At 73.5% G+C, this 112,819-nt stretch carries 101 protein-coding genes and 1 riboswitch (2 of these 102 cut by a window edge); of the genes, 47 read left to right on the forward strand and 54 right to left on the reverse strand.

Features of this window, described 5'->3' with window-relative positions; all coding sequences use genetic code 11:
• Positions 1–1,076 carry the 5' portion of a malate synthase A gene (gene aceB, locus PUR71_RS31730; protein ID WP_329930621.1) on the reverse strand. 574 nt of this gene lie to the left of the window's left edge, so 1,076 of the gene's 1,650 nt are visible here — the first part of the coding sequence; its start codon is at positions 1,074–1,076; its stop codon lies beyond the left edge, outside the window.
• Positions 1,077–1,278: 202 nt separating this feature from the next.
• On the opposite strand from aceB, the gene PUR71_RS31735 reads away from it, so the two are divergent.
• Together PUR71_RS31735 and PUR71_RS31740 are read left to right on the forward strand one after the other, a co-directional pair.
• Positions 1,279–2,076, forward strand: a complete 798-nt coding sequence (locus PUR71_RS31735) for an IclR family transcriptional regulator (RefSeq protein WP_329930622.1) — start codon at positions 1,279–1,281, stop codon at positions 2,074–2,076.
• Positions 2,077–2,261: 185 nt separating this feature from the next.
• A complete protein-coding gene (locus PUR71_RS31740; protein WP_329930623.1) occupies positions 2,262–2,837 on the forward strand; it encodes a hypothetical protein in 576 nt (191 codons plus the stop codon).
• Between the two features lie 16 nt (positions 2,838–2,853).
• Here PUR71_RS31740 and PUR71_RS31745 read toward each other — a convergent pair whose 3' ends face one another.
• On the reverse strand, positions 2,854–4,173 hold the full coding sequence (locus PUR71_RS31745) for a glycoside hydrolase family 16 protein (protein ID WP_329930624.1): 1,320 nt from the start codon (positions 4,171–4,173) through the stop codon (positions 2,854–2,856).
• Position 4,174: 1 nt separating this feature from the next.
• Positions 4,175–4,347, reverse strand: a riboswitch (cyclic di-AMP (ydaO/yuaA leader).
• Positions 4,348–4,808: 461 nt separating this feature from the next.
• On the opposite strand from PUR71_RS31745, the gene PUR71_RS31750 reads away from it, so the two are divergent.
• Positions 4,809–5,138, forward strand: a complete 330-nt coding sequence (locus PUR71_RS31750) for a MoaF-related domain-containing protein (RefSeq protein WP_329930625.1) — start codon at positions 4,809–4,811, stop codon at positions 5,136–5,138.
• A gap of 64 nt (positions 5,139–5,202) precedes the next feature.
• Here PUR71_RS31750 and PUR71_RS31755 read toward each other — a convergent pair whose 3' ends face one another.
• Complete coding sequence (locus PUR71_RS31755; protein ID WP_329930626.1) at positions 5,203–6,372, reverse strand: alpha/beta hydrolase; 1,170 nt, start codon at positions 6,370–6,372, stop codon at positions 5,203–5,205.
• A gap of 237 nt (positions 6,373–6,609) precedes the next feature.
• Positions 6,610–7,230: a TetR family transcriptional regulator gene (locus PUR71_RS31760; RefSeq protein WP_329930627.1), complete on the reverse strand. Its 621-nt coding sequence runs from the start codon at positions 7,228–7,230 to the stop codon at positions 6,610–6,612.
• A gap of 139 nt (positions 7,231–7,369) precedes the next feature.
• Here PUR71_RS31760 and PUR71_RS31765 point away from each other — a divergent pair, with 139 nt between their 5' ends.
• The gene (locus PUR71_RS31765) at positions 7,370–8,134 is read left to right on the forward strand and encodes an SDR family NAD(P)-dependent oxidoreductase (protein ID WP_329930628.1); all 765 of its coding nucleotides are present in this window, start codon (positions 7,370–7,372) and stop codon (positions 8,132–8,134) included.
• A 122-nt stretch (positions 8,135–8,256) separates the two neighbouring features.
• Here PUR71_RS31765 and PUR71_RS31770 read toward each other — a convergent pair whose 3' ends face one another.
• From PUR71_RS31770 to PUR71_RS31790, 5 genes are all read right to left on the reverse strand, one after another.
• Positions 8,257–8,934: a Pr6Pr family membrane protein gene (locus PUR71_RS31770; RefSeq protein ID WP_329930629.1), complete on the reverse strand. Its 678-nt coding sequence runs from the start codon at positions 8,932–8,934 to the stop codon at positions 8,257–8,259.
• Between the two features lie 123 nt (positions 8,935–9,057).
• The gene (locus PUR71_RS31775) at positions 9,058–9,978 is read right to left on the reverse strand and encodes a phosphotriesterase (protein WP_329930630.1); all 921 of its coding nucleotides are present in this window, start codon (positions 9,976–9,978) and stop codon (positions 9,058–9,060) included.
• Entirely contained in the window at positions 9,975–10,475 is a 501-nt protein-coding gene (locus tag PUR71_RS31780; RefSeq protein WP_329930631.1) for a carboxymuconolactone decarboxylase family protein, read from the reverse strand. Before PUR71_RS31780 ends, PUR71_RS31775 begins: the two co-directional genes overlap by 4 nt.
• Positions 10,476–10,492: 17 nt before the next feature.
• Positions 10,493–11,077: a DUF4865 family protein gene (locus tag PUR71_RS31785; protein ID WP_329930632.1), complete on the reverse strand. Its 585-nt coding sequence runs from the start codon at positions 11,075–11,077 to the stop codon at positions 10,493–10,495.
• Positions 11,078–11,166: 89 nt separating this feature from the next.
• On the reverse strand, positions 11,167–11,778 hold the full coding sequence (locus PUR71_RS31790) for a TetR/AcrR family transcriptional regulator (protein ID WP_329930633.1): 612 nt from the start codon (positions 11,776–11,778) through the stop codon (positions 11,167–11,169).
• A 347-nt stretch (positions 11,779–12,125) separates the two neighbouring features.
• On the opposite strand from PUR71_RS31790, the gene PUR71_RS31795 reads away from it, so the two are divergent.
• Positions 12,126–13,115 (forward strand): aldo/keto reductase, encoded by a 990-nt coding sequence (locus PUR71_RS31795; RefSeq protein ID WP_329930634.1) that lies wholly within the window; start codon positions 12,126–12,128, stop codon positions 13,113–13,115.
• A gap of 130 nt (positions 13,116–13,245) precedes the next feature.
• Here PUR71_RS31795 and PUR71_RS31800 read toward each other — a convergent pair whose 3' ends face one another.
• The 6 genes from PUR71_RS31800 to PUR71_RS31825 form a co-directional block, all read right to left on the reverse strand.
• Entirely contained in the window at positions 13,246–14,016 is a 771-nt protein-coding gene (locus PUR71_RS31800) for a winged helix-turn-helix domain-containing protein (protein ID WP_329930635.1), read from the reverse strand.
• Between the two features lie 558 nt (positions 14,017–14,574).
• Positions 14,575–14,697 carry a hypothetical protein gene (locus PUR71_RS31805; RefSeq protein ID WP_329930636.1) on the reverse strand — a complete coding sequence of 41 codons (123 nt, stop codon included), beginning with the start codon at positions 14,695–14,697 and terminating at the stop codon, positions 14,575–14,577.
• 288 nt (positions 14,698–14,985) lie between these two features.
• A complete protein-coding gene (locus tag PUR71_RS31810) occupies positions 14,986–15,645 on the reverse strand; it encodes a GTP-binding protein (protein WP_443077638.1) in 660 nt (219 codons plus the stop codon).
• Entirely contained in the window at positions 15,626–16,249 is a 624-nt protein-coding gene (locus tag PUR71_RS31815) for a DUF742 domain-containing protein (protein ID WP_329930637.1), read from the reverse strand. The genes PUR71_RS31810 and PUR71_RS31815 overlap by 20 nt, the downstream gene beginning before the upstream one ends.
• 8 nt (positions 16,250–16,257) lie before the next feature.
• Positions 16,258–16,680: a roadblock/LC7 domain-containing protein gene (locus tag PUR71_RS31820; protein WP_329930638.1), complete on the reverse strand. Its 423-nt coding sequence runs from the start codon at positions 16,678–16,680 to the stop codon at positions 16,258–16,260.
• The gene (locus tag PUR71_RS31825) at positions 16,677–19,790 is read right to left on the reverse strand and encodes a sensor histidine kinase (RefSeq protein ID WP_329930639.1); all 3,114 of its coding nucleotides are present in this window, start codon (positions 19,788–19,790) and stop codon (positions 16,677–16,679) included. Before PUR71_RS31825 ends, PUR71_RS31820 begins: the two co-directional genes overlap by 4 nt.
• A 530-nt stretch (positions 19,791–20,320) precedes the next feature.
• Here PUR71_RS31825 and PUR71_RS31830 point away from each other — a divergent pair.
• The 3 genes from PUR71_RS31830 (at position 20,321) to PUR71_RS31840 (ending at position 24,856) form a co-directional block, all read left to right on the forward strand.
• Positions 20,321–22,147: an AMP-dependent synthetase/ligase gene (locus PUR71_RS31830; RefSeq protein WP_329930640.1), complete on the forward strand. Its 1,827-nt coding sequence runs from the start codon at positions 20,321–20,323 to the stop codon at positions 22,145–22,147.
• Positions 22,148–22,465: 318 nt separating this feature from the next.
• Positions 22,466–23,623: a polysaccharide deacetylase family protein gene (locus tag PUR71_RS31835; protein WP_329930641.1), complete on the forward strand. Its 1,158-nt coding sequence runs from the start codon at positions 22,466–22,468 to the stop codon at positions 23,621–23,623.
• A gap of 372 nt (positions 23,624–23,995) precedes the next feature.
• Positions 23,996–24,856, forward strand: coding sequence for a nitroreductase/quinone reductase family protein (locus PUR71_RS31840; protein WP_329930642.1), 861 nt, complete (start codon positions 23,996–23,998; stop codon positions 24,854–24,856).
• Between the two features lie 125 nt (positions 24,857–24,981).
• Here the strand turns inward: PUR71_RS31840 and PUR71_RS31845 are convergent, their stop codons facing one another.
• From PUR71_RS31845 to PUR71_RS31855, 3 genes are all read right to left on the reverse strand, one after another.
• Complete coding sequence (locus tag PUR71_RS31845; protein WP_329930881.1) at positions 24,982–25,758, reverse strand: SGNH/GDSL hydrolase family protein; 777 nt, start codon at positions 25,756–25,758, stop codon at positions 24,982–24,984.
• Positions 25,759–26,129: 371 nt separating this feature from the next.
• The gene (locus PUR71_RS31850) at positions 26,130–26,750 is read right to left on the reverse strand and encodes a hypothetical protein (protein WP_329930643.1); all 621 of its coding nucleotides are present in this window, start codon (positions 26,748–26,750) and stop codon (positions 26,130–26,132) included.
• 207 nt (positions 26,751–26,957) lie between these two features.
• Complete coding sequence (locus PUR71_RS31855; protein ID WP_329930644.1) at positions 26,958–27,983, reverse strand: hypothetical protein; 1,026 nt, start codon at positions 27,981–27,983, stop codon at positions 26,958–26,960.
• Between the two features lie 544 nt (positions 27,984–28,527).
• Here PUR71_RS31855 and PUR71_RS31860 point away from each other — a divergent pair.
• Positions 28,528–29,697: an exonuclease SbcCD subunit D gene (locus PUR71_RS31860; RefSeq protein ID WP_329930645.1), complete on the forward strand. Its 1,170-nt coding sequence runs from the start codon at positions 28,528–28,530 to the stop codon at positions 29,695–29,697.
• Positions 29,694–32,738 carry an SMC family ATPase gene (locus PUR71_RS31865; protein ID WP_329930646.1) on the forward strand — a complete coding sequence of 1,015 codons (3,045 nt, stop codon included), beginning with the start codon at positions 29,694–29,696 and terminating at the stop codon, positions 32,736–32,738. The genes PUR71_RS31860 and PUR71_RS31865 overlap by 4 nt, the downstream gene beginning before the upstream one ends.
• 20 nt (positions 32,739–32,758) lie before the next feature.
• On the opposite strand, the gene PUR71_RS31870 is transcribed toward PUR71_RS31865, so the two are convergent.
• On the reverse strand, positions 32,759–32,977 hold the full coding sequence (locus PUR71_RS31870; protein ID WP_329930647.1) for a hypothetical protein: 219 nt from the start codon (positions 32,975–32,977) through the stop codon (positions 32,759–32,761).
• 241 nt (positions 32,978–33,218) lie between these two features.
• Here PUR71_RS31870 and PUR71_RS31875 point away from each other — a divergent pair, with 241 nt between their 5' ends.
• Positions 33,219–33,764, forward strand: a complete 546-nt coding sequence (locus PUR71_RS31875) for a DUF1990 family protein (RefSeq protein WP_329930648.1) — start codon at positions 33,219–33,221, stop codon at positions 33,762–33,764.
• A gap of 7 nt (positions 33,765–33,771) precedes the next feature.
• On the opposite strand, the gene PUR71_RS31880 is transcribed toward PUR71_RS31875, so the two are convergent.
• Together PUR71_RS31880 and PUR71_RS31885 are read right to left on the reverse strand one after the other, a co-directional pair.
• Positions 33,772–34,221 carry a YjbQ family protein gene (locus PUR71_RS31880; RefSeq protein WP_329930649.1) on the reverse strand — a complete coding sequence of 150 codons (450 nt, stop codon included), beginning with the start codon at positions 34,219–34,221 and terminating at the stop codon, positions 33,772–33,774.
• 231 nt (positions 34,222–34,452) lie between these two features.
• Positions 34,453–34,719 (reverse strand): hypothetical protein, encoded by a 267-nt coding sequence (locus tag PUR71_RS31885; RefSeq protein WP_329930650.1) that lies wholly within the window; start codon positions 34,717–34,719, stop codon positions 34,453–34,455.
• Between the two features lie 825 nt (positions 34,720–35,544).
• Here PUR71_RS31885 and PUR71_RS31890 point away from each other — a divergent pair.
• Positions 35,545–37,743: a bifunctional glycosyltransferase/CDP-glycerol:glycerophosphate glycerophosphotransferase gene (locus tag PUR71_RS31890; RefSeq protein WP_329930651.1), complete on the forward strand. Its 2,199-nt coding sequence runs from the start codon at positions 35,545–35,547 to the stop codon at positions 37,741–37,743.
• A gap of 190 nt (positions 37,744–37,933) precedes the next feature.
• On the opposite strand, the gene PUR71_RS31895 is transcribed toward PUR71_RS31890, so the two are convergent.
• Positions 37,934–38,146 carry an EF-hand domain-containing protein gene (locus tag PUR71_RS31895; protein WP_329930652.1) on the reverse strand — a complete coding sequence of 71 codons (213 nt, stop codon included), beginning with the start codon at positions 38,144–38,146 and terminating at the stop codon, positions 37,934–37,936.
• Positions 38,147–38,334: 188 nt separating this feature from the next.
• On the opposite strand from PUR71_RS31895, the gene PUR71_RS31900 reads away from it, so the two are divergent.
• A complete protein-coding gene (locus tag PUR71_RS31900) occupies positions 38,335–39,003 on the forward strand; it encodes a lysophospholipid acyltransferase family protein (protein WP_329930653.1) in 669 nt (222 codons plus the stop codon).
• A gap of 37 nt (positions 39,004–39,040) precedes the next feature.
• Here PUR71_RS31900 and PUR71_RS31905 read toward each other — a convergent pair whose 3' ends face one another.
• The gene (locus tag PUR71_RS31905; RefSeq protein ID WP_329930654.1) at positions 39,041–40,879 is read right to left on the reverse strand and encodes an ABC transporter ATP-binding protein; all 1,839 of its coding nucleotides are present in this window, start codon (positions 40,877–40,879) and stop codon (positions 39,041–39,043) included.
• A gap of 197 nt (positions 40,880–41,076) precedes the next feature.
• Positions 41,077–41,850 (reverse strand): SDR family NAD(P)-dependent oxidoreductase, encoded by a 774-nt coding sequence (locus tag PUR71_RS31910; RefSeq protein WP_329930655.1) that lies wholly within the window; start codon positions 41,848–41,850, stop codon positions 41,077–41,079.
• Between the two features lie 154 nt (positions 41,851–42,004).
• Here PUR71_RS31910 and PUR71_RS31915 point away from each other — a divergent pair, with 154 nt between their 5' ends.
• The 4 genes from PUR71_RS31915 to PUR71_RS31930 all read left to right on the forward strand — a co-directional run bounded on the left by PUR71_RS31915 (position 42,005) and on the right by PUR71_RS31930 (position 45,197).
• A complete protein-coding gene (locus tag PUR71_RS31915; protein ID WP_329930656.1) occupies positions 42,005–42,214 on the forward strand; it encodes a hypothetical protein in 210 nt (69 codons plus the stop codon).
• Positions 42,215–42,371: 157 nt separating this feature from the next.
• Complete coding sequence (locus PUR71_RS31920; protein ID WP_329930657.1) at positions 42,372–43,214, forward strand: hypothetical protein; 843 nt, start codon at positions 42,372–42,374, stop codon at positions 43,212–43,214.
• Positions 43,215–43,224: 10 nt separating this feature from the next.
• Positions 43,225–44,160, forward strand: coding sequence for a DUF6895 family protein (locus PUR71_RS31925; RefSeq protein ID WP_329930658.1), 936 nt, complete (start codon positions 43,225–43,227; stop codon positions 44,158–44,160).
• A gap of 71 nt (positions 44,161–44,231) precedes the next feature.
• Entirely contained in the window at positions 44,232–45,197 is a 966-nt protein-coding gene (locus PUR71_RS31930) for a serine hydrolase domain-containing protein (RefSeq protein ID WP_329930882.1), read from the forward strand.
• Between the two features lie 84 nt (positions 45,198–45,281).
• On the opposite strand, the gene PUR71_RS31935 is transcribed toward PUR71_RS31930, so the two are convergent.
• On the reverse strand, positions 45,282–45,944 hold the full coding sequence (locus PUR71_RS31935; RefSeq protein ID WP_329930659.1) for a LysE family translocator: 663 nt from the start codon (positions 45,942–45,944) through the stop codon (positions 45,282–45,284).
• Between the two features lie 131 nt (positions 45,945–46,075).
• On the opposite strand from PUR71_RS31935, the gene PUR71_RS31940 reads away from it, so the two are divergent.
• Entirely contained in the window at positions 46,076–47,425 is a 1,350-nt protein-coding gene (locus tag PUR71_RS31940) for an aminotransferase-like domain-containing protein (RefSeq protein ID WP_329930660.1), read from the forward strand.
• A gap of 72 nt (positions 47,426–47,497) precedes the next feature.
• Here the strand turns inward: PUR71_RS31940 and PUR71_RS31945 are convergent, their stop codons facing one another.
• Genes PUR71_RS31945 through PUR71_RS31955 form a run of 3 tightly spaced genes read right to left on the reverse strand, consistent with a single transcriptional unit; the run spans position 47,498 to position 51,017 of the window.
• Complete coding sequence (locus PUR71_RS31945) at positions 47,498–48,409, reverse strand: SDR family oxidoreductase (protein WP_329930661.1); 912 nt, start codon at positions 48,407–48,409, stop codon at positions 47,498–47,500.
• Positions 48,406–49,407: an alpha/beta fold hydrolase gene (locus PUR71_RS31950; RefSeq protein ID WP_329930662.1), complete on the reverse strand. Its 1,002-nt coding sequence runs from the start codon at positions 49,405–49,407 to the stop codon at positions 48,406–48,408. Before PUR71_RS31950 ends, PUR71_RS31945 begins: the two co-directional genes overlap by 4 nt.
• Positions 49,404–51,017, reverse strand: a complete 1,614-nt coding sequence (locus tag PUR71_RS31955; protein ID WP_329930663.1) for a flavin-containing monooxygenase — start codon at positions 51,015–51,017, stop codon at positions 49,404–49,406. Before PUR71_RS31955 ends, PUR71_RS31950 begins: the two co-directional genes overlap by 4 nt.
• A gap of 190 nt (positions 51,018–51,207) precedes the next feature.
• Here PUR71_RS31955 and PUR71_RS31960 point away from each other — a divergent pair, with 190 nt between their 5' ends.
• The 3 genes from PUR71_RS31960 (at position 51,208) to PUR71_RS31970 (ending at position 54,654) form a co-directional block, all read left to right on the forward strand.
• On the forward strand, positions 51,208–52,086 hold the full coding sequence (locus PUR71_RS31960) for a MerR family transcriptional regulator (protein WP_443077639.1): 879 nt from the start codon (positions 51,208–51,210) through the stop codon (positions 52,084–52,086).
• A 70-nt stretch (positions 52,087–52,156) separates the two neighbouring features.
• Positions 52,157–53,119 (forward strand): ABC transporter substrate-binding protein, encoded by a 963-nt coding sequence (locus PUR71_RS31965; protein ID WP_329930665.1) that lies wholly within the window; start codon positions 52,157–52,159, stop codon positions 53,117–53,119.
• A gap of 281 nt (positions 53,120–53,400) precedes the next feature.
• Positions 53,401–54,654: an MFS transporter gene (locus PUR71_RS31970; RefSeq protein WP_329930666.1), complete on the forward strand. Its 1,254-nt coding sequence runs from the start codon at positions 53,401–53,403 to the stop codon at positions 54,652–54,654.
• Between the two features lie 203 nt (positions 54,655–54,857).
• On the opposite strand, the gene PUR71_RS31975 is transcribed toward PUR71_RS31970, so the two are convergent.
• From PUR71_RS31975 to PUR71_RS31995, 5 genes are all read right to left on the reverse strand, one after another.
• The gene (locus tag PUR71_RS31975; protein WP_329930667.1) at positions 54,858–56,498 is read right to left on the reverse strand and encodes a M4 family metallopeptidase; all 1,641 of its coding nucleotides are present in this window, start codon (positions 56,496–56,498) and stop codon (positions 54,858–54,860) included.
• 629 nt (positions 56,499–57,127) lie between these two features.
• Positions 57,128–57,634 (reverse strand): hypothetical protein, encoded by a 507-nt coding sequence (locus tag PUR71_RS31980; protein ID WP_329930668.1) that lies wholly within the window; start codon positions 57,632–57,634, stop codon positions 57,128–57,130.
• Positions 57,627–59,804: a protein kinase domain-containing protein gene (locus PUR71_RS31985; RefSeq protein WP_329930669.1), complete on the reverse strand. Its 2,178-nt coding sequence runs from the start codon at positions 59,802–59,804 to the stop codon at positions 57,627–57,629. The genes PUR71_RS31980 and PUR71_RS31985 overlap by 8 nt, the downstream gene beginning before the upstream one ends.
• Before the next feature lie 342 nt (positions 59,805–60,146).
• Positions 60,147–61,040: an alpha/beta fold hydrolase gene (locus PUR71_RS31990; RefSeq protein WP_329930670.1), complete on the reverse strand. Its 894-nt coding sequence runs from the start codon at positions 61,038–61,040 to the stop codon at positions 60,147–60,149.
• Positions 61,041–61,630: 590 nt separating this feature from the next.
• Positions 61,631–62,389 carry a dienelactone hydrolase family protein gene (locus tag PUR71_RS31995; protein ID WP_329930671.1) on the reverse strand — a complete coding sequence of 253 codons (759 nt, stop codon included), beginning with the start codon at positions 62,387–62,389 and terminating at the stop codon, positions 61,631–61,633.
• 249 nt (positions 62,390–62,638) lie between these two features.
• Between PUR71_RS31995 and PUR71_RS32000 the strand changes: the two genes are divergently transcribed.
• A complete protein-coding gene (locus PUR71_RS32000; protein ID WP_329930672.1) occupies positions 62,639–63,046 on the forward strand; it encodes a DUF6191 domain-containing protein in 408 nt (135 codons plus the stop codon).
• On the opposite strand, the gene PUR71_RS32005 is transcribed toward PUR71_RS32000, so the two are convergent.
• Complete coding sequence (locus tag PUR71_RS32005; RefSeq protein WP_329930673.1) at positions 63,007–63,411, reverse strand: VOC family protein; 405 nt, start codon at positions 63,409–63,411, stop codon at positions 63,007–63,009. The two genes, PUR71_RS32000 and PUR71_RS32005, sit on opposite strands and share 40 nt — an antisense overlap.
• A 45-nt stretch (positions 63,412–63,456) precedes the next feature.
• Positions 63,457–64,335, reverse strand: coding sequence for a (2Fe-2S)-binding protein (locus tag PUR71_RS32010; RefSeq protein WP_329930674.1), 879 nt, complete (start codon positions 64,333–64,335; stop codon positions 63,457–63,459).
• 234 nt (positions 64,336–64,569) lie between these two features.
• On the opposite strand from PUR71_RS32010, the gene PUR71_RS32015 reads away from it, so the two are divergent.
• The 10 genes from PUR71_RS32015 to PUR71_RS32060 all read left to right on the forward strand — a co-directional run bounded on the left by PUR71_RS32015 (position 64,570) and on the right by PUR71_RS32060 (position 76,876).
• The gene (locus PUR71_RS32015) at positions 64,570–65,601 is read left to right on the forward strand and encodes a FecCD family ABC transporter permease (protein ID WP_443077658.1); all 1,032 of its coding nucleotides are present in this window, start codon (positions 64,570–64,572) and stop codon (positions 65,599–65,601) included.
• Positions 65,598–66,635 (forward strand): FecCD family ABC transporter permease, encoded by a 1,038-nt coding sequence (locus tag PUR71_RS32020; RefSeq protein ID WP_443077640.1) that lies wholly within the window; start codon positions 65,598–65,600, stop codon positions 66,633–66,635. Before PUR71_RS32015 ends, PUR71_RS32020 begins: the two co-directional genes overlap by 4 nt.
• Positions 66,635–67,579, forward strand: a complete 945-nt coding sequence (locus PUR71_RS32025; RefSeq protein WP_329930675.1) for an ABC transporter ATP-binding protein — start codon at positions 66,635–66,637, stop codon at positions 67,577–67,579. Before PUR71_RS32020 ends, PUR71_RS32025 begins: the two co-directional genes overlap by 1 nt.
• Before the next feature lie 73 nt (positions 67,580–67,652).
• Complete coding sequence (locus PUR71_RS32030; RefSeq protein ID WP_329930676.1) at positions 67,653–68,669, forward strand: ABC transporter substrate-binding protein; 1,017 nt, start codon at positions 67,653–67,655, stop codon at positions 68,667–68,669.
• Positions 68,670–68,845: 176 nt separating this feature from the next.
• On the forward strand, positions 68,846–70,054 hold the full coding sequence (locus PUR71_RS32035; protein ID WP_329930677.1) for an ATP-grasp domain-containing protein: 1,209 nt from the start codon (positions 68,846–68,848) through the stop codon (positions 70,052–70,054).
• On the forward strand, positions 70,051–71,766 hold the full coding sequence (locus PUR71_RS32040; RefSeq protein WP_329930678.1) for an IucA/IucC family protein: 1,716 nt from the start codon (positions 70,051–70,053) through the stop codon (positions 71,764–71,766). Before PUR71_RS32035 ends, PUR71_RS32040 begins: the two co-directional genes overlap by 4 nt.
• Entirely contained in the window at positions 71,763–73,010 is a 1,248-nt protein-coding gene (locus PUR71_RS32045; RefSeq protein WP_443077641.1) for an MFS transporter, read from the forward strand. Before PUR71_RS32040 ends, PUR71_RS32045 begins: the two co-directional genes overlap by 4 nt.
• Positions 73,007–74,713 carry an IucA/IucC family protein gene (locus PUR71_RS32050; protein ID WP_329930679.1) on the forward strand — a complete coding sequence of 569 codons (1,707 nt, stop codon included), beginning with the start codon at positions 73,007–73,009 and terminating at the stop codon, positions 74,711–74,713. Before PUR71_RS32045 ends, PUR71_RS32050 begins: the two co-directional genes overlap by 4 nt.
• Positions 74,710–75,912 carry a type III PLP-dependent enzyme gene (locus PUR71_RS32055; protein WP_329930680.1) on the forward strand — a complete coding sequence of 401 codons (1,203 nt, stop codon included), beginning with the start codon at positions 74,710–74,712 and terminating at the stop codon, positions 75,910–75,912. Before PUR71_RS32050 ends, PUR71_RS32055 begins: the two co-directional genes overlap by 4 nt.
• 166 nt (positions 75,913–76,078) lie before the next feature.
• Positions 76,079–76,876 carry an inositol monophosphatase family protein gene (locus PUR71_RS32060; RefSeq protein ID WP_329930886.1) on the forward strand — a complete coding sequence of 266 codons (798 nt, stop codon included), beginning with the start codon at positions 76,079–76,081 and terminating at the stop codon, positions 76,874–76,876.
• A 108-nt stretch (positions 76,877–76,984) separates the two neighbouring features.
• Here PUR71_RS32060 and PUR71_RS32065 read toward each other — a convergent pair whose 3' ends face one another.
• The 6 genes from PUR71_RS32065 to PUR71_RS32090 form a co-directional block, all read right to left on the reverse strand.
• Positions 76,985–78,238 (reverse strand): cytochrome P450, encoded by a 1,254-nt coding sequence (locus tag PUR71_RS32065; protein ID WP_329930681.1) that lies wholly within the window; start codon positions 78,236–78,238, stop codon positions 76,985–76,987.
• A 47-nt stretch (positions 78,239–78,285) separates the two neighbouring features.
• Positions 78,286–79,128: a tRNA-dependent cyclodipeptide synthase gene (locus PUR71_RS32070; protein WP_329930682.1), complete on the reverse strand. Its 843-nt coding sequence runs from the start codon at positions 79,126–79,128 to the stop codon at positions 78,286–78,288.
• A 553-nt stretch (positions 79,129–79,681) separates the two neighbouring features.
• Positions 79,682–81,145: a pyridoxal phosphate-dependent decarboxylase family protein gene (locus tag PUR71_RS32075; protein WP_329930887.1), complete on the reverse strand. Its 1,464-nt coding sequence runs from the start codon at positions 81,143–81,145 to the stop codon at positions 79,682–79,684.
• A gap of 149 nt (positions 81,146–81,294) precedes the next feature.
• Entirely contained in the window at positions 81,295–82,683 is a 1,389-nt protein-coding gene (locus PUR71_RS32080; protein WP_329930683.1) for a diaminobutyrate--2-oxoglutarate transaminase family protein, read from the reverse strand.
• 245 nt (positions 82,684–82,928) lie between these two features.
• The gene (locus tag PUR71_RS32085) at positions 82,929–83,642 is read right to left on the reverse strand and encodes a response regulator (protein ID WP_329930888.1); all 714 of its coding nucleotides are present in this window, start codon (positions 83,640–83,642) and stop codon (positions 82,929–82,931) included.
• Positions 83,643–83,701: 59 nt separating this feature from the next.
• Positions 83,702–85,432 (reverse strand): sensor histidine kinase, encoded by a 1,731-nt coding sequence (locus PUR71_RS32090; RefSeq protein ID WP_329930684.1) that lies wholly within the window; start codon positions 85,430–85,432, stop codon positions 83,702–83,704.
• Between the two features lie 144 nt (positions 85,433–85,576).
• Between PUR71_RS32090 and PUR71_RS32095 the strand changes: the two genes are divergently transcribed.
• Entirely contained in the window at positions 85,577–87,046 is a 1,470-nt protein-coding gene (locus tag PUR71_RS32095; RefSeq protein WP_329930685.1) for a cation:dicarboxylate symporter family transporter, read from the forward strand.
• A gap of 188 nt (positions 87,047–87,234) precedes the next feature.
• On the opposite strand, the gene PUR71_RS32100 is transcribed toward PUR71_RS32095, so the two are convergent.
• Positions 87,235–88,191 (reverse strand): hypothetical protein, encoded by a 957-nt coding sequence (locus tag PUR71_RS32100; protein WP_329930686.1) that lies wholly within the window; start codon positions 88,189–88,191, stop codon positions 87,235–87,237.
• Positions 88,192–88,196: 5 nt separating this feature from the next.
• Entirely contained in the window at positions 88,197–89,018 is an 822-nt protein-coding gene (locus PUR71_RS32105; protein WP_329930889.1) for an RNA polymerase sigma factor, read from the reverse strand.
• Between the two features lie 122 nt (positions 89,019–89,140).
• Between PUR71_RS32105 and PUR71_RS32110 the strand changes: the two genes are divergently transcribed.
• On the forward strand, positions 89,141–89,509 hold the full coding sequence (locus tag PUR71_RS32110; RefSeq protein WP_329930687.1) for a hypothetical protein: 369 nt from the start codon (positions 89,141–89,143) through the stop codon (positions 89,507–89,509).
• A 249-nt stretch (positions 89,510–89,758) separates the two neighbouring features.
• On the opposite strand, the gene PUR71_RS32115 is transcribed toward PUR71_RS32110, so the two are convergent.
• A complete protein-coding gene (locus tag PUR71_RS32115) occupies positions 89,759–91,141 on the reverse strand; it encodes a cytochrome P450 (RefSeq protein WP_329930688.1) in 1,383 nt (460 codons plus the stop codon).
• 237 nt (positions 91,142–91,378) lie between these two features.
• A complete protein-coding gene (locus PUR71_RS32120; protein WP_329930689.1) occupies positions 91,379–92,446 on the reverse strand; it encodes an RNA ligase (ATP) in 1,068 nt (355 codons plus the stop codon).
• Between the two features lie 486 nt (positions 92,447–92,932).
• Between PUR71_RS32120 and modA the strand changes: the two genes are divergently transcribed.
• From modA to PUR71_RS32135, 3 genes are all read left to right on the forward strand, one after another.
• On the forward strand, positions 92,933–93,796 hold the full coding sequence (modA, locus tag PUR71_RS32125) for a molybdate ABC transporter substrate-binding protein (RefSeq protein ID WP_329930690.1): 864 nt from the start codon (positions 92,933–92,935) through the stop codon (positions 93,794–93,796).
• Complete coding sequence (locus PUR71_RS32130; RefSeq protein ID WP_329930691.1) at positions 93,793–94,746, forward strand: ABC transporter permease; 954 nt, start codon at positions 93,793–93,795, stop codon at positions 94,744–94,746. Before modA ends, PUR71_RS32130 begins: the two co-directional genes overlap by 4 nt.
• A 91-nt stretch (positions 94,747–94,837) precedes the next feature.
• On the forward strand, positions 94,838–95,962 hold the full coding sequence (locus tag PUR71_RS32135; protein ID WP_329930692.1) for an ABC transporter ATP-binding protein: 1,125 nt from the start codon (positions 94,838–94,840) through the stop codon (positions 95,960–95,962).
• 42 nt (positions 95,963–96,004) lie between these two features.
• Here the strand turns inward: PUR71_RS32135 and PUR71_RS32140 are convergent, their stop codons facing one another.
• The gene (locus tag PUR71_RS32140; protein ID WP_329930890.1) at positions 96,005–96,718 is read right to left on the reverse strand and encodes a response regulator transcription factor; all 714 of its coding nucleotides are present in this window, start codon (positions 96,716–96,718) and stop codon (positions 96,005–96,007) included.
• On the reverse strand, positions 96,718–98,022 hold the full coding sequence (locus PUR71_RS32145; protein WP_329930693.1) for a sensor histidine kinase: 1,305 nt from the start codon (positions 98,020–98,022) through the stop codon (positions 96,718–96,720). The genes PUR71_RS32140 and PUR71_RS32145 overlap by 1 nt, the downstream gene beginning before the upstream one ends.
• A 214-nt stretch (positions 98,023–98,236) precedes the next feature.
• On the opposite strand from PUR71_RS32145, the gene PUR71_RS32150 reads away from it, so the two are divergent.
• From PUR71_RS32150 to PUR71_RS32170, 5 genes are all read left to right on the forward strand, one after another.
• The gene (locus tag PUR71_RS32150; protein ID WP_329930694.1) at positions 98,237–99,187 is read left to right on the forward strand and encodes an ATP-binding cassette domain-containing protein; all 951 of its coding nucleotides are present in this window, start codon (positions 98,237–98,239) and stop codon (positions 99,185–99,187) included.
• Positions 99,184–99,948, forward strand: coding sequence for an ABC transporter permease (locus PUR71_RS32155; RefSeq protein ID WP_329930695.1), 765 nt, complete (start codon positions 99,184–99,186; stop codon positions 99,946–99,948). The genes PUR71_RS32150 and PUR71_RS32155 overlap by 4 nt, the downstream gene beginning before the upstream one ends.
• A gap of 41 nt (positions 99,949–99,989) precedes the next feature.
• Positions 99,990–100,739, forward strand: a complete 750-nt coding sequence (locus PUR71_RS32160) for a hypothetical protein (protein WP_329930696.1) — start codon at positions 99,990–99,992, stop codon at positions 100,737–100,739.
• A gap of 82 nt (positions 100,740–100,821) precedes the next feature.
• Entirely contained in the window at positions 100,822–101,274 is a 453-nt protein-coding gene (locus PUR71_RS32165) for an SRPBCC family protein (protein ID WP_329930697.1), read from the forward strand.
• Positions 101,271–101,612: an ArsR/SmtB family transcription factor gene (locus PUR71_RS32170; RefSeq protein WP_329930698.1), complete on the forward strand. Its 342-nt coding sequence runs from the start codon at positions 101,271–101,273 to the stop codon at positions 101,610–101,612. Before PUR71_RS32165 ends, PUR71_RS32170 begins: the two co-directional genes overlap by 4 nt.
• Positions 101,613–101,826: 214 nt before the next feature.
• Here PUR71_RS32170 and PUR71_RS32175 read toward each other — a convergent pair whose 3' ends face one another.
• Complete coding sequence (locus tag PUR71_RS32175) at positions 101,827–102,966, reverse strand: PucR family transcriptional regulator (RefSeq protein ID WP_329930699.1); 1,140 nt, start codon at positions 102,964–102,966, stop codon at positions 101,827–101,829.
• 87 nt (positions 102,967–103,053) lie between these two features.
• Between PUR71_RS32175 and PUR71_RS32180 the strand changes: the two genes are divergently transcribed.
• Both PUR71_RS32180 and PUR71_RS32185 read left to right on the forward strand, forming a co-directional pair.
• A complete protein-coding gene (locus PUR71_RS32180) occupies positions 103,054–104,118 on the forward strand; it encodes a ferredoxin reductase (RefSeq protein WP_329930700.1) in 1,065 nt (354 codons plus the stop codon).
• 7 nt (positions 104,119–104,125) lie between these two features.
• Positions 104,126–105,244 carry a fatty acid desaturase family protein gene (locus PUR71_RS32185; RefSeq protein WP_329930701.1) on the forward strand — a complete coding sequence of 373 codons (1,119 nt, stop codon included), beginning with the start codon at positions 104,126–104,128 and terminating at the stop codon, positions 105,242–105,244.
• Positions 105,245–105,525: 281 nt separating this feature from the next.
• Here PUR71_RS32185 and PUR71_RS32190 read toward each other — a convergent pair whose 3' ends face one another.
• Positions 105,526–106,242: an SDR family NAD(P)-dependent oxidoreductase gene (locus PUR71_RS32190; protein ID WP_329930702.1), complete on the reverse strand. Its 717-nt coding sequence runs from the start codon at positions 106,240–106,242 to the stop codon at positions 105,526–105,528.
• A 64-nt stretch (positions 106,243–106,306) separates the two neighbouring features.
• Here PUR71_RS32190 and PUR71_RS32195 point away from each other — a divergent pair, with 64 nt between their 5' ends.
• Entirely contained in the window at positions 106,307–106,849 is a 543-nt protein-coding gene (locus PUR71_RS32195) for a MarR family winged helix-turn-helix transcriptional regulator (protein WP_329930703.1), read from the forward strand.
• Between the two features lie 94 nt (positions 106,850–106,943).
• Here PUR71_RS32195 and PUR71_RS32200 read toward each other — a convergent pair whose 3' ends face one another.
• The 3 genes from PUR71_RS32200 to PUR71_RS32210 all read right to left on the reverse strand — a co-directional run bounded on the left by PUR71_RS32200 (position 106,944) and on the right by PUR71_RS32210 (position 109,343).
• On the reverse strand, positions 106,944–107,690 hold the full coding sequence (locus PUR71_RS32200) for an aminoacyl-tRNA hydrolase (protein ID WP_329930704.1): 747 nt from the start codon (positions 107,688–107,690) through the stop codon (positions 106,944–106,946).
• 117 nt (positions 107,691–107,807) lie between these two features.
• Positions 107,808–108,326, reverse strand: coding sequence for a hypothetical protein (locus tag PUR71_RS32205; protein WP_329930705.1), 519 nt, complete (start codon positions 108,324–108,326; stop codon positions 107,808–107,810).
• Between the two features lie 84 nt (positions 108,327–108,410).
• Positions 108,411–109,343, reverse strand: a complete 933-nt coding sequence (locus tag PUR71_RS32210) for a hypothetical protein (protein ID WP_329930706.1) — start codon at positions 109,341–109,343, stop codon at positions 108,411–108,413.
• Positions 109,344–109,468: 125 nt separating this feature from the next.
• Between PUR71_RS32210 and PUR71_RS32215 the strand changes: the two genes are divergently transcribed.
• Positions 109,469–109,840: a YbjQ family protein gene (locus PUR71_RS32215; RefSeq protein WP_329930707.1), complete on the forward strand. Its 372-nt coding sequence runs from the start codon at positions 109,469–109,471 to the stop codon at positions 109,838–109,840.
• Between the two features lie 167 nt (positions 109,841–110,007).
• Entirely contained in the window at positions 110,008–111,135 is a 1,128-nt protein-coding gene (locus PUR71_RS32220; protein WP_329930708.1) for an NAD(P)-binding domain-containing protein, read from the forward strand.
• A 161-nt stretch (positions 111,136–111,296) separates the two neighbouring features.
• Here the strand turns inward: PUR71_RS32220 and paaE are convergent, their stop codons facing one another.
• The gene (paaE, locus tag PUR71_RS32225; RefSeq protein WP_329930709.1) at positions 111,297–112,478 is read right to left on the reverse strand and encodes a 1,2-phenylacetyl-CoA epoxidase subunit PaaE; all 1,182 of its coding nucleotides are present in this window, start codon (positions 112,476–112,478) and stop codon (positions 111,297–111,299) included.
• Positions 112,479–112,819: the 3' portion of a 1,2-phenylacetyl-CoA epoxidase subunit PaaD gene (gene paaD, locus PUR71_RS32230; RefSeq protein WP_329930891.1), read on the reverse strand. Its footprint extends 229 nt past the window's final position; only the last 341 of its 570 coding nucleotides appear in the window; its start codon lies beyond the right edge, outside the window — the gene reads right to left on this strand; the stop codon is at positions 112,479–112,481. It abuts the gene before it with no gap.

Raw genomic sequence — 112,819 nt, forward strand, 5'->3', positions numbered from 1 at the left:
GCGGCCGCGTTGACCTCGGGGTCCTTGCGGCTGGGGATGAACGCGGCCATGCCGCCGATCGCGTGCGCGCCGCGCTTGTGGCAGGTCTGCACCAGCAGGCGGGTGTAGGCGGCCATGAACGGCGAGGCCATGGTGACGCTGTTGCGGTCCGGCAGGATGTAGTGCTCGCCGGCGTCGCGGAAGTTCTTGACGATCGAGAACAGGTAGTCCCAGCGCCCGGCGTTGAGGCCGGCGGCGTGGTCACGCAGCTCGTAGAGGATCTCGTCCATCTCGAACGCGGCGGTGATCGTCTCGATCAGGACGGTGGCGCGGACGGTGCCGTGCGGGATGCCGAGCTGGGCCTGGGCGTGCGTGAACACGTCGTTCCAGAGCCGGGCCTCGAGGTGGCTCTCGGTCTTCGGGAGGTAGAAGTACGGGCCCGAGTTGGGGTCCTGCGGCCCCTTGGCGAGCAGCCTGGCCGCGTTGTGGAAGAAGTACAGGCCGAAGTCGAAGAACGCGCCGGCCACCGGGACGCCGTCGACGAGCAGGTGGTTCTCGTCGAGGTGCCAGCCGCGCGGGCGGACCACGACGGTGGCGAGTTCGGCGGCGGGCTTGAGGGTGTAGGCCTTGCCGGCCTCGCTGGTGAAGTCGATCCGGCCCTCGTAGGCGTCGATCAGGTTGATCTGGCCGCTGACGACGTTCTCCCAGGTCGGGGAGGTGGCGTCCTCGAAGTCGGCGAGCCAGATCCGTGCGCCGGAGTTGAGGGCGTTGATGACCATCTTGCGGTCCGTGGGGCCGGTGATCTCGACGCGGCGGTCCTGGAGGGCGCGCGGCGCCTCGGCGACCTTCCAGTCGCCGGCGCGGACGCCGGCCGTCTCGGGCAGGAAGTCGAGGGTGCCCGCCGTCGCGATCTCGGCGCGCCGGGTCTTGCGCCGGGCGAGGAGTTCCTGCCGTCGGCCCTCGAACGCGCGGTGGAGGCCGACGACGAAGGCGACCGCCTCCGGAGTGAGCACCTCCTCCGCCCGGTGGACGCGCGGACCGGCGACAGTGACGACCGGAGCGGCGGGGGAGACGCCGGGTCCCTGATCTGTGGCCATGAGCAGGACACTCCTAAGACGGTTGAGCCTGGCGAAGGGAGCTCCGGTGGGAGCCTCCTCGGGGAACTTCCTTGATCCGAACCCACCTGTCGGCGCATTCGATTCTGTAAAGTGGAGACTAGTTTCCGCGATACAGAATTTCAACGGTTTGTTGATGTGATCGCCGGGACTCTACTCCTCCCCGACAGCGAAGGGAACGCCGGTGGTTGCGACCCCCGACACAGCATCGACGACGGGCGCCGACCGCGCGAGCGGCGGCGTGCAGTCCGTCGAACGCGCCTTCCAGCTCCTGGAGGCGCTGGCCGACTCCGGCGGCGTGGCCACGCTCAGCGAGCTCTCCACCACCTCCGGCCTGCCGATGCCGACCATCCACCGCCTGGTCCGCACGCTCGTGCAGCAGGGTTACGTCCGCCAGGACACCGCCCGCCGCTACACCCTCGGCCCTCGGCTGATCCGGCTCGGCGAGACGGCCGGACGCCTGCTCGGCAGCTGGGCCCGCCCCTACCTGGCCGAGCTGATGGAGGCCACCGGCGAGACCGCGAACCTGGCGGTCCTGGAGGGCGGCGAGGTGGTCTACGTGGGGCAGGTGCAGTCGCGCCGCTCGATGCGCATGTTCACCGAGGTCGGCCGGCGGGTGCAACCGCACTGCACCGGCGTCGGCAAGGCGCTCCTCGCCCAGCTGCCCGAGGAGGAGGCGCGCGCCGTCCTCGGCCCCAACACGCTGCCCGCGCACACCGAGTACACCGTCACCGACCCGCAGGAACTCCTGCGCCAGCTCGCAGGGGCGCGCGAGCGCGGGTACGTCGTCGACGATCAGGAGCAGGAGATCGGAGTGCGCTGCATCGCGCTCGCCGTCCCGGGCGCGCCGACGCCGACGGCGCTGTCGGTCTCCGGCCCCGAGGCCCGCATCCGGGCGCTGGAGCAGCAGGACGGCGCGGCGTCGCTCGTATCGGTGATGCACAAGATCGCGGCCCGGCTGGGGCAGGTCCTCGCACCCTGAGGGACGGTCAGGTGGCGTGCCGTGCACGGGAGGTCGGCGTGGCCGACTTCCCGTGCACGTGTTCCTCCGTTCGGGCGGACGAAGGGCGGGGCGAGGAGCCGGCCGTCCGTCGCTCGGCCACCCTGGTGCGGACGCGGCCCGCGACGGCGCGGGCGGCCGGGGCACGAGGGGAACGGTGGACGGCGATGGGGCGCACGCACACGGGTGCACGCGGCGGGGCGGGGGGCTGGACGTGGCTGACGGTGGCCGTGGCAGCGGGCTGCGCGGTGGCGACGGCGACCGCCGACCCGTCCTGGGCCGGGCCGGGGCCCGACCCCCGAGCGGCGGTGCAGCTCGCACCGGCGAGCCGGGCCGCCGTACCGTCCGACTCCGACCTCGAGGTGATCCGGCTCGACCCCGACGCCGCCCCACCGGGCGGCACGACCACCGTGCACGGCTTCGTCGCCAACCGCGGCCCGGACACCACCGCCTCGCCGTTCACCGTCATCGTCGACCTGCCGCCGGGGGTCACGGCGCAGGGCCCGTACTTCCCCGAGGACTGCCAGGTGCTCCCGGGCGGCCGCCGGGTGCGCTGCGCCTTCCGGGCCGGCCTGCCGCAGGGGCGCACCGCGACGGCGCTCGTCAAGGTGCGGATCTCCCCGACCGTGAAGCCGGGCCCGCTGCACGGCGGGCGGGTCGAGGTGCTGAGCCCGAACGACCGGGACCCGCGCGACAACCGGCAGCCGTTCACGATCGAGGTCGTCGAGACGGCTGCCGGCTGAGGACTCGGACCGGTGGTTACCGGTACACGCGGACGTAGTCGGCGGCCATGGTGATCGGGGTGGTCCCCTGCGGCGCGGGGTGGTACTCCCCCGCGCTCACCGACAGGTTGAGGATGAGGTACGCCGAGAAGTTCGCGCCGACGCCCTTGCCGTCCGAGAACACCTTGACGCCGTTGACGTACCAGTCCACCGAGTTGGCGCCGTAGTGGGTGCCGATGGTCACCCACTGGTCCTTCGCGACGGCGCTCGCGTTGGTGTAGTAGTCGCCGTTGCCCGGGTTGACGTGGTTGGTCAGCTCCAGGAGGTTCGGGTTGTCGGGGTGGTACTCGAAGGAGTCGACCTCCCCGTTGCCGTTCTTCCAGGTCCACAGGGCCGGCCAGGCGCCGGTGCCGGCCGGCAGCTTGACCCGGGTCTCGGCGTAGTCGCCGGTCTTGACCTGGAAGCCCTCGCTGGAGCCCTCGGTGGTGAGGAAGCCGGTGTTCCAGGACCGCTTGCCGTTCTCCAGCGTGTTGCTGCCGGGGGCGGCGGTGAAGGTGGCGACGCCGTTGGCCACGCCCACGTTGTTCCGGTCCAGCCAGTCGAGCTTGTTGTCGTCCGGATTGTGGTTGCCGTACTTGTACGAGCTGCTCTTGTCGCCGACCCAGCGCTGGCCCCAGTTGATCGGGCCGTTGAACTCGTCGGACCAGGTCAGCGACTTGCCGGCGATCGGGGAGGACGGCGCCTGGGCGCTCGGGCTCGCGGTCGCGCCGGGGGTGGCACTCGGCGTGGGGGTGGCGCTCGGCGTGGCCGTGGCCGTCGCCGTGGGGGTCTGCGCGGGCGTGGCCGACGGGGTGGCGGTCGGGGTGGCCGACGGCGCGGCGGTCGGGGCCGCGGCCTTGGCGACGACCAACTGCTTCGAAGGCAGGTTGTGCCACGTGCCGCCGAGGTCCTGCCAGAAGCCGAACTCGGTGTACGTGCCGGCCGCGAGCGTACGCGCGGCGCTGGTGAAGGTGTGGCCCGAGGGGCAGATCGACACGTTGCCGGCGTTCCCGGGGAAGTCGAGGTTGTGACCGGCCGCGTCACGCACGCCGACGCCGACGGTCTTGGCGACGAAGCAGGACGACGAGTGGAGGGTGAGGGTCGCCGTGGCGGCCCGGCCGGCGACCATCGTGGCCGGGGCGAGCCAGTCCTGGGTGACGGTGGGGCCGGTGGCCGCCTGGGCGCCGGGCGCGGCCTGGAGGCCGAACAGGCCGGCGCCGGTGATGGCGAGCGCGCCGGTGGCGGCGAGGGCGGCGGTGCGGCCGCGGTGGGACGGGCGGGCGTGACGCGGCGCGCGGCGCCGGGCAGGCTGGTGCATGGGGTGTCCTCTGCGACGCCTGCGAGGTGAGCTGTCGGGTTCGGGCTGAGAGGTCGCCCGGCCGCCTGTGGGAGCGGCTTCACCCCAAGCCGCGGCCCGGACGCACGGAGGCGTGCCGGGTCGTGGCGCTGACCTTGGTTCCCCCGCTCCCGTCCGCTGTGGTGCTCGGTTGCCCGCCGTCGGGTGGACGGGACTCGGCGTCCCGGCGGCGGGGTCCGCGGGGCGGACGACCGTTGCAGGCTAGGCAGTCGGTCCGTGAACGGACAACTCGTCGCGGCCGGTTGTCGCGCAGCTCACAGTCGTGTCGATCAACTACGGTGCGCAGTGGATCAGTTGGCCGGCCTTCCGGGGCCCCCGGATGATCACGGATCGCCGGGACGCGCTGACGCAGGTCCGGGCCGCGGACGATCGGGCCGGCCAGGCGCGGGTGAGCAGGGACGGCCGCCAGGCGGGCGGCGCCTGCGGGGCGGGCGGCAGCGCGTGTGGCGGGCCCTGCGGGGTGACGGTGACGGGGGTGCGCCTTCACTGGCAGTGGCCGTGCGAGCGCGCCCGATCGGATAAATTGGAGGTCCGACATCCACCGCCGTGCACAAGAGCACCGCGCCCCTCCCGCAGAGACGAGGAACCGCCCCGCCATGACCGCGCCCCTGCCCGCCTTCGCCGGCCGCACCTACCTCTTCCGGGCCGACAACGGCGCGGCCTTCCGCAACGCCTACTCGGCCGACGGCAAGCGGCTGCGCTGGGAGGGCCTCGGCGAGTCGGCGGGCCAGTGGGAGGACGTGGCGCTCCACGTCGCCGAGGTCGCGCCCGAGGTGTACTTCGTCAGCTGGACCGAGCAGAGCGGAATCACCGTCAGCCACGTGATGGACCTGGTCCGGCTGACGGTGCGCGCGTTCTGGACCTTCGAGGGCGAGGGCGGCCGGGTCGGCGAGCTCCACACGGGGACGCTGGAGCGGCTGGCCTGAGCCCGCCCGCCCGGTCAGGGCGTGGGGCCGTCAGGCTGTGGGGGCCGTCAGGGCGTGGGGGCCGTCAGGCCGCGGGGGCCGGCGGGTTCGGCTGGTTCGGGACCTTGAGGTGCCCGGACAGCCACTCCAGCGAGGACGGCAGCAGCTTGCTCCACGTCTCGAAGTTGTGGCCGCCGGTCTCCAGCATGCTGTACGAGACCTTCATCGGGCCCGGGCTCCGCACCGCGTCGATGAACGCCTCGGTGTCGCGCTTGTAGTCGCCGTCGCCCTGCTTGGTGCCGGCCAGCAGGACGGACGTCTTCGGCTGCGGCAGGTTCTCGAGCCGCCACATCAGGTCGGCCTCGTCGCGGCGCTGCCGGCTGCCGCCGAAGAGGTCGCCGGTGGTCGGGTCCTCGGCGGCGCGGTAGTAGCCGGAGAGGGAGACGGCGGTCGGAAAGACCTCCGGGTGGCGCATGGCGAGCTTCAGCGCGCAGTAGCCGCCGGTGGAGTTGCCCATGAACGCCCAGGCCTGCGGGTCGGCGGAGACCCGGAAGCTCGCCTGGATCGCCGAGGGGACGTCCTTGGTGAAGTACGTGTCGGACTGTGCGCCGCCGGGGACGTCCTCGCACTCGGTGTCCTGCGGGAGCGCGGGCGAGGGACGCATCAGGACCATGACGGTCGGCTGCATCCTCCCCTCCTGGAGCAGCTTGAGCGCCGCGCCCGGGTAGTTGAACCGCGTGATCAGGTTCTCCGCCAGCCCCGGGAAGCCGGTGCTGACGATCACGGCCGGGAACTGGCGCTGCGCGTACTCGGGCTGGAAGTACTGCGGCGGCAGGTAGACGTAGCCCTCCGTGGAGAGCCGGGTGACTTTGCCGTCGATCCGGACCTTGCGGATCTCGCCGGACTTGGCGGGCTCGCGGCCCATCGCGCCGCCGCCCTGGACGGAGGCGTGGCCGATCGTCTCGACGAGCAGCCGGCCGGAGGCGTCCGCCTTGTTGTGGATCACCACCGGGCCGTTGTCGCCGCCGGTGCCGAGGAGGTCGTCCCAGCTGCTGTAGAAGGAGAAGTAGCTGTTGGCGACGAGGCCGAGGGCGGCGAGCACGGTGAGCTGGGTGGCGAGCAGCGCGCCGATCCGGCCGAGCACCGCCTGCCAGGTCTTCCTCGCGAGCCTGGGCCACAGCCAGACCGTGCCGGCCGTCATCAGGACGGCGATCAATACGGTCAGCGCCAACACCTTGTGGCTCGTCAGACCCATGTCCTACTTGCTCCCACGCCTCGAACTCACGTCCCCGCGGCTAGGACATCCGGGGCACCTCCCCGGTTCCCCGTCGGGGCGCGATCTTCCACCCTAGCGGGCTGGAGCGGCACGTCAGCATCCCCGTCGGGCCCACCTGTGCCCGTCGTCGTCGGCGTCGGGCCCACCTGTGCCCGTCGTCGTCGGTGTCGGGCCCCTGCCGGCCGTGGCCCTCGAGGAGCGCTGACACGTAGCCGCTCAGGTCACCCGGCTCCACAGCCGTAGTCCTCCCGTGAGTTCGCGCATGCAGCGGGCGCCCAGCTCCTGAGGTGAGCCGGGGCCAGTCACAGGGGCGTCGGAGAGGGCCCACTCCTCCAGGGCGACCCGGATCGCCGCGGTCGCCGCAGCTGCGGCGAGGCGGAGCTCCAGCGCGTCCGCGCCCGCTGGGCAGCGGTCGGCGAGGACGCCGCGCAGCCGCTCTTCGGAGTCGGCGTGGACGCGCTGCCAGGTACTCGCGAGGCGGGGGTCGCGCAGCAGGCTGCGGGTCCAGTGCATGGCCTCGGCCGCGGACTCGTCGGCAGGCGTCAACGAGGCGACCGCCGAGCGCTCCAGCGCCTCGCGCACCGGCAGGTCGGCCGAGCTCTCCGCGAACAGTTCCACCCACCGCTGCCCGCCGGCCGCGAGCAGCGGCGCGACGGCGTCCTCCTTGAGCGAGAAGTACCGGTAGAAGGTGCGCAGGGAGATGCCCGCAGCGTTGGCGATCTCCTCGGCGGTGGTCGCCTCGGCGCCTCGTTCGGCGAAGAGCGCGGCGGCGGTGCGGGCGATGTCCAGCCGGGTGGCGTCGCGGCGGCGCTGGGTCAGGGAGGGGCGTCCGGTCACGGGCTCAGCGTACGCGCCTTCATGCCAGGGAGACCGATCACGTCATGGTGGCATGTCGAGACTTATTGGCATGTCATGCCAGAAAGGCGTACCGTGCCTCTCGAGGTCGAGAGACCCCGGGAACGAACGGAGTACCCCCATGGATCGCTTCAGTGGACGGAACGTCCTGATCACCGGCGGCGGCTCGGGCATCGGCCAGGCCACCGTGCACCGGCTCCTCGCCGAGGGCGGCAGAGTCGTCGCGGTCGACGTCAGCGCGGACGGCCTGCAGAGGACCGCGGACCGCGCAGCCTCCGACGGCACCGCCGACCGGCTCACCACCGCAGTACTGGACATCTCGGACGAGCCGGCCGTCGTCGCGGGCGTCGCGGAGGCCGTCGCTGGCCTCGGTGGACTGGACGTCCTGGTCAACGCGGCCGGGATCCTGCGGTCCTCGCACACCCATGAGACCAGCCTGGAGTTCTGGAACAAGCTCCTCGCGGTGAACCTCACCGGCACCTTCCTGATGACCCGCGAGGCGCTTCCGGCACTGCTCGCGGGCGGCACGGGCGTGGTGGTCAACTTCAGTTCCACGTCGGCGAGTTTCGCCCACCCGTACATGGCCGCCTACGCCGCGACCAAGGGCGGCATCCAGTCCTTCACGCACGCCATCGCGTCGGAGTACGCGAAGCAGGGCCTGCGCGCGGTGTGTGTCGCGCCGGGCAGCATCGACAGTGGCATGACCAACAACCCGGGCCTGCCGGCCGACGCCGACTTCAGCCTGCTGGCCAAGCTCTCCCCCGCCATCGGCCAGGGCTTCGCGGGACCGGAGACCGTGGCGGGCGTCATCGCGATGCTGGCGTCGGACGATGGCGCGTTCGTCACGGGCACCGAGATCCGCATCGACGGCGGCACCCACATGTGAGCGGACGGACAGGGAGGCGGGGTGACGACCGACAGATAACAGCTGACAGATAACAGATTTCGAAATCTGTTATCTGTCAGCTGTTCGTCGTTTTCCGTTCGTCGTTCTCCCGTTCGTCGGCGTCAGGTCGTCCTGGCGTGGGCGCGGCGGCCTCGCGGTGCGGTGCCGCGACGGCCGTCACGGCGGGCGGCCAGGGCGTTGCCCGCCGCCAGGACCGCCGCCCCGACCACGACGAACGCCGCCGCCACCAGGGCGCACGCACCGGCCACCCGCCGGTACCCGCCGTGCACGCCGGGGTCGAGGAACGGGTACGGATACCAGGCGGCGGCCCAGCCCCGGAGCAGCGTGTAGAGCAGGTAGAGCAGCGGGAACCCCAGCCACCACAGCGCCGTCCTCGGGCGCAGACGGCGGGTCGGCGGGTCGATCAGCCAGTCGGCGAGCACGGCGAGCGGCACGACGCGGTGCAGCACGTCGTTCACCCACGGGATCGTCAGCTGGTCCGGGTACTTCGCGAGCACCGTGCCGTACACCAGCCCGGTGATCACCAGGTAGAGCACGACCGCCCCGCGCACCGGGTCGGGCACGGGGCGGCGGCTGATCAGGCCGGCCGGTCCGGTCAGGCCCCCCAGCCCGCCGAGCGTCAGGACGACGACCGCGGCCGCGTTGCTGAGGATGGTGAAGTATCCGAAGTAGTTCACCACCCCGGTGGTTCCGGTCGCCGCGTGATAGCCGGAGAAGCCGAGGGCGACGGCCGCGAGCGCGGCGACGGCGAGCCTGGCGGGGGCGAGCCAGAAGTGCATCGTCGGTCCGCCTCTCTGGAGGTGGCGTGGTCCGCCGCGGTACTCGGATTGAAACCCGGGTGGGCGGAGTCGGCCACAGGAGAGATGGCGAGGGCGGCAGCCGGAGGAACGGAGGCACCGGCCTCAGGGAGTGCGCCAGTCGGCGGCGAAGGCGGCCGCCGGGTTGGTGGTGAGGAGCAGTTCGGGCAGCTCGGGGCCGAACGTGCGGCCGAGACGCGGAACGAGGTCGGTGAGCAGCCTGGTCGGACCGCCGGCCCGGCGGGCGGTGCGGGTGGTGGTGTCGGCGCCGAGGAGCAGCCGCTCGGCGTGGCCCGCGTCGACGAGGTCCGCGATGAGGTCGAAGGCCCGGTGGTCCTCCGGGTGGTCGACCCGTGAGGGGCTGTCCAGGGCCAAGTACACGCCTTCGTCGGCGAGTTCGCGGTGCAGGCGGACGTCGGGCAGGCGGGTGAGGTGGCCGAGGACGATCCGCTCGAGCGGGACCCCGTGGCGATCGTGGAGCCAGAGCAGCACGAAGTACGGGTCGCCGCCGGGTTCGAGGTGGACGGCGATCGGGGCCCCGGTGGCGTGGTGGGCCTCGGCGGCGGCCGTCATGACCAGGCGGGTGTGCGCGCTGCTGACGCCCACGTCGCACGCGACCTTGATCAGCCCGGCGCGGACGCCCTCGGGGGCGCCCGGGAGTCCGGTGGTCAGCTCGGTGACGAAGCGCTCGGCGAGTCCGTCGTACCGGGCGGACAGGTCACGGGCGTCCTCGGCGTAGTGGACCGCCTGGTGCATTCCGGTGGCGGCGACCACGTGAACGCCGGTCGTGCGCGAGTGGCGGGCGAGCGCGTCGGCGCCGCGTCCCATGCCGTGCGGGGTCCACTGGACGAACGCCCGGCCGCCGGCGGCGGCGAAGGCGCGCAACACGTCCTCGGCGGCGGCCGGGTCGTCGAGCTCCTCGCCGGGGAGCAGCGGGCTGCGGATGAAGAGGTGGTCGTGGGAGTCGGTGACGCCGAGCTCGGCGGGGTCGAGGTCGCCGAGGACCGTGCGGACGGCGGCGGTCACGCGTCCGTGCCCTTGTCCTGCGCGGGCGGTGCCGTCTGCGCGGTCTGCGCCGCTTGCGCCTCGGCGAAGGTCGCGGTGGCGACGCGCAGGCCGGCCAGGGCCTTGGGGACCCCGACATAGGGCGCCAGATGGACGATCACCTCGGTGATCTCCTCGCGCGTCATCCCGATCCGCAGGCTGTTGCGGACGTGGTCGCCAAGCTGCGGCTCGACGCCGCCGAGGGCGGTGAGCGCGGCCAGGTTAGCCACCTGACGGTCGCGCAGGGCGAGGCCGGGGCGCTGGTAGGTGCCGCCGAACAGGGCGGTGACGATCCAGTCGGCGAAACCCGGCGCCAGAGCGTCGAGGCCGCCGAGAGTCGAAGCGGCGGCCGGCCCCGCGAGGTCGGCGAGCATGGCGTAGCCGGCCTCGCGGTCGAGCGGGGCGGGCGCGAGGTCGGTGGGTGCGAGGGATTCGGGCGCGAGGGATTCGGGCGCGAGGGATTCGGGCGCGGTCGTCATGGGGTGGCGAATCCTTTTCACCAGTGGCGGCCGGCGGGCAGCCGGTCGAGTTCGGGCCGGGACAGGTGCAGCACCCGGTAGCGGGTGCCGGGCGCGTCGTCGGGGACTTCGCCGTGCCAGAGGGCGAGGTGGAGCAGCTCCCACCGGCTCGGGTCGACCGCGACGGCGGCGGTGTGCAGTGCGGGGTGGTCGGGCAGGTCGGCGAGGGCCTGCTCGACGGCCTCGGCGGGGTCGGCGGTCTCGGGAAGGCGGACGGTCCGGCGGGTGGCGGTGGCCGGTCCGGCCGGACCGGCAGGCACGGGCCCGCGTGCGAGCCCGGCGCCGAGCCAGTGCCTGACGACGGGACGGCCGAAGTCGGCGCAGAGACCGCGGAACCCGGGGCCCCAGAGGAAACCGTTCATGCCCTCGGCGGTCCGCCACAGGTAGAACGGCGCGTACTGGTTGACCGGCGAGCCGTCGCGCCCGCGTTCCCGGACCAGGTAGGCCTTGAGGCCCAGTCCGCGGTAGCCGTCGAGGAGGTGACCGCGCTCGGCGACACGCTTGCGGATGATCCCCATGTCGTAGTCGGCGGGGAGGGTGATCTCGTACTGCATGGCGTGCACGGGCTGCTCTCCTCCATGGGCGGGTTAGTTCCACGGGCGGCTTGGTCGGGGCGGGCGCTCCGGGCCTCGCCCGCGGTCCGGCTCCGGGCTCAGGCCGGCCGGTTCGTCTGGTCCGTCCGAGCGGTCCGAGCGGCCCGGTCCGTCCGGTGAGCCGCGAGCAGGGCGAGGGCTCCGCGGACGGCCTGTTCGAAGGGCTCGGCGCGGTCGGCCGCGCGGGCGAGCACGTAGCCGCCCTGGACGACGGCGACCAGCGCGGCCGCCGTGTCGGCCGGGTCGATGCCGGGGACGAGCTCACCCGCCGCCTGCCCCTCGGCCACGAGCCCGGCGATCCGTCCGCGCAGCCAGTCGAACGTCTCCTCGACCGGCGCCCGCAACTGCGGGTCGGCGATGACGTCCGGGTCCTGCGCCATCCGTCCGATCCGGCAGCCACGCAGCACGTCGCGGTCTCGGTGGAGGTAGGCGGCGATGCGGTCGTAGGCGCTGCCCGGGGAGACGAGGTCGGCCTCCGCGACGGCGCGCATCTGCTCGGCGCTGCGGCGCAGGGCGGTCGCGGCGAGGTCGGGCTTGCCGGTGAAGTGGTGGTACATGCTGCCCTGGCCGACGCCGGCGCGCTGCTGGATGGCTTTGGGGCTGGTGCCGACGTAGCCGCGCTCCCAGAGGAGTTCCTGGGTGCTCTCGATGAGACGGTCCTGGGTTGCCATGGGGATCACTGTACATACCAGTAGGTACAGAACGCCAGCGATTCCCCCCGGCGATTCCTGCGGAGCGGGACCGAACCCGTCCGCGGGACGACCGAGGGCCGTGCGCCGCCCCCCGGCGGCCACGGCCCCTCGCCCGCATTCCCTCGCCCGTTCGTCATCCCCCGCACCACCCGACGGCATACCGCCCTTGCCGGTGGCACACGTCACGTCACACCGCGTCATGCGCGGGCGAGAGCGGAGGCGGACGATGCAGGGGCAGGTGCCGTAGCGGCGGGCAGCACCAGGACAGGCGGCACCGGGGCGGGCGAGGCCTTGTTCCACGCGCACCGGCTGGCAAGATGTCCGCCATGAGCTACCTCGCCTCGGATGACCGCTACGGCTCGATGACCTACCGCAAGGCCGGGCGCAGCGGCGTGCAGCTGCCCGCCGTCTCGCTCGGCCTCTGGCACAACTTCGGCGACGCCCAACCCCTCGACGTCCAGCGGGCGGTGCTGCGCCGCGCCTTCGACCGCGGGATCACCCACTTCGACCTGGCGAACAACTACGGCCCGCCGTACGGCAGTGCGGAGCGCAACTTCGGGTACCTCTTCGCGCAGGACTTCCGCCCGTACCGGGACGAGCTGTTCATCGCCACCAAGGCCGGCTGGGACATGTGGCCCGGCCCGTACGGCAACGGCGGCAGCCGCAAGTACCTGCTGGCCAGCCTGGACCAGTCGCTCGAGCGGATGGGACTCGACTACGTCGACGTCTTCTACTCGCACCGGTACGACCCGCAGACCCCGATCGAGGAGACGATGGGCGCGCTGGACAGCGCGGTCCGTTCGGGGAAGGCGCTGTACGCGGGCATCTCCAACTACCCGGCCGAGCAGCACCGGGAGGCGGTGGCGATCCTGCGCGAGCTGGGGACGCCGGTGCTGATGAACCAGTCGGCGTACTCGATCCTCAACCGGTCCGTCGAGGAGGGCGTGCTCGATGCCGTCGGCGACACCCAGACCAGCCTGATCGCGTACTCCCCGCTCGCGCAGGGCCTCCTGACGGGCCGCTACCTGTCCGGCGACGTGCCGGCCGGATCGCGGATGTCGGTCGGGAAGTTCCTCAGCGAGGCGGCCCTCGACGGGGCGCGGCTGGAGCAGCTGCGGGCGCTGGCCAAGGTCGCCGAGAGACGCGGGCAGACGCTCGCCCAGCTCGCGCTCTGCTGGGTGCTGCGCGACCCGCGGGTGGTGTCGGTGATCATCGGCGCGAGCAGCGTCGCACAGCTGGACCAGAACATCGACGCGCTGAACGGCGGCCCGCTGACGGCGGAGGAGCTCGCGGAGATCGACGGACTGAGCGGGTGACAGAAGGCCGGTGACAGACGACAGATAACAGATTTCAAAATCTGTTATCTGTCGTCTGTTATCTGTTATCTGTTCTCCGTCAGCTGTCCCCGTCAGCTGTTCTCCGTCAGGCTCCGGAGCCGACGCCCCATCAGGCCACCGGCGTGTACTTGTAGCCGACCCGGCGCACCGTCACGATCGTGTCGCGGTAGGCCGCTCCGAGCTTGCGCCGCAGACGGGCCACGTGCACGTCCACCGTCCGGCCGTCGCCGACGTGGCCGTAGCCCCACACCGCGGAGACCAGGTGGTCGCGGGTGTGCACCCGCTGCGGGTGCTCGGTGAGGTGTGCGAGCAGCTCGAACTCCAGGTACGTGAGGTCGAGCAGCCGCCCGTCCACATAAGCGTTGCGCCGCTCGTTGTCGATGGTGATGCCCCGGCCCGCCGGACGGATCGGTCGGGCCGACGGCGAGCCGGCCGGGCCGACGGCCGCAGCCGCGCCGGCCGGGGTCTCCGCCGGCACCAGCACCAGGTAGCCGACCATCGGCTGCCCGGCCTGGTCGCCGAACTGCGCGCCGTACTGGGCGAGGAGGGTCTGCGGCAGCGTGCCCTGCGGCAGCGCCGCGACGACGCTCGCACCCTCCGGCAGCGCCGCCAGCAGCGACTGCGGCGGTGCCGGAGGCGCCGCGGCCGCAGCGACCACCGGGGCCGGCCGGGGCGGCAGCACGTGCGGCGGCACCGAACGCGCCACCCGGCCCTGGGAGTTGATGACCCCGGCCGGAATGGACGGAACGGACCGCGCGGACGGGGCGGATGGAGCGGACGAAGGAGAGGGACCGGACGGAACGGGCTGGACCGGGCGGACCGCGCGCAGGTGCGGGGTCGCGGTGGGCAGGGGCAGGGTGGCCGTGGAAGAAGAAGACATGGTGTGTCGCTCATTTCGCGCGTGACGGACGGGGTGGAGTCGTCTGCGCGTCGACCGGGCTACTGCCTGGGCTGATCCGGACGGAGGGTCCGGGATCCGGAGTCCGGAATCAGCGGGCGGAGGACCGGGACGCACGGGGCGAGCCGGGACACGTCTGGTCGAACAGGTGCGGCTGCCTCGAGGGCCAGAAGGGCTCCAGGTCACCGCGGCCGGATCGGCGCGAGCGGTCGTCACGGCCGTCCGCGCTTGCGCAACCGGCCGTGGGCGGGCGCCCGTTCGGCTGTCCGCCCGTCCGCCCGCTCGAGCGCCCGGACGGTGCGCCGCAGCGCGCGGCGGGAGTGGTCCCCGCGGAGCGTGGGCGCCCGGCGGCTCCGGGGGCGGGGGTGGGGAAGGCGAGGTTCACAGGTGGTCTCTCCGCGGGGCGGGCCTGATCGCCGGTCGCGGGCACGCCGGGTTCCGGGGTGCCGCTCCGGCCTGGTCGACGGGGTGACGGTGCGCCGGCCGGAGCGGCCGGGGGGGCCGCAAGCGGGGTCGGGCGTACCGGAAGGGGCCGGCCGGTCAGCGACAACACGCGCTGCAGATCAGCGCGTGGTCGATGTAGCGGCGAACGGTGAGCACCGGCCGGGCCGGGGTGCGGATGGACGCGGGCGTGGCCGCGGCGGTGTGCCGACCGACGGTCATCCTGCTGCCCTCCCCTGGATCCGTGTTCGGCGACGCGGGCTGCGGGCCGACGGTGCGTGATCGAATGGCCTGCCGCCGGACATGCGCCGACACCGACGCGCGTCCGGGCTCCCCGACGGCACGGCCGGGCGGCCTTCGTCCACAGAGCCTTCCACGCCGACCCGGTCTAGGCAACCTTCACCTTGCCGGACGTCCGTTATATGGACGCCGAAATGAGACAACGGTCCGAAGAGACGACTGCCGGAGCGGAAAACGGCGGGAAAGTGGCGGGAAGCGGCGGACGAAGGGTCAGGCCCGGGCGGCCGCACGGCGCGGCCGGGAGGCCGCGTGCTCGACGAGGGCGACCAGCAGGTCTTTCCCGTCCTCGCGAAGCCGCGCGTCGCACAGCAGCACCGGGATGTCCGGGTCGAGGTCGAGCGCGTCCCGCACCTCTTCGGGCGAGAACCGTTCCGTCCCGTCGAAGCAGTTCACCGCGACGACGAACGGGATGCCGCGCTGCTCGAAGAAGTCCACCGAGGGGAAGCAGTCGGCGAGGCGCCGGGTGTCCGCGAGCACCACGGCGCCCAGTGCTCCGCGCGCCAACTCGTTCCACACGAACCAGAAGCGGTCCTGCCCCGGCGTGCCGAAGAGGTAGAGCGCGAGCCCGGGCCGCAGGTCGATCCGGCCGAAGTCCATCGCCACCGTGGTGGTGCGCTTGGCCTCCACGCCCGAGGTGTCGTCCACCGGGCGGCCGAGCTCGCTCAGTTCCTCCTCGGTGCGCAGCGGGCGGATCTCGCTGACCGCGCCGACCAGGGTCGTCTTGCCCGCCCCGAAGCCGCCCGCGACGAGGATCTTGACCGCGACGGCCGGACCGCCGCGCCAGCGCGGGTCGGTGGCGTCGGGCCGGCGCGGGGCGGCGTCGGGGCCGGCCTCGTTTGCGGCGGGGTGCTCAGAGCGCACGGAGTCCATTGATCACGTCTCGCAGCAGGCGCTCGTCCGGCAGCTCGGCGAGCGGAACGGGTCGGGTGACGCTGATCAGTTCGGCGTCGTAGAGGTCGCCGAGCAGCACGCGGACGACGCTGACCGGCAGGTCGGTGAAGGAGCCGAGTTCGGCGACGGACAGCGGCTCGCGGCGGCACCAGGCCAGGATGGTCTGGTGCTCCGGGTCGAGCACGTGCGCGGGCACGGCCCCCGCGTCCGGCCCGGGTTCGGCGGCGGTGATCAGCGAGATGAGGTCGAACAGGCCGTCCTCGACCGGGCGGGTGCGGCCGCGGGTCATCGAGTACAGCCGCACCACCGGGCCGGCGTCGTCGTCGAACCAGCGGTCGTCGACCGGGGTGCGCGGCCGGAACAGGTCGACCTCGGACTCGTCCCCGGCCTCGTCCCCTGGCTCGTCCACGAACTCGTCCCCGGCCGTGCCGTCCGCGCCCGCGACGGCCACGGTGTCCGTGACCCCGACGTCCGTGACCCCGACGTCCGTGACCCCCGCGTCCACGGCCCTGGGGCTCGCTCCGTCCGTCGCGGCCACGGACCCGTCGCGCTCCGCCACCGCCTCCGCGTTCGGATCCGCCATCGAACCGATCATCTCCCCGGCGGCAGCGCGGTCTCGGTGCGCGGTTCGGCGGCCATGTGCTCGCCGACCCGCTTGACCAGCAGGGCCATCTCGTAGGCGATCTGGCCGATGTCCGCCTCGGCCTCGCTCAGCACGGCCAGGCAACTGCCGTCGCCGGCCGCCGTGATGAACAGGAACGCCTCGTCGAGCTCGACCATGGTCTGGCGGACACCGCCTACCTTGAAGTGCCCGCCGGCGCCCTTGGCGAGGCTGTGGAAGCCGGCCGCGACGGCGGCGAGGTGCTCGGCGTCCTCGCGCTCCAGGCCGCGGGAGGCCCCGGTGGCCAGGCCGTCGCTGGAGAGGATCACCGCGTGCCGCAGGGCCGCGACGCGTCCCACCAGGTCGTCCAGGAGCCAGTTGAGGTCCCCGGACGGCTGCGTCGAGATGGTCATGAATCAGTTCCTTCCGCTGGAGCGGGTGTTACGGGTGGTGCTGGTGGTGCCGATGGCGCCGGTCTGATCGGTCGGACGTGTCGTACCGGTCGTGCTGGTGATCCCTGGGCGTCCGCCCCGGGTCCGCCGGACGAACCGGATGAACCGGACACCCCGGAGGCACCGGCCGGACCCGGATGATCAGCCGGACCGGAGTGATCAGCCGAACCGGGCGGCGGCACCAGACGGACCGGCGGGCCCGCCGGCAGGCGCCGGGCCAGCGGCGCCGGGCTACCGTCGGACGGGGCCGGCAGGGCCGCCGGGGCGGGCGCCGGGCTGATCGCCCGGCGGGACGTGTCGGGCGGCTGCCAGACCGGGACGGACGCGACGGACGGCCGGGCCACGGGCGTCGCCGTCGGTTGGCCCGTCGGGCCCGAGGGGCCAACCGACGTCGGCCCGACCGACGGCGGCGCGGCCGACGACGACGAGCCGGTGGCGCCGCGGCCCCGGGTGAACCCGCGCTGGAAGGACGCGAACGTGGCCCGCGCCTCCTCCGGCGACCGCTCCCGTGCGCGCTCGGTCTCCCTGGCGGCCCGCTCGGCCTCCTGCGCCGCCCGGACGACCGGGTCACCCGACGATCGCGCGTCATCGGCGCGCCCGCTGCGGAGACGTTCCTTCATCTGTTCCTTGAGCTGTGGCGCGAGGTTGGCCTGACGAACGCGCCTGGGCAGTCCGCCCGGGGTCCGCGCACCGGAAGCCGCCTGCTCCCCCAGGACCGGCGGGGCCGCCGGCGCCACCGGGGTCTGCGCGGCCGCCGGGCTCTCCACGAGCACCAGGTCCGCGGGCCCGGCACCTGCGGCGCCCGCGGCCGGCAGGATCTCCGCCCGGCGGTGGCGCCCGGTGCCGTCGGAGCCGCCTTCCTCCCCACCCGGCGGAGGGACGAGCACCGGCCCGCCCTTCGTCCGCGACACCCGTCGCGGCAACCCGCCCGGCGTCCTGGCCGGCTCGGCCGCGGAGGGCCGCGGCCCGCCGGTGCCGCGGTGCCTCCCGCCCCCGGAGCCCCGTGCGGCGCTCACAGCCGCGCCCGACGTACCGCCCTCGGGACCCGGAACAGACACCTCCGGGGCCGGGCCCGACGGGCCCGCGCCGCCCGGCACCGCCACGAGGTCCCGCTGGCCGCGCCGGACCGTCGCCGCCGGACGCCGCCCGGCCTGCGACGGCTCGGCCGGCCCGTCCGTCGCCTCGGCCAGCAGCTCGCGCGGCACGAGCACGACGGCCGTCGTCCCGCCGTACGGCGAGGGCCGCAGGTGCACCCGGATGCCGTGCCGCCGGGCCAGCCGGCTGACCACGAACAGGCCCAGCCGGTCGGTATCGGCGAGGTCGAACTCCTGCTCCACGGCCAGGCGTTCGTTGATCTCGGCGAGCGCCGGCCCGCTCAGCCCGAGCCCGCGGTCGTCGATCTCCAGCGCGAAGCCGTGCGCCACGACCTCGCCCTGGACGGTGACCTGGGTGTTCGGCGGGGAGAACACCGCGGCGTTCTCGACGAGTTCGGCGACCAGGTGGGTCACGTCGGCGACGGCGCTGCCGAGCAACCCGGTGCCGGGGAGCGGCCGGACGGTCACGCGCGCGTAGTCCTCGACCTCACCGACCGCCGCGCGCACGACGTCCACCATCCGCACCGGCTTGCGCCAGGCGCGCCCCGGCGAGCCGCCCGCGAGGATGATCAGGCCCTCGGCGTGGCGGCGCATGCGCGTGGTGAGGTGGTCGACCTTGAACAGGTCCTCCAGCTCCGCCGGGTCCTCGGTGCGGCGCTCCATGGTGTCCAGCAGGGTCAGTTGGCGGTGCAGCAGCACCTGGCTGCGCCGGGCGAGGTTGACGAAGACGGCCGAGACGCCGCGGCGCAGCTCGGCCTGTTCGACGGCGGCCTCGACGGCGGCCCGCTGCACGGCGTTGAACGCCTGGCCGACCTGGCCGATCTCGGCCTGCCCGAACCGCAGTTCCGGCGCTTCGGCGGCGACGTCCACGGCCTCGCCGCGGCGCAGCCTCCGCATGACGGCCGGCAGGCGGGTGGTGGCGAGCTCGTTGGCGGCGTTGCGCAGGCCGATCAGTTCGCGGGCGAGGCCGCGGCCGATCCGGAAGGAGATGAGCACCGTCAGCACGATCGCGACCAGGCCGACCGCGCCGGCGATCCCGCCGCGCCACAACAGGCCGGTCGCGTACGACCGTTCGCGCTCGGCGATGCCGTCGGCGATGCGGGAGTTGACGGCGGCGAGGTCGCCGAGGGCGCGGTCGGCGGTCTCCCGCCAGGAGTCGCCGTTGATGGCCTGCGCGACGTTGGCGGGGCCGCCGGCGCCGACGAAGTCCGCCTCGGCGCGCACCAGTGCGGCCCAGGCGTCGCCGCCGCGCAGGGCGATGTAGTCGGCCTGGTCGGCGGGTTCGAGCTCGGCGATGTAGACGGTGTACAGCGCCTGCTGGTTGTGCAGGGCGTCCAGCGCGGTCTGGTACTGCTCGGCGGTGGGCCGGGCGGTGCCGGTGCGCAGGCCCTCCATCGCGGCGTCCTCCTGGGCGAGGTACTCGCGGGCGCGCACCAGCTCGATCAGGATCGTTCCCTGGCGCGGGAGTTGGCCGCTCTGTCGGGCGACGAAGGCGGAGCGGAAGCCGAACACCGGTTTGATCAGGTCGCTGTACTGGTCGAGCGCGAACTCCCAGTTGAGCGCCGAGCGGCCGACCTGGGCGCGCAGCGGGCCCATCTGGTCGGCGGCGGCGAGGATCTGCAGGAGGCGCCCGCGCTGGGCGGCGGAGAGCCTGCCGCCGATGCTGTCCTTCTTGTCGCGCAGGACGCCGAGGTCCCGGTCGGTGTCGGCCTTGGCGCGGTCGTAGGCGTCGCGGGCGGCGCGCGAACCCGGGTCGGCGAGGCGCTGGACGGCGGCGCGGCGCTCGTTCTGCAGGTCGGTGGCGTACTGGTCGGCGGGGGTGCCGAACTCCTTGTACGTACGGCTGAGCTCCAGCTGGCTCCAGACGTCTCCGGTGGTGGCGATGGTCGCGTACACCCACAGGGCGGTGAGCGCGACGATGGGCACCAGGAGCAGCGCGATGATCTTCGCGCGGATCGAGCTGCTACGCAGACGCATGGAGTCCTCGGTCGGGAAGTGCCAGGCGCGGAACGGGGAGGGTGGGCGGAGCGGGGCGAGCACGCGGGCGGTGGGGAGCCCGGGTCGGGGGTCGGGTACGGATCGGGCCTGGCCGGGGGCCCGGCCGCAGGTCTGCGAGAGCCTACTACGCCCTGACCACTCGTTCGAGGGTCGAATTACTCCTCGCCCCCACTTGCCCCGCACACGTCAGAACCGCGAGGGCCGCCATCGCCCCGCCACCGCCCCGGCACCGCCATCGCTCCGCCCCCGGCCGCACCCGCGTACGACGCTCTCCGTACGGACGTACGGCACTTTCCGTACGCCCTTGTGCCGATCTCGTCGTGTCTCCGACACAACCCTGGGCAGTCGCCGGACGATCCGATAGTTTCGGCTCCACGCCGGCCGCAAGTGAGATGCGAACCGGAGACCGAACCGGACGCGAAGGGGTCGCGCGCGGATCACCAGCAGGACGCGAGCAGAACGCGAGCGGATACGCAGGCCGGCACGGGAAACACGAACCGGGGAGGAACGTGCGCGAGTTCACCACCCCGGCCCTGGCCGTGCCCGAGGCCGCCGGAGGACTCGCCGACTCGCTCTACGACACCGCCGAACGCACCCCCGCCCTCCCCCAACTCGCCCTGCGCACCGCCGACGGCCAGTGGCAGGACGTCACCGCCCGCGAGTTCCGCGACGAGGTCCTCGCCCTCGCCAAGGGCCTGCTCACCCGGGGCGTGCGCTACGGCGACCGGGTCGCCCTGATGTCCCGCACCCGCTACGAGTGGACGCTCTTCGACTACGCGCTCTGGTCGATCGGCGCGATCACCGTCCCCGTCTACCCCACGGCCGCGCCCGAGCAGGTGCGCTGGATCCTCGCCGAGACCCAGGCGGTCGCCTGCCTGGTCGAGGACGAGGACGCCGCGATGACCGTCGGCGCGGTCTGCGACGCCCTGCCCGACCTCAGCGGCATCTGGCAGCTCGACCGCGACTGCGTCGGCGCGATCACCGAGGACGGGCGCGGCGTGCCCGACGCCCTCGTGCACCGCCAGCGCCTCGGCGTCGCCGCCTCGAACATCGCCACCGTCGTCTACACCTCCGGCACCACCGGACGCCCCAAGGGCTGCCTCATCACCCACGCCAACCTGGCCGCCGAGGCCGACGCCCTGCTCGGCGGCTGGAGCGACGTCTTCCGCGACCCCTCCGGCGGCCAGCCCTCCACCCTGCTCTTCCTCCCCCTCGCGCACGTCTACGGGCGCGCCGTGCAGGTCGCGGCGATGCGCGGCGGCTTCCGGATCGGCCACGTCCCCGAGGTCTCCACCGACGCCCTGCTGCCCGCCCTGTCCTCCTTCCGGCCCACCTTCCTGCACGCCGTCCCGTACGTCTTCGAGAAGATCTTCCAGCAGGCCCGGCGCACCGCCGAGGACGCCGGACGCGGCGAACTCTTCGAGCAGGCCCGGCAGGTGGCCGTCGACTGGGCGGCGGCCAGGGAGCAGAAGGTGTTCGGCCGCGGCCCCGGACCGAGCCCCCGCCTGCGGCTGCGCCACCTCGCCTACGAGCAGACCCTCTACCCGCGGCTGCGCGCCGTCCTCGGCGGCCGGGCGCGCAGCATCGTGTGCGGCGGCTCGTCGCTGCGCCGCGAACTCGCACTGTTCTTCACCGGCGCCGGCTTCCAGCTGTACGAGGGCTACGGGCTGACCGAGACCTCCGCCGCGATCACCGCCAACCCGACCGGGCGCCAGAAGCTCGGCACGGTCGGCCGGCCGATCCCCGGCGCCTCGGTGGCGATCGCGGACGACGGAGAGGTGTGGGTGCGCGGCGGGTCCGTGTTCGCCGGCTACCTCAACCACCCGCGCTGCACAGCGGAGTCGCTGCACGACGGCTGGTTCGCCACCGGGGACCTCGGCCACCTCGACGAGGACGGGTACCTCACCATCACCGGCCGCAAGAAGGACCTGATCGTCACCAGCAGCGGCAAGAACCTCGCCCCGGCCGCGCTGGAGGAACGGGTCTCGGCGCACCCGCTCGTCTCCCAGTGCCTGGTGGTCGGCGACGACCGCCCGTACATCGCCGCGCTGATCACGCTCGACCCGGCCGCCCTGGCGCACTGGCTGCGCACGAACGGACGCCAGCAGCTGGACCCGTGGGCGGCGCTCGCGGACGAGCGCCTGCACGCCGAGATCCAGCGCGCGGTGGCGGCGGCGAACACGGCGGTGTCTCGGGCCGAGTCGATCCGCGCATTCCGGCTGCTGCCGCGGGAGTTCGGACTCGACCAGGGGTTGCTGACGCCGTCGTTGAAGCTGCGGCGGGCGGCGATCGCCGAGCACTACGCGGCGGACATCGAGGAACTGTACGTCCCCTGACGTCTCGTCTTGTCCGTTTTGCCGCCGCGTAGTTGATACGGGCGGTTGACCGTTCCGTTCGGCGGGATTCCCTTGACGGACCGATTGGTCCAGTCCATTGTTTCTCCTCGGCCCGAGTGCGGCGCGCCACCTACCGCTCCCGCCCCTCGGGGAGCGCCCCGGTTCGACGGTTCCAACATTCGACGGTTCACCGTTTCGACGTTCCGACGGCTCGACGGCTCGACGGCTCGACGGCTCGACGGCTCGACGGCTCGACCGTCACCGCTCCCGTCACGCCCTCCCCACGGGCGTGCTTCCCCCACACGCAGGAGTCTTCCCGTGTCCCTGTCCGCGCACTTGTCCACGCGCCTGACGGCGCGCCTGTCCGCACTGGCGGCATCCGTGGCGCTCGTCGCCGCCGCTGCTCCGGTGGCGACCGCCGCCGCTCCCGCCTCCACACCCGCCGCCCCGGTCGTCAACCTGGTCACCAACCCCGGGTTCGAGCTGCCTGCGCCCAACCTGTCCGACTGGGGCGCCATCGCCGGCTGGAACTGCACGGGTGGCCCGGCCGAGGCGGCCGTCACCACCACCGCCGCCCCACACGGAGGCACCTCCGCGCTCACCGTCGCCCCGGCGAACGCGGACTCCACCGGCGAGTGCGCGCAGACCGTCTCCGTCCAGCCGAACACCACGTACACGGCCTCCGCCTGGGTGCGCGGCAGCTTCGTGTACCTGGGGGCGACCGGCACCGGCCACGACGTCGCCCCCGCCTGGACGGAGAGCACGGGCGGCGGCTGGCAGCAGCTCACCACCCAGTTCACGACCGGCCCGAACGCGCGCAGCGTCCGTCTCTACGTCCACGGCTGGTACCAGGAGGGCCCGTTCTCCGTCGACGACGTGCACGTCGACGGACCGGCACCCGCCCCGGCCACGCCCCTCGGGTCCGTGCCCACCACCGACAAGGTGGTCTTCTTCACCGTCGACGACGGCTGGACCCGCACCCCCGAGGCGGAGAAGTTCATCGCCGACAACCAGCTGCCGATCACGGCCTTCCCGCTGCCGATGCCCGCCGGCACCGACCCCGGTTTCTTCCAGCGCGTCACCGCCGCGCCCGGCTCCTCCATCCAGGACCACAGCGTCTCCCACACCGACCCCACCACGCTCACCCTCGCCCAACAACAGGTCGAGATCTGCGACGCCCGCGACGCCATGACCCGCGCCTTCGGCACAGCGCCGACCGTCTTCCGCCCGCCCTATTTCGCCTGGAACGCCGACACCCTGCAGGCCGCCGCCAACTGCGGCATGCGCACCGTCCTCACCGCCGACGCCGACTTCAGCTGGGGCACCTCCAACATCTGGCACCCGGGCGCCCTCCAGCCCGGCGACGTCGTCCTGATGCACTGGACCGACACCCTCGCCACCGACCTCCCCCGCGCCCTCGCCGCCGCCCGGGCCGCCGGCCTCAAGCCCGCCGGACTGATCGACTACCTGCACTGACCCGCTCGCCGTGCGCGGCCGCCCCCTCTCTCGACCCGAGCTTTCTCGACCCGAGCTTTCTCCGCCCGAGCTTTCTCCGCCCGGGGAAGGGGCGGCCGCGTCACTCGACTCGGCTGCTGATCTTGCTCGTTGACAGGGCACCTGCCGCGTGGCTCTAATGGGGGCGTGCAGCGCGGCGTCGGCCACAGAGCAGTGGGCCGGCCGGCAGCCGAGCCAGCACCTCACTCCGAGGGACGATGCGCGATGAGCACTTTCTCCGCTGCCCTGATCTGACGTACGCGGCCACCCGTGGTGTCCGCGTACGCGTGTGCTTCGCGGCGCTCGCGTGTGGCCTTGACTCCTCTACTCATTCGGAGACTTCACCACACACGTATGCCTATTTCCTTCAACCAGAATGTCATTGACGAGTTCCGCGCCAACGGCGGGAAGGTCGGCGGGCCGTTCGAGGGCGGCGACCTGCTGCTCCTCACCACCACCGGGGCCCGGTCGGGCCAGCCGCACACCGTCCCGCTGGGGTACGTCCGGGAGGAGGGTGAGCTCGTCGTCATCGCGTCGGCCGGCGGCGCGCCGGACGATCCACACTGGTACCGCAATCTGCTCGCCAATCCCGTCGTCCGGGTCGAGCTCGGCACGGAGACCTTCGACTCGATCGCGGTGCCGACGGAGGGAGCGCGGCGGGAGCGGCTGTTCGCCGCCGTCGTGCGGATCGCGCCGGGGTACGGCGACTACCAAGCCCGTACGGAGCGCGAGTTGCCGGTCGTCGTCCTGGAGCGACCCGAAACGCCCACACGGGAGGTGCTCAGCCTCGCCGACAAGCTGCTGGAGGCGCACACTTGGCTGCGGGCACAGCTCCGGTACGTCCGCGAGGAGGCGCAGGCGCACGTCGCGGGGCGGCGGGCGAGCCTCGGGCTCCAAATGCGGCAGCATTGCCTGGCGTTCTGCGAGGGGCTGACGCACCACCACCGGGGCGAGGACGCGGCGATCTTCCCGGCGCTGGCGCGCAGCCATCCCGAACTGGCCGGGACACTGGACGCCTTGGGCGAGCAGCACCGCGCCATCGGGAGGATCAAGGACGAGCTGGTCGCACTGTTGGCCGCGGTCGAGGCCGAGCAGCCGGAGCGACTGCGGGCCGACGTGGAACGGATGGCGGCGGAGCTGGAGGCCCACCTCGCGTACGAGGAGGCCGAGCTACTGCCGGCGCTCGCCGGGATTCCATTCCCGCCGGTGGGCTGAGCCCCCGGGGTGCGCAAACAGATGACAGATAACAGATTTCGAAATCTGTCATCTGTCATCTGTCACTTCTAACCCGTCAGGCGTCACCGGCCGGACGAAGCCCGTCGCCCGGCCGGTGGCGACCGTCAGGACTGGGAGAAGACCGGCAGGTACCCGTATGCCTGGCCCGAGGAGTTCGGGTGGTAGCTCTCGTCGACGGGCCACGTGGTGCTGTGGAGCCAGGTGTCCAGCGAGCCGCAGATCTCGTGCCCGCTGAAGACGTCCCGCACGTCGGCGAAGGTGAAGCCGGCGTTCGCGGCGCGCTTGGCGATGACGCCGTCGAGCACGTCGGCGGCCTCGTTGATGGCGGACCGCTTGGTGTCGCCGATGCCGAAGATGCAGCTGCCGCCGATCTGGTACAGGTGCGGGTACCCGAGGACCACGACGTGCGCATTGGGCGCCTTGGCGTGGATCGTCGAGTAGACCCGGTCGAGCTGGGCGGGCAGGGTGTTCTGGGCGTAGGCCTCACCGGCCGCGACCGAGCTGAGGCATGAGCTCTCGGAGCCGAGCACGCAGGTCTGCATGGTACTGGCGAAGCCGGCGTCATTGCCGCCGATGGTGATGCTGACCAGCGTGGTCGAGGAACTCAGGGCGGAGACCTGGCTGCTGAGGACGTCTCCGGTTCTCGCCCCCGAGCAGGCGACGAAGCTGAAGGAAGACGGCGAGTTGGCACTCTGCCAGAGGTACGGATAGGCGTTGGTGCTCCGCTTGCAGCTGCCGCTGTCGCTGAGGTAGCTGCCTGAGCCGACACCTGCGGAGTACGAGTCCCCGAGGGCGACGTAGTTGACGGCGTCCGCGCTCGCGGATGTGGCCGCGAAGAGCGTGGTGAGCGTGAGCAGCGCCGCTATCGCGGTGGCGGCCATGGCACGGGTGGGGCGCAGCATGAAACCTCCTGGCGTGATGTGGGTCACAGATTTGATACCAGGCGGTAGCAAGCTCGGGAAGCGGTCATGCCAAGGATATTGACGGTCAGTCTGACTACGCTGAAGTGAACTCCTCTTCACATAGCGCGTATCGGCGCTGCTCAGCGCCGGTGCACGCGTGCACGCACCAGGCGGACGCCGACGAACGCGCTTTGGCCGGCCTTAAGCGCGGGCTTGAGCCCGGTCTTGAGTCCAGACTTGGGTCCGGACTGGGTCCAGGCGTGCGTCGAGGCATGAGCGACGCGTAGAGCAGAGCCTCGAAAGGTGCTCAGAGAAGCACGCAGGGGTGCGCGGGTGGCCGACGACGAGCCTCAGTGCCCCGAATAGACGGTGCCTGGGAAGACCTCGCAGCCCTCCATCGGCAGTTCCTCGATCGTCTCGTTCGCGGCCGCGGGCACGCCGAACCACCGGACGGCGCACGTGACGGCCGCGCGCGCCTGACGCAGTCCCGGCTCGCCCCAGCCCAGGAGCTCGACCGCGAGCCCGGGCGCGACGAGCAGGCGCCGGTAGTGCCGGCCGGACGCCGGGTCGGCCGCGCTCGGGCCGACCGCCCGCAGCGCCGCGGCCATCCGTACCCGGGCGCACTCGTTCCCGCCGTTCGCGGAGCCGACCCGGTCGTAGAGATAGCCGAGGTAGTACGGCCGGCCGATCACGGCCTGGGCCTCCTCGGCGGCCTCCCTGGCCAGGGCGGAGGCCGGGTCGCCGGCGTCCTCCGGTTCGAGGGAGCCGCCGGGCAGCGAGCAGATGCCGTCCCGGGGGTTGACCAGGGTCAGCACCCGGCCGTCGGGGGCGAACAGCCACCCCCACGACTGCTTGACCGGCAGCCCCTCGGGCACCTGCTCGCCCGGTCGCCACGGCCACCCCGCGGAGGGACGCCGGCGCACCCTGCCGAGCAGCTCGGCGATCTCCGCGCTGTACTCGATCCGGCTCATGCGTCCCCCCTTCGGTGTCGGGCTCGGCCGGGACCGACGGGGCGCGGGGCGGACCTGCGGAGCGCGGTGCTGGGCGGAGCGGCAGGAGCGGCGGCGTGGGGTGCCGCGCACTCCTGCTGTTGATCTTTCCCGAAATCTTCCCCGAACAGGCGGTCGATGAACAGTCCCCAGCGCCGCTTGGTGGACGCGGAAGCCGAAATGCCCTGGTCAGCCCAGCGGCTCACCTCCGCCCTCGGCGCCGTCGTCAGGGCGCTCCCCGGCCCGGCCGCCCCCGGCCGAACCATCGCCGGGCGAACCGTCGCCCACCGGGCCCTCGCCGGGCGGAGTGCCGCCCACCGGGCCGTCGCCGAGCGGAGGGCCGCCCGAGCCGCCACCGGCGGGTCCCTCCCACGGCGCGGAGCGGCCCGGGAAGGGCGGAAGGGGGAACGGCGGCAAGGGGAATCCGGGCCTCGGGAGCACCCCACGCGGGAACGGCACGCCCCGCCCGACCGTGTCGGCCAGCTCGTCGAACACCTCGTGCGCGCTCATCGGCCGCAGCCGGCCGCGCACCAGCGCCCAGCCCCGCACCGGCGGCCCCTCGGGTCCGCCGTCGCCGTGCAGCAGCAGCGCGCCGTCGCCCGCGACGGCCACGCCCGCCGCCAGCGTCACGCAGAACGCCTCCGTGTCCCGGCCGCCCGGAAAGAGCATGCCCGCCTCGACGCACAGCTCGGCCGCCGCGGTGAGCTGCTCGCCGTCCTCCGGGCCGTGGCAGCGCAGCGTCAGGAGGTGGAACCCCTCGCCCGCGCCCTCGGCCAGCGCCACGAACACCGTCGTGGCGTACCGCATGACGGCCACCAGCCGGCGCTGCCCCGCGTCGTCGTCACCGACCGCCTCCAGGAGGACGGCGCAGGCGAAGGACATCCGCACCCTGGCCCGGTGGTCCTCCAGCAGCAACGGGACCAGCTCGGCCAGCGGCTCCCCCGCATAGACGAAGGGTTCGCCGGCGAGCTCGGGGTCGCCCGCGTACGCGACCCGGGCGGCGGCCGTGCCCGGGTCGAGGCCGAAGGCGTCGCAGTAGTCCGCGTAGTCCTCGGCCTCCATGACCCGCAGGTGCACCTCCACGCCCTGCCGGCGCAGCCCCCGCAGCAGGTCCTCCGTCAGCCGCAGGTACTCCCGGTGCGTGAGGCCGCCGAACAAGCCGTGCGCGGCCAGCCCGGCGAAGTCCGCGGCCCTCGCCGGGACCGCCAGGGCCACCGGCACCGGTGGCGGAGCCCCGCGCGCCCGGCCGCGGTGCCGCCTCCCCCGGGCTCCGGCCCCGCCACCGCCGTCCCCGCCGCCCGGCGGGCGCCCGCCGCCGGACCCGCCGGGCCCGGCGCCACCACGCCCGGGCGCGTTCGCCCGGGGCGCGCTCCGGCGAGGTCCGCCCGCGCGCGGCCCGTCCCCGCCGGGGCGGTTCGACCGCGCCGCCGACGGGCGCGCTCGCGACCGCCCGCGCGCCCTCCACGCACCACACGCTCCCGTGAGCGTCTCCGCGAGCGACCGCGAGCACCGCCCGTGGAGCAATCCCGACACCAAAACCCGCACCGACATGCCGTACTCCTCTCCCCGACTCTCCCCGACCCGCTCGGAGTCCTTCCGGCCGGCCACACCGACCGACCACGGACGGGACCGTCCGCGACGAGGAACATACACACCGTCACTGACAATCGGCCGTGCGCGACCGGTCGGACCGCCCCGGGACAGCCGGGTCCACAGTTCCGGCCGGGATTGTCGGTGCCGGCGGTTAGGGTCGGGGACCATGCGACTGCTGCATACCTCCGACTGGCACCTGGGGCGCTCGTTCCACCGGGAGAGCCTCCACGACGCCCAGCGCGCGTTCCTCGACCACCTGGTGGCGGTCGTCGAGGAGCAGCGCGTCGACGCCGTCCTGGTCGCCGGGGACGTGTACGACCGGGCGCTGCCGGGGCTGGAGGCGGTCGCGCTGTTCGACGACGTGCTGAACCGGCTGGCCGCACTCGACGTGCCGACGGTGTTCATCAGCGGCAACCACGACTCCGCCCGGCGGCTCGGCGTCGGCGCCCGGCTGATCGGTCGCGCCGGGATCCACCTGCGCACCGATCCGGGAGGGTGCGCCGACCCGGTGCTGCTGGCGGACGAGCACGGCCCGGTGGCGGTCTACGGGCTGCCGTACCTGGAGCCGACGCTCGTGCGCGAGGGCTTCGGGCTGGAGCGCGGCGGGCACGCGGCCGTGCTCGGCGCCGCGATGGACCGGGTCCGGGCGGACCTCGCCACCCGGCCGGAGGGCACGCGCGCGGTGGTCCTGGCGCACGCCTTCGTCACCGGCGGCACGCCCAGCGACAGCGAGCGCGACATCGCGGTCGGTGGGGTCGCGGCCGTGCCGGCCTCGGTGTTCGACGGCGTGCACTACGCCGCGCTCGGCCACCTGCACGGCTGCCAGACGCTCGCCCCGCACCTGCGCTACAGCGGTTCCCCGCTCGCCTACTCCTTCTCCGAGGCCAAGCAACGCAAGAGCACGTGGCTGGTGGACCTCGCCGCCGACGGCTCCGTCACCGCCGAGCGCGTCTACTGCCCGGAACCTCGACCCCTCGCCCCGCTGCGCGACACGCTCGAAGCCCTGCTCACCTCCGACACGTACACGAAGGACGAGCAGTCGTGGGTGCAGGCCACCCTGACCGACGCGGCCCGCCCGAGCGAGCCGATGGAACGCCTGCGCCGCCGTTTCCCCCACACGCTGCAGCTGCTGTTCGACCCCGAGGAGACGCCGGCGCAGCCATCGCAGTCGTACGCGGCCCGGGTCAGCGGGCGGGCCGATCTGGAGATCGCGGAGGGCTTCCTGCGGCACGTGCGCCCGGGCACCGATCCGGACGAGGACGAACTCGACTGGCTGCAGGCCGGGTTCGAGAGCGTGCGGCAGAGCTCCGAGCGGAAGGCGGACCTGCCCCGATGAGGCTGCACCGGCTCACCGTCACCGCCTTCGGCCCCTTCGCGGGTGCCGAGACGGTCGACTTCGACGCGCTCGCCGCCGGCGGGCTGTTCCTCCTGCGCGGCTCGACCGGCGCGGGAAAGAGCAGCGTGCTGGACGCGGTCTGCTTCGCCCTCTACGGCGACGTGCCCGGCAGCCGCCGGGCCAACCGCCTGCGCAGCGACCACGCCGACCCGCACCGCCTCACCGAGGTCCGGCTTGAACTGACGATCGGCGGCCGGCGGCTGCAGATCACCCGGCTCCCGGAGCAGCGGCGGCCGAAGAAGATCGGCTCCGGCACGACCGTCGAGCGGGCGCAGACCCTGCTTCGCGAATGGGCCGCGGACACCGGCGACGGCACCCCGGGCTGGCGGGCGCTCAGCAAGTCGCACCAGGAGGCCGGCGAGGAGATCCACCGGCTCGTCGGCATGAACCGCGACCAGTTCTGCCAGGTCGTCCTGCTGCCACAGGGCGACTTCGCGCGCTTCCTGAAGGCGGACTCGGAGGAACGCGGCAAGCTGCTGCGGCGGCTGTTCGACACCGAGCGGTTCCAGCACGTCGAGGCGTGGCTGGCCGAGCAACGGCGCGCCCAGGAGGTGGCCGTCCAAGCCGGTCGGCGCAGGCTGCGCGACCTCGCGAGCAAGGCCGAGCAGGCGGCCGGGCCCGGCGCCGAGCAGGCCGACGGCTGGGTGCCCGCCGACGACGACCGCGCCGAGCTCACGGAAGGCGTGCTCGGATGGGCGGCGATCCTGCGCGCCGGCGCGGCCGAGCAGCAGGCCGTCGCGGACGCCGCCCTCGCGGGCGCCGAGGCGGCCCACCTGGAGGCCCAGCGCGAGCGCGAGGCCGCCGAGGAACTGTCCGGGCGCCAGCAGCGCCACCGCCAGGCCCGCCAACGGGCCGAGCGGCTCGCCGAGTTCGAACCGGAGGTGGCGCGCGACCGGCAGCGGCTGGCGGCGGCGCAGGCGGCCGTCGGCGTGGAGTCGGCGCTGCGCCTGCGGGAGCACGCCGCCGAGGCGCACGGCCGTGCGCAGGAGGCCGAGCGCAGGCACCGGGCCGCGCTGGCCGGGGACGCCCGCGAACCCGCGACCGCGGGGCTCGGCGAGGCCGACACCGCCGGACTGGTCGATGCCGAACAGCGGTTGCGGGCCGAGGTGGTCCGTCTCGAGGCCGCCCAGGCCGACGAGCGGCGTTGCGTCGAACTCGCCCGGGAGCAGCGGGCCACCGACGAGGAGCGGCTGCGCGCCGAGGACCTCGCCGAGGAGGCCGAGGACTGGCTCGCCGAGTTCGACGGCCGGCTGGTCCGCCTCCAGGAGGAGCAGACCGCGGCACGCGAGGCCGGAGCCCGCGTCGAGCAACTGGACGCACGGCGCGTCGAGCTGGCCGCCCGGCTGAAGGCGGCCCGGGAACGAGACGGTCTGCGGGCCGAGATCACCGCTGCCGAACCCCACGTGCACGACCTGCGTGCAGCCGCCCTCGACGCCCGCGAGCACAGCCAGGACCTCCGCGAGCGCCGGCTGGTCGGCATGGCCGCCGAGCTGGCCGAGCAGCTGCGGACCGGCGAGGCCTGCCGGGTCTGCGGCTCGCCCGAGCACCCGGCACCCGCCCTGTCCGCCCCCGGCGAGCGCGTCAGCGCGGCCGACGAGGACCGGGCCCGCGCCGCCCAGAGCGCCGCCGAGCAGGCCGCGGAGGCCGCCGACCAGGCCCTCACCGCGCTGCGGGTCCGCGAGGCGACGGCCACCGGAGCGGCCGGACCGGACGACGCCCGCACCGTCGCCGACGCCCTCGCCGCGCTGGACCTCGAACACCACGAGGCCCTGCGGGCCGCCGAGGCGCTCGGCCGGGTCGAGCGGGAGATCGCCCGGCTCACCGACGACCGCGCCCGCCGCCACGACGAACTGCGCGAGGCCCGCGAACGCGGCGCCGTCCTCACCGACCGCCTCCAGGCCCTCGGCACCGAACAGCGGGAGTTCGCGGCCCGGGTGGCCGCCGCCCGTGGCGAGGCCTCCTCCGTCGCCGAACGGGCCGCGGTCCTCACCCGGCTCGCCGACGGCGTCGCGGCGGCGGTCACGGCGGTCCGCGCCCGCGCGGAGGCGGCGGCCAGGCTGGACGACGCCGAGGCCGAACTCGCCAAGGCCGCCGCCGCGGCCGGGTTCCCGAGCGCCGACGACGCCCTCGCCGTCCTGCTCCCCCGCGAACTACGCGAGCAGCTGGAGGCCCGACTGGACCGGCACCGCGCCGAACTCGCCTCCGTCGAGCGCGAACTCGCGCTGCCCGAGCTCGCCGCGGCCGCGGAGCGAGCGGACGTCGACCTGCCCGCCGCCCAGGCCGCGCTCGACACCGCCACCACACGGCTGCGCCACGCCCACGCCGCCCAGGCCGCGGCCGGCGAGCGCCGTACGGCACTGACCGCCATCGGTGCACAACTCGCCGCCCTGGCCGAGGAACTGGCACCGGCGCTGGTCCGCTTCGAGCGGATCAACCGGCTCGCCGCGCTCGCCGCCGGCACCTCCACCGAGAACCGGCTGCGGATGCGCCTGGAGTCCTACGTCCTGGCAGCCCGGCTGGAGCAGGTGGCGGCGGCGGCGAGCGACCGGCTGGTCCGGATGTCCGGAGGCCGCTACACCCTCGTCCACAGCGACGACCGCGGCACCGGCAACAAGCGCTCGGGGCTCGCCCTGCGCGTCGTCGACGCGTGGACCGGCACCGAGCGCGACACCGCGACCCTCTCCGGCGGCGAGAGCTTCTTCGCCTCGCTCGCCCTCGCCCTCGGCCTCGCCGACGTCGTCACCGACGAGGCGGGCGGCATGCCGCTGGACACGCTCTTCATCGACGAGGGCTTCGGCACGCTCGACGAGCAGACGTTGGAGGAGGTCATGGACGTCCTCGACGGGCTGCGCGAACGCGACCGGGCCGTCGGCATCGTCAGCCACGTCGCCGACCTGCGCACGCGCATCCCGGCCCAGTTGCTGGTCCGCAAGGGGCGGCACGGATCGACGCTCGCCCTGGCCGGGCGGGAGGACGCCTGAGGCCCGTCCTCGGGGCGGCCTCAGCCCGAGCAGGCGATCCGCTGGGCCTGCTGCCAGGCGCAGACCGGGCAGAGCGTCGTACCCGGGTGGTCGGCGGGCAACTCTGTCGGCTCGCCGCACAGGACGCAGTCGGCACGCGGACCGGTCACCGCCGGGTCGTGCACCAGGGCGGCCCCGGCACCATCAGCAGGGGGCAGCGCGCAGACGGCCGTGTCCTCATGCGTCTCCGTATCGCTCATGTCGCCTTCCTACTCCTCGTGCCTGGTGTGCGGCAAGGCGGGGAGACGGCAGGTGACGGCTGGCAGGCGGGCGGGCGACAGACGACGGCGAACAGATGACAGATTTCAATATCTGTTATCTGTTCGCTGTCATCTGTCGCCCCCCGTCTCCCGCCGAGCGCCACCCGTACTCCTCAGCCGCCCCTCAGCCGCCCCTCCCCCGCCGCCATCCACCCCCGAGTACCCCCGCTACGGTGACCCCATGGGCCGAGATCTCCACCAGCGCCTCACCGCCGCCCGTGCTGCCGCACCGACGTATCCCGAGGTCGGGGCCACCCGGGGCGGGCCGCTCCCCGCCGGGTACGCGCACCTGCGCCGCCGAGTGCACCTGGGCCACGGTCCCGACGTGCTGGAGCGGGCCGGCCGGTACGTCCTCGGCTGGGGAAGTCAGCTGGGCACCGGCTTCGCCGTCCATCCGCACGCACCCGCCGCCGAAGGGGCCACGGTCCTACTGCGGATCGCCCTGCCCGCCAGCCGGTGGCCGCGTCTCGTCATCCCGTGCCGCGTCGTGTGGACGGTGGCCGAGCCGGACCGGATCGGCTTCGCCTACGGCACGCTGCCCGGCCACCCCGAGTGCGGCGAGGAGTCGTTCCTGGTGTCGATGGACGCCGACGGCGAGGTGTGGTTCGAGGTGGCCGCCTTCTCCCGGCTCGCCGCCTGGTACGCCCGCCTGGGCCGTCCGGTCGCGGCGCTGTGCCAGTACCTGGCCATCGAGCGCTACCTCGCCGCCGTCGCATCCAGCGTCTGACGCCCGCTCAACCGCCCAGGAAGGACAGCCGCACGGTCCGGCGCGGATTGTCCCCGTTCGTGTCGACCAGGACGACCGACTGCCAGACTCCGAGCGCGAGTTGCCCGCCGATCACCGGCAGGGTCGCGTGCGGGGCGACCAGTCCGGGCACCACGTGGTCCCGCCCGTGGCCCGCGCTGCCGTGGCGGTGGCGCCAGCGGTCGTCGGCGGGAAGCAGGTCGCGCAGGGTGGCGAGGAGGTCGTCGTCGCTGCCGGAGCCGGTCTCGAGGACGGCGATGCCGGCGGTGGCGTGCGGGACGAAGACGTTGAGCAGGCCGTCGCGGCCGGCGGCCCGCTCGGTCAGGAACGAGGCGCAGCGGTCGGTGATGTCGAGCGCGACCTCGCGGCTGCCGGTGGTGATCTCGAAGGTGGTGGTCTGGAAGGGGCTGGTGGGGTGGGAGTGGATGTTGTCCGCCATGGGCGCCATCCTGCCGGAAGCTGTCAGCTGGTTGGCGCAAGCGCCACCGGAACGGACACCCCGCGCCCAAGGAGTTCCCGGCCGAGGGACACTCCCCGGCCATCCGAAGCTCATCAGCCCCCCGGACCTCCCCGCAGGCCCCCAGGTACGACGAAGACCCGACGGTCCTCGTGGTCCGCCGGGCCGGGTGCCGGGGCGCGGGTCGGTCCGGAGGCCGTGAGGCCCCGGGTCCTAGCCGCGACTGCCGAACAGGCTCCGCCGCAGCCGGCGCAGGGGCGCCAGCAGCGACACCCGTACGTGACGGCGCGGCGACGCCGGGGCACTGGCGCCGCGCGGCGTCAGCTCCCTTATCAGCCCGAGCGCCTCGGCGGTGTCCACCGCCGGGACGGCGGGCGCGCCGAGCACGGCCAGGTGTCGTTCGATCCGTCGGCCGGTCGCGCCGACACCGCACTGGATCGCCGGCACACGGGGCCGAGTCCGCACTTGCATGTGTTCCATCAGTTTTCCCACCCCTACGAGGCGCCAGGGCCGTGAGGCGAAGACTATCCGTGACGGACGGCCTTCGCGCAACCGTCCATGGTGTTGTGCCACCGTATCGTGCGGCGTCAACTGACGATGCACCAGGGGCCACCCGGACCGGTCACGACTAGGCATCAATGATGGGTGCACGACCGGCCGCGCGTCAGCGGTTTCCGGAGGTACGGACCCGGCGCCCGGTCGCGAGGCACGCGCCCGCGCACGGGATCATCGGGGGCACCCGGCGGCGCGGACGGTATATAGGGGTCGCGAGGGGACGGCGGAGAGGCCACGGGACCGGGGCCGAACAACTAGGGCCGGACAGGGGCGGGAGGGGGCCGGACAGGGGTCGCCTCGGAGAGCGGACCACCGGCACCATGGTTATCACCCCACCGGGGCGATCACCGAATTGGATCATTCATGAAGTGAACACATTCGAGGGATTGACTCCGGGGAAACCTCCAAGCAATATCTCCTTCTACGCACAGGGCTCGCACGTTGCCCAACTGCGTGTTCGAATGATGAAGGACTCCGGCTCCCCCGAGCCACTGCCCGGCCGCCTCGACGCTGCGGTGGCCAGGCTCGGACGGGTGCCCGGACCGGCGGCCGGCCGTAGAGGGTCGGCCGGGCCGCCACCAGGCTGCCGGTGCCGCCCCCATCAGGGCCCGGCACCGGCGGCTCCGGCTCAGGCTCCGGCCCCAGGGCCGAGCCCCGCCCACCCCGTCCGCAACCGCGCCGGAGCCCCTCCACCCCCGACTGAAGCCCAGCTCAGAGGTCACGTCCGGGCGGTCGGTAGACTCGGCCAGCGTGTCACTCCTCCTCAGCATCGTGCTCCCGGTCCACGGCGTGGAGCGGTTCCTCCCGCGCTGCCTCGACTCGATCCTCGGCGACACCCCCGCCGCGGAGTCGCGCTTCGAGGTGATCGCGGTCGACGACCTCTCCCCCGACGGCTGCGGCGCGATCCTGGACGAGTACGCCGCCCGCGACCCGCGCCTGCGGGTCCTGCACCTCACCGAGAACCAGGGCCTCGGCGGCGCCCGCGCGGCCGCCCTGCCGCACGTGCGCGGCGAGTACGTCTGGTTCGTCGACAGCGACGACTGGCTGCCGGAGCGGACCGTCAGCGTGATCCTGGACGAGGTGCGCCACGAGGGCCGCCAGGCCGTCCCCGCCGACGTGCTGATCACCGACTTCACCCACGTCTACCCGGACGGCGCGACCGAGCCCAACCCGTGGCGCCACGTCCTGCTCGGCTCCCCGCTCGTCGAGGGCTGCACGCTCGCCGAGCACCCGGCGCTGTTCCAGACCGTGATGTCCGTGTGGAACAAGGTGTTCCGCCGCGCGTACCTGGAGGACCTCGGCGTCGCGTTCGGGCGCGGCTACTACGAGGACATCTCGGTCACCTACCCGGCACTGCTCGCCGCCGAGCGGCTGCGCTACGTCGACCGCCCCTGCTACGTCTACCGCCGCAACCGGGACGGCGCGATCACCGCGACCGCCTCCCCCAAGCACGCCGACGTGTTCGCCCAGTACGACGCGATCTTCGCGTTCCTCGACCGCCCGGACCGCCCCGGCCGGCCCGTCCCGACGTCGCTGCGCACACTGGTCTTCGACCGGACCGTCCGTCAGGCGCTCAACGTCTACGACACCCCGGGGCTCGTACCGGTCGAGCGGCGCAAGGACTTCTTCCACGGCATCTCCCGGCACTTCGCCCACCACCGCCCGGACGGCTACCAGTTCCCCGGCGGCGTGCGCGGCGTGCAGTACCGGCTGGCGGCGCGCGGCGCGCGGATCGCGTACGCGGAGCTGCGCCGCACCGGGCGCCTGCCGCGCGAACTCAAGCGCAGCGCACGGGCGGTGGCGCCGGCGGTGCGCCAGGGGGTGCGCAGCGGCGCCCGGTTCACCGCGTACAACGCGTTCCGCCGGCTGCCGCTGGACGACAACCTCGCGGTCTACGCGGCGTACTGGCACCGGGGTTACGCGTGCAGCCCGGCCGCGATCTACGAGAAGGCGAAGGAACTCGTCCCGGAGATCCGGGGGGTGTGGGTAGTGGAGAACCGCGCGCAGGGCGCGGCCATGCCGGCCGGGGTGCCGTACGTGATCGTCAACACCCCCGCCTACCTCAAGGTGATGGCGACCGCCCGGTACTTCGTCAACAACGTCAACTTCCCGCACACGATGGCCAAGCGGCCGGGCACGGTGCACGTCCAGACCCAGCACGGCACGCCGCTGAAGGCGATGGGGATGGACCTGCGGGACCGTCCGGAGGCCGCCGGCGGGATGGACTTCGACCGGCTCCAGGAAGCCGTCGACCGCTGGGACTTCCTGGTCTCCTCCAACCCGCACACCAGCGAGCACTTCGCCCGTGCCTTCCCCGGCCGCTACGAGATGCTCGACACCGGCTACCCGCGCAACGACCGCCTGGCCAACGCCACCCCGGACGAGGTGCGGGCGATGCGCGAGCGGATCGGTCTGCGCCCGGGTCGCACGGCCGTGCTGTACGCGCCGACGCACCGCGAGGGCCAGGGCGGCTACGTGCCGCTGCTGGACGTGAAGGACCTGGCCCGGAGGCTCGGCCCGTCGTACACGCTGCTGGTGCGCACGCACTACTTCCACACCACCGGTCCGGGGGACCTGGACGCGGGCGAGGACGCGGCGGAGATCGTCGACGTCTCGGCGCACCCGGCCGTCGAGGACCTCTACCTGGCGGCGGACGTGCTGGTGACGGACTACTCGTCGATGATGTTCGACTACGCCGTCCTGGACCGGCCGATCGTCGTGTTCGCGCCGGACTGGGACGAGTACCGGCGGGTGCGCGGCGTGTACTTCGACCTGTTCGCGGAGCCGCCGGGCGCGGTCACGGTGGACGCGGACGGACTGGCCGAGGCGCTGCTCGCGGGCGACGCGGACCCGGCGGCACGGGCGCGGTTCCGGGAGAAGTTCTGCCCGTGGGACGACGGCGGGGCGGCGGAGCGGGTGGTGCGGCGGGTGTTCCCGGTCTCCGGCTGACGGACGGGTGGCGGAGGAGTGGGAGAACGACTGACAGCCGACGGATAACGAATAACAGATAACAGATTTCGAAATCTGTTATCTGTTATCTGTCAGCTGTCAGTCGTCGGCCGTCAGCCGCCCGCCCGCAGGCCCGGCGTCCGACCGGGCCGGTGCCGCCGATACGGCGACCGGCCCCGTCGTGGCGGGCTCAGCCCCGGCGGGCGGCCAGGAACTCGTCGAAGGTCAGGAAGCCCTGGTGGTGGGTGTCCATGGCGTGGACGAGCGCCTCGGCCATCGACAGCGTCACGTCGTGGTCGCCCATCTCGTTCGCGACCAGCGCGTACTCGGCCGGAGTGATCTTGCCGTCGCCGTTCTTGTCGAAACGGTCGAAGAGCGCCTTGATCTCCTCGGTGCTCTGCATGGTTGCCCTCCTGGGAACTGCGGGTTGTGCGGTGTTCGGACGGGCGTACCCTACCCGTCCCGGACGCACCGTCCGTGGCGCGGGCCACGCACTCGGGGAGTGGACGGGCGGCGGGGCCGGTGGCGTAGTCTGCGGAACCGATACCGGCCCGGGCACCTCCCGGGCGCTCGTTCGTCCAGGGAGGGACCATGCTCGATCTCGTCACCAGGCTGGTGCTGAAACCCGTCTCGCGCGGCATCTGGCGGCCGGTCATCGAGGGTGTCGAGAACGTGCCGCGCAAGGGCGGGGTCATCCTCGCCAGCAACCACCTGTCGTTCATCGACAGCGTGGTGATCCCCCTGACCGCCCCGCGCCGGGTCCACTTCCTCGCCAAGGCCGAGTACTTCACCGCCCCGGGCCTCAAGGGCCGCCTCTCCAAGGGCTTCTTCGAGGCGATCGGCGCCGTGCCGGTCGAGCGCGGCACCTACCGCTCCGCCCAGGCCTCCCTGGAGTCGGCGCTGGAGATCCTGGAGGACGGCAAGGCCTTCGGCATCTACCCCGAGGGCACCCGTTCGCTCGACGGCCGCCTCTATCGCGGCAAGACCGGCGTCGCGTGGCTCGCGCTGACGGCGGGCGTGCCCGTCGTACCGGTGGCGCTGGAGGGCCCGGAGCAGATCCTGCCGGTGGGCAAGCGGGTGCCGCGCCTCGAGAAGGTGACCGTCCGCTTCGGCGAGCCGCTGCACTTCGACGACCTGCACGGGCAGGCCCGCTCGGCCAAGGCCCGCCGCCACGTCACCGACGAGGTGATGGCGGCGATCCAGCGACTGTCCGGCCAGGAGGTCGCGGAGGGCTACAACGAGGCGCCGAAGGCGGCCTAGCCGCGGCCCCGGATCTCGAAGGCCGCGCAACGGCCGGTCAGACGCGCCCCAGGACCGCCGGTTCCGGGGCGTCCGGCGCCTGGGGCGCCTCGCGGCGCAGCAGGGCCGCGTACCGACCGTCCAGCGCCACCAGTTCGTCGTGGGTGCCGAGTTCGACGACCGCGCCGTGGTCGAGGACGGCGATCTGGTCGGCGCCGCGCACGGTGGAGAGCCGGTGGGCGATGGTGATCGTGGTGCGGCCGGCGGCGAGGGTGTCGACGGCCTCCTGGACGGCGCGCTCGGTGCGGTTGTCGAGCGCGCTGGTGGCCTCGTCGAGGATCAGGACGGGCGGGTTGCGCAGGATCGTGCGGGCGAGGGCGAGGCGCTGCTTCTCGCCGCCGGAGAAGCGGTAGCCGCGTTCGCCGACCAGGGTGTCGTAGCCCTCGGGCAGGCCGGCGATGGTGTCGTGGACCTGGGCCGCGCGGGCGGCCTCGACGAGTTCGTCGTCGGTGGCGTCCGGCTTGGCGAAGCGCAGGTTCTCGGCGACGGAGGCGTGGAAGAGGTACGTCTCCTGGGAGACGACGCCGACGGCGCGGGCGAGGGTGTCGAAGGAGAGGTCACGCACGTCCTCGCCGTCGATGGTCACGCGCCCGCCGGTGACGTCGTAGAGCCGGGGGACGAGGTAGCTGAGGGTGGTCTTGCCGGAGCCGGTCTCGCCGACCACGGCGAGCGAGCTCCCGGCCGGGACGGTGAGGTCGATCCCGGTGAGCGTGGGGCGCTCCTGACCGCCGTCGTAGCGGAAGTCGACGCCCTCGAAGCGGACCTCGCCGCGGATGCGGTCCAGGGTCACGGGCCGCGGCCGTTCGGCGATCTCGACCGGCAGGTCGAGGTACTCGAAGATGCGCTGGAACAGCGCGAGTGAGGTCTGGACGTCGACGCCGGTGGAGAGCAGGCCGACGGTCGGGCGGAACAGGCCCTGCTGGAGCGTGGTGAAGGCGACCAGGGTGCCGACCGAGACGATCGGCGCGCCGCCGGCGGCGGTCAGTCCGGCCGCCCAGTAGATGACGGCGGGCATGGCGGCCATCACGATCTGGATGGTGTTCATCCGCCAGCGCCCGGCCATGCTGGCCCGCACCTCCAGGTCGGCGAGGCGGTCGGACTGCTCGGTGAACTCCCGCGCGAGGGAGCCGGAGCGGCCCATCGTGCGTCCGAGCAGGATGCCGCTCACCGACAGCGACTCCTGGACCGCCGAGCTCATCGCGGCCAGCTGCTTCTGCCGCTCGGTGGTGATCTTCTTGCGTTCGTTGCCGACCCGGCGGCTGATCCAGACGAACAGCGGGAGCAGGAGCAGCGAGACGACGGTCAGCCGCCAGTCGAGCGCGACCATCGCGACGACGGAGGCGACGACGGCGGTGAAGTTGGAGACCAGGCTGGTGGCGGTGGACGTCACCGTGGACTGCATGCCGCCGATGTCGTTCGCGATCCGGGACTGCACCTCGCCGGTACGGGTGCGGGTGAAGAAGGCGAGGGACTGGCGCTGGAGGTGGCCGTAGACGGCGGTGCGCAGGTCGTGCATGACGCGCTGGCCGACGGTGGTGGAGATCAGCGTCTGGAGGACGTTGAACACGCTGTTCACGACGGCGGCGGCGATCATGCCGAGCACGAGCAGGCTCAGCAGGCCGGTGCGGCCGTGCGGGATCGCGGTGTCGAGGACGGCGCGCAGCAGGAACGGCGAGACGACCGAGACGACGGCGGAGGCGCCGACCAGCAGTCCGACGGCGGCGAGGCGACCCGCGTAGGGGCGGAAGAGGGCGAGGATGCGCCGCCACTGCGCGGGCGGGCGGGGCTCGCCCTCGTCGCGCGGGGGCGGGGTCCAGTCGATTCTGTCGGGCCTCAAGGGCGGACCTCCGGGGGTTTGGCGGTCGGGCAGCCGACAGCATAGCGAGAATGGCTCATAGTTAGACAAGCTAATAGTGAGGGTAGCTCTATTCCCGCTGCCCGCCCCGCGTCCCGTCCGCCCACGCCGCCAGTGTGCTGCGGCCGGACGGGAGCCGGCCACCCCCGGCCCCGCCCGGCCGACCACCGCCCGGGCCCTCAGTCCGTCCGGTAGGTGCGCGCCGCCTTGGTGGAGAGCCCGCCGAGCTTCCCGGACGGCAGCACCCGGGCCAGCGCCACCGCGGCCTTGTACCGCTTACCCGGCACCGACACCGACCGGCCGCGCCCGAGGTCCCGCAGCGCCTCCTCCACGACCCGCTCGGCCGAGAGCCAGGACCAGGACGGGATGTTGCCGGTGCCCATGCCGGCCCGCTCGTGGAACTCGGTCCGCGTGAAGCCCGGACACAGCGCCATCATCCGCACCCCGCTGCCGCCGAGGTCGCGCAGCACCCCCTGGGTGAAGCTCACCACCCACGCCTTGCTCGCGCCGTACGTGCCGCGGGGCAGGAAGGCCGCCACGGAGGCGACGTTGATGATCGCCCCCCGGCCGCGGTCGCGCATCCCGGGCAGCGCCGCCGCCGTCAGCCGCAGCACCGCCTCCACGTGCACCTTCAGCATGTCCAGCTCGTCCTGGAGCGGGACGGTCAGGAAGGCTCCGCGATTGCCGAAGCCCGCGTTGTTGACGAGGAGGTCCACCGGGCGGGCGGCGTCGGACAGCCGCGCCTCGACGGCGCCGATGCCCTCGTCGGTCGCGAGGTCGGCGGTCAGCACCTCCGTCTCGACGCCGTACGTCCCCTGCAGGTCGGCGGCGGTGCGCTCCAGGCGCTCGGTGTCGCGGGCCACCAGGACGAGCCGGTAGCCGCCGCGGGCGAGCCGGCGCGCGAACGCGGCTCCGATGCCGGCGGTCGCGCCGGTGATCAAGGCTGTGGTCATGCCCCGACCGTACCGACTCGCCGCGACCGGGCCCACACCCAGCGCAACGTCCCTGCTCAGCGGACTGCGGATGCACGGGCCCGGCCCGGCTCGTAGGGTCGGACAGGGGCATCACCCAACCGGGTGATGACATCCGCGCGAGGAGGCATGCCTGATGCTTACTCAGTTCCGGACCGAAACGGCCCCGGTGTCACCCAGCGCGACGCCGACCGAGGCCGTGACACTCGCGAGCCTGATGGTGGAGGACGAGGCCGTCGTGACCGACGCGCCCACGTACCGCCCCGAGGCCCTGGGCGCGGTGCTGCTCCTGCTCTCGCCCAAGGAGCCGAGCCCGAAGCGGCCCGCGGAGCGGCCGAGCCGGTAGGTCCGCCGACCGGTGGATCCACCACCACGGCACCCACGACCTTCCGTAACTCACCTCACTCCCGCAACTCCCGCACCTTCTGTGACCTCTTGTGAGTCCGCACGTTCCCGTGTGGACCGTCGAGCGTCCCGGGCTCCGGAAGGAGGACCAGCACACCATGCCATTCGCCGGGACACCACTGCGCGACGAGTACGCCGCGGCCGTCGAGCGGATGGCCCGCCGGACCCTCGACGCCATCCAAGGCGCCGGGGGTGCGGCCTCGCTCACGGAGCCGGACGGGCTGCTCGCCTCCTTGCTGACCGACCCGGACGGCTCCGTGCCCCGGCCCGTACTCGCGGCGGCGCGCGTGCTCGGACCGGACTTGTTCGCCCCTCAACTCCTCGACTCCCGCGCTCGCTTGGACGACGCGGCGGCTCGGCTGCTGGCGGAGGCCCGACGGGTCTTCCCGGCCGGCGACTCACCCCCGGCCGGCGACTCGCCCTCGGTCGCCGACGACTCTCGCCCCGCCGCCGATGACGCGAACCACCTCGTGATCGCCTGGCAGGACTGGGCGGCCTCCGCACTGCTCGCGCGCACGCCGTACGGCGGCGAGGCCGCCCCGCCTCCTGCCGCCGTGCCGCGACCGGGCCCCCGACCGGGCTCGCCCCCGGACCCGGGCGACTGGCAGGGGTGGTCCGTCCGCATGGCGCAGTTGTCCGTGCTCGCCCTGCCCGGCCTCGACGGGCCCGTTCACGAAGTCGCCCGCACCCACACCCTCGGCCTCGCGCGCGGCACCGCCCGCTCGATGCTGCGCCGGGACCTCCGCACGGCCACCCGGCTCGCCCGCTGGCTCGCGTGGGCGCGGGCCGAGGGCCGTCCGCTGCGGCTGGAGGTCGGGCCCGTGCTTGACCGGATCCGCCTGACCGGCGACGGAAGCGCCCGTACGCTCCTCGAACTCGCCATCGCCGAGCGCCTGTTGAAAGGACCGGCGGAGCCGGGCAGCCAGAGGACGGCACCATGAGGACGGCACCATGACGGCCGACACGCGCGTGCTCGCCACCGCGCAGCGCCTCGGTTCGCGCGCACTGGACTGGTTGGACGCCGGCCGCCGCAACGGGTTCAACAGGCTCCCCGACAACACCGTCGTCGACCTCGCCAACCCCAACGACACCTACAAACCACTCGGCGAACTCGCCCTCGCCGCCTCACTCGTGCTGCGCGACGGCGTCACCGGCCCCGGCGACACCCGCACCGCGCGCGACCTCCTCGACTTCGCCTGGGAGCAAGTGCGCGAGGGCGACCTCCTGTACGAACGGCAGCTGCGTCACCTCACGATGACCGACCCCCTGGAGACGTACGCCCACTTCGCGCGCGCCGGCTTCCGGCACGGCGCGATGGAGGAACTCCTCGACTCACTCGGCCGGTTGCGCGCGGTCCACGCCGTCGAAGTCGAACCCAACCGGCGGCTGGCCGTCGCCAACGCCCGCCGGATCGTCGGACTCGCCGACCGGCCGGACTGGCCGGCGCTCGCCGCCGCCACCTGGCTCGGCGCCACACCGGAGCCGTGGGCCGTCGACTGGATGACCGCCTACCGGATCACCCACACCGTCTTCCACCTGACCGACTGGGGCGCCCGCCCGGACGGCCTGGCGGAACCGGTGCACGCCTACGTGCGCGACTGGCTGCCCGTCTGGCTCGACGTCTGGCTGGAGATCGGGCAGTGGGACCTCGCGGCCGAACTGCTCGCCGTCGACGCGTGCATCGGCGAGCCGGCCACCGGACGGCAGGGCTGGGAGGCCCTGGCCACCGCGCAGCACGCGGACGGGCTGCTGCCGCGCGACTCCGAACCGGTCGACGAGGACCCGGAGCAAGCCTTCCGGGACCACCAACACACCGCCGTGGTGGGGGTGGTGGCCGCCACCGTCACGCTGTCCCGGGCCCTCGGCGGCACGCCGGTGGCGACGTGAGCGGGGCGGACGGGAAGCTCCCTACCCTGGTCGAGGCGGCCGCCCCGTCGGCCACCGCCGTCACACTGGCCATGGCACAAGGGAATTCGACGGATGTGAGGTGCCATGGGCGGATCGGGCGGTCCCCGAGCGCGCCGGACTGCACACCCGACACCGTCTTTGAGATCGGCTCTGTCACGAAGACGTTCACCGCGCTGCTGCTGGCCACGATGGCCGCGCGCGGAGAACTGTCGCTGGACGACCCGCTGGAGCTCCATCTCCCGGGCTCCTGGGCGCCGTTGACCGTACGCTCGGGCGGGCCGATCCGACTCCTCCACCTGGCCACTCACACCTCGGGCCTCAACCGCCTGCCGCCCGGCCTGCTCACGGGGGCCGTCCGGGCCTGGTACAGCAATCCCTACGGTGCTTTCGGGGAGTCGGAGTTGAGGGAGGCGATAGCCCGAACCACCGTTCGGGGAAGGCCTGGTACCCGGTACGGGTACTCCAACTACGGGGTGGCGCTGCTCGGCCGTCTCCTCGCCGAGACGGGCGGGGCTCCGTACGCCGAACTCCTCTCCGAACGGATCGGGCGACCCCTGGGTCTGCGGTCGCTGACCTGTGCGCCGGACGCCCCGGACCGTGCCATCGGACACCGGCGCGGCCGGGCGCTGCCACCCTGGCGGATGCCCGGACTTCCGGGCGCGGGCGCGGTCCGGGCGAGCGGCGCGGACCTGCTGCGCTTCCTGCGGGCGCACGTCGGCACATGGCGGGGCGAGGCGGGCGAGGAACTGGGCGCCGCCCTGCGGGAGGTGCAGCTCCCCCGGCTGCGTCTGCCGAGGTCCGGCGACGAGGTGTGCCTGGTGTGGAACCACCGCCGAGCGGGCGACCGGGACCTGTTCTTCCACTCCGGCGCCACGCGCGGCTTCACCGCGTTCGTCGGCTTCTCTCCCCAGACGGAGACAGCCGTCGCCACCCTTGCCAACACCGGACCGACGATGGACGGGCGGTTCCTGCGGGCGGGGTACGAGGTGTTGACGGAGGTGGCGGGGAACAACTGACAGCTGACAGATAACAGATTTCGAAATCTGTCATCTGTCAGCTGTCAGCAGGCGACTTCCACGCCGCTCCCCCGCCCGCTCCGCTCAGGCCGCTACCGCCTTCGCTCTGTCCGCCGCGATGTGCAGGGCGAGCCCGCCGAGGACCGTGCCCATCGCGTAGCGCTGGATGCGCAGCCACGCCGGGCGGCGATTGAGGAACGACGCGATGCTGCCCGCGCTCGCCGCTATGAGCCCGTTGACGGTGACCGCCACGACGATCTGCGTGAGACCGAGCACCAGGCTCTGGGCCGCGACGTGGCCGCGCCCCGGATCCACGAACTGGGGCAGCAGCGACAGGTACATGATGGCGATCTTGGGATTGAGCAGGCAGGTCAGGAAACCCATCCCGAACAGCTTGCGCGGCGAATCGTGCGGCAACTGCTGCGGCGAGAAGACCGGCGCGCCGCCCGGCTTGACGGCCCTCCACGCGAGCCACAGCAGGTACCCGGCCCCGGCGAGCTTGATCGCCGTGTAGAGCGCCGGCACCACCGTGAACACCGCGGCCACGCCCACCGTCACGGCCCCGAGGTAGACCAGGAAGCCGACCGCGACCCCCACCAGCGACACCAGACCGGCCCGGCGGCCCTGGCCGATCGAGCGCGAGACCAGGTAGATCATGTTGGGCCCAGGGGTGAGCACCATGCCCAGCGCGACGGCGGCGATTCCGAGCAAGGCGTGCGGGTCGGCGGCAGAGATGACCAGGTCCATGCGAGGAGGCTAGGCCGCACTCCCAGCTCGATGCAATGATGACTTTGCCCTCGGTGCAATCGAAGCAATCCCACCGAGACCAACCCGACCAACCCCGACCGACCCGACCCGACCGACCCGGAAGGCCGCCGATGGACGACTACCGGCTCATCGCCGACGAGATCGCCACCGCCATCACCGACGGACGGCTGCGCCCCGGGGAACAGCTCCCCACCCAACGCGCCTTCGCCCGCCGCCGCGGCATCGCCGCCTCGACGGCCGGTCGCGCCTACAAGGAACTGGCCCTGCGGGGGCTGACCACCGGCGAGGTCGGCCGCGGCACCTTCGTCCGCGCCGACCAGCGGGCGCCCGGCCCGCACATCCCGCTCGCCGAACCGGCCGGCGCCCCGATCGACCTGGAACTCAACTATCCCGTCGTCCCCGAACAGGCCCTACTCGGCGCCGCCCTTGCGCCGATGCTTCGGGCGGACGCGCTCGACGCCGCACTGCGGCCGGTGGGAGCCGTCGGGACGGTCGCGGCCCGCCACGCGTTCGCCCAGATGGCATCCGGGGTCCACGGTTCGCCGTCGTGGCAGGCATCGCCCGAGGACGTGCTGTTCGCCGGCAGCGGCCGGCAGGCGGTCGCCGGCGCGCTCTCCGCACTCGTGCCGCCCGGCGGCCGGCTCGGCGTCGAAGCGCTGACGTACCCCGTGGTCAAGGCCGTCGCGCAGCGGCTGGGAATCACCCTCATGCCGTTGGCCGTCGACGAGCAGGGCCTCCGGACCGGCGCCGTCACCGCTGCCCACCGGACGGCTCCGCTCAGCGCCGTGTACCTCCAGCCCCGCCTGCAGAACCCGCTCGGCGGGAGCCTCCCACCCGAGCGCCGCACGGCCCTCGCGGACGAGCTGCGCCGTCTCGACCTGCCCGTCGTCGAGGACGCGATCTGGTCGTTCCTGCGGCCCGAACTCACGCCCTTCGCGGCCCTGCTGCCCGAACGCACGATCCTGGTGGACAGCGTCTCCAAGCGCCTGGCCCCGGGCCTGACCACCGGGTTCGCCGTCGTCCCCGCCGCGTTCCGCGACCGGATGGCCGCCGCGTTGCGGTCCGGCGGCTGGACGACCAGCGGATTCGCGCTGGAGGCGGCCGTCCGCTGGGTCGGGAACGGCGCCGTCGCGGCGATCGAGGCGGCGAAGCGCTCGGATGCGACCGCGCGTCAGCTGCTCGCGCGGGAGGTGCTGGCAGGGCAGCACCTGCGCGCGGACCCGTGCTCGTACTACGTGTGGTGGGAACTGCCGGCAGCGTGGCGCGCGGAGACGTTCGTGGCCGCTGCGGCGCGCGAGAGCATCGCGATCACGCCGGCCGCGGCCTTCGCCGTCGACCCCAGGCTCTCACCGTCCGCCGTCCGGGTCGGCCTCGCCTCGCCGCCGGTCCCGGTCCTGACTCGCGCCCTGGAGACGCTGGCCAGGATCGCCCGGAGCACGCCGGAGGAACTGCTGGAGTGAGGGTCGACGGACGACGGCGAACAGCTGACAGATAACAGATTTCGAAATCTGTTATCTGTCAGCTGTCATCTGTTACCCGTCCGCCCGCGCACCGCTGTCCGAGCTGCGCGCCACCGTGTCGGCCGCGCCGCCCGCGCCGACCGCGCGCAGGCGGGAGGCGGCGGTCGCGGCCAGCTGCGGGGCCAGCCTGGCCACGTCGCGGGAACCTACGACCGCGATGAGGCTCGGCAGCAACCAGCGGACCGGCTGCATGCCTCGCAGCCAGGCCTGGGCGTAGACGTGCGCGGAGCGCCGGGCGATGCCGGCCACGATCCGGTCCACGGCCGGTTCCAGCGGGTAGGTCTTGTTGGCGGGCCACGGCAGGCGGCCGCGCATCTGCTTGAGGACGGCGTCCTCGTCAGCGCCGCGCACCATGTCCGTGTCGGTCCAGCTCAGGTACCCCACACCCACCTTGACCCCTTGGTGGGCGACCTCCCCGCGGATCGAGTGGGCGAAGGCCTCCACCCCCGACTTGCTCGCGCAGTACGCGCTCATCAGCGGCGACGGCGTCAGGGCGGCCAGCGAGGCGATCTGGAGCAGGTAACCGCCGCTCTCGATGAGCGCCGGGAGGAACGCCCGCGCGGTGGCCACGCTGCCCAGCAGGTTCACCTCGATCACCCGGCTGAACGCCCGGTGGTCGCTGTCCAGCAGCGGTCCGCCGATGGCGATCCCGGCGTTGGCGACGACGGTGTCGATCCGGCCGTAGTGCTCCTTGATCCGCCGGGCGGCGTCGTTCAGAGCGTCCAGGTCGGTGACGTCGACCTCCCACGTCGTCGCGGTCGGCCCGCACTGGGCGGCGACGTCCTTGAGTTCGGCGGGCTCCAGCCCGAGCAGCGCGACCTTCGCTCCGCGGCGCGCGAGCTTGCGCGCGAGCGACGCGCCGACGCCCCGGGCAGCCCCCGTGACGACGACGACCTGGGCGGACAGCGGTGGGATGGCGTTCATGCGACGACACTCCTCTCGGAGTCGGAGTCGGAATCATCGGGATCGGAGACAGAAAAAACGGGCGCGGAACCGCCGACGGGGCCGCCGTCCGCGGTCAGGTGGGCCGCGGCCATGCGATGGATCTCGGCCGCGACCTCGACCGGCCGCTCCAGCGGCGACATGTGGCCGACCCCGGGCAACAGCAACAGCCCCTGCGGGTCGCTGAGTTCGGCGACCATGCGGTGGGCGTGGACCGGTGGCGTCAACCGGTCCGCGGTGCCGGCGATGACCGACGTCGGCGCGGCGAGGCGGCCGAGACCGGCGAGGACGTCCAGCCGTCCGAGGACACCCGCCCAGCGCGCACGGACGGTGGTCGGGCAGGCGTGCACGATCCGGGCCGTCGCCTCGACCCGGCCCGCGGGCGAATCCGGGCCCATCGTCGCGAACTTGAGCGCGGCGCGGCTCACCGGCGAAACCGGCCCGAGCGGCATCCGGGAGTGGAGCAAACGGCCGTGCAGGAAGCGACGCAGCCCGGCCGGGCGGAACGACTCGGGCAGGACGGCGAGTTCGTCGAGCAGTCGCCCCGGGCCGGTGGAGACGAGCACGGCGGCGGCGGTGCGGTCGGCGACCTCGGCCCGTCCACCGGCGGCCATGATGGTCATCCCGCCCATGCTGTGGCCGGCGAGGACGGCCCGTTCCCCCGCCGGTACGGTCCGGGCGAGCACGGCGGCCAGGTCGTCGGCGAGCGCCCGGGTGGAGTAGCGGGCGGCGCTCGGCGGGATCTCGCTGTGCCCGTGACCGCGCTGGTCGTAGGCCACGAGCCGGTACCGGTCGGAGAGTTGGCGGATCACCGGCGCCCAGAAGGCGGTGGAGCAGGTCCAGCCGTGGGCGAGCACGATGGTCGGCGCCCCGGGCTGGCCGTGGATCTCGACGTGCAGGCGCAGCCCGTCGGCGGAGCGGACGGCCAACTCCTCGACGGGTGCGGGCGGTACGCAGTCAGGAGAGAGCTGCGGACTCATGCCGACACCCCCTGGGCACTCGGGGCCTGTGCCGGGCCGGATGCAGTGGCCGGCGTCTTGCGCATGATGAGCTCGTACTCGCCGAGGTCGACCTTGCGGGTGGCGCGGCGGAAGGCGGTGGTGGAACCGGGCCACAGCACGGTGTTCTTGCCGTTGTGGTCCTGGTACCAGCTGCGGCAGCCGCCGGTGGACCAGACGGTGCGGTCCATCCGGTGCTGGAGTTCGAGGTTCCACTGGCGCTGGGCGCGGACGGTCGGCTGCATGGCGGCGGCGCCGATCGAGCCGAGCGTGGTGAGGGCGTCGACGACGTAGTTCAGCTGCGACTCGATCATGAGGATCATCGAGCTGTTGCCGAGGCCGGTGTTGGGACCGATCACGAAGAAGAGGTTCGGGAAGCCGTGCACGGTCGAGCCGCGCAGCGCCTCCATGCCGTCCTTCCATTCCTCGGCCAGGCTGGTGCCGTTGGCGCCGAACACCCGTGCGCCGATGGGCATGTCGGTGACGTGGAAGCCGGTGCCGAAGACGATGGCGTCCGCCTCGTGCTCGCTGCCGTCGGCCGCGACCAGGGTGGAGCCGCGGACTTCGCGCAGGCCGGAGGCGACGACCTCGGTGTTGGCAGCGGCGAGCGCCGGGTAGTACGTGTTGCTGAGCAGGATGCGCTTGCAGCCGATCCGGTAGTCCGGCGTGAGCTTGGCGCGCAGCGTGGGGTCGCCGACGCCCTGGGCTATGTGGTGTTCGGCGAGCCGCTGGACGGCGCGCAGCAGGGCGGGGCGGCGGACGAAGGCGTCGACCTGGAGCTCGCGGAGCGCGAAGAGCGTCCCCCTACGGATCTTGCCGGTCACCGGGAAGCGGCCGTGCAGCCACTTCTCCAGCTGGGTGATCTCGCGGTCGCGGCGCGGCAGGACCCAGGCGGGCGTGCGCTGAAAGACCGTCAGTTTGCCGACGCTCGGCTGGATCGACGGGATGATCTGGGCGGCGGAGGCGCCGGTGCCGACCACCGCGACGCGCTTGCCGGAGAGGTCGTAGTCGTGGTCCCAGCGGGAGGAGTGGAACACCTTGCCGGTGAATCCGCCGAGGCCGGGCAGGTCGGGTATCTGCGGGTCCGCGAGCGGGCCGGAGGCCGAGACGATGGCGTCGGCGGTCCACGTGCCGGCCGTGGTGGTGATCCGCCAGCGCGTGTGCTCGCTCTCCCAACGGGCTTCCAGCACCTCGGCGTTGTAGCGCAGGTGGGGGCGGAGCCGGAAGACGGTGGCGACCTTCTCCAGGTAGGCGCGGATGTCGGGCTGACCGGAGAAGCTGCGCGGCCACTCGGGGTTGGGTGCGAAGGAGAAGGAGTAGAGGTGCGAGGGCACGTCGCAGGCGCACCCGGGATAGCTGTTGTCGCGCCACGTGCCACCGACCGAGTCGGCGCGCTCCAGGACGACGAAGTCCGTGATCCCGGCCCGGCGCAGCCGGACGGCGGCGCCCAGGCCCCCGAATCCGGCGCCGACGACCGCCACCCGGACGTGCGGGACGATCTCGGCCGCCTCGGCCGCTTCGGCCTCGGCGGGCGCGACGGCCCCGGGGGCGGCGGACCCGCCGGGTCGGGGGCGCTTGGTGCTGGATGCCATGCGGCGTCCTCCTGAGGGTGGGGGCGGTCGCGTGCTCTCCGCCAAGAGGAACTTCTCCCGGGTGTTCTGCCCGGAATCCCGATAACCACGCCAGCAATCACTGGCATGATTGGCAGAGTAGCCCCTGCCGACAGCACTGGGAAGACGGCCGGCCACCCCGATTCGGGCGGCGGCCACAGCGGACCGTCCTATGCTGATCGCCGTGGACAAGGCCAGAGCTGCTGCGGACGACAGAAAACGCGAGTACCGGGTGGAGGAACTGGCCGAAGCGGCCGGAATCACCACCCGCACACTGCGCTTCTACCGCGAGCGCAAACTGCTCCAACCGCCGCGCAGGGAGGGCCGGATCGCCTGGTACGGCGAGGAGCACCTCGCCCGCCTGCGCATGATCGGCGAACTGCTCGAACGCGGCCACACCCTCGGCGGCATCACCGAGCTCATCGGCGCCGGCGAGAGCGGGCGGGACGTCGCCGAGCTGATCGGCCTGGAGGCGGCCATCATCGCGCCCTGGTCGGACGAGACGCCGGTGCGCCTGACCTGGGACGAACTCAAGGACAGCTTCGGCGACCAGCTCACCGAGGAGAACACCGCCGAATCCCTCGCCCAGGGCTACATCACCGTCACCGACGACGGCATCACCCACATCAGCCGCCGCCTGATGGACGCCACGACGGCGCTGGTCGCGGAGGGCGTCCCGCTGTCGGCCGTCCTGGACGCCAGCCGGCGCACCCAGGCGCACGTCGACGCCATCGCCGAGATCTTCATCGACGTCGTCACCGACCACATCCTCGGCGCGCTGTCAGCCGACTCCCCGCTGCCGCCCGGCGAGGCCGCCCGGCTTACCGAGCGCATCCTGCGTGTCCGCCCGCTGGCCCGGACGGTCGTGGACGCCCAGTTCGCCCTCGCGATGGACCGCCGCGTGCACGCCGAGTACGACGAACTGCTGCGCCAGCGGCGGGAGAACGGCACAGAGGACACAGAGGGAACAAAGGGTGACCAGGACGACCGCGGGGACGACCGCGGGGACAGTGGAGAGAACGGCGGCGAGGGTGGCGGCTCCGACGCGTAGCGCGCACGCGTGACGGGCAGGGATTCCCGCGCCCTGCCCGCCCGTTGGCCCGCCACCGGAGGAACCGCCCATGCCCGGACACCTGACCCGCCGCGCCGCCCTCGGTCTCGCCGCCGGACTGACCCCGGGCCTCGCACTCGCCGCATGTGGAGCCAACAGTCCTTCGCCTTACGCGAGTTCGGCCGGAACGCGGACCGTGCGGCACGTCCGCGGCGAGAGCACCGTACCGGCCCGGGCGTCCCGCGTGGTCGTGCTGGACACGGACGCGCTCGACTCGGCCGTCACCCTCGGCATCGCGCCGGTCGGCGCGACCACCGTCAGCGAGGGCGCGGGCTTCCCCGACTACCTCCCCGGCGACCGGCTCGCGGGCACCAAGGCCGTCGGCACCATCGGCCAGCCCAACCTGGAGGCGATCGCCGCGCTGCGGCCGGACCTCATCCTGAGCAACCAGGTGCGCGACGACAAACGGTACGACCAGCTGTCCAAGATCGCGCCGACGGTGCTGTCCAAGACCACCGGACCGACCTGGAAGGAGAACGCGCGGCTGCACGCCGAGGCGCTGGGCCGACAGGCGGAGGCGGCGACGGCCGAGGCGGCGTACCAGGCGAAGGTGCGCGACGTGGTCACCGCGCTCGGTGGACCCGCCAGGGCCGCAGCCACCAAGGTCGAGATGGCACGCTTCCTCGCGGGCGCGCCGACCAGGCTCTACCTGAACGACACGTTCGTCGGCTCGCTGTTCAAGGACCTCGGGGTCGGTCGGCCCGCCGACCAGGACAAGCCGGGGTTCTCGCTGGAGATCAGCCCCGAGCAGGTCGACCGGGCCGCGGCCGACGTCATCTTCTACTCGGTCTACGGGGACGCGGCGAAGTCCGACCAGCCGAAGATCCTCGACGGCGCGTTGTGGAAGAACCTCGACGCCGTCCGCAACGGCCGGGTGTTCCAGGTGGACGACGGGCTGTGGATGCTCGGCATCGGGTACACGGGCGCCGGGCTGGTCCTCGACCAGATCCGGAAGGACCTCGCGGGCGGCTGACGGCTGACGGCGGACGGGTAACCGGTAACAGATAACAGATGACAGGCGACAGGTAACAGATGATGAAATCTGTCATCTGTTATCCGCCCTCGCCCGCCGCCCCCTTGGCCACTCCTCCAACCACCGATCCCCCACCCCCCGATCCACCGGGTGATCGGACGATTACCGCACCACCGCCATCACCTCTACCGTCTAGGCTCACCCGCAGGTCGCTGTCACCCGGTCGGGCCGGAGACGGGAGGCGGGCGCCCGTACCGGTTCCGCAGAGGAGGCCTGCACCCGTGTCCGTGGCCGTGAACTTCCGCATGGCGACGCAGCTGACGGGCAGCCGGGTGCTGCTGTGGTCGCTGCTCGGCCGGCTGCCGAACGCGATGAGCCCGATCGGCACCCTGTTGCTGGTCAGCCACAACACCGGCAGCGTGTGGTCCGGTTCGCTGGTGGCCGGCGCCCTGGCGGGCGGTCAGGCGATCGGCGGTCCGGTCGTCGGCCGGCTGGCGGACCGGCGCGGGCAGCGCACGGTCGGGCTGGCCGCCGCCCTGGTCAACGCCGCCGCCCTGGTCGCCCTGGTCGCCGCCTCCGAGCACGGCCTCGCGCTCGGCTGGCAGATCGCTCCCGCCGCACTCACCGGCCTGTCCGTCCCGCTGGTCGGCCCGCTGTCACGCAGCCGCTGGGTCCGACTGTCGGCCGGCGAACCGGAGTTGACCTCGGCCGTGCTGGCGCTGGACGGGATCGTCGACGAGGTGAGCTTCACCGCCGGCCCGGCGCTCGTCGGCCTGCTCGCCACCACCGTCTCCCCGTCCGCCGGGATGCTCACCGCGGCGGTGCTGTCCGGCGTCTGTGCCACCCTGTTCGCGCTGCACCCGACCGCCGCGCCCGGCGTTCCCGCCCCGGTCCGCGCCCAATCCCGTTCCGCCGAGCGCCTGTTCAACACCCCGTACGTCCTCCTCATGGCCGGGATGGCCCTGCTGGGCGCCTGCTTCGGCTCGGTCCAGGTCGGCATCACCGCCACCACCGAGGCGCTGGGCCGTCCGGGCGCCGCCGGGCTGCTGTACGGGTTCCTGGGCTGCACCAGTTCGGTCGCGGGCATCGCCACCGCCTCGCTCCCCGCCCGCTGGGGTCTGCCGCCACGTCTGCGGGCGGGCACCGCACTGCTGTTCTCCGCCTCCTGCGTCCTGCTCTTCGCCGACGGGAGCCTCGCGGCGCTCACCGCGGCGGTCGGGCTCCTCGGGGTCGCCGTCGCGCCGCAGATGATCACGATGTTCGGCCTGGTCGAGCGCACGGTGCCGGCCGCCCGTCTCGGCGAGGCGATGGCGGCGCTGGTCAGCGCCCTCATCCTGGCGCAGTCGGCGGGCACCTTCGTCAGCGGCTGGGCGGCCGACCACTTCGCCCCGGGCGCGCCCTTCGCGGTCACGGCCGCAGCCGCGGCGACCGCCCTGGTCCTCACCGCCTGCACCGCGACCGAGCACCGCTTCCGGCGCCGGCACACGGCGCGGCCCACACCCGTTCCCGCGGAGGCCGCGTCGCCCACCGCGTGAAACGGCAGCGGGGGCGCCGGTGGTCACCCCACCGCCGCCCCCACCGGGAACATCGCGTCCCCTCTTGTATCACCGCACCTGCATCACCGCTCCTGCATCACCGCAGGTGCATCACAGCACCGGATCCACCGGTCCCGCGTCACTGCACCGCGGTCGCCGCGCCACTGTCACCGCGCCACGGCCGAACGCGAACTGATGTGACGTCAGTTGACGTTCACCGCGGTCCAGGTGGCCGCGACCGCGTTGTACTCGGCGCTGTTCGCCCCGTACAGGTCGCTCGCCGCACTGAGGGTGGCCGCGCGGGCACCCGCGTAGTCGGTCGTGGAGGTGAAGTAGGTGGTCAGCGCCCGGTACCAGATCTGGGCCGCCTTGTCGCGCCCGATGCCCGCGAGCGTCGAGCCGTCGGACGTCGGGCTGTTGTAGTCGAACCCGTTGATCGACTTCGCGCCGCTGCCCTCGGCCAGCAGGTAGAAGAAGTGGTTCGCCACGCCCGACGAGTAGTGCACGTCGAGGTTGCCGACGTCGGCGGACCAGTAGTCGGCCGAGGAACCGTCCTTGCTCGGCTGGTCCATGTAGCGCAGCGGGCTGCCGTTGCCGTTCAGGTTGATGAGCTCGCCGATCCAGTAGTTCGGCGGGTTCGCGGGCAGCTTGGCGTACCACTCGACCATCGTGCCCATGATGTCCGAGGTGGCCTCGTTGAGGCCGCCGGACTCACCGGAGTAGTTGAGGTTGGCGGTCGCGGCGGTGACGCCGTGCGTCATCTCGTGGCCGGCCACGTCGATCTCGGTCAGCGGGTGGGTGTCGCCCTGGCCGTCGCCGTAGGTCATGCAGAAGCAGTCGTCGCTCCAGAACGCGTTGACGTAGTTGGAGCCGTAGTGCACGCGGCTCGCGGCGCCGACGCCGTCGTTGCGGATGCCGTTGCGGCTGAAGGTGTTCTTGTAGAAGTCCCACGTGGTGGCGGCGCCGAACTGGGCGTCCACGGCGGCGGATTCGCGGTTCCCGGCGGTGCCGTCGCCGAAGCTGTTGGTGCTGTTGGCGAACAGCGAGCCGCTGCCGGCGGTGCCGTTGCTCATGTCGCTGGTGGACTGGCCGCCGCGCGAGTCGTCCTTGAGCGAGTAGGAGGAGCCGCTCTGCGCCGTGTTGAGCTGGACGTTGCCGACGAAGACACCGTTGCCGGTGCCGGCCGCGGTCTCGATCTTCTCGTGGGTGGACAGCACCGCACCGGTGGCCGCGTCGGTGATGAGGACCTGGCGGCTCGGGGTGCCGTCGGCACGGGTGCCCTCGACCTGGACCCGGTAGGCCAGGCGCGGGCTGCCGTCGGTCGCCCAGACGACCAGCTCGGCGGCACCGGCCTGGTGCACGTCGGCCATCGGGGACTCGTCGGAGTCCTGCGTGACGCCCACGGTGGCGCGCACCGCGCCGGCCGCGTTGTCGGCGGCCTTGTCGGCCGGGATCCGCGGCGTGAGGCTCGGCAGGCTCAGCTGCGCCGCGACGGCCTTGTTCACGGACTTGACCGCGCCGTCCTTGGCCTGGTGGACCACCAGGTCGCCGCCGATGACGGGCAGGCCGGCGTAGGTCCGCTCGAAGCGAAGGTGGCGGGTGCCGTCGGCGTCGATCACCGCGTCCTTGGCGACCAGCTTCTCCTGGTCTCCGAGGGCGAGCTGCTTGGCCAGCGGGCCGGCCTCACCGTTCGCCACGGCGAGCACGGCGGCGTGCTGGTGGGCGGCCTGCGCCTGCGGCGCGAGGGTGGGGGCGGCCTGCGCCGCCGTGGTGCTCACCTGGATCACGCCGGTCAGCAGGGCCGTGGCCGAGAGCACGGCGACGGCTGCGAGCTTTCGCTTCACGTACGAGTCCTTCCGGGAAACCGCGCCTGTGCGCGGTAGCGCCGCGTCCCGGGGGCCGGGGTCGGCACCTGTGGGGCGGGACGGGCACTGGGTGACGTCGCCCCGTTGCGATCGAACGGCAGACCACCGAGGGGTGGGGGTGGGGGCTGCCGGTGAGGGGCTGGAAAAAAGCATGACAACCCGACAAGCGTTTTGACAGGTCTACTTCATCAAGTGGCCAGGTCCCGCCAATCGGACGGACCTCTGGCGACCCGGGCAAACCAGGACGTTCCGCCCACCCTTGCCATGGGTTACCACCCGAACGATGCCCGCCGGCCTGCGCCGATGTCGCGCCGGCCTTTCCACGGGCGGGAAATGACGGGTCGCCGGACGAGTTTTACAGGCCTGTAAAACTTTCCACACGGAGTCTTGACATCCGCTTGGCGAGGTCCCGCCACCGGTCGCGCTTGTCCGCGATGGAGGCGTCTGCTAGCCGCGCTGACTTGCGTGTTCGTCCGACTCCGGTGCGCAGTCGAAGAGTTGGGGAATCGTCGAGATTCTCCGCGCTGGTCCGTACCAATGGCGCGGGAAGGACACCCGCCGGCCCGACTGCCCCGCCGGGTGCAGCGGTGCGGGAGAGTCCCCGCCGGTCATTCGGTCGGCGGCAGTGCGAACAGGTCGCGGTCCTCGGCGAGTTGGAAGAGCAGGACGTCCTGCAAGGGCTTGGGGTCGTCGAGGACGATCCGCTGGATCTCGCCCGCGGGTGAGAGACCGTCGGGGCGGTCCAGGACGCGACGCCCGGGCAGCGGCCCGCACCCGCCGGCCCCCGCGTCCCGCAGCCCGGGGGCGAGGACGCCGTCGCGCTCCAGCAGCACGTCCACCGCGTCCGTCACGTCCCGGACGTGACGGCGCGCGTCCTCCTCGCCCGCGCCCGGGTACAGCTCGCGGAAGGCCGCCCGGGCCGCGACCAGGAAGCGTTCCGGGTCGACGACCACGACGTCGCGACGGGTCCGCACGCTGATCGTCATCCCGGCGACGGGGTGGCGCGGTTCGTCCCCGCCGGAGCCACAGTCGCAGCCGAAGCCGAAGCCACGGCCGCAGCCGCAGCCGCAGCCGCAGCCGTCGGAGCGGTCCCCGGCCGCCGCGGCCTCAGCCACTGGTGAGCCGCCACTGCTGGGTCTTCAAGCCGTCGGTGCAGGCCGTCATGGTGACGCGACTGCCCTCGCCGTTGGCGGTCAGGCACCGCGCGCCGCCGTTCTCGGCCAGCGTGTACGTGCCCGACGTGGACGCCGGCCGGACCACCCAGGCGGTCAGGTAGCTCCAGCCGGGGTTCAGCCCGACCGTGCCGTCCGTGTTCTGGACGAGCAGGGGGCCACCCTTGTTGCAGGCGTTGTAGTTGGTGTAGTCGCCCGGACCCAGCGTGCCGATCCAGCCGTACTGCGAAGCACCGCCCAGGACCGCCGGGTTGCCGGCCGACAGGTTGTCGTTCTGCAGTCCGAGCGGGAGGTGGTACGACTCGTTGACGATGCTCACCCAGTCGTTGCCGCCGCACGCGGCCGGCCTGGCCTGCGTCGGCGTCGAGGCCGACCCGCCGCCCGAGGGCGAGCCACCGCCGGACGGCGAGCCACCGCCCGCCGCGCCACCCGCCGCACCACCGGGCTGGGGTTGTGGCTGCGGATTGCCGTTGTTGGCCGGCTGGTTGCCCGTGCCGCCCGCCCCGCCCCCACCACCCGACGGGTTCGACTGACCGCCCGACGCTCCGCCTCCCGACGCCGCGCCACCCGCTGCGCCGCCGCCGACCGCGCCCCCGCCGCCACGGCCGCCACCCGACGCCGCGGCGTTGCCACCCGCGCCGTTGCCGCCACCGGGCGCCGGGACGGGCACCTGCGGCTGATTCGCCGGGTTCGGCTGCTGGTTGGGCGCGGCGGACGCGCCCGGGGTGTCGGTCGGTGGCGGGGTGGCCGCCGTCGTGGCGGCCACGGACGGGGTCGCCGCGGCGTCCGTCCCGGACGTGCCGGGGGCGCCCGGCGACACCGGGGCCGTCGCGACGGTCGGCTGGGCGCCGGGCGGCGTTTGAGCGCCCGCGCTGCCGGGGCCGCGGTCGACGAGCAGGACGGTCGCCGTGCCCACCGAGATGACGACCGGAACGATGACGGGCACCAGCATCGCGCGCCGCGACCGGCGCCGCCCCGGCTCGGTGGCCTGCTGCGGGCCCACCTTCGCGACCTCGTTCGGCGCTCCCCCGCCGGTGCCGCCGGGCGTCTCGCCCCGGCCGTCCTCGCCCCGGCCGTCCTCGCCCCGGCCGTCCTTGCCCTGCCGACGACCTGCCGGGCCTGCTGACGCCGCCTCGGCCTCCTCATCGGCAGCGGCGGCAGCAGCGGCGGCAGCGGCAGCGGCCAGAGCGCGCGTCACCACCTCCTCCGGGACCACGTCCGCGCCCGGAGCGCCGATCGCCGACCGGGCCGCGGCGGCCATGGCGGCGGCGTCGGCGTAGCGGTCCTCGGGCGCCTTCGCGAGCGCCCTCGTCACGAGGAGGCGCACCGCGGGCGGGAACGCGGCGGGCAGCTCCGGCGCGGGCTCGCGCACGTGCTTGAGCGCCACCTCCAGCACGCTGTCGCCCTCGAACGGCGGGCGCCCGGTGAGGAGTTCGAAGCCGACCACGCCGATCGAGTACAGGTCGGAGGCCGGCGCGACCCCGCCCTTGCCCTCGGCCTGCTCGGGCGCCATGTAGAGCGCGGTGCCGATGATGGCGTGCGAAGCGGTGATCTTGGTGCTGGCGACCGCGCGGGCGATGCCGAAGTCGGTGATGGTGACGTGGCCGTCGGCTCGCACCATCAGGTTCGACGGCTTGATGTCGCGGTGGACGATGCCCTGGCGGTGAGCCGCCTGCAGGGCGTCCAGCGCGGACGCGAGCAGGGCGAAGGCCCGCTCGGGGGCCATCGGGCCGTCGGCGGCGAGGACCTGGTCGAGCGGGCGGCCCTCGATCAGCTCCATCACGATGTAGGCGCAGCGCTCCGCGTCGTCCTCGTCGGCGGCGCCGCCTTCGTGCTCCGAGCCGTCCGGACGACCCTTGCCGTCCGAGCCGCTCTCGCCGTAGTCGTACACGTCGACGATCCCGGGATGGTCGATCGCGGCGACCATCTGCGCCTCGCGCCGGAAGCGTCGGACGAACGTGCCGTCCTCGAACAGCGCCGAGTGCAGGATCTTGACGGCGACCTGGCGCGCCAGCACGCCGTCGTCGGCCCGCCAGACGGTGCCCATGCCCCCGCCACCGATCCGCTCGGTGAGCGTGTAGCGCCCGCCGAGCACGGTCCCCCGTCCCGTCATCCCCTGCCCCCAGATGTCATGACCCTCCCCAGCGGGCCTTCGGGCACACAGTGTGCCAGAGGGTGCCGCGGGGTCATCACCCGCCGTACGTGGCGGTTTCGGCCGACGGCAAGGGCGTTTCGCACACGCTCGGCATACCGGGGCACACGGGTCGCACCGGGAGCCACCGGGCGTACCGGGGCGCACGCGGCGCACGCGGCGCAGCGGTCGCACCCGGCCTTCCCGGCCATCGGCGCGCCGGGCCCCTCGGCGCGCCGAGCCCTCGGTGCGCCGAGCCCTCGGTGCGCCGGGCGTGTGCGGCGGCCGAACCGGGCGCGACGGCCGCCGCGGGCGCCTGTCGACTCAGGCGCGCGCCGACTGCCGCGCGTGCTCGGCGACCTCCAACACCGCCGCCGTGACGGCCCCGGGATCGTCTGCGTGGATGAGGTGCCCCGCGCCGCGCACGACGATGTGGGTGCCGCGGGTCGCGCGCTCGGCGATGCGCGACTGCAGGATCGTCCAGCGGGTGCGCAGGACCTCCGGCAGGCCCTCGGTCGCACTGAGGACGGCCACCGGCACGTCGGTCGGCCGCGCGGCCGCGCGGCGGCGGCGGACCTCGGACACGGCGAGCGTCATCAGCCGGTTCTCGGCGACGACGGTGCGCCACTGGCGGCGGCCCGGACGCACGGCCCCGGCGCCGGGCTGGACGACCGATCGGAGCAGGCCGATCCGCACCATCGCGGCCTCGGCGGCGCGGACGGCCGGCGAGTGGAACTCCTCGTGCACCGGATCCACCAGGACCAGGCCCCCGACGAGCTCCGGCCGCTGCCAGCCGACGAGTTGGGCGAGCAGGCCGCCCCAGCCCTGCCCGGCCAGCACGCACGGACCGTCGCCGAGCCGCTCCACCAGGGCGACCAGGTCGGCGAGTTGGGTCTCCAGGGTGAGACCGGTGTCGAAGTCGCTCGCCCCGAGACCGGCCCGGTCGTACGCCACGACCCTTCCGAACCGGGCGAGTTCGGGCAGCACGGGCGCCCACGCGGAAGCCGGCGCGCCGGCGCCGCCCACCAGCACGACGGTCGGCCCTCCCTGGCCCGCCTCCACCCAGCGCAACACCCGCCCGCCGCGGTCCAGCTCGCCCTGGCGGACCCCGCCGGGGACGCGCTCCGACAGGGCCGCCACCACCGGCGCCACCGCCGCGCCGCCGTCGCGCCGCGAGCGCGAGGCCGTCCGGGTGCGCGCAGCCGCCCCCACAGTCATTTCGTGCACAGTCAGGTTCCCCCCTGGAACTCCGGTACATGAAGGTGGCGATTCGTGATGAATCGCCACCGCAGTCCGCCGTTGCGGATCGCGGCCGACGGCCGCCGTCACGGATCGCCGTCACGCACCGCCGTCACGGACGGCCATGACGCGCCGCCCGCCCGATCGGGCCGGCCGGCGACCGGCCGGCGGCGCCGGACACGCGGGTCGGTCCTCACCGCTTCGGCGGCGCCGGGCGCCTCCCCAGCCCCCCGTACGAACGGCGGCCCGGTGGCCCGGACGACGTGTGCCGCCGGACCCGACCCTGGCCACCCGGACACACCGTAACCCGAACACTTCGTGTCCGTCGCGTGAGTAATGCGCAAAGAGAAGATGTGAACGGCATGGAACGGACATCTACCGCAAATGACCACCGCGCACTGCGGGCAGGCACTGCGGGGATCCGATCGACCACGCCCAGCGCCGCCACGGCGACCGGCCCCCGCCCCGGCCGAACCGGTCGTGCCCGCACCCGGACCTGACGGGCCGGGCCGCCGGGCCACAGGACGTACGGCCGAGGGCCCGCGCGGGCGCCGGCGGGAAAGACGGGCTCAGGCGGGAAGCGTGCGCTTCAGCAGGTCGAGCAGGGCCGTCCAGTGCCGGGCGTCGGCGGCCTCGTCGTAGCGCGTGGTGTCGGCCTGCGTGAAGCCGTGCAGGGCGCCCTTGTACACCTTGGCGCGGAAGCGGACGCCGGCCTCGGTGAGCGCCTCGGCGAGGCGGGCGATCTGCTCGGGCGGCAGCGACGGGTCGTCGTCCGCGTGGCCGAAGTACAGCTCGGCGGTGATCAGATGGGCCCCGAGGTGCGGGCTGTCCGGCGTCTCGCGCGCGAGGTTCCCGCCGTGGAAGCCGGCCGCGGCGGCGACCCGGTCCGGGTGGGTGGCGGCCATGCGCAGCGCGTGCACCGCGCCCCGGCAGTACCCGGTCAGCCCGACGGGGCCGTCCTGGACGAGCGGGCACTCGTCCAACCAGGCCAGGTAGGCGTCCGCGTCGCGCCGGTTCACCTCGGGGGTGAGGGTGTCGAGCAGCGGGACGAGCTTCTCGAAGATGGCCGGGTCGTTGTCCGGGTCGATGACCTCGGGGTAGTCGATGACCGGCGCGCGCCCGTGCCGGTAGTAGGCGTTGGGGACGAGGACGGCGTACCCGGCCTCGGCCAGGCGGTCGGCCAGGTCCATCAGGTAGGGCCGGAGTCCGAAGGCGTCCATGTGGACGATGACGGCCGGGTGGGCCACTGCGTCGTCGGGATGGACGAAGTAGGCGTCGGCGACGCCGTCCGCCGTCGGGATCTCCACGGTGGTGCCGCGCACGGTCATGTTCTCGCTCCCTGTTTCTGACTGTCGGTCCGGGCGTCGTTTCGGACGGCGTTCCGGATGGCGTTCCGGACCTGCCGTCTCTCGACGCCGGGCGGCAGGGTAGCCGGTGGGCCGCCGTTTGGCCCGCGAGTTACGCGCCGGCCGTCCGGGCGGCGGGTCCGGCGGGCGGGTCGGACGGAAGGGTCGGGCGGACGGGTCGGGCGGACGGGAACGGCCGTACGACCTGGGCGCGTTGAGACCGTCATGGGGATGATCGTGGGAACGGCGGCGGTGGTGGCCGCGATCGCGGGACTGGTGCTGCTCGCGGCGCTGCAGATCAGGGACGAGGCGTCACCGCGGCGCGACCCGGAGTCCGGGGCGGGAAGCGGGAGCGCAGGTGGCGGCGGGTTCGGCCCGGGCGGCGGCATGATGGAGGAACTGCACGCGCTCTTCAGCTCCGGCAAGCAGGTCCAGATCGAGCAGCGCCGCGAGCAACTGGTGCTGCGCGACGACGAGCACGCCGGAGCGCCGCCGAACTTCGGCGTGGACCTGGAGGCGGGCGTGGCGGTGCTCCCGGGAACGCCCGCGACACCGGGACGGCCGACGGCGCCGGGGGACACCTTCGGGGGGCCGTCCGGTCAGCCGCCCCAGGTGCGGGAGCAGAGCACGAGCCGGTAGCCGTCCGGGTCGGACATCGTCACGCCGTGCGCGTCCCAGTAGGGGTTGTTGGACGTGACCCGGGTGCCGCCGGCCGCCTCCAGCCGGGCGACGAGCTCGTCGTCCACGGGCGCGCCGAGGTAGACGACGAACAGGTCGTCGACGGTCGGGGCCGGTTCCAGCGGGTGTTCCGGGTCGTGGGTGAGCTCGAAGTGCCAGCCGCCGCCCGGCGGGCCGACCATCAGCAGGTCGTGCTCGCCGGGGACGCGCTCGGTGGTGCGCCAGAGCACGTCGAGACCGAGGCCGCCGACGTAGAACCGCTCGGCCGCCGCGAGGTCCCGGGAGGGTCGGGCGATACGCACCCGCGTCGTCGCGTCGATGATCACGCGGGTGAACCTAGCAGCCACCACTGACACATCCGCAACCGACCGTCAGAGTCGTGACACCCGTTCCTCGTCGGAGGTGCGCGGGCAGGTCAGGCAGGCGACGGCGTCCGGCGCGACGGCGTAGTAGAGGCAGCAGCCGAGGCGCGTCCGCGTGGGGTGGCACCGGCCGTCGGGGGTGGGCAGGTGACGGAAGTCGGCCGCGCCGGGCAGCGGGAGCGTGCCACCGGGCAGGACCGCCCCGGCGGCGGTGACCGCCGCCTCCTCCTCGTCGAGCATCCTGCCGAGGTACCAGATCGCCGAGGCCAGGTCGTCGGTGACCATGCCCCACAGCGCGCGGTCCCTTCGGCGGGTGGGCCCCGCGAAGGCGGCGACCAGCGGTTCGGCGTGGGCGACGACGGCGGCGCGCAGCTCGGCCCGCAGCTCGTCCTCGCCGGTGGGTCCGCCAGGACGGCCGGCGTGTCCGCGCGGGCGCAGCGCGAGGTTCCCGGTGGGGGCGTGCAGCCAGAGGTCCGCGGCGTCGACGGCGGGGACGCGCCGGGCGAGGTGCCAGGGGCCGGCGATGAGCAGGCAGGCGGACCACACGTAGTGGTGCAGCAGGCGCGAGGCGGTGACGTGCGGCCGGGGCGCGCGGCCGTGGAGTTCGACGATGCGGGCTTGCTCCCCCGCGAGTGCGGCGGCCAGGGCCTCTTCGTCGCGGGCCAGTTGGGCGCCGGAGTACCAGCCGTCGGTGGCGGACGGATCGGGGTCTGCCGGACCGAGCACGCGCAGGTCGAGCGCGGGGCAGAGGTCGCACAGGCGCCGGTAGTCCGCGAGCAGCGCCAGTGCGGGTCGTGCGGCCGACTCGGGCGCCGGGACCCGCGCGGGCGAGGCGAGCGGGACCGACGGCACCGGCGACGCGGGCGACGCGGGCGACGCAGCGGGCATGGGTGGTCCGGGGATCATCGCAACTCCCGAGCTCTGCGGGCGAGGATCGGATAAGGTGAGGCTCACCTTACAGACTTTCACTCCGCCCGCGACACACCATCCGAGCGGCGCCCCGCCGCGCTCCACTCCGGCCCCGCCGCCCCCCGCCGGTGCCCACCAGCAGCCGTCGGGCGACATGTCCGTTTTGTCAACGGTTGACGAACTTAGGCAAAGCTAACCTAAGATCGACCCGTGTTGAGAACCGATCCGACGGCTTCCACGGCCCCCGCGACACCCCGGCGCCCGCTGCTCCGACAGCCCCTGCTGCTGGCCGCCGGCCTGTGCGCGCTCGTGGTGTGCGCCGCGCTGAGCCTCGCGCTCGGCTCGCGCTCGATCCCGCTGTCCACCGTGGCCGACGCCCTGACCGGGACCGCCCACGGCGGTGACGCCGACGTGGTGACGGGCCTTCGGGTCCCGCGCACCCTCATCGGGCTGGCGGTCGGGGCGGCGCTCGGCGTGGCCGGCGCCGTCGCCCAGGGCGTCACCCGCAACCCGCTGGCCTCGCCGGTCACCCTCGGCATCAACGCGGGCGCGAGCCTCGCCGTGGTCGCCGCGATCTACACCCTCGACCTCGCCCGGCCGGCCCAGTACGTCTGGTTCGCCTTCGCCGGCGCGGCCGTCGCCGCCGTCGCCGCCTACGCGATGTCCCGGCGTGGCGGGGACCTCGACCCGGTCCGGCTCGCGCTCGGCGGCACGGTGCTCACCGTCGTGCTCACGTCGTGGACCTCGGCGCTGATGCTGGCCAGTCACCGCACGCTCGACGAGGCCCGGTTCTGGCTGGCCGGCTCGATCGCCGGACGGCAGCTGGACACCCTCACCCCCGTCCTGCCCTTCCTCGCGGTCGGCCTGCTCGGCGCGTTCGCGATCTCCCCCGCGCTCAACGCGCTGGCCCTCGGCGACGAGGCGGCCCAGTCGCTCGGCGTGCCGGTGGCCCGGATCCGGGTGGCCGGCGGGCTCGCCGTCGTCCTGCTGGCGGGCGGCGCGGTCGCCGTAGCCGGACCGGTGGCGTTCATCGGACTGGCCGCCCCGCACCTCGTCCGCCCGCTCCTCGGCAACGACCACCGCTGGCTGCTGCCCGGCTGTCTGATCGCCGGTCCGCTGCTGCTGCTCGCGGCCGACGTGCTCGGGCGGCTCGTGGTCCGCCCGTCCGAGATCGAGGTCGGCATCGTCACCGCCTTCCTCGGCGCGCCGCTGCTCGCGGTGCTGGCCCGGAAGGTGGCCCGGTGACCGCTATCGCCACCGCCCCCACGGGCGCGCTCACCCGACGCCGCGTCCGCACCGCCGCCTGGTCGGTGCTGGCCGCCACCCTGGTCGTGCTCCTGACCGGCATCGCCCTCGGCACCGGGCAGGTCGGCATCTCCGCGTGGGACGCGCTGCGCGCCCTCGTCGGTCAGGGCACGCCCGGGGACGTCCTCGTCGTGCAGGAGTTCCGGGCGCCGCGCGTCGTCTCCGCGCTGATCGCGGGCGCCGGACTGGCCATGGCCGGCTCGATGCTCCAGCGCCTCTTCCGCAACCCGCTGGCCTCCCCCGACACCATCGGCGTCACCGGCGGCGCGTCCTTCGGCGCGGTGCTCATGCTCGCCACCGGCGCCTCGCAGCAGCTGATCCCGCTCGCTGCGCTCGGTGGCGGACTGCTCGCCGCGCTCCTCCTCGGCGGCTTCGCGTGGCGCTCCAAGATGGCCGTGACCCGGCTGGTCCTGGTCGGTCTGGCGGTCCAGCAGGGCCTGGCCGCCGCCGTGAACCTGATGATCGTACGGTTCCCGGCCGAGCTCGCCTCCTCCGCGATGCAGTGGACCACCGGTTCCCTCTACGGCCGCTCCTGGACCGAGGTCTCGATCGGCGGCACCGCCGTCGGACTCACCGCCGCCGCCGTCGTGCTCTGCCAGCGCCGCGTCGCCGTCCTCGACCTCGGCGACGACTCCGCCGGCGGCCTCGGGCTCGACCCCGGCCGCGACCGGATGTGGCTGCTGCTGCTCACCATCACCCTCGCCTCGCTCGCCGCCGCCCTCACCGGGCCGGTCGCCTTCGTCGCGCTCGCCGTCCCGCACCTGGTGCGGCTGCTCGCCGGGCCGCCCACCCTCGGCACGCTCGGACTCACCGCCCTCACCGGCGCCGTCCTGCTGCTCGGAGCCGACCTCCTCGTGCTCCACGTGATCCCCGTCCACGGTCTGCCGGTCGGTGCCGTCACCGCCACCCTCGGCGCCCCCTGGCTCCTGGTGCTGATGATCCGCCAGGGCCGGCTTCCCCAGAGGAGCAGCTGATGACCGCCCCCGAGACGCCCCTCGTCGAGCAGACGCTCACGAAGGCACCCGCGAATGCGGCCGAGAAGACGACCTCGAAGACGACCGCGAAGACGACCACGAAGACGACCGACAGAACGGCTGCCGGCGACACGAACCGCCTGGCCACCCACGGGCTCGGCCTGCGCTACGGCGACCGCGTGATCGTCGACGGACTCGACCTCGAACTGCCCGGCGGCGCCGTCACCGCCATCGTCGGCCCCAACGCGTGCGGCAAGTCCACCCTGCTGCGCGGGCTCGTCCGGCTCCTCGACCCGGCCGCCGGGACCGTCACCCTCGACGGCTGCGACATCCACCGGATGCCCTCCCGGGCGCTCGCCAAGCGGCTCGGCCTCCTCCCCCAGCAGCCGGTCACGCCCGAGGCGATCACCGTCGAGTCGCTGGTGCGGCTCGGGCGCTACCCGCACCAGCGGATGCTCAGCCCGTGGTCCCAGGCCGACCAGGCCGCCGTCGAGGACGCCCTCGCCCGGACCGGCACCGCCGAACTGCGCGACCAGCAGGTCGACCGGCTCTCCGGCGGGCAGCGCCAGCGCGCCTGGATCGCGCTCGCGCTCGCCCAGGACACCGACCTCCTGCTCCTCGACGAACCGACCACCTTCCTCGACCTGCGCCACCAGCTCGACGTCCTCGACCTCGTCGCCGACCTGCACGAGGAGGCCGGGCGCACCGTCGTCATGGTGCTGCACGACCTCGGGCAGGCCGCCCGGTACGCCGACCACCTCGTCGTCCTCAAGGACGGGCGGCTCGCCGCCGCCGGGGCACCGTCGGAGGTGCTGACGGCCGAGCTGGTGGAGGCCGTCTTCCAGGTGCCCTGCCGGGTGGTGCCCGACCCGGAGACGGGCACGCCGCTCGTCGTGCCGCGGGCGCGGGGCCGTGCTCGCGCTCGGGCGTCGACCGCGCTCTGACACCTGCGTTTCCCCCACTGTCCCCCGTTCTCCGTCCCCCCTGTTCTCCGCTCGACCCGATCCAAGGATTCCGATGAACCGCCGACTGCCCGCCGCCGTCCTCGCCGCCACGCTCTCCACCGCGCTGCTCGCCGCCTGCGCCAGCAACGGGGACGGCGCCAAGACGGGCGGCGACTCCTCCTCCTCGTCCGCCTCCGCCGGCACCGCCGGCACCGCCGGCACCGCTGCGGGCTTCCCGCGCAGCGTCAAGCACGCGGCCGGCACCGCCGAGATCAAGAGCCGGCCCAAGCGCGTCGTGGTCCTGGACAGCGGCGAGCTGGACGACGTCACCCTGCTCGGCATCACGCCGGTCGGCGCCGTGTCCCCGCACATGAAGACCGAGGGCGGCTTCCCGGACTACCTCAAGGACAAGATCAAGGACACCAAGGACGTCGGCCCGATGAACGAGCCGAACCTGGAGCTGATCGCCTCCCTCAAGCCCGACCTGATCCTGTCCTCCAAGGTCCGCCACGCCAAGGTCTACGACCAGCTGAACGCGATCGCGCCGACCGTCCTCGCCGAGACCACGGGCTTCCCGTGGAAGGAGAACCTCGCCCTCTACGCCCAGGCCCTCGGCAAGGAGGACGAGGCGAAGCAGGCACTCGCCGACTACCAGGCACGGGCCGCCAAGCTCGGCGAGGAGATCAAGGCCAAGAACGGCGGCACGATGCCGACCGCATCCGTGGTCCGCTTCGTGGCCGGGCCGACCCGCCTGTACGCGAAGGCGTCCTACAGCGGCGTCGTGCTCAAGGACGTCGGCCTCGCCCGCCCGGCCTCGCAGGACGTCGACAAGAACATCGTCGAGGTCAGCACCGAGCAGATCAACCAGGCCGACGCCGACCTGGTGTTCGTCACGACGGCCGACGACCCGTCGAAGACCAAGGAGAGCGAGGTCCAGCAGACGGCGGTCTGGCAGGGCCTGAACGCCGTGAAGAACAACAAGGTGTTCACCGTCCCGGACGAGACCTGGATGTCCGGCATCGGCGTCCAGGCCGCCGACGCCATGCTCGTCGACATCGCCAAGGCCGCCGGCGTCGACGCCCCGAAGTAGCCGACGGCCCGGCCGGATGCCGGGGCAGATGACAGATGACAGATGACGGCGAACAGATAACAGATTTCGAAATCTGTCATCTGTCATCTGTTCGCCGTCGCCTGCCCCGGCCAGCGCCACCCTCCGCCGTCCGCCGCCACTCGCCCGCCACCACCCCAGCGAGGACCTCTCACACCATGCGGCTCTACCTGCTCGCCCTCAACCCCACCGACTCGGTCACCGCCGGCTTCCTGCCCGCCGCAGCCCGACTCGGGCTCGACGTGACCGTGCTCACCGACTGCGCCGAACCCCACCGGCAGGCCTACGCCGCACTGCCGTTCGCCGCGCCCGAGGTACTGGAGTGCGATGTCCGGGACTTCCGCGCCGTGGTCAGCCTGGTCTCGCGCCACCACGCGCCCGACGCGGTCTTCAGCAACAGCGACCACCTCCAGACCCAGACCGCCCTCGCCGCCGAGTACTTCGGCCTGCCCGCCAAGGACTGGAAGGCCGCCCTGCGCGCCAAGGACAAGGGCCAGCTGCGCCGCCACCTCGCCCTCACCGGCCAGGACGCCGTCTGGTCCGCCGAGTTGGCCCCCGGCCAGGACCCGGCCGAGCTGGACCCGCCGTTCCCGTGCGTGGTCAAGCCCCGCGAGGGCGTCGCCAGCGAGGACGTCACGCTCGTCACCGACGCCGCCGAACTCGCCCAGCGCTGCAAGGAGATCCAGCACCGCAGGGCCGGCGCCACCCTGCTCGTCGAGGAGTTCCTGGACGGACAGCTCTGCACCCTGGAGACACTCGGCGACGGCCGCGTCCGCCACGTCCTCGGCGGCTTCCGCACCCGACTCTCGCCTCCCCCGGACTTCATCGAGGAGGTCCTGGAGTTCGTCCCCGCGCACCCCGCGGCCGTCGTCCGCCAGGTCCTCGCCCAGCTCGACGCGCTCGGCGTCGGACTCGGCGCCTGCCACACCGAGTTCGTCGTCCAGCCGGACGGCCGCGCCCGGATCATCGAGGTCAACTACCGCGCCATCGGCGACCAGTGCGACCTCATGCTCGCCGAGATCCTCGGGATCCCGCTCTTCGAGCACATCCTGAGCGTCCACCTCGGCCGCGAACTCCCCTCCAACCTGGCCGATCTGTGCGCCGCCACCCCGCGCCGCGCCCGCAACGAGGTGGTCTGCGCCGACCGCGCCGGCGTCCTGACCACCGCCCCCACCCCGTACGACGAGGACCGCGACGGCGTCCGGCTCGCCTACCGGCCGCTGCGCCGCCTCGGCGAGCGGCACGAGCACTACCGCACCAACCGCGACTACCTGGGAGTCATCTGGGCCGTCGGCGAGGACCAGGGCGCCGTCGACGCCGCCGTCGCCCGCTTCCTCGCCGCCAACCGCTGGGAGATCACCCCGTGACCGCCGCCGAGCAGCTCACCATCCGCGTCCTCTCCGCCCTCGTCCGCGAGGACGTCCTCGGCCTGCGCACCCGCGGCACGGTCGAGCACCGGGCGGACGGCCCCTGGCTCGTCCTCGCCGACGTCGCGCTCGCCGTGCCCGTCACCCCCGAGGGCTTCCAGTCCGAGTACGCGGCGCGCCTGCCCCTCGTCGACCTCGCCGGGCGCCAACTCACCGCCCTGGACGCCATCGTGGCGAATCTCACCGAGCTGGCCGACCCCGAGGACCGGCCCGGCTGGAGCGCCCTCGGCGAGGAGTGCCGCCAGACCCTCGCCACCATGGAACTGCACGAACAGGTCCGGCCCGAGGTGCACGCGCGGCTCACCGATCTCTACGGCGACGACCCGGCCGCCTGGACCGGCGCCGCCGCGAGCCTCGGCCACGACACCCTCGCCGGCTACCTGGACCACCCGGTCTACCCGACCGCGCGCGGACGGTCCGGTCTCGGCGAGGCCGAACTGCGCGCCTTCGCGCCGGAGTTCCACCCCGCCTTCGAGCTGCGGTGGCTGGCGGTGCCCACCGGGGCCGTCACCGCCCACGGCACCGAAGCGCTCCCCGACTGGTGGCCCACCCCGGCCTGGCTCGGCCTCGGCGACGCCTGCCCCGGCGCCGGCTGGACGACCCTGCCCGTGCACCCGCTCACCGTCGGCGCCCCGCTCGACGAGGCGCTCGCTGCCACCGGCCTGGCCGGCCGCGCGATCCTCGCCGACCGCCCGTACCTCACGGTCGTGCCCACGCTGTCCATGCGCACCCTCGCCGTCGCCGACGATCCCGCGTGCCACCTCAAACTCCCGCTCGCCACCGCCAGCCTGGGTCGGCTCAACCGCCGCACCATCAAGCCCGGCACCCTGGTCGACGGCGCCGCCGGACAGCGCCTGATCGAGGCCGTGCTGGCCCGCGAACCGCGCTTCGCCGGGCGGATCCTGCACGCCGACGAGCAGACCTACGCCCACGCCGGGCACGAGCTGCTCGCCGTGCTGCTGCGCCGTTACCCGGCCGGGCTCGACCGGTCCGTCACCGTCCCGCTCGCCTCCCTGCTGGCTCCCGCGCCCGGCGGCCGGCTCGTCATCGACCACCTCGCCGACCGCTTCCACGGCGGCGACCCGGTCGCCCTCTACGACGACCTGCTGCAGCTGCTCCTCGACTGGCAGACCACGCTGTTCGGCTACGGCATCGCGCTGGAGTCGCACCAGCAGAACACCTCCCTCATCCTCGACGAGGACGGCCTGCGCCTCCTCTACAAGGACGACGACGGCCCGCGTGTCCACACCGGTCGCCTGACGGCCACGCTCGGTGAACTCGCCCCCCGCGCCTCCGAGTTCGATGACACGCGGATCTTCGGCGAGGACGACCGGGCGCTGACCGACCTGTTCATCACCATCACCGGCCACCTCTGCACCGCCTCGCTCGCCTTCGGCCTCGCCCACCACGGCCGCGCCGAACTCGGCGACACCCTGGCCCTGTTGCGCAAGCGCCTCGCCGAAGCCGTCGACCGCCTCGGAACGACGGGCGCTCCCCTCCGCGCGAGCCTGCTGGACGCCGAACGCCTCCCCGTCAAGGCCATGGTCACCGCCGGGACCCTGCTCACCAAGCAGCGCTCGGGCGCCGCCGACATCAACAAGCACTACACGAGCGGCCCCAACTACCTCCTGGTGAACGGGCTCCCGCGGTGACCGCGGACGTGGAGGCGCTGCCGCAGCCGAGGATCGTCGAGGCCGGCCGCTCCGAGGGGATCGGCCGCCGCCAGGTGCACGCCGTCGCGGCCTGCTACTTCGTCGCGTCCTTCGCCGCGCTCGGCCTGCCGCCCTACCTGACCGCGATCCTGCCCACGCTCGGCGACGCGCAGGCCCGCTGGGCCGGCGTGCTCTACATCGTGCCGACCGTGTTCAGCGCACTCGGCGCCCCGCTGTGGGGCCGGCTCGCCGACCGGTTCGGCCGCAAGCGCCTGCTGCTGCGCGCCCAACTAGGGCTCACCGTCTCGTTCCTGCTCGCCGGCGCGGCCAACAGCCTGCCCGCGTTCACCGTCGCGCTCGTCCTCCAGGGCTTCCTCGGCGGCACCTTCGCGGCCACCAACGGCTACCTCGCCGCCGCGCTCGACGGGCCGAGGCTCTCCCGGGCGCTCACCCTGATGCAGGGAAGCGCGCGCGCGGCACTCGTCGCCGCCCCGATCCTGGTCGGCGCGCTGTCCCCGTGGATCGACCCGCACCGCCAGTACCTGGTGATGGCCGTACTCCCGCTCGCCGCGGCCCTGTTGCTGTCGATGCTGCCCGAGCCCAAGGCGGCGCGGCCGGCCGCCGGGGCCACCACCGACGGGCCGGCGAGCGGGACCGGGGCCGCGCACAGGGCGCCGGTCTCCCTCCGGCCGCTCTACGCCTTCGAGTTCACCTTCGTCTTCGCCACCGTCATCTCCTTCCCCTACCTGATCACGCTGGCCCAGCAGCGCCTGCCGGGCGTCTCCGGCATCACCACCGGCGTGCTCTTCGCCCTGCCGCACCTGTGCTATCTGGTGTTCGCGGCCCGCACCCACACCATCTTCCACACTCGCCCGCACACCGGGATCGCCCTCGGCTTCGCCTGCGTCACCGTCGGCCTGGCCGGACACGCCGTCGCCTACTCCCTGCCGGTGTTCGTCGCCGTGCGGCTCCTGCTCGGCGCCGGGCTCACGCTCGGCCTGGTCAGCCTCGCCGTCCTCGCCGCCCGCGCCGCCAAGGGCCGCCGGCCCGGCCGGATGTTCGGCACCCTCGAACTCGTCTCCAAGGGCGGCGCCGTCGCCGCCGGCGCCGTCGCCGCGCTGGCCAACGACCGGTTCGGTGCCGCCGCCCCCGTGGTCGCCGGCACCGCCGCCGCCCTGCTCGCCGCGCTCGCGGCCACCGCACTCACCCTCCCGTCCGCCCGTCAGCGCTGGAGTCGCCGATGATCCACGAACTGCCCACCGCCGACGACGCGGTGGCCCACACCCTGCTCAACTGCCTGCTGCGCGAGGTCTCCGCCCCCGAGCACCAGACGGCCGTCACCGACAACCGCCTCCAGATCCGCCTCCCCCGCCGCGGTGTCCTCCTGCGCGCAGCCCTGCGCCGCACCTCCCTGCTCGGCGCGCACCGCTTCACCGGCCCGGTCGAGATCGAACGCTCCGGCGGCTGGCAGGAATTGGACTGGCGCGAGCTCGCCGAACACGTCCAGGGCGAACTCGAACTGCGCACCGGCACCGTGAACGAGGAGTTCACCGACCAGGTCGCCTCCAGCCACGAAGGCGTCCGCGCGGGGTTGGCGGACCGGCCGGCCGGCGGGCGGGACCGCTACCTCGACTCCGAGCAGGCCCTGCTGTTCGGGCACCGCTTCCACCCCGCGCCCAAGTCCCGCTCGGCCGCCCGGGGCGACTGGCGCGACTACGCGCCGGAGTCGCGCGCCGCGTTCCGGCTGCGCCACCTGGCCGTCCGCGAGGAACTGCTGGCCGGACACTCACTCGACGCCGCCTCGACCGCGCTGCTCGACGGGCTCGGTGAGGTGCCGGCCGGCTACCGGCTGCTGCCCGCCCACCCCTGGCAGTACCAGCTCATCGGCGACCACCCGCTGTTGCGCGGCGCCCTGGCCAGCGGCGACGTGCTCGACCTCGGTCCGCGCGGCGAGGACTTCGCCGCCACCGCGTCGGTGCGCACCCTCTACGGCGCGGACGCGTTCCTGAAGTTCAGCCTCAACGTCCGGATCACCAACTGCCTGCGCAAGAACTCCGCGTACGAGCTGACCGGCGCCGTCACCCTCACCCGGGTGCTCGCCCCCGCGCTCGCCGACCTCGCCCGGCGCTTCCCCGACGCCGCGATGCTCCGTGAACCCGCCTACCGCACACTGGCGTTGCCCGGCGCGGACGGCCGACCGGACCAGTCGCTGTTCGAGGGCTTCGGACTCATCGTCCGCGAGGGCCTCGGCGGCGTCCTGCGACCCGGCGTCACACCGCTGCTCGCGGCGGCCGTCGCCGACGAACATCCGACGAGCTCCGCGCACATCTCCCGTCTGCTGGACGAAAGTTCGGACGGTCACCAGGCCCTCGACTGGTGGCGCGCCTACCTGCGCCTGCTCGTCCCGCCGGTGCTGGCCGCCTACTTCGACCACGGCGTCGTCCTCGAACCCCACCTGCAGAACGTCCTCATCGGCGTCGACTCCGCCGGTCACCCCGCGCAGGTGCTCTTCCGCGACCTCGAGGGCACCAAGCTCGTCCCCGAGCAGAACGCCGCCCTGCTGGCGGCCCTGCCGCCCGAGGTCGCCGGCCCGATGACGTACGACGCCGAGCGCGGCTGGGACCGGGTCGTCTACTGCCTCCTGGTCAACCACGTCGCCGAACTGCTCGCCGCGCTCGCCGACCGTCACCCGGAGCTCGAGTGCGCCCTCTGGCAGACGGTCCGGGACACCCTGGAGGAGTACGCGGCCGCCCACGGCCGCCCGCCGCGCCTGCGCGCGCTGCTCGCCGGCGTCCCGCTGCCCGCGAAGGCCAACCTGTTGACCCGCTGGGAGCGCAAGGCCGACCGCGAGGCCGGATACGTGCGGCTGCCGTCGCCGCTCGCCGGATCCGTGCTCGCGCAAGCCGCCCGGATGCCCTTCACCGTCCCCGTCGGGAGCGCCCGATGACCGAGTCCGTCCGCCGACACGTCGCCGGGCTGGCCCCCGACGAACTCCCCTCCTACGTCTACGACCTGGCCGCCCTGCGCGACCACGCCGCGGCCGTGCGGGCCGCCCTGCCCGAGCGGGTCGAGCTCTACTACGCCGCCAAGGCCAACCCCGAGGCGCCGGTGCTGACCGCCCTCGGTGAGGCCGTCGACGGCTACGAGGTCTCCAGCGGAGGCGAGTTGGCGCACGTACGGGCGGCCGTGCCCGGCGCTCCCCTCGCCTTCGGCGGGCCCGGGAAGACCCCCGCCGAGATCGTGGCCGCCGTCGACGCGGGCGTGCACCGCTGGCACGTCGAGAGCGAGCAGGAGCTCCACCGGCTGGCCGCCGTCCTCGCGGACCGGCCCGGCATGGTGGTCGACGTGTTGCTGCGCGTCAACCTTCCCGTCCGCACCGGCACACTGGACGCCGTGGCGCTCGCGATGGGCGGACGGCCGACGCCGTTCGGGCTCGACCCGGACTGCGCCGAGGAATGCGTCCGCCTCCTCACCGACGGTGGCCCGATCGGCCGGCAGCTGCGCCTGCGCGGGGTGCACGCGCACCTCGCCAGCGGCCTGGCAGCGACGGAACACCTCGCCCTGGCGGAAGGGATCGTGGCGTGGTCGGCCGCCCTGGCCGACCGGCACGGCTTCCCGCTGGACGAGGTCAACGTCGGCGGCGGCATGGCCGTCGACTACGACGATCCGGGCCACCGCTTCGACTGGACGGCCTTCGGCGACGGGCTCGCCAAGCTGCTCGACGCCCACCCAGGGCTGATCCTGCGGATCGAGCCCGGCCGCGCGCTCACGGCGTACTGCGGCTGGTACGCGACCGAAGTGCTGGACGTGAAGGGCAGCCACGGCGAGGACTTCGCGGTCCTCCGCGGCGGCACCCACCACCTGCGGACCCCGGCCACGCGCGGCCACTCGCAGCCCTTCGAGGTCCTGGCGGTGGAGGCGTGGCCACACCCGTGGCCGCGCCCGGCGGTGACCACCGGCCGCGCCACGCTCACCGGCCAGCTCTGCACCCCGAAGGACGTCCTCGCGCGTGCCGCCGAGGGCGCCGACGGCCTGCGGACGGCGGACCGGGTGCTGTTCGCGATGGCGGGCGCGTACGCCTGGAACATCTCGCACCACGAGTTCCTGATGCACCCCCACCCGGGCTTCCACTACCTGGGTGGCTGACCGGACACCGGCGCCCGCGGAAGAGAGCCGACGGCGAACAGATGACAGCTGACAGATAACAGATTTCGAAATCTGTTATCTGTCAGCTGTCAGTCGTCACCCCCGCAGGTCGCTCCCGCACGGCCGTGCGAAAGTGGTAGGCAGCGAAGGGAGCGCGGACGTGCTGATGGACAAGGTGGCGGAGATTCTCGCCGAGGCTTCGGCCGAGGCGGTGGAGCCGCGTTTCCGCGCGCTGACGGCCGGCGAGGTGATGGAGAAGGCCCCCGGAGAGATCGTGACGATCGCCGACCGGGAGGCCGAGGCGATCATCGAACGGCGGCTGCGCGAGCTCCTGCCCGTCCCCGTGGTCGGCGAGGAGGCCGTCGCCGCCGACCCCTCCCTCGCCCGCGCCCTGCACTCCGAGCCCGCGGTCTGGCTGGTGGACCCCGTCGACGGCACCTCCAACTTCGTCGCGGGCCGCCCCGACTACGCCGTCATGTGCTCCCTCGTCCGCTCCGGCCGGACCGTCGCCTCCTGGATCTGGCAGCCCTCCACCGCCACCTCCTACCGGGCCGAACTGGGCGCCGGCGCCTGGCGCGACGACGCCCGCCTGACCCGCGAACCGGCCCCCCACGACGCCGCCAAGCTGCGCGGCGTCGTGAAGAGCCGTTTCCTCGAACCCGACCACCGCCGCCGCCTCGAAACCAACGCCGCCGTCTTCGGCGAGCTCTCCCCCGGCCGCAACTCTGCGGGCATCGAGTACCCCGACGTCGCCGACGGCCACACCGACTTCGTCTTCTACTGGCGCACCCTCCCCTGGGACCACGCCCCCGGAAGCCTGCTCGTCGCCGAGGCCGGCGGCGTCGCCGCCCGCATGGACGGCAGCACCTACCGCCCCGAGGCCCCCGACTGCGAGGACGGCCTGCTGATCGCCTCCGACCCGGAGACCTGGGAGCTGGCCCGCGGCGTCCTCATGGCCGACTGAGCCCCGGCATCCCCCCACCGGCCACCCCCTCCGTAGGCCCCTCCCTGCCAGCCAACCTCCCCACCAGCCACGCGCGGTCACCGGCCACGCGCAGCTACCGAAGGCAGGTCACCACACCACGGGCAGCCGCTCCGGCAGCCGCTTGATGAACCCCGGCCGCCACGCCAACTGCTCGACCGGAAGGGCCAGCCGCAGGGCGGGCAGCCGCTCGACGAGCGCCGTGATCGCGATCTCGGCGTGCACGCGGCCGAGTGCCGAGGCCGGGCAGAAGTGACGGCCCGCGCCGAACGCGAGGTGCGGGTTGCTCGTCCGGTCGAAGTCGATCCGCTCCGGGTCCGGGAAGACCGCCGGATCGTAGTTGGCGCCCTCGACCAGGACGAGCACCAGCTCGCCCGCCCGCACCAGCACGTCCCCCACCTGCACGTCGTCGAGCGCGAGGCGCGGCAGGGCGTCGCCGATCGACAGGTTGACCCGCAGCAGTTCGTCCACCGCGGCTCCGACCAGCGCCGGTTCGGCCCGCAGCCGGTCGGCGAGTGCGGGCTGCTCGCACAGGTAGACGATCGCGTTGAGCAGGAAGGACGACGTCGAGACGGCGCCCGCGCCGAAGAGCGACAGCGCGACGGTGGCGAGCAGTTCGTCGCTGACGCGGTCCGAGACGTCCGGGGAGCGGCGCAGTTCGGCGAAGCGTCCGAGCAGGCCCTCCGTCGGCTCCGGGTCCGCGTTGAGCCGCCCGACCATGTAGCCGAGGTCCTTGTACCAGTTGGGGGTCGCGCCCGCGAACGGCTTCGGGCTGGTGATGAAGGCGACGTCGATGCCGGCCATCAGCCGTCGCCAGTCGTCGGTGGGGATGCCGAGCAGGCGGCAGTGCAGGGCGGCGGAGTAGGGCTCGGTGAAGCCGTCCCGGAGTTCGCCGGGGGCGCCCTGGGCGACGAGGTCGTCGATCAGCCGGTGGGCCTCGGCCCGGAGCCAGCCGTCGAGTTCGCGGTCGGCGCGCGGGGAGAGCGTCTTCATGACGGCGTTGCGCAGCCCGGCGCTGTTGATGTTGCCCATGTTGTTGACCACCTCGGGCGGGATGGTCAACGCGTACTGGCGCGGGACGCCGGGGTTGGCCGTGTCCTTGAGGCTGAACCGCTCGTCCTCCAGCACCTGCTTGGCGAGCGCGTAGTTGCTGATCAGCCAGGCCGGATCGCCGGTCAGGGTACGGACCTCGGCGATCGGCCGCTCCTCGCGCAGCACGGCCGCCTCGGCCGGGAAGACGTCGCCCCGGCGCGGGAGCGGGAATTCGACGTAGGGGCACGTGCCGTCCTGCGGTGCGCCGTTCGAGGTGGCGGGCTCGGTGGTCACCGGGTCGGTGACGGTCATGGGTGTGGCTCCTCGGTGAGTTGGTTCGAGCGGCTTGGGGTGGTCGGTCAGGCGGCACGCGCGGGCAGCGCGGGCTCGGCTCCGCGCGAGGCCTGGGGCGCGACGTCGGACGCGGCGTCGGACGCGGCGTCGGACGCGACGCCGGTTCGCGTCGCGGCCGGGCGGATCACGGCGTAACCCTGGCCGGGCACGGCGCGCAGGCCCTCGTCCCGGCCGAACAGGACGGGGGTGAGCGGGAGTTGCATGTGATAGCAGGTGACGGAAGAGGACACGCCCAGCAGGGCCGGCGTGTCCAGGAAGAACGGCAACTCGGCGGCGATGTAGTGAATCCCGGCGGCGAGTTGGGGCTCGCTGGGCGCGAGGCCCTCGTCCAGTCGGGCCGCCAGGAAGCCGCGGGCCATGCCCTCGGTGGCGTCACGGAAGACCCGGTCGGTGTGGAGGGCGTCGGCTATCTGCCCGCGCAGTCGCCGGTACGCGGGGTCGCCGGCGAAGGAGGAGAGGGCGTGCACCCGGACGTCGTCCCGTCGCCCGGCCTCCTCGACCCCGCGCTCGATCCGCCGGGCCGTCGCCTTGACCTCCTTGAGGGCGCGGCGGGCCGCGTGTTCGGGGGTGTAGCCGAAGGACTCGAACTGGGCGCTGACGTGCAGGTCGGCGTAGACGATGTCGGTCCTTTCGAAGAACTGACGGCCCCACCCGAGGAGTTCGGTGATCCGGCGGTGGCTGAAATAGCTGTTGCCCGGACTGACTCCGATGAGCAGGTGCTCTCCGCGGCGCCAGATCTCACGGCACCGGGACGAGTACGGAAGTGCCTCGTACGCGGCCGGGAATCCGGCCGGGAACCCACCGGCACCGGTGGTTATCGGGGCTTCGTCCAGAAGGGATTCACGCATGCCTTGCCTCCGCTTCACAGCGATCGTCACAGGACCGATTTCAGGGGGGAATTACCGCGATTCACAGAAGTGCACGGCGGGTAGGCGGAGTTCACCCCGAGGTGTGGGCGGACTCGTCGCAGTGGAGGATGCGCGCCTGGTCAGGCGGCCTGACCCGAGATGCCGTGTGCGCATGGTGGGGCGGCGACCACCCGAAGTTACCGCCGCCGTTCGGGATCTCGGCAAGCCCTGCACAGGGGTTGGCGAAATGTGATCAGCGGTCGGCCGGAATCAGCCTGTACAGCCATCTGAAGGGTGTCCACGAAGATATGGCGGAGGCCGCCGAATATCGCCCCGACAGCCTCTCACACCAGTGTGGCTTCCTCCAACGTCGCGGCGGGAAAAAGGATTTGTTTTGGATTCGCCGCCCCCTCGACGCCACCGCACGGACCGGCCTGGGCGAGGATGCCGCGGCGGCCGAGCCCGTCGGACTCGTCGGCCCCGTCGAACTCGGCCCGTCGAACCGGCCGATCCGGCCGAACCGGCCGAGTCCGTCGGACCCGGACCGTCCGCCCTAGTCGGCCCGCTCCCCGGCGACCTTTCGGCCTGCCTTGACCACCTCGCGCAGCAGCGCGCCGACCTCACCCGGCGTGGTGTGCGGGTTGAGGAGCGTCAGCTTCAGCCGGACCCTCCCGGCCCCCTCCCCCGGCAGTTCGGTGCGCCCGACCACGGCCCGTCCGGTGCGCAGCAGCAACCGGCGGAGCTGCCCGTTGAGTTCGTCGACCGCCTCGCCGTCCGTGATGCCGCGCGGGCGGAAACGGAACAGGACGGTGGTGAGGACGGGCTCGCCGTGGAGTTCCAGGGACGGTTCGGCGCGGACGACCTCGGCGGCGGTGCGGGCGAGGTCGTGGCAGGCGTCGACGAGCCGGCCGAGCCCGGCGCGGCCGAGGGTGCGCAGCGTGACGGCGATCTTGAACGCGTCGGCCCGGCGGGTGGTGCGCAGCGAGCGGCCGAGGAGGCTGGGGTAGCCGGCGTGTTCGTCGTCGACGGGGTTGAGGTACTCGGCGCGGCGGGCGAGGGAGACGTAGGTCTCGGCGCGGCGGACCAGGAAGACGCCGGCGGCCGCGGGTTGCCAGCCGAGCTTGTGCCAGTCGAGGGAGACGGAGTCGGCGCGGGCGATGCCGTCGAGGAGCGGGGCGAGGCGGTCGGAGAGGAGGGCGCCGCCGCCGTACGCGGCGTCGACGTGCAGCCAGGAGCCGTAGCGCGCGGCGAGGTCGGCGGCGGTGTGCAGGGGGTCGATCGCGCCGGTGTCGGTGGTGCCGGCGGTGGCGACGATGGCGATCGGGGTGTGGCCGGCCCAGGTGGTCTCGGCCAGGTGGCGTTCCAACGCCTCCGGATCCATGCGGAGTTGGCGGTCCACGGGGACGGCGACGACGGACCGTTCGCCGAGGCCGAGCAGGGCGGCGGCACGCTGGACGGAGAAGTGGGCGGCCTGGGAGGCGATGATGCGCGGGCTGGCGCCGGCCGGGATGCCGTCCAACTCGATGATTCCGTCGAGTCGTTGGTCGCGGGCCAGCATGAGGCCCATGAGGTTGGACTCGGTGCCGCCGGAGGTGAGGACGCCGGCCGCGCGGGCGGGGTCGTAGCCGACGAGGGCGGCGAGTTCGGCGAGGATCGCGGTTTCGAGGGCGGTGGCGGCGGGGGCCTGGTCCCAGGAGTCCTGGGAGGGGTTGAGGGCGCTGACGGCGAGGTCGGCGGCGGCCGCGACGGCGAGCGGCGGGCAGTGCAGGTGGGCGGCACAGGCGGGGTCGGCCGGGTCGGCGGCGCCGTAGGCGAGGAGTTCGGTGAGGCGGGCGAGGGCGCCGCGGCCGTGGGCGCCGGCGAGGCCGTCGGCGACGAGGGCGGTGATCTCGGCGGGGCTTCCGGCGGGCAGCGGTCCGGCGCGCAGGCCGGTGCCGGTGTCGAGGGCGTCGAGGACGGTGGCGAGCAGGGGGCCGAGCGCGCCCGGTCCGCCGGCGCCGCCCGCGAGGGCGTCCAACGGGGTTGCCGTGCCGGGAAGTTCGTGGTCGGGCTCGGCTGCGGGCGCGTCGTCGCGCTGCGCCCCGCGCTCGGGCTCGGGCTCGCACCCGCTCTCGTCCCCCGGCTCCCGGTCGTGCGCGGGCCCGGAACCGGCTCCCGCGCCGCCGGTCACCTGCCCTCCCGCGCGCCCGCGGCGGACGATGGCGCCGAACTCACCGAGGCGATCGCGTCGGCGAGCCGGTCGAACACGGCGGCGGCCTGTTCGTCCGTCATGGTGAGCGGCGGGAGGAGCCGCAGGACGGCGTCGTGGCGCCCGCCGAGTTCGACGATCAGGCCGCGTTCCAGGCAGGCCTCGCGGACCCGGACGGCGAACGCCGGGTCCGCGGGACGGGCACCGCAGGCGTCGGGTTCGGCCGCGGAGTCGACGAGTTCGACGCCGAGCATCAGGCCGCGCCCGCGGACGTCGCCGATGGCGGGCAGTTCGGTGGCGAGGTCGCGCAGCCGCGCCGTGAGCCGGTCGCCGACGACGGCGGCCCGTTCGGCGAGGCCGTGGGCGGCGACGTAGCGGAGGGTGGCGGCGCCGGCGGCCATGGCGAGGGTGTTGCCGCGGAAGGTGCCGGTGTGGGCGCCGGGCCGCCACCCGTCGTAGTCCTCGCGGTAGACGACGACGGCGAGCGGGAGGCTGCCGCCGATGGCCTTGGAGAGCACCATGGCGTCCGGGACGACGCCGCTGTGCTCGACGGCCCACATCCGCCCGGTGCGGCCGACACCGGTCTGCACCTCGTCGACGATCAGCGGGATGCCGCGCTCAGCGGTGATGCGGCGCATCGCGCGCAGCCAGCCGTCGGGGGCGGGCACGACGCCGCCCTCGCCCTGGACGGCCTCCAGGACCATGGCGGCGGGGGTGGTGACGCCGCCGGACGGGTCGTCCAGTAGCCGTTGGACGTAGGTGGCCGAAAGGTCGGCGCCCGCGTCGCCGCCGACGCCGAACGGGCAGCGGTAGCCGTACGGGTAGGGCAGCCGCACGACGTCCCCGCCGCTCGGCAGGGGCTCCTTGACGGCGGTGTTGCCGGTGAGGGCGAGGGCGCCGGCGGTCATGCCGTGGTAGGCGCCGGTGAAGGCGAGGGCGCCGGCGCGGCCGGTGGCGGTCTGCATCAGCTTGAGCGCGGCCTCGACGGCGTCCGTCCCGGCGGGGCCGCAGAAGTGCACCCGGGCGCGGGCGGCGAACTCCGGGGGCAGGCTCTCGAAGAGGGCGGTGGTGAAGTCGTCCTTCTCGGCGGTGGCGAGGTCGAGCAGGTGCAGCGGCGCGCCGCTGTCGAGGGTGCGGCGGATCGCCTCCAGCACCACCGGGTGGTTGTGCCCGAGGGCGAGCGTCCCGGCGCCGGAGAGGCAGTCGAGGTAGCGCCGCCCGTCCGCGCCCTCGACGGTCATGCCGTTCGCCCGGACGGGGACGATCGGGAACGAGCGGGCGTACGTCCGGGCGGAGGACTCGCGGACGCGCTGGCGGCGCAGGACGGCCTCGCCGGGCGCCTGGGCGGGAATGGCGGCGAGCGACAAGACGAACCCCCAGAAGAAGTTAGGTAAGCCTAACTTTATCGCCTCTGGCCTGGCCGGGCGCACCCGGGGCACCCGGAACCACCCGACCGGGTGAACCCCCCGCCCTCCCCAACGAGCGCCCAGGGCGAACGGTCACGGCCGCGCGGCGGAAATTCTTTCCCGGGGTCGCGTCACCCGGATTTTCAGGCGGCTCCACACGCGCCAAGGCCGTCGGGGCCTCCCGACCTGTCAGGAGCTCCGGAACGTCACGCGCGGCGCCCGGCCGGCCCTTCCCCCGCCTTCCAGCGGTAGCAGAGCTCCGGGCGCCCGACGTTCCCGTACTGCGGCTCGCGCACGGCGAGCCCGATGTCGACGAGGTGTTCGAGGTAGCGGCGCGCGGTGATCCGCGAGACCCCCGCGGCGGCGCCCGCCGCGGCGGCCGACAGCCCGGTCGCGGTCTCGCGCAGGACGCCCGCGACGGTGTCGAGGGTCGGCGCGCTGAGGCCCTTGGGCAGGGCGGTCCGCTCGGGCGTGCGGAGCAGGGCGAGCGCCTGGTCGACCTCGTCCTGGCCGGTCGCCTCGCCGGTGCGGCCGAGGCTGTCGCGGTAGCGGGCGTAGCGTTCGAGGCGGTCGTGCAGGGCGGCGGCGCTGAACGGTTTCAGCAGGTACTGGACGACCCCCGCCGAGACCGCCTGCCGGACCATGGCGAGGTCGCGGGCCGAGGTCACCGCGATGATGTCGGTGGTGTGGCCGGCGGCGCGCAGCGTGCGGAGGAGCTGGAGGCCGTGGCCGTCGGGGAGGTAGAGGTCGAGCAGGGTGAGGCCGACGGGCGTCCCGGCGGCGCGGGCGCGTTCAAGGAAGCGCAGCGCGTCGGCGCAGCTGTGCACGGTGCCGACGGCGCGGAAGCCGGGTTCGCGCTCGACGTAGAGGGTGTGCGCGGCGGCGGCGACGGGGTCGTCCTCGACGATCAGCACCGGGATGCCGGCGGCGGGGGCGGGGGCGGCGGCCCCAGGGGCGCCCGGAGGCCCGAAGCCGGTGGTCACGCGACCACCTCCGCGGGTCTCTCCGCAGCCCCCGAGCCGCCGGGCTCGGCCGCGCCGCCCGCCTTCCCCGCGAGGGGCAGTCGGACCGTGAGCACCGCGCCGCGCTCGCGACCCACCTCGACCGTGCCGCCGTTGCGCCGGGCGGCCTGCGCGACGAGTGCCAGTCCGAGGCCGTGGCCGTGGCCGTCCTGCTTGGTGCTCCAGCCGCGCCGGAACACGTCCTCGACGGCGGCCGGGTCGATGCCCGCCCCGGTGTCGGCGACGCGCAGCACCAGGTGGTCGTCCGCGTCGTCGATCCTCGCCGTGACGGTGACCTCCGGCGGGACGGGGCTGTCGGCGGCGCCGGCGATCGCGGCGTCCACGGCGTTGTCGATCAGATTGCCGAGGACGGTGATGAGGTCGCGGGCGGAGAGGCCGGGCGGCAGGACGCCGTCGTCGATGCGGCTGTCCTCGGCGAGGGTCAGTTCCACACCGCGCTCGGCCGCCTGGGCGGCCTTGCCGAGCAGCAGCGCGGCCAGGACGGGCTCGCTGACGGCGGCGACGACCCGGTCCGTGAGCTGCTGGGCGAGGGCGAGTTCGGCGGTCGCGAACTCCACCGCCTGCTCGTGGCGCCCGAGTTCGATGAGCGAGACGACGGCGTGCAGCCGGTTGGCGGCCTCGTGCGCCTGCGCGCCCAGTGCCTCGGTGAAGCCGCGCACGGAGTCCAATTCGCCGCTGAGCGACTGCAGTTCGGTGTGGTCGCGGAGGGTGACGACGCGGCCGAGGCCGGTACCGATGGTGGAGGTGTTGAGCACGACGACCCGTTCGGCGGTCAGGTGCACCTCGTCGCGCACCGGCCCGTCGCCCAGCACGGCCGCGACGAGCGCCTCCGGCAGACCGAGCCCGGCGACCGGCCGCCCCTCCACCGTCCCTTCCAGGCCCAGGAGTTCACGAGCGGCGTCGTTGCACAGCACCACGCGGTGCGCGCGGTCGAGCAGGACCAGGCCCTCACGCACCGAGTGCAGGGTCGCCTGGTGGTACTCGTAGAGGTGGCTGAGTTCGGCCGGCCCCATGCCGTGGGTGTGCCTGCGCAGACGGGAGTTGGCGAGGTAGGTACCGGCCGCGCCGACCGCGAGGGCGGCAACCGCGACCCCGACCAGCGCCAGCAGCGGGCCGGTCAGCTGCTCGGAGATGCTCTCCAGCGTGATGCCCGCGCTCACGAGGGCGATCACCCGGTGCCGCTCGTCCAGGACGGGCGTGACCACCCGCACCGACGGGCCGAGCGTGCCGGTGTACGTCTCACTGCGGGTCTGCCCGGCGAGCGCCCAGTCGATGTGGCCCAGGTAGCGCTTGCCGATCTGCTCCGGCAAGGGGTGGGTCCAGCGCACGCCGTCGGTGTTCATGACGGTGATGAACGAGACCCCGGTGTCGACGCGGACCTGCTCGGCGTACGGCTGGAGGACCGCGGTCGGGTCGGGCCCGGTGACGGCGGCGCGAACGGTCGGCGAGTCGGCGACCGCGTGGGCGACGGCGGTCACCTCGCGGCGGGCCGCCTCCTCGGTGCGGTCGGCGGTGAACAGGTACGCGAGCACGGCGCCGCCCGCCACCACGGCCGCCACGATGACGACCTGGACGGCGAACAACTGTCCGGCCAGACTGCGGACCAGGCGGCGCGGGTCCGGGAACAGCCGGCGCGGCGCGGGGAGCAGCCGGCGCGGCGCGGTGGCGGTGGGGGTGCGCACGGACATGCCTGCCAGTGTGCACCACGGGTCGCGGCGCATTGCGGTCGTGAACTCTATGAACGCAAACGTGACCTCCGTCACTCCCGGGCCCGATAGTCGGATCGGCCGACCACCCGGGGCCGCCAGGACTGCAGGGCGAAGGAGCCGCAGATGTCGATCGCTGGAGCAGGAAAGCCGTCGGGGGGCAGACGCGAAGAGGAGCCGGACGTTCGCCGCGCAGCGGAGGGGGCCGCGCAGCCCCCCGCCGCCAAGCGGGACCGCACCCACTACCTCTACCTGGCCGTCATCGCGGCCGTGGTCGCCGGCGTGGTGGTCGGTCTGGCCGCCCCGGGGTTCGCGGTCGAGCTGAAGCCGATCGGAACAGGCTTCGTCAACCTGATCAAGATGATGATCAGCCCGGTCATCTTCTGCACCATCGTGCTCGGCATCGGCTCGGTCACCAAGGCCGCCAAGGTCGGCAAGGTCGGCGGACTGGCCATCGGCTACTTCCTCGCCATGTCGACGGTCGCCCTCGCGATCGGCCTCGTGGTCGGCAACCTCCTGGAGCCCGGCAGCGGCCTGCACCTGACCGCCGCCCTGGCCAAGTCGGGCCACGCGCAGGCGGCGGCCGGCGGCGCGCAGTCCACCGCGGACTTCCTGCTCGGCATGATCCCGAACACCCTGGTCTCCTCCCTCACCGAGGGCAAGGTGCTGCAGACCCTGCTCGTCGCGCTGCTCGTCGGCTTCGCCCTGCAGGCGATGGGGCCGGGCGGCGCCCCGGTGCTGCGAGGCGTCGAGCACGTCCAGCGGCTGGTGTTCCGGGTGATGGCGATGATCATGTGGGTCGCGCCGATCGGCGCCTTCGGCGCCATGGCGGGCGTGGTCGGGGCGACCGGCACGGCGGCACTCAAGAGCCTCGCCGTCATCATGATCGGCTTCTACGTCACCTGCGCCCTGTTCGTCGTGGTGGTGCTCGGCGCGCTGCTGCGGATGGTCGCCGGGGTCAACGTGTTCGCGCTGCTGCGCTACCTCGGCCGTGAGTTCCTGCTGATCCTGTCCACCTCCTCGTCCGAGAGCGCGCTGCCGCGCCTCATCGCCAAGATGGAGCACCTGGGCGTCAGCCGCCCGGTCGTCGGCATCACCGTGCCGACCGGCTACAGCTTCAACCTCGACGGCACCGCGATCTACCTCACCATGGCGTCGATCTTCATCTCCGAGGCGATGGACAAGCCGATGGCGATCGGCGAGCAGTTGTCGCTGCTGGTGTTCATGGTGATCGCCAGCAAGGGCGCGGCCGGGGTCACCGGGGCCGGGCTCGCCACGCTGGCCGGCGGGCTGCAGTCGCACAAGCCCGCGCTGGTGGACGGGGTCGGGCTGATCGTCGGCATCGACCGGTTCATGTCCGAGGCCCGGGCGCTGACCAACTTCGCGGGCAACGCGGTCGCCACCGTCCTGATCGGGCGCTGGACGGGCGAGTTCGACGCGGAGCGGGCGCGCCGGGTGCTCGCGGGCGAGCTGCCGTTCGACGAGCGGACGCTGATCGACACGCACAGCGGGCAGGACGCGGCGCCGACGGCCGTGAGCCCGACTCCGGCGCCCGAGGGCGTCCCGGTGAAGAGCGGCGCCACGGCGGCCGCCTGACAGCCCCGCCCCCGACCCCCCGGCCCGGCGTCGCTGGACCAACCCCCGGAACGGCGCCGGGCCGGGATTGCCGCCGAGGGCTGAACGGCGGCAACCGACAGCTGACAGATGACAGATTTCAACATCTGTCATCTGTCAGCTGTTCGCTGTTCGCCGTCCCCGCCCTCGCCGCCCCCAGCCACCTGTCGTCACAGCTCTTCGGACCCGCTGACCGCCCACGCGAGCCCGCACGCCGGATCCTCCAGGACCAGGTGCAGATGCCGTAGACCGTCCCCCGGCTCGCACCACGTGAAGCACCGCATCCGGGCCACCAGCGCGTTCACCTCGCCCCGGTCAGGACCGTCCGCCCCCGCCATCGCCCCCAGCACCCGCCACAACGCGAGCCGCCCGTGCGCCGCACCCCGCGCCGGATCGACCGCCCCCGCCTGCACCAGCGCGGGCACGGCCAGCGCGAAGGGCAGGTAGCCGCCCGTCACCAGCGCACTGCGGGCCAGATGAGCGGCGGCCTGCGGGGCGGGGCCGCGCACGCAGGCCACTTCCGCCCAGTCCACGAGCTCGGCGAGCACCCGGGTGGCCCGTTGTCCGCGCAGCCGCTGCCCGGGGTCGGGCAGGGCCATCGGTCCGAGGCCCTCCCGACTGGCCGGCAGCGTCAGCACCGCGCTGCGCGCACCCCCTCCGGGCAGGTAGTCACGGACCCGCACCCCCTCACCCCACCCCGCCGCCTCCCACGGCTCCAGCATCAGCGGCACGCCCTCCGGATCGGGCTCGGCACCGTAGGACAGGTCCTCGCCGATCAGCACCCGCGTGTGAGCGACCAGCCGCCGCACGCGCGCCGGAACGAGCAACGGCGCCAGCCGCAGCCACGAGTGCCGGGTCGCCAGCACCTCCCACAGCGGCCCCGCGTCATGGTCGCCCGGACCGGCCACGGCCCCCGGCCCGCCGTCCCGGTCGAACAGCCGCACGGCCACCTCCGGTGGCGCCGCGTAGGCGATCAGATGGCCCAGCGGCGCGGCCTCCGCCGCCCCGAAGAGCTCGCCGCAGCGCGCCACCGCCGCCGCCCGGGCCCGCCGGTAGACGGCCAGCAGTTCGGGCCAGCGGCCCTCGTCGGCCAGGGCGCGCAGACGGCGCTCCTCGTACGTGATCACGATTTTCAGCGTACGGGCCGGGATGCCGCATCAGCTGACTTGCTGTCAGTTCGGTGCGTCGGAAGAGCCCGCGCACCACCCCCGCAGTCACCCTCACCTCCCCTTCCACCACGACCGGCGCCCCGGCGGCCACCCTCGCCCACCGCCGCCCGCTCGCGCTCCACGACGGCGCGCAGCCGCACGTGGGCGCGGCGCCGGGTGACCGCCAGCGTGCTGCGGTGCAGTCCGAGGAGCTCCGCGACCTCGTCGACGCTGTAGCCGTCGAGGTCCACGAGGACCACCACCCGGGCCTGCTTGGCGGTCAGGCAGCGCAGCAGCCGGACCACCTCCCATCGCGCCTGGAGCTCGGCCGACCCGCCACCCGGCGGGTCGGCCGCCGCGCGCTCGCGCTCCCGCTCCACCGGCCCTGACACCGCCACCCGGCGCCGCTCCCGCCGCCACTGGTCGCGCAGGATGTTCGCCATCGTCGTGACCACGTAGGCGTACGGCTGCGGGTGGCCGAGGAACCGCTCCGGGCGCCGGGCGATCCGCAAGTACGCGTCGTGGACGATGTCGCCCGCCGCGAACGGACTCCCTGCGAGCGAGGCGGCCGCCCGGTGGAGCCTCGGCAGCATTTCCGTGAACACCCGGTTGAAATCGGTCGGTTCGCCGCCCGGATCACGTCCGCCGGCCCCTCGATCGGTCAATTCCGCCATGCCGCTCTCCCCGGAAATCGGCACCCGAACACCCCGCTGGAACCACCCAACAAGGCACATGCATGTGACTCGGCTCACATCATAGTTCGTCGTCTCACGATACGCGCTCAATCGTGTGCAATGCGTCACCATCCGTACGGAGAACGGGAATTCGCCGCAGAGCACCGGTCCGGGCCGGCGTCCCAGGCGTTCCCGGACTCCGGACGGTCTGGACACTCCGCCCGATTTGAACGACCGAGCGAGGAGAACCACCCATGCCGGGTCGCATCGCCAGGAAGATCACCACGTTCGGGGCCGCGGCCACCGCCGCCCTCGGCATCCTCGGGACGACCACCCTGCCCGCCGCCGCCGAACCCGCTGCCGACCAGACCATCACCGCCACCCCGAACGCCGCCACCGACGCCGCCACCGCCTCCTACCACTGCGTCATCACGGCCAACTACGGCTGGCGCTGGGAGGGCAAGTGCAACGTCTACTCGGGCGAACTGCGGACCATCACCTACTGCGCCAACGGCACGTCCAGCACCGGCCTGTGGATCGGCGCGCGCCCCGCCGCGTGGGACGTCTGGGGCAACTGCCCGAACTCGACCTGGACCCGCGTGCTGTTCCAGAGCCGGGGCTGATCCCCGGAGCCCGGACCCGAGCACAGGTGCCGCCCAACCGGGCGGCACCACCCGGCCGCGCGCCCGCCGCATCCGCGTGCGGGCGCCCTGAGGTCGCCTGGTCGGTGCCGTCTCGAATGGGTCGGATGTGCGCCATGGGGCGCCGGACCACAGCGAATGGCGAACAGCCTTCAGCGAACAGATGACAGATGTTGAAATCTGTCATCTGTTATCTGTTCGCCGACCCCGCCCCTGCCACCCCTCACCCCATCACCGCGGCATCACCCGGATCCGCATCGGGCTCGCCGTCCGCAGCGTGATCCCCTGGGCGAGCGCCACCCGGTGGTCGACCACCTCCAGGTCGAAGTCCCGCAGCAGCACGCCCAGGGCCAGCACCGCCTCCAGCATCGAGAAGTGCTGCCCGATGCACGCCCGCGGACCGCCCCCGAACGGGAACCACGCGTACCGGTGCCGCCCCTTCTCCCGCTCCGGCAGGAAGCGGTCCGGGTCGAAGCGGTCCGGCTCCTCCCAGTGATCGGGGTGCCGGTGGGTGACCCACGGCACCACGAGCACCTGCGAGCCCCCCGGCAGGACGTGCCCGCCGATGACCGTCTCCTCCACCGAGCGCCGCCCGATCAGCGAAGCCGCCGGGTAGAGGCGCATCGCCTCCTTCAACACCCGCGTGATGTACGGAAGTTCCTCCAGGTCGGCAGCCGTCGGTGTCCGACCGCCGAGCACCTTCTCCGCCTCCTCCTGCGCGAGCCGCCGCTGCTCCGGGTGGCCGGCGAGCAGGTGCAGCGCGAAGGCGAGCGAGGTCGCCGTCGTCTCGTGGCCGGCGAGCAGGAACACCAGGACCTGGTCCCGGAGTTCGTCCCGGTCGAGCCGCTCGCCGTCCTCGCCGCGCGCCTGCTCCAGCAGCGTCAGCAGGTCGTCCGCGTCGGGGTCGGCGCCGCGGACCCCCCGGTCGGCGATGATCCGGTCGCAGACCGCGTACAGGTCCCGCTGCGCCCCGACGCCCCGGCGGTTGCCCGGGGTCGGCCAGTGGCGCGGCAGGCGGATCGGGGCGACACCCCGGTCCTGGACGTAGGCACCGAGGACCGGGAAGCTGCGGTGCACGACCTCGACCGCCTCCTCCACGTCCGCGCCGAACAGGATCCGCGACACCGTGCGCAGCGCGAACCGCGACATCTCGTCCGCCGCGTCCACGACGCCGTCCGGCACCGCGCGCCAGCGGGCCGTGAGGGCCCGGGACTCCAGTGCGATCGCGTTCGCGTAGCCGTCCACCCGACGGCGGGTGAACAGCGGCTGGACGAGGCGGCGCTGGCGCTGGTAGTCGCCGTCCTGGCTGGTGAGCAGGCCGTTGCCGACGCTGGTCCGCAGCTCGTCGTAGAAGGCGTTCTCCTTGCGGAAGTTGGCGGCCTCGCCGCCGAGCACCTGCTGGGCGCCCTCGGGGGAGAACACCGCGTAGAGGTCCGCGCCGAGGCCGATCGGCCCGACGTGGAAGCGGACCAGGTCGCCGTAGTCACGCCGGGCGTCGCGCAGGGTGCGCAGCGGGCGGCGGCCGATGTCGAGTCCGGAGCCTATGAGGGGCAGGCCGGGCGGTCCGGGTATCGAGCGGGTGGGGGCGGCAGGTGCGGGGGCGGCGATGGTCATCGGGTCTCCTTCTCCACGGCGCCCCAACAACCTAACTGAGCGGTAATCACCGGCGGAAGGGTGCACGGAGAGGGCGGACGTCCTTGCGAACGCGCCCTACCGAAGGCGCCCTACCGAGCACGCCCTTGCGAACGCGCCCTTCGGAACGCGGCCGACTCAACGCACCGCCCGCTCTCCCGAGCGAACCGGCCGACTGCCGACTGCGACTGCCGACCCACCACGTGCCTGCCCCCACGCCTACTCGTACTCGGTGCCGCCCTTGCGGGTCAGGTAGGCGTCGCCGACCACCTTGGCGATCGCCCGGCTCCCGAGCCGCAGGCTCCAGCGCTCGGTCACCGGCCGGATCACCACGCCCTCGCGCACGTGCAGTTCGCGTCCGGAGACGGTCTCCTTGCCCTGGGCGAGCTCCAGCACCGTGTCGGGGTCGAACGGTCCGCGCCACAGCTCGGGCACCAGCGGCAGCTGTCCGTCGAGCAGGTCGGCCGCGGACAGCCAGCACAGTTGCCCGTCGACGACGGCGGAGACGTCGAACGCGGCGTAGCCGGGCAGGTCGCTCCGGCCGGAGGCGCCGTACGTCAGGTCCTGGACGCCGGCGCCGAAGACCTCGCCGAAGATGCCGACGCGCTCGGCGCCGAGCCGCTCGGCCAGCCGGGCGGCCACGTCCGGTATGCCGTGGGCGCGCACCGCGCGCCAGTAGAGGTTGCGCTCGTCCTCGGCCAGGGCGAGTCCCTGAGCGCCGATGCCCTTGGACGACACGTGTAGCTCGCCGGTCGCCGCGGTATAGGTGACGAGGCAGCAGCTGCCGTGCAGCTTCTCGGTGAGCACGACGGGTTCGCCGGGCTCGAAGACGTCCGGGTAGCGCTTGAGGTTCTCGATGTCCACCCAGGGCAGGAGGTCGGGCGCGCTGACGACGTCGCCGCTCATCGAGGTGGGCACCGGCGGCTGCCACTTGACGATCCCGAGGGCGCCCGCGAAGTCCTCGCCGCGCTCCGCCGCGGCGGCCAGGTCGGTGCCGGCGAGCGAGGCGGGGCGGCAGACGATGCCCTGCGACAGTTCGCCGCGCAGCCGGACGGCCTTCACGCGGTCCGCCTTGCCTCCGGCCAGCTTGCCCGTCAGGCCCAGTTCGGCGATCAGTTCCTCGGGGAGCACGGACTGTTCGGGGATGTAGACGGCGTAGTCGCCGGTCCGGTACACGCCCTTCGCGACCACCGCCCGGTAGAGACCGACCTGCGCGAGCTCGAGGGCGTCGGCATTCGGGTGTTCCAGGACGACCAGCTTCTCGGCGGTGACACGCAGCGTGGACATGGACGGGCTCCTCCCCGTGGTTCTCGGTGCACCCGGCCGGCCGGTCGGATGCGGACCGCCCCCACTCTGGCGGCTCGAACCGTTCACGCGCGACGGAATTTCAGCACGCCCCCGCCGAAGCCCCCGCCCTGCGCCCGACGCCCAACGCCCGACGCCCGACGCCCCCGCGGTGCGCTCGCCACACCCCGTTGCCCCACACCCCCGCCACACACCCCCGCCACACACCCCCGCCGCACCCGGTCCGTGACCGCACCACCCTCACGAGCCCCAGGACCACCCCGGGTAACCCCAGGGCTACTCCAGCGCCACCGTCCGTGCACGTTTGAGCCTTCCCACAGGTGGGCAGGCACCCTCGCCGCGCCCTGCCTGTGCAATGCGACAGGCGATTTTCCCCTCGCATTCGCGGCACTATGATCACCGTAACGGCCGCACCTGCGGCCTCATCCCCGCGCCCCTTCCGGCGCGCGCCGAGGAAGGGAAGCACCGATGGGCTCCCGCACGACCACCACCCGCAGACTCGCCGTCGCCGCCGCCGCGGCCCTCGCTCTCAGCCTCGGGGCCACCGCGTGCGGCAGCGACGGCGGCAAGTCCTCGGCCGGCGCGACGACCCCGGCCGCGTCCGCGGGCTCGGCGGCGGCCGGCGGCGCCGCGTCCGCGGGCTCCGTCCCGAAGGCCTCCGGCGACATCACCGTCTTCGCCGCCGCCTCGCTCAAGGAGACCTTCACCGAGCTCGGCAAGAAGTTCGAGGCCGCGAACCCGGGCGCCAAGGTCAAGTTCAACTTCGGCGGCAGCTCCAGCCTCGCCACCAGCATCAACTCCGGCGCCCCCGCGGACGTGTTCGCCGCCGCCAGCCCGGCCACCATGAAGACCGTGACGGACGCGGGCGGCGCGAGCGGCACGCCCACGACCTTCGTCAAGAACACGCTCACCATCGCCGTGCCCAAGGGCAACCCCAAGCACATCACCGGGCTGAAGGACCTCACCGCCTCCGGAGTGAAGGTCGCGCTGTGCGCGAAGGAGGTGCCGTGCGGCGCCGCCGCCCTGACGGCGCTGCAGGCCGCCGGCCTCAACCTGACCCCGGTCACCCTCGAACAGGACGTCAAGGGCGCGCTCACCAAGGTCGAGCTCGGCGAGGTCGACGCCTCCCTGGTCTACCGGACCGACGTGCAGGCCGACGGCGGCAAGATCGACGGCGTGGACTTCCCCGAGGCCGCCAAGGCCGTGAACGACTACCCGATCGCCACCCTGGCCAAGGCCCCGAACAAGGACGGCGCCGCCGCGTTCGTCGCCTACGTCCAGTCCCCCGAGGGCAAGCTGGCGCTGACCACGGCGGGCTTCCAGACACCGTGAGCGGCCGCGACAACGGCACCGGGAGGGCGGGCGTCGGCCCCGGGGACACCCCCGCCGACGCCCGCACCGCCACCGCTCGACCCACCACCGCCACCCGACCCACCACCCCGCCCACCACCCCGCCCGCCGCGCCACCCGACGCCAAAGCGCCGCGCCGCCGCCGGCACGGATCGCGCGTCCCGGTCACGCTGCTGCTCCCCGCGCTGCTCGGGCTGGCGTTCCTGGTCCTCCCGCTCGTCGGCCTGCTGGTCCGCGCCCCGTGGAGTGCCCTCTCCGAGGAGCTGACCAGCACCGCCGTCTGGGACGCCCTGCGGCTGTCCCTCATCTGCGCGACGCTCGCCACCGCGGTGTCCCTGGTCCTCGGCGTCCCGCTGGCGTGGCTGCTGGCCCGCACCGAACTGCCCGGCCGGCGGGTCATCCGGGCGCTGGTCACGCTGCCGCTGGTGCTGCCGCCGGTGGTCGGCGGGGTGGCACTGCTGCTGGTCCTCGGGCGGCGCGGCATCGTCGGCTCGTGGCTGGACTCGGCGTTCGGCATCACCCTGCCCTTCACCACCACCGGCGTCGTGATCGCCGAGGCGTTCGTCGCGATGCCGTTCCTGGTGATCAGCGTCGAGGGCGCGCTGCGCGCCGCCGACCCGCGCTACGAAGAGGCCGCGGCGACCCTGGGCGCGTCCCGGCTGACGGCCTTCCGCCGCGTCACACTGCCGCTGATCGCCCCCGGCATCGCCGCGGGGGCCGTACTCGCGTGGGCCCGGGCGCTCGGCGAGTTCGGCGCGACGATCACGTTCGCGGGCAACTTCCCGGGGAAGACCCAGACCATGCCGCTGGCCGTCTACCTCGCCATGGAGTCCGACCCGGAGGCGGCGATCGCGCTGTCCCTCGTGCTGCTCGCGGTCTCGGTCGCCGTCCTGGTCGGTCTGCGGGACCGGTGGATGTCCACCACCCCGTGATCGCCCGCTCCTCCGCCCCCTCCCCCGCTCCCTCCTCCACCCCCGCTCCCTCCCCCGCCCCGTGGACGCCGCCCGGATGAACCCAGGACCCGTGAACCCCGCAGACCCGAACCCGGCCTCCGGCCGACCCGAACCCGGCCGTCCCGACCCCACGGGCCCGGCGCCCGCCCTCGACGCCCGGCTCCGGATCGAGCGGGCCGCGTTCACGCTCGACCTGGCACTGACCGCCGCGCCCGGCGAGGTGGTCGCGCTGCTCGGACCGAACGGCGCCGGCAAGTCCACCGCGCTGCGCGCCCTCGCCGGGCTGCTCCCGCTCAGCGGCGGCCACCTGCGCCTGGACGGCGCCCTGCTGGCGGACCCCGCGCGCCACGTCCACACCCCCGCCGAGGAGCGCCCGGTCGGTGTGGTGTTCCAGGACTACCTGCTCTTCCCGCACCTCAGCGCCCTCGACAACGTCGCCTTCGGCCCGCGCTGCCAGGGCCGTCCCAAGCGCGAGGCCCGCGCCGAGGCGGCCGTCTGGCTGGAGCGGATGGGCCTGGGCGACCAGTGCGCCTCCCGTCCCGGCGGCCTCTCCGGCGGGCAGGCGCAGCGGGTGGCCCTCGCCCGGGCGCTGGCGGTGCGTCCGCGGCTGCTCCTGCTGGACGAGCCGCTGGCCGCCCTGGACGCCCGCACCCGGCTCGACGTGCGCTCCCAACTCCGGCGCCACCTCGCCGAGTTCGAGGCGGTGGCGGTGCTGGTGACGCACGACCCGCTGGACGCCATGGTCCTGGCGGACCGGCTGGTGGTGATCGAGGGCGGCCGGGAGGTGCAGTCCGGCACCCCGGCGGAGATCGCCCGGCGCCCGCGCACCGACTACATCGCCCGCCTGGTCGGCCTCAACCTCTACCAGGGGCGGGCGGACGGGCGGCGGGTCGAGCTGGTGGACGGCACGGTGCTCGCTACCACCGAGGAGCTGTCCGGTCCGGCGTTCGTCGCGTTCCCGCCGTCCGCGGTCACGCTGCACCGGGAGCGACCGGACTCCAGCGCGCGCAATGTGTGGGAGGCCAAGGTCGTCGGGCTCGACCTGCACGGCGACCAGGTTCGCGCCGACCTGACCGGCGAGCTGCCGATGGCGGCGGACCTCACCCCGGCGGCGGTGGCGGAGCTCGACCTGGCGCCCGGCACGACGGTGTGGGCGTCGGTGAAGGCCGCCCAGACGCACGCCTACCCGGCCTGATCCCGGCCCCGGCTCCTGCTCGTATTCCAGCTCCGGCGGGTTCTACTCCGACGGCTCGACGAACCCCGATTCGTACGCCGCGATGACCGCTTGTGTGCGGTCGCGCGCGCCGAGCTTCGCGAGGACGGCGCTGACGTGCGTCTTGACGGTCTGCACGCCGAGGAAGAGCCGGTCGGCGATCTCGCCGTTGCTGAGGCCTCGGGCGACCAGCCGCAGCACCTGCGCCTCGCGCTCGGTCAGGGCCGCCCTCGCCATCGTGTCGCGGGCGGCCGGATTGCCGTGACCGGAGGCGAGGCGGCGGATCACGGCCGGGAAGAGCAGCGACTCTCCCGCCGCCACGAGCCGTACGGCGTGGACGATTTCGGCCGGACGCGAGCGCTTCAGCAGGAATCCGTCCGCGCCCGCGCGCAGGGCCTGGTAGACGTAGTCGTCGTTCTCGAACGTGGTGACGACGAGGATCTTCGGCGTCCGTTCCTCCGGGCCTCCCGGGTGACCCGCATGCGCCACCGTCCGGGGCCGGACGAGCTCACGGGTCGCGGCCAGGCCGTCCAGGACGGGCATCCGGACGTCCATCAGCACGATGTCCGGCCGCAGCGCGCGGGCGAGCGCCACCGCCTCTGCGCCGTCGGCCGCTTCGCCGACCACCCGTAGGTCGCCCTGTGCTTCCAGGACGGCCCGCAGGCCGGCCCGGACGAGTTCCTCGTCGTCGGCGAGCACGATGTCGACGGTCCCGGTGACGCGCCCGTTGTTGATCATCACGACCCCAAGCGTAGGGGCAGCCGGACGACGAGCCGCCATTCACCGGGGCCGGGGCCGTCGCCCCCGTCGCCCCCCTTGCCCGGTCCCGCCGCCCCCGCCACCCCCGCCGGTCCCGCCGCCCCGGCCGAGCCCGCCACCCCTGCCGCCCCGGCCGTGGCCTGGCCTCCGAGCAGGACGGCCCGTTCGCGGATCCCGCGCAGCCCCTTTCCGCCGCGTCCGGCCGCCGCGGGGCCCCTCACCCATGTACCGCTCCGCAGCGGGTTGGCGCAGCTCAGCTCCAACTGGCCGTCCCGGACGGCGATCCGGACGGTCACCGGCTCGCCCGGCGCATACTTGAGCGCATTGGTCAGCCCTTCCTGGACGATCCGGTAGGACTCGCGGGACAGCACTCCGGGCAGGGCGCCGGCCGGCACGTCGATCAACGCGTCGACCGGGTTCCCCGCTGCCCGCGCGGTGTCGAAGAGGGACGGCAGTTGCTCGACACCCGGATTCTCGGTGGCCGTCCGCTCCGGGGCCTCGCGCAACAGGACGAGCGTCCGTTCGAGGTCGTCCATGGCCCTGCGGCCGGTCTCCTCGATGACTTCGAGCGCATTGGCGACGAACGCCGGATCTCCGACCTCGCGCGCGGCACCGGCCTGAAGGACCGTCACCGTCAGTGCGTGGCCGATCGAGTCGTGCAGTTCGCGGGCCAACCGGTTGCGCTCCAGCAGGCGTTCCGCCCTCAGCTCGGCCTCCACCAGACGCTCCGCCGGCGATGGGCTCAACAACCTTACTGCCATGGCCAGTTGAAGCCTTCCGATCCAGACGACCAGCCAGCCGAACCCGAGGAGCAGCATCGGCGCGGCCAGCGGACCCCAGAACTGGCCCCGCGCGTGGGGAAGTCGGAGCCCGCCTAGGGTGGAGTCGGAGCCGGTCAGCAGCGCGTAGACGGCGGCGAGCGCGGCCACCGACGCGAACCCCACCACCGTGCCGAGCGCGACGCGCCCGATCAGCCAGGCGGCCGTGCGCCACCGATCGGCCCAGGTGCGGGACGGTTCGGTGGCGATGTCCTCTTCACGGTCGGGCACCAGCAGCAGCCGGGCCTGGACGCCCTCCGCTCGCCGCATCGCGGGCACCAGCGCGACGAGCGCCAGGAGGGCGGCGTCCAGCGCGACGCTCTGCATCAGGATCTCGGCGAGGCCCTTGCGGTACGTCCCGGGGTAGATCATCAAGACGACGCCCGCGAAGACCCACCCGATCAGCAGGTGCAGCCAGCGCGCGTACGTGGCGCCCGCGAGCAGTGGCGCTATGAACCTCGGCATTGCGCCATCCTGCCAGGTCAGCACCCTGGTTGGCGCCCCTCGCCGGTGCACCTGCGTCTCCCTCCCGAGAGGGAGACGGCTCCCCTCCCCGGCGGGATCCGCCGGGGATGCCCGCCCAGGTCGAATGGAGCCACCCGCCGGAGAAGCGGCACGAGATCCGGACCGGAGCGGCTTCGGGACCGGCGGGAGGAACGAGAGGGAGGAGCGCGCGGCCGTGATAGAGATCCAGGGCCTCACGAAGGAGTACGAGGGCAGGCGGGTCGTCGACGATCTGTCCTTCACCGTCCGGCCCGGCGTCGTCACCGGTTTCCTCGGCCCGAACGGCGCCGGGAAGAGCACGACGATGCGCCTGGTCCTGGGTCTGGAGCGCCCGACCGCCGGCCGCGCGCTGATCGGCGGAGGTGTGCCCACCGGCGCGGACCGGGCCGGCGGCCGCCCGTACGCGGAACTGGCGGACCCGCTGCGGCAGGTGGGCGCCCTGCTCGACGCCCACGCCCTGCACGGCGGACGCACGGCACGCGGCCACCTGCGCTGGCTCGCCGCGAGCAACGGCCTGCCGCAGCGGCGGGTGGACGAGGTGCTCGCGCAGGCCGGCCTGGCCGACGCGGCCGCCCGTCGGATCCGCGGCTTCTCGCTCGGGATGCGCCAGCGGCTCGGGGTGGCCGCGGCACTGCTCGGCGACCCGCCCGTCCTGATGCTGGACGAACCGGTGAACGGCCTCGACCCCGAGGGCATCCGCTGGATCCGCACCCTGCTGCGCGGCCTCGCCGCCGAGGGTCGCGCGGTGCTGGTGTCCTCCCACCTGATGTCCGAAATGGCGCTCACCGCTGATCACTTGGTGGTGATCGGTCGCGGACGGCTGCTCGCCGACGCCCCGACGGCCGCGTTCATCGAGCGCCACGGCCGCCCCCGGATCCTGGTCCGGGCGGTGGACCCGGCCAAGCTCGCCGCGCTGCTCGGCGCCGACGGCCACGGCCTCGACGCGACCGAAGTCGACGGCGGCGCTTGGGAAGTGGCCGGCAGCGAACCCGAGCGGATCGCCGCGCTCGCCGCCGCCAACGGCGTGGTGCTGTACGAGATCACGGCCCGGCAGGACTCGCTGGAGGAGGCGTTCATGCGGATGACCGCGGACAGCGTCGAGTACCGGACGCAGGCCGTCACGTGAGCGCCAACTCGCCTGCCGGACGAGCCTTTCGATCACCACGGGCCTTCCGCGCCGAGCGGATCAAGTTCACCACCCTGCGCCCGCTCTGGATCACCCCGCTGCTGGCCGTCCTGCTGACCGCCGGCGTCACCACTGCCGTCGGAGCGGCCCTCGGCGGGAAGGACCACGACATCACCGACGACCCGGGTGTCGGGGTCTTCTACGGGCTCAACTTCGGCCAGGCGGCGCTGACCTGCTTCGGCGTGCTGCTGATCGGCCAGGAGTTCAACACCCGCATGATCGACGTGTCGCTCACGGCCGTCCCGCGACGCGGCCGGCTGTACGGCGCCAAGCTCGCGCTCGGCGCACTGGTCGGTCTCGCGGCCGGCGCCGTCGGCACGGCGGGCGCCTTCGCGGGGTACGCGCTCACCGTCCCGGCCGACTGGGCCGGACCGGCGTTCGTCCGCAGCGCGGCCGCGGGCACGCTCTACCCCGCCCTGCTGGTCGTCTTCTGCCTCGGCGTGACCACACTGCTCGGCGACCTCACCGCCGCCATGGGCCTGCTCCTGCCCACCGTGTTCCTGCTGTCGCCCCTGCTCGGCGGCGTTCCGGGGGTCCGCAGGGCGGTGCAGTTCCTGCCCGACCGGGCCGGCCAGTACGCGCTGCGGTACGCCGACGACCCGCAGATCGCGTACGGGCACTGGACCGGGCTGCTGATCACGGCACTCTGGGCCGCCCTCGCGGCGTACGGCGGCCTGCTCGCCCTGCGGCGGCCCAGGTGACACCACACGCGCTTTCGCACGAGAGGGAGACGAGGAGCACGATGAGCACGTTCGCCGACGCCCTGCGCGCCGAACGGATCAAGTTCACCACCCTGCCCTCCCAGTGGGCGGCCCCGCTGGTGGCCCTGACGCTGACCGTCGGCATCACCGCGGTCGCCGGCGCCGCCTACGGCACGGCGGACCACACCCCGGGCGGGGACCCGGCCGGGGGGATCTACTACGGCTTGCTGTTCGGCCACGTCGCCGTCGCCTGCCTCGGAATCCTGCTGATCGGGCAGGAGTTCAACACCCGCATGATCGGCGGCTCGCTCGCCGCCGTCCCGCGACGCGGCCGGCTGTACGGCGCCAAGCTCGCGCTCGGCGCAGGGCTGGGACTGCTGCTCGGACTGGTCTCGGCGGCGGGCTCCTTCCTCGCCGTCGGCGCCACCGCCGGCCTGGACCCGTCGACTCCGGGCCTGCTCCGCAGCTTCCTGGCGGGCGTGCTGTACCACCCGATGCTGGTGCTGATCTGCCTCGGCCTGACCGCGATGCTGGGCAACCTCAGCGCCGCGCTCGGCGTGATCCCGGCCATGGTGTTCCTCGGCACGACCTGGCTCGCGGCGATCCCGGGCGTGCGCGAGGCCGGCCAGTTCCTCCCCGACCGCGCGGGCCTGTACGCGATGCGCACCGGGCCCGAGCCGGGCGTCCACTACGGCCACTGGACGGGCCTGCTGATCATGGCCCTGTGGACGGCGGCCGCCGTCCACGGCGGACTGCGGGCGATGCGGCGGTACGAGACACCTGGTCATTAGCAACTTCAGGGTTGCACGTCGCGCGATCGATGTGCAACCCTGGCCTTGCACGTCACGGCACCGGACGGGAGAGATCCACAGCGTGGTCAACGACAGCATCGAGCGCGAGATCGTCATCGCGGCACCCCGCGAGCGGGTCTGGGAGATCCTCACCCGGGCCGAGTTCCTGGGCGCCTGGTTCGGCAGCGGCGCCCCGGCCGAGATCGACCTGCGGCCGGGCGGGCGCATGGTCTTCGACCACGGGGTGCACGGCATGCTGCCCGCCCGGATCGAACAGGTGGAGCGGCCCACGGAGTTCTCCTACCGCTGGTCGCAGGGCGCGCCGGGCGAGGAGCCCGTCGACGGCACCTCCACGCTGGTCCGGTTCACCCTCACGACCGTGCCCGGCGGGACCCTGCTGCGGATGGTGGAGAGCGGGTTCGGCACCCTGACCATGCCGGTCGAAGCCGCCGCGGCCCGCCACGAGCAGAACGGTGCCGGATGGGACCGCAAGCTTCCCGAACTGGCCCTCCACGTCGAGAAGTTGCCCGCGTGACACCGGAGCTGGGAAACGAGCCGGTCGTGGCGGTCCTGGCCGCGCTGGCCGAGCCCACCCGGCGGCACGTCCTCGACGCCCTCGCGGCCCGGGGCACGGCGACCGCCACCGAGCTCGCCGCCGGCCTCCCCGTCACCCGGCAGGCGGTCGTCAAGCACCTCGCCGTCCTCGACCAGGCCGGCCTCGTCACCGCCCATCGCGCCGGACGCGAGGTCCGCTACCGGCCGGCCCCCGACGCGCTCGCAGCCACCGCCCGCTGGATGGCCGACCTGGCCGACGCCTGGGACCAGCGGCTCCTGGCCGTCAAGCACCTCGCGGAGGGGACGGCGGCGGAGTGACCGCCGACGGATGACAGATGACAGCGAACAGATAACAGATTTCGAAATCTGTTATCTGTTCGCTGTCATCTGTCAGCGCGTCCAGCCGGTCGGCGACCCAGCCGTCAACGTCTTCGCCCGACCGAGCCGGCTGACGGCGCCGAGGACGAGAACGAGAACGAGGCGTGATTCCCGGCCCGCTCGCGGACCCGATCGTGAACGGCCGGAGTACGCGTCAGCTGACCCGACTACCCACCGCCAGGGTCAGTTCAAGGACCCGGTGCGGCGATGCGAGATCCGGAAACAGCTCCCGCAGCTGCGACATCCGGTACCGGACCGTCTGGGGATGGACGAACAACGCCGCCGCCACCTCGTCCCGCCTGCCCTGGTGCAGCAGCCACGCCCGCAACGTCTCCTCCAGCCGCCGTGCGGTCGCGACGGGCAAGGGCCGCAACGGTGCGAGGGCTCGGGCACGCAGGTCCGCGAACGCGTCCACGTCGGCGCTCAGCACCAGCTCGGGCAGGTGCTCCTCGGTGTCGCGGATATCAGAGGAGAGGGAGCGCGCGCGTACGGCTCGGGCGTACGAGGCGGACGCACGGGTCCATGGCCGCGCCGGGCCGACCACGGCGGTGCGGTCGGTCAGCTGCCGCAAGAGGTGTGATCGGTCGGCATCGGGGACGAGCAGCACACCGGAGGCGTCCGGCTGGTCGTCGAGGACGAGAGTGCTCGGGTCGAGCGCACGGTAGGCGGGCCGGGCCTGGGCGGCGGGCAGCAGGACCGCGGTCAGCGAAACCGGGGGCTGCCACCCGGCCCGTTGCGCAGAGGCCAGCAGCACGTCCGGGCTCGCACCGGCGAGGAGGTCGCGGGCCAGGTGTTCCAGGTGGCGCTCGTGGGCCCTGCCCCGGGCGGCCAGCTCGTCGGCATGGCCCGCGGCGCTCGCGGCGGAGAGCTCGTCGATGTAGGCGAAGGTCAGCTCGGCGAACTTGGCGACCTCGGCGGCGGGCAGACCTGCGGGTACGGCACCCGCCGCCAGGCACCGCCAGGCCACGCGGGCGCCGACGCGGTAGGCGCTGAGCAGGGCGTCCATCGAACGGCCGTCTCGCACCTCGCCGCGGCCCAGCTCGTAGGCCGCGTCACCGGCGTCGCCACCCGTGGCGTTCCCGCTCGCGAGGTCCAGGTAGTGCCCCAGGGCGGTGCGGACCGCTCGGCGGATGGTGGCGCCCATGTGGCCCGAAAGGGCGTTGGCATAGGGCGGGACCTCGTCGATGATCGCCTCGACGACCTCGTCGGCGGTGGCCGTCAGCTCGGCCCGAAGCGCGGTGACCGTCGTCTCATCGAGGACCAGCTCGCTGGCCCTGCGGATGGCATGGCTCACGTTTTTGTTCCCTACGAACAATTCACCCGACCAGATTTACGTCCTACGGTCAGGACTTTACGCCCTGAGGCGCAGCAAGCTGGAGTCATGACGAGTGCAGCCCTCCGCAGCAGGGCATGGAAACTGCTGGAGATGGTCACGACGCCGCTGCTGCCGTCGGACTACCTCGACCTGGTCAGCCCGCTGCGTGCGGGCGCCGACCTGCGTGGGCGCATCGAGGCCGTGCACCCCGAGACGGGTGACGCCGCGACCGTCGTGATCAGGCCGGGACGGGGCTGGCGCGGCCACACGGCCGGTCAGTACGTGCGGATCGGGGTCGACGTCGACGGGCGGCGCCTGTGGCGTGCCTACTCCCTCACCTCACCCACGGACCGCCGGGACGGCCGCATCACGATCACCGTGAAGGCGATCCCGGACGGCAAGGTCAGCAACCACCTGGTCCACCGGGCGACACCCGGCACGCTGGTCCAGCTCGACCAGCCGACCGGTGACTTCGTGCTGCCGCGGGCCACGCCCGCCAAGGTGCTCTATCTGACGGCCGGCAGCGGCATCACGCCCGTGATGGGCATGCTGCGCGACCTCGAGTTCGACGACGTCGTCATGGTCCACTGCGCGCCACAGCCGCGAGACGTGATCTTCCGCAACGAACTGCACGAGCTGGTCGCGGACGGGAAGCTGCGCCTCACCGAGGTGCACACCGACACGGACGGCAGGCTCGACGTCGCCCGTCTCGGCGAACTCGTGCCCGACTGGGCCGAGCGCGAGACCTGGGCCTGCGGGCCGGGGGGCCTGCTCGACGCCGCAGAGGAGCACTGGACCGAGCACGGCGTCCAGGAGCGCCTGCACACCGAACGCTTCCGCCCCCGCATCGTCGTCGCCGGCGACGGCGGCCACGGCGGCGAGGTCACGTTCAGCACCACCGGCACGACCGTCGACGCGGACGGCGCCACGCCGTTGCTGGACATCGGCGAGGAGGCGGGCGTGCTGATGCCCTCCGGGTGCCGCATGGGCATCTGCTTCGGCTGCGTCACGCCGCTCAAGGCGGGCGCCGTCCGCGACCTGCGCACCGGCGAGATCACCGAGGCCGAGCCGGGCGTCCTCATCCAGACCTGCGTGTCCGCCGCGGCGGGCCCCTGCGACATCGAACGGTAGAAGCGCCTTGACCGCCATCGACCCCACCGCCCACCTGACCGCCGAGCAGATCGAGGAGCTCGGCCGCGAGCTGGACGCGATCCGCGACGAGGTGCTCGCCAACCGCGGCGAGCAGGACGCCGCCTACATCCGCAAGGTCATCTCGGCGCAGCGCAAGCTCGAGCTGGTCAGCAGGGGCGTGCTGCTGTTCTCGATCTTCCCGCCCGCGTGGCTGCTCGGCACCGCCGGCCTGTCCGTGGCGAAGATCATGGACAACATGGAGATCGGCCACAACGTCCTGCACGGCCAGTGGGACTGGATGCGGGACCCGAAGATCCACTCCACCACCTGGGAGTGGGATCACGTCTCGCCGTCCGACCAGTGGAAGCACTCGCACAACGAGCTGCACCACACCTACACCAACGTGATCGGCAAGGACAACGACCTCGGCTACGGCATCATGCGCGTCGACGAGGACCAGAAGTGGCGCCCGTTCCACCTCGGCCAGCCGCTGTGGAACCTCATCAACGCCTGCTTCTTCGAGTACGGCATCGCGGCGTACGACCTGGAGCTCGGGAAGAACCTGCACAAGAGCCGCCGCAAGAACCCGGAGTTCCGCGCGCGGGCCAAGGCCGTGGGCCGCAAGATCCGCAAGCAGGTGCTCAAGGACTACGTGATCCACCCGCTGCTCTCAGGCCCGTCGTTCCTCACCACACTCGCCGCCACGTTCACCGCGAACCTGGTCCGCAACATCTGGACCCACTCCGTGATCATGTGCGGGCACTTCCCCGAGGGCGTACAGGTCTTCGAGCGCCAGTCGATCAAGGGTGAGACGCGCGGCCAGTGGTACCTGCGCCAGATGATGGGCTCGGCGAACATCAGCGGCAGCAGGGCCATGCACTTCATGACCGGCAACCTGTCGCACCAGATCGAGCACCACCTGTTCCCGGACCTGCCGAGCAACCGCTACGCCGAGGTCGCGGTGAAGGTGCGCGCGCTGTTCGAGAAGTACGAGCTGGAGTACGTCACCGGGCCGCTGCCCAAGCAGGTGTTCTCCGCGTGGCACAAGGTCTTCCGGCTCTCGCTGCCGACCAGGAAGCCCAAGGTCACGAGGCCCGACCGCGAGCAGGAGCTCGTCGCGGCCTGATTCCCGGCATTGGTTCTCCGGGTGACGGCATCCGCACGGGAGCGCCGGCATGGCCCGCGACGAGATCGACGAGGAAGGCGAGGAGGAAAGCGAAGAGGAGATCGCCGCACGGATCCGGGGCGCCGGTTCATGCCGACCATCCCGCACATGGCCCGCGCGCCAGGCCCGATTCCGACCGACATGGAGACGGCACCTGGTAAGACACCATGCGCAACGCGAGATCCGAAGCCACCCCCCGAAGACGGCGAGTTCACGTCGGCCGTTCGAGGCTGAACGGCGCACTACCGCGTGGTGAAGGCGCCTCCGTTGACGTGGATGGTCTGTCCGGTGATGTGCCGGGCACCAGGGGAGGCGAGGAAGTAGGCGGTCTGGGCGATGTCGTCGACCGTGCCCGCTTGCTTGTTGTGCGTCTCCTCCACCAGTGCCCGGTGGCGTTCGTCGCTCAGCCGGCCGCGAAAGAAGTTGGTGCCTGCGACATAACCCGCGGAGATGACGTTGCAGGTCGTACCTCTGGGAGCGAGCTCGGCGGACACGGAGGCGTTCCATGCCGCCAGAGCGGCCTTGGCCGCGCCGTAGGAGCCGCCACGGCGCTCGGCGCCGATCGAGCCGATGCTGATGACGGAGCTGCCGCTGGTGAACCTGTCTTGGACCGCGGCCGTGGTCAGCACCGCGGTGAGCAGGTTCTGCGCCAGGTTGGCGTGCCACTGGGCGAGCAGCGCGTCCAGGGACGCCGCGCCGTCCGAAGCCGTCTCTGGCAGGCCGCCGGCGGCGTTGACCAGGACGTCCAGGTCCCCGAGGCGGCCGGCAAGCGATGCGACCTGCCCCGGGTCGGTCGCATCGCAGACGACACCGTGCACCCCCAACTCCTCGGCGGTCGGCTCGACGGTTTCAGCGTGACGTCCGGTGATGAAGACCTCTGCCCGGGTGACGGCGAACCTTTGGGCGATGGCACGGCCGATGCCACTGGTTCCTCCGGTGACGACCACGATGCGGGTCATGAATCCTCCTGCCCCCTGCTACGTTTAGACCTAAACGTAGCCGGGATCGACGAGGAATCACACCGTGGCCGACGCCGCTGCACCAGAGGACCCGCTACCCGCCCCTTCCGCCACCGAGATCGCCGCGGCCTGGCGACGGGAGCGGCCGGGCACCCCGACCGGATCGATCGAGATCGTCACCCCCATCTGGTGGCTGGCCAAGCTCTTCACCGACGACCGCGGCCGGGCTCTGCGGGAGGCGGGGATCGATGCAGCCACCCTCGACCTGCTCTCCGTCATCCGCCGCTCAGGCCCGCCGTACACCCTCAGCACCCGCGAGATCGCCCGGCGGACACTGGTCACCGCCGGCGCGATCTCACAACGCATCGCCCGAGCCGAACGCGACGGCCTCGTCGAACGAACACCGGCAAGCACCGGCCGCCGAACCGTCCTGGTGGAACTCACGGCCGAAGGCCACGCGCTCATCGAGCGATCCGTTGACACCGTGCTCGGCCGAGAAGCCACCCTCGTCAGTTGCCTGTCGGACCACGAACGCACCGTGCTCATCGCGCTACTGCACAAACTGATGGCCGATGTCCGACGGCGCACGGCCCCCGAAGAAGGCTGAGCCCTCCGGACCCGCTATGGCCTGACGCGGCCTGACGCGGCCTGTCGTGGCCTGTCCTGATCCACTACTGCCGATGGGCCCTCGAGCGGTACGTTCACGGGCGCCGAAGGCGCGGGGTGGGGCAGTAGCGCTCGCCGCCTTCGACCGCGACGGTCGGCCCGGGGGCGATCTCGGTGAAGCCCGCGTCGCGGACCACCGGGAGGCCGCTCGCCACCAGCTCCGCCCACGTCTGCGGCGTCGGCGTCCGTACGGCCAGCGCGAAGCCGGACTCCGCCCACTCCTTGCGCTGCGCCTCGTCCAGCCGCCACCAGGCGAGCTGAGCGGCGTGCCCGGTCTGGGCCATGGTCTTGCCCGCGCTCATCTCCACGTCCGGGTTGAGCCACAGCACCGGGAGACCCGCCTCCGGGGCGCCGACCTCCTCGGTCTCCTCCAGCTCCGTCCCCGAGACCTGGAGCTTCGCGAGCTCCTTCGGCCACCCGTCCAGCGGGACCGGCGGGAACACCCGCACCTCCGCCTCCCGCCCCCGCACGGTGATCCCCGGCAGTTCACCGGCCCGGCGCCACTCCCCGCCCCGGGCCCGCCGGACCACCTTGCGGATCCGCGCGTCCTCCCACGCCACGACACGCTCGGCCCACTCCCCGTCGGGCTCGGTCACCCGCGGGTCGGCGAGCAGCGTGAGCACGGCACGGGCCGAGGTCTCCAGCGCGTCCGTCCGTCCGGGCGGCGTGGCCCGCTCCATCCGCACCACCAACGGCAGCACATACTGCGGCCGGCCGTCGCGGTCGTCGGAAGCGGGCACGGGAACGGACACGGAAGCGGGGGCGTCGAACGGAGAAGTCACCCGTCCAGCATGCCAGTCCCCCTGGTCACCCGATCACGCTGGTCACCCGGTCACCCGGTCACGGCAGGTCCCACCCGGGCACAAGCAGCGGCGGCCGCCCCGGTCACCGGCGCGGCGCTACCTCAGCCGCTGGCGCAGCTCGTCCACCGCCGCGCGGATGCCCGCGCTGTAGGCGTCCTCGGGCAGGGCGTCCAGGCTGCGGACGGCGCGCTCCAACTGCTCGCGTGCGAGGTCGGCCTCGCCCAGCTTGAGGTGGTCGGAGGCCAGGTTGAGGTGCAGCGACGGGTAGAACGCCCGCACCTGGAGCGCGGACTCGTAGGTCTGGGCCCGCTCGGCCGTCAGCGAGTCGGCGGCGGCCAGCGCCCGTCGGTCCCACTCCAGTTCGGCCCGCGGGTCGTCCTGGAGGTCGGCCAGGTAGTGGGCGAGCACGCAGCGGTGGAAGACGTCGCCGCGCTCGCCGAGCGCCGCCCACAGTGCCTCGAAGCTGGCCCGTGCCTCCGCCGTGCGGCCGCGCTGCGCCGCCTGCACGCCGTCCAGTCCGAGCGCGATCCGGGCGAGGAGCTGGTCGTCCCCGGCCGCCGCCGGGGGCCCGTCCGGGCCTGCGGGCACGTCGCGCACATCGGATATATCGGACATGCCCGCAGCCTAGCGGCCACCCCCGGAACGCGCCGGACGGCTGGTCGGCTGGTCGGCTCGCTAGCTGGCCGGCCGGACGGCCGGTCAGCGCCGGTAGCCGCGCTGGCTGTCCCGTTCCTCCGCGTCCTCGTAGGCCAGGAACCAGCCCTCCGGATGCGTCGCCGCCAGCAGCAGCTCGGTGCGCTGCTCGGCCGCGAGCTCCGGATCGCCGTCGTCCGGCCCGTAGACCCCGAACAGCTCGTCGTGGCAGCCGTCCCAGTCGTAGTCGTACAGGTCGGCGGGCAGGTCCCCCATCATGTCGGCCACCGACTCGGGCTGCGCGCCGAGCAGCGTGCGGGCGTCGATGAGGGCCATCCGCAGCGCGATCTCCTCGGCCAGGCAGCGCGGCAGCGGCCACTCGCCGAGGGCGAGGTCGTCGGCCAGGTCGTCGAAGGACCGGGCCATCGCGCGGCGCCAGCCCCGGTGGAGGCGCCAGGTGCGCTGGGGCAGGCGGGCGAAGACCGTCCAGTCGGCGTCCTCGCCCTCGGCGACCGCGTCGTCCCCGTGCTCGTCGAGGTCGTCGTACGCGGCGTCGGCCAGCCCGAGCAGCTGGGCGTGCAGGAGGCACGCGGTGCGCGGGGTGAGGGTCCAGTCCCCGCCCGCGCCGCCGTCGTCCTCGTCGTCGCCCTCCAGCGGGAACAACTCGGCGAAGTCCGGAGCGAAGTCCTCGGTGACGCTGATCTCCAGCGTGCCACCGATCGCCTCGACGCCCGGGATCGCGGCCACCAGCCGGTCCGGGTGCAGCAGCGCGCCGAGCGCCGCGTTGGCGTCCTCGGCCACTTCGCGCAGCAGGTCGCGGCGCTGGCCGGCCGGATCGATGCCGTCGAAGTCCAGTTCCTCCACGGCCGCGATCGCCGCGGCGCGCAGCGCCGGCCAGTTCGTGATCCGCAGGCCCAGCACCACCGTCGCCTCGATCTCCTGCGCACCGGAGTCCTCCGCCGCGCCCGGCCCCTGTGGATGATCGCTTCGCTCGCCCATGGGGCTACGGTACGGCCTTTCGGCCGCCCGATCACCGGTCCGGACCAGCTTCCGGACACCTTGCCCGCCGCACCCCCGGCCACGCCTCTGTCCCTCGGACGCGCGCCGGCGCCAGGATGGGCCCCATGGCTGACATCAACGAGTACGGCGGCGGGCAGGGCCCGAACGCCGAAGTCCTGGTCGTGACCACCAACGACATTCCCGGTTTCCGCGTCGACCACGTGATCGGCGAGGTCTTCGGGCTGACCGTGCGCAGCCGGCACATCGGCAGCCAGATCGGCGCCGGACTGAAGTCGCTGATCGGCGGCGAGCTGAAAGGCCTGACGAAGACCCTGGTGGAGAGCCGCAACGAGGCGATGGAGCGGCTGGTCGAGCAGGCCAAGGCGCGCGGGGGCAACGCGGTCCTGATGATGCGCTTCGACGTGACGGCGGCGGCGGACGTCGGCACGGAGGTCTGTGCGTACGGCACGGCGGCCGTGATCTCCCCCACGACCTGATCCCGGCCGGTCCCGCCGGTCCCGCCGGTTCGGCTGCTCCGGTTGCTCCGGTTGCTCGGCTTGCTCGGGTTGCTCCGGTTGCTCCGGTTGCTCCGGTTGCTCCGGCCGCCTCCACCGCTGCGGTGCGCCGTTGGGAACACCCGCCACTCCCCCGATGTTTCAGGGGCGTGACTGTTTACGGTGCAACCAACGACGAGGGGCAGCGGCGCGTGGACGTCCTGGTGGTGGGCGCCGGGCAGGCGGGCCTGTCCGCCGCCTACCACCTGCGCCGCCGCGGCTTCGCCCCCTACCGGGCGGACGCCGACGGCGGCTTCGTCGTGCTCGACGCCGGGAGCGGTCCGGGCGGCGCGTGGGCGCACCGCTCGCCGTCCCTGCGGATGGCGACCGTGCACGGCTTCCACGACCTGCCCGACGCCGAGCTGCCCGCGCCCGACCCGTCCTCCCCCGCCCGCGAGGTCGTGCCGGGGTACTTCGCGGCGTACGAGGCGCGGCACGCGCTCCCTGTCGTGCGCCCCGTCACCGTCCACGCGGTGCGCGCCGAGGCGGACCGGCCGGACTCCCGCCTGCTGGTCGAGACCGACCACGGCACCTGGTCGACGCGGGCGCTGATCAACGCCACCGGCACCTGGACCCGTCCGTTCCTGCCGCACTACCCGGGCCACTTCGCCGGGCGGCAGCTGCACTACGTCGAGTACGGCGGGCCGGGGGAGTTCGCCGGGAAGCGGGTGCTGGTGGTGGGCGGCGGGGCATCCGCGATCCAGGTGCTGTCGGAGGTCGCGGCGGTCGGCGAGACGGTGTGGGTCACCCGGACCCCGCCGGTCTTCCACGAGGGACCCTTCACCCCCGAGTACGGGCGCGCGGTGGTCGCGAAGGTCGAGGAACGGGTCCGTCAGGGGCTGCCGGTGCGCAGCGTGGTGAGCGTGACCGGGCTCGGCCCGTCCGTCGCGTACCGACGGGCCGAGGAACTGGGCGCGCTGCAGCGCCGGCCGATGTTCGACCGGCTCACCGAGCACGGAGTCGCCTGGGGGGACGAGGAGTTGGCCGTGGACGCGATCGTGTGGGCGACCGGCTTCCGCCCCGAGGTCGGGCACCTCGCCCCGCTCGGGCTGCGCTCCCCCGGCGGTGGCATCGCCGTCACCGGGACGCGGGCCACCGCCGATCCGCGCGTCCACCTCGTCGGCTACGGCCCGTCGGCGAGCACGGTCGGCGCCAACCGGGCCGGGCGCGCCGCCGTCAACGACCTGGTCCGCCTCCTCGGCGACCCGGCGAGGCATCCCGACCCGGTCGGGGTCTGACGGGGCCGGCCCTTGACGGAGGCGGCCTCTTACGGGGTCGGCGGGGTCGGCGAGGTCGGCGTCTGACGCCGTCGGGGCCTGGCGCCGTCGGGGCCTGGCGCCGTCGGGGTCTGCCCCGGTCCGGCCGCGATACCGGCGGCGGCCGGGCCGCAGCTCACGCGTCAGCGGTCGTAGTCCACCGTCACCCGGTCCGTCACCGGGCGGGCCTGGCAGGTCAGGACGTAGCCGGCGCTCACTTCCTTCTCCTCCAGCGCGAAGTTGCGGCGCATCTCCACCTCGCCGTCGGTGACGAGCGCACGGCACGTGCCACACACGCCGCCTTTGCAGGCGAACGGCAGGTCGGGGCGGGAGCGCTGGGCGCCGTCGAGGATCGAGCGGTCGCGCGGGAGGGAGAGCGTGCTGCCGCGCCCGTCGAGGACGACGGTGACCTCGCTGTGCGCGCCGTCCGCCCGGGCGTCCGCCGCGTCGGGGTCGTCGGCGCGCTCGGTGACCGGCTCGTCCTCGGCGTGGAACAGCTCCTGGTGGACGCGCTCACCCGGCACGCCCAGCTCGGCGAGCAGATCCTTCGTCCCGGCGACCATGCCGAACGGCCCGCACAGCCACCAGTGCCCGACCCGCTCGACGTCCACGAGGGCTGCGAGCAGCGCGCGAACCCGCTCGGGGTCCAGGCGGCCGCTGAGGAGTTCGGCGTCCCTGGTCTCCCGGGACAGCACGTGGACCAGCTGGAAGCGGCCGAGGTAGCGGTCCTTCAGGTCGGCCAGCTCGTCGGCGAACATGACGGTGTCGCTGCGCCGGTTGCCGTAGAGGAGGGTGACGGTGGAGGCGCGGTCGGCGGCCAGCACCGACGCGGCGATCGACAGCATCGGGGTGATGCCGGAACCGGCCGCGAGCAGCACGTGGTCGGCGGGGACGCCGAGTTCGGGGCTGAACAGGCCGGTGGGCGTGAGCACCTCGAGCTCGTCGCCGACCCGGGCCTCGCGCACCAGTCGGCGCGAGAACAGACCGCCCGGCACCTCGCGGACGGCGATCCGCAGCGGGCCGCCGACGGGGGCGCAGATCGAGTACGAGCGGCGCTCGTCGCAGCCGTTCACCTCCTGGCGCAGCGTCAGCGTCTGCCCGGGCCGGAACGCGTACGCGGCGGCGAGGCCGTCCGGCACGGCGAAGGTCACCGCGACGGCGTCCTCGCAGAGCCGCTCGATCCCGGCGATCCGCAGGCGGTGGAAGGCGGGGCGGCGGGCGGCCGCGGCGGGCGCCGCACCTGACTCGGCTCTCGTCTCCTCGCTGGTGTCGGCGCCGATCTCCGTACGGGTCTCCGTACTGGTCTCCGTGCTGGCGGCGGGCATTCAGATCTCCTTGACGCGTTCGAACGGCTCGCGGCAGGCGCGGCAGCGCCACAGGGCCTTGCAGGCGGTGGAACCGAACCGGGACAGCTCCTCCGTGTCGGCGCTCCCGCACTGCGGGCACGGCACGGGGGCGGCGGGGGCGGCCGTCCGGGTGGGGCCCAGGGCGAGCGCGACCGGCGCGGCGGCAACGGCCCCCGCTCCGGCCCCCGCGCCCGGACGCGGCGGGGCGATGCCGGCCTCGGCGAGCTTGCGGCGGCCCTCGGTGGTGATCATGTCGGTGGACCAGGGCGGGTCGAGCCGCAGCCGGACCCGCACGTCCCGGTAGCCGGCCGCCCGCAGGC

This window comes from Streptomyces sp. SP17BM10 (assembly GCF_036322405.1).
Classification (GTDB): Bacteria; Actinomycetota; Actinomycetes; order Streptomycetales; family Streptomycetaceae; genus Kitasatospora.

Excerpts from the sequence above, each read along its gene's own strand:
- PUR71_RS31740 (WP_329930623.1), top strand. The coding sequence starts at position 2,262 with ATGGGGCGCACGCACACGGGTGCACGCGGCGGGGCGGGGGGCTGGACG.
- PUR71_RS31745 (WP_329930624.1), bottom strand. The coding sequence starts at position 4,173 with ATGCACCAGCCTGCCCGGCGCCGCGCGCCGCGTCACGCCCGCCCGTCC.
- PUR71_RS31750 (WP_329930625.1), top strand. The coding sequence starts at position 4,809 with ATGACCGCGCCCCTGCCCGCCTTCGCCGGCCGCACCTACCTCTTCCGG.
- PUR71_RS31755 (WP_329930626.1), bottom strand. The coding sequence starts at position 6,372 with ATGGGTCTGACGAGCCACAAGGTGTTGGCGCTGACCGTATTGATCGCC.
- PUR71_RS31765 (WP_329930628.1), top strand. The coding sequence starts at position 7,370 with ATGGATCGCTTCAGTGGACGGAACGTCCTGATCACCGGCGGCGGCTCG.
- PUR71_RS31770 (WP_329930629.1), bottom strand. The coding sequence starts at position 8,934 with ATGCACTTCTGGCTCGCCCCCGCCAGGCTCGCCGTCGCCGCGCTCGCG.
- PUR71_RS31780 (WP_329930631.1), bottom strand. The coding sequence starts at position 10,475 with ATGACGACCGCGCCCGAATCCCTCGCGCCCGAATCCCTCGCGCCCGAA.
- PUR71_RS31790 (WP_329930633.1), bottom strand. The coding sequence starts at position 11,778 with ATGGCAACCCAGGACCGTCTCATCGAGAGCACCCAGGAACTCCTCTGG.
- PUR71_RS31795 (WP_329930634.1), top strand. The coding sequence starts at position 12,126 with ATGAGCTACCTCGCCTCGGATGACCGCTACGGCTCGATGACCTACCGC.
- PUR71_RS31800 (WP_329930635.1), bottom strand. The coding sequence starts at position 14,016 with ATGTCTTCTTCTTCCACGGCCACCCTGCCCCTGCCCACCGCGACCCCG.
- PUR71_RS31805 (WP_329930636.1), bottom strand. The coding sequence starts at position 14,697 with ATGACCGTCGGTCGGCACACCGCCGCGGCCACGCCCGCGTCCATCCGC.
- PUR71_RS31810 (WP_443077638.1), bottom strand. The coding sequence starts at position 15,645 with ATGGACTCCGTGCGCTCTGAGCACCCCGCCGCAAACGAGGCCGGCCCC.
- PUR71_RS31815 (WP_329930637.1), bottom strand. The coding sequence starts at position 16,249 with ATGGCGGATCCGAACGCGGAGGCGGTGGCGGAGCGCGACGGGTCCGTG.
- PUR71_RS31820 (WP_329930638.1), bottom strand. The coding sequence starts at position 16,680 with ATGACCATCTCGACGCAGCCGTCCGGGGACCTCAACTGGCTCCTGGAC.
- PUR71_RS31825 (WP_329930639.1), bottom strand. The coding sequence starts at position 19,790 with ATGCGTCTGCGTAGCAGCTCGATCCGCGCGAAGATCATCGCGCTGCTC.
- PUR71_RS31840 (WP_329930642.1), top strand. The coding sequence starts at position 23,996 with ATGCCTATTTCCTTCAACCAGAATGTCATTGACGAGTTCCGCGCCAAC.
- PUR71_RS31845 (WP_329930881.1), bottom strand. The coding sequence starts at position 25,758 with ATGGCCGCCACCGCGATAGCGGCGCTGCTCACGCTCACCACGCTCTTC.
- PUR71_RS31850 (WP_329930643.1), bottom strand. The coding sequence starts at position 26,750 with ATGAGCCGGATCGAGTACAGCGCGGAGATCGCCGAGCTGCTCGGCAGG.
- PUR71_RS31860 (WP_329930645.1), top strand. The coding sequence starts at position 28,528 with ATGCGACTGCTGCATACCTCCGACTGGCACCTGGGGCGCTCGTTCCAC.
- PUR71_RS31865 (WP_329930646.1), top strand. The coding sequence starts at position 29,694 with ATGAGGCTGCACCGGCTCACCGTCACCGCCTTCGGCCCCTTCGCGGGT.
- PUR71_RS31870 (WP_329930647.1), bottom strand. The coding sequence starts at position 32,977 with ATGAGCGATACGGAGACGCATGAGGACACGGCCGTCTGCGCGCTGCCC.
- PUR71_RS31875 (WP_329930648.1), top strand. The coding sequence starts at position 33,219 with ATGGGCCGAGATCTCCACCAGCGCCTCACCGCCGCCCGTGCTGCCGCA.
- PUR71_RS31880 (WP_329930649.1), bottom strand. The coding sequence starts at position 34,221 with ATGGCGGACAACATCCACTCCCACCCCACCAGCCCCTTCCAGACCACC.
- PUR71_RS31885 (WP_329930650.1), bottom strand. The coding sequence starts at position 34,719 with ATGGAACACATGCAAGTGCGGACTCGGCCCCGTGTGCCGGCGATCCAG.
- PUR71_RS31895 (WP_329930652.1), bottom strand. The coding sequence starts at position 38,146 with ATGCAGAGCACCGAGGAGATCAAGGCGCTCTTCGACCGTTTCGACAAG.
- PUR71_RS31900 (WP_329930653.1), top strand. The coding sequence starts at position 38,335 with ATGCTCGATCTCGTCACCAGGCTGGTGCTGAAACCCGTCTCGCGCGGC.
- PUR71_RS31910 (WP_329930655.1), bottom strand. The coding sequence starts at position 41,850 with ATGACCACAGCCTTGATCACCGGCGCGACCGCCGGCATCGGAGCCGCG.
- PUR71_RS31915 (WP_329930656.1), top strand. The coding sequence starts at position 42,005 with ATGCTTACTCAGTTCCGGACCGAAACGGCCCCGGTGTCACCCAGCGCG.
- PUR71_RS31920 (WP_329930657.1), top strand. The coding sequence starts at position 42,372 with ATGCCATTCGCCGGGACACCACTGCGCGACGAGTACGCCGCGGCCGTC.
- PUR71_RS31925 (WP_329930658.1), top strand. The coding sequence starts at position 43,225 with ATGACGGCCGACACGCGCGTGCTCGCCACCGCGCAGCGCCTCGGTTCG.
- PUR71_RS31930 (WP_329930882.1), top strand. The coding sequence starts at position 44,232 with ATGGCACAAGGGAATTCGACGGATGTGAGGTGCCATGGGCGGATCGGG.
- PUR71_RS31935 (WP_329930659.1), bottom strand. The coding sequence starts at position 45,944 with ATGGACCTGGTCATCTCTGCCGCCGACCCGCACGCCTTGCTCGGAATC.
- PUR71_RS31940 (WP_329930660.1), top strand. The coding sequence starts at position 46,076 with ATGGACGACTACCGGCTCATCGCCGACGAGATCGCCACCGCCATCACC.
- PUR71_RS31945 (WP_329930661.1), bottom strand. The coding sequence starts at position 48,409 with ATGAACGCCATCCCACCGCTGTCCGCCCAGGTCGTCGTCGTCACGGGG.
- PUR71_RS31950 (WP_329930662.1), bottom strand. The coding sequence starts at position 49,407 with ATGAGTCCGCAGCTCTCTCCTGACTGCGTACCGCCCGCACCCGTCGAG.
- PUR71_RS31955 (WP_329930663.1), bottom strand. The coding sequence starts at position 51,017 with ATGGCATCCAGCACCAAGCGCCCCCGACCCGGCGGGTCCGCCGCCCCC.
- PUR71_RS31960 (WP_443077639.1), top strand. The coding sequence starts at position 51,208 with ATGCTGATCGCCGTGGACAAGGCCAGAGCTGCTGCGGACGACAGAAAA.
- PUR71_RS31965 (WP_329930665.1), top strand. The coding sequence starts at position 52,157 with ATGCCCGGACACCTGACCCGCCGCGCCGCCCTCGGTCTCGCCGCCGGA.
- PUR71_RS31985 (WP_329930669.1), bottom strand. The coding sequence starts at position 59,804 with ATGACGGGACGGGGGACCGTGCTCGGCGGGCGCTACACGCTCACCGAG.
- PUR71_RS31990 (WP_329930670.1), bottom strand. The coding sequence starts at position 61,040 with ATGACTGTGGGGGCGGCTGCGCGCACCCGGACGGCCTCGCGCTCGCGG.
- PUR71_RS31995 (WP_329930671.1), bottom strand. The coding sequence starts at position 62,389 with ATGACCGTGCGCGGCACCACCGTGGAGATCCCGACGGCGGACGGCGTC.
- PUR71_RS32000 (WP_329930672.1), top strand. The coding sequence starts at position 62,639 with ATGATCGTGGGAACGGCGGCGGTGGTGGCCGCGATCGCGGGACTGGTG.
- PUR71_RS32010 (WP_329930674.1), bottom strand. The coding sequence starts at position 64,335 with ATGCCCGCTGCGTCGCCCGCGTCGCCCGCGTCGCCGGTGCCGTCGGTC.
- PUR71_RS32025 (WP_329930675.1), top strand. The coding sequence starts at position 66,635 with ATGACCGCCCCCGAGACGCCCCTCGTCGAGCAGACGCTCACGAAGGCA.
- PUR71_RS32030 (WP_329930676.1), top strand. The coding sequence starts at position 67,653 with ATGAACCGCCGACTGCCCGCCGCCGTCCTCGCCGCCACGCTCTCCACC.
- PUR71_RS32035 (WP_329930677.1), top strand. The coding sequence starts at position 68,846 with ATGCGGCTCTACCTGCTCGCCCTCAACCCCACCGACTCGGTCACCGCC.
- PUR71_RS32050 (WP_329930679.1), top strand. The coding sequence starts at position 73,007 with ATGATCCACGAACTGCCCACCGCCGACGACGCGGTGGCCCACACCCTG.
- PUR71_RS32055 (WP_329930680.1), top strand. The coding sequence starts at position 74,710 with ATGACCGAGTCCGTCCGCCGACACGTCGCCGGGCTGGCCCCCGACGAA.
- PUR71_RS32060 (WP_329930886.1), top strand. The coding sequence starts at position 76,079 with ATGGACAAGGTGGCGGAGATTCTCGCCGAGGCTTCGGCCGAGGCGGTG.
- PUR71_RS32065 (WP_329930681.1), bottom strand. The coding sequence starts at position 78,238 with ATGACCGTCACCGACCCGGTGACCACCGAGCCCGCCACCTCGAACGGC.
- PUR71_RS32070 (WP_329930682.1), bottom strand. The coding sequence starts at position 79,128 with ATGCGTGAATCCCTTCTGGACGAAGCCCCGATAACCACCGGTGCCGGT.
- PUR71_RS32090 (WP_329930684.1), bottom strand. The coding sequence starts at position 85,432 with ATGTCCGTGCGCACCCCCACCGCCACCGCGCCGCGCCGGCTGCTCCCC.
- PUR71_RS32095 (WP_329930685.1), top strand. The coding sequence starts at position 85,577 with ATGTCGATCGCTGGAGCAGGAAAGCCGTCGGGGGGCAGACGCGAAGAG.
- PUR71_RS32105 (WP_329930889.1), bottom strand. The coding sequence starts at position 89,018 with ATGGTGACGCATTGCACACGATTGAGCGCGTATCGTGAGACGACGAAC.
- PUR71_RS32110 (WP_329930687.1), top strand. The coding sequence starts at position 89,141 with ATGCCGGGTCGCATCGCCAGGAAGATCACCACGTTCGGGGCCGCGGCC.
- PUR71_RS32115 (WP_329930688.1), bottom strand. The coding sequence starts at position 91,141 with ATGACCATCGCCGCCCCCGCACCTGCCGCCCCCACCCGCTCGATACCC.
- PUR71_RS32120 (WP_329930689.1), bottom strand. The coding sequence starts at position 92,446 with ATGTCCACGCTGCGTGTCACCGCCGAGAAGCTGGTCGTCCTGGAACAC.
- modA (WP_329930690.1), top strand. The coding sequence starts at position 92,933 with ATGGGCTCCCGCACGACCACCACCCGCAGACTCGCCGTCGCCGCCGCC.
- PUR71_RS32140 (WP_329930890.1), bottom strand. The coding sequence starts at position 96,718 with ATGATCAACAACGGGCGCGTCACCGGGACCGTCGACATCGTGCTCGCC.
- PUR71_RS32145 (WP_329930693.1), bottom strand. The coding sequence starts at position 98,022 with ATGCCGAGGTTCATAGCGCCACTGCTCGCGGGCGCCACGTACGCGCGC.
- PUR71_RS32160 (WP_329930696.1), top strand. The coding sequence starts at position 99,990 with ATGAGCACGTTCGCCGACGCCCTGCGCGCCGAACGGATCAAGTTCACC.
- PUR71_RS32180 (WP_329930700.1), top strand. The coding sequence starts at position 103,054 with ATGACGAGTGCAGCCCTCCGCAGCAGGGCATGGAAACTGCTGGAGATG.
- PUR71_RS32190 (WP_329930702.1), bottom strand. The coding sequence starts at position 106,242 with ATGACCCGCATCGTGGTCGTCACCGGAGGAACCAGTGGCATCGGCCGT.
- PUR71_RS32205 (WP_329930705.1), bottom strand. The coding sequence starts at position 108,326 with ATGTCCGATATATCCGATGTGCGCGACGTGCCCGCAGGCCCGGACGGG.
- PUR71_RS32210 (WP_329930706.1), bottom strand. The coding sequence starts at position 109,343 with ATGGGCGAGCGAAGCGATCATCCACAGGGGCCGGGCGCGGCGGAGGAC.
- PUR71_RS32215 (WP_329930707.1), top strand. The coding sequence starts at position 109,469 with ATGGCTGACATCAACGAGTACGGCGGCGGGCAGGGCCCGAACGCCGAA.
- paaE (WP_329930709.1), bottom strand. The coding sequence starts at position 112,478 with ATGCCCGCCGCCAGCACGGAGACCAGTACGGAGACCCGTACGGAGATC.